At 66.8% G+C, this 99,523-nt stretch carries 89 protein-coding genes, 1 other RNA gene and 3 pseudogenes (1 of these 93 running past the window's edge); 25 read left to right on the plus strand and 68 right to left on the minus strand.

Features of this window, described 5'->3' with window-relative positions:
• Nucleotides 1–525, minus strand: the beginning of a protein-coding gene (gene xseA, locus G0D83_RS08695) for an exodeoxyribonuclease VII large subunit (RefSeq protein ID WP_164192139.1). 966 nt of this gene lie to the left of the window's left edge; 525 of the gene's 1,491 nt are visible here — the first part of the coding sequence; its start codon is at nucleotides 523–525; the stop codon falls past the left edge of the window.
• A gap of 176 nt (nucleotides 526–701) precedes the next feature.
• Here xseA and purD point away from each other — a divergent pair, with 176 nt between their 5' ends.
• A complete protein-coding gene (gene purD, locus G0D83_RS08700; RefSeq protein ID WP_164192141.1) occupies nucleotides 702–1,964 on the plus strand; it encodes a phosphoribosylamine--glycine ligase in 1,263 nt (420 codons plus the stop codon).
• Nucleotides 1,965–2,047: 83 nt separating this feature from the next.
• Here purD and G0D83_RS08705 read toward each other — a convergent pair whose 3' ends face one another.
• Together G0D83_RS08705 and mgtE are read right to left on the minus strand one after the other, a co-directional pair.
• Complete coding sequence (locus G0D83_RS08705) at nucleotides 2,048–2,611, minus strand: 5-formyltetrahydrofolate cyclo-ligase (RefSeq protein ID WP_164192143.1); 564 nt, start codon at nucleotides 2,609–2,611, stop codon at nucleotides 2,048–2,050.
• On the minus strand, nucleotides 2,608–4,002 hold the full coding sequence (gene mgtE, locus G0D83_RS08710) for a magnesium transporter (protein ID WP_164192145.1): 1,395 nt from the start codon (nucleotides 4,000–4,002) through the stop codon (nucleotides 2,608–2,610). Before mgtE ends, G0D83_RS08705 begins: the two co-directional genes overlap by 4 nt.
• 122 nt (nucleotides 4,003–4,124) lie before the next feature.
• On the opposite strand from mgtE, the gene guaD reads away from it, so the two are divergent.
• Entirely contained in the window at nucleotides 4,125–5,438 is a 1,314-nt protein-coding gene (gene guaD / locus G0D83_RS08715; RefSeq protein WP_164192147.1) for a guanine deaminase, read from the plus strand.
• A gap of 37 nt (nucleotides 5,439–5,475) precedes the next feature.
• Here guaD and G0D83_RS08720 read toward each other — a convergent pair whose 3' ends face one another.
• The 5 genes from G0D83_RS08720 to G0D83_RS08740 form a co-directional block, all read right to left on the minus strand.
• Nucleotides 5,476–6,066: a CAP domain-containing protein gene (locus G0D83_RS08720; RefSeq protein WP_203595096.1), complete on the minus strand. Its 591-nt coding sequence runs from the start codon at nucleotides 6,064–6,066 to the stop codon at nucleotides 5,476–5,478.
• Between the two features lie 97 nt (nucleotides 6,067–6,163).
• On the minus strand, nucleotides 6,164–6,643 hold the full coding sequence (locus tag G0D83_RS08725; RefSeq protein ID WP_164192151.1) for a CAP domain-containing protein: 480 nt from the start codon (nucleotides 6,641–6,643) through the stop codon (nucleotides 6,164–6,166).
• A gap of 40 nt (nucleotides 6,644–6,683) precedes the next feature.
• A complete protein-coding gene (locus tag G0D83_RS08730) occupies nucleotides 6,684–8,024 on the minus strand; it encodes an 8-oxoguanine deaminase (protein ID WP_164192153.1) in 1,341 nt (446 codons plus the stop codon).
• Nucleotides 8,025–8,135: 111 nt separating this feature from the next.
• Nucleotides 8,136–8,963, minus strand: coding sequence for a histidinol-phosphatase (hisN, locus tag G0D83_RS08735; protein ID WP_108964899.1), 828 nt, complete (start codon nucleotides 8,961–8,963; stop codon nucleotides 8,136–8,138).
• A gap of 57 nt (nucleotides 8,964–9,020) precedes the next feature.
• Nucleotides 9,021–9,407 carry a helix-turn-helix domain-containing protein gene (locus tag G0D83_RS08740; RefSeq protein WP_108964898.1) on the minus strand — a complete coding sequence of 129 codons (387 nt, stop codon included), beginning with the start codon at nucleotides 9,405–9,407 and terminating at the stop codon, nucleotides 9,021–9,023.
• Between the two features lie 300 nt (nucleotides 9,408–9,707).
• Here G0D83_RS08740 and G0D83_RS08745 point away from each other — a divergent pair, with 300 nt between their 5' ends.
• Nucleotides 9,708–10,673, plus strand: coding sequence for an NADPH:quinone oxidoreductase family protein (locus G0D83_RS08745; protein WP_108964897.1), 966 nt, complete (start codon nucleotides 9,708–9,710; stop codon nucleotides 10,671–10,673).
• Between the two features lie 3 nt (nucleotides 10,674–10,676).
• On the opposite strand, the gene G0D83_RS08750 is transcribed toward G0D83_RS08745, so the two are convergent.
• Nucleotides 10,677–11,549: a LysR family transcriptional regulator gene (locus tag G0D83_RS08750; protein WP_164192155.1), complete on the minus strand. Its 873-nt coding sequence runs from the start codon at nucleotides 11,547–11,549 to the stop codon at nucleotides 10,677–10,679.
• Nucleotides 11,550–11,675: 126 nt separating this feature from the next.
• Here G0D83_RS08750 and G0D83_RS08755 point away from each other — a divergent pair, with 126 nt between their 5' ends.
• On the plus strand, nucleotides 11,676–11,900 hold the full coding sequence (locus tag G0D83_RS08755) for a DUF1127 domain-containing protein (RefSeq protein WP_164192157.1): 225 nt from the start codon (nucleotides 11,676–11,678) through the stop codon (nucleotides 11,898–11,900).
• A 229-nt stretch (nucleotides 11,901–12,129) separates the two neighbouring features.
• Nucleotides 12,130–12,873, plus strand: a complete 744-nt coding sequence (locus G0D83_RS08760; protein WP_108964894.1) for a Bax inhibitor-1/YccA family protein — start codon at nucleotides 12,130–12,132, stop codon at nucleotides 12,871–12,873.
• 79 nt (nucleotides 12,874–12,952) lie between these two features.
• On the opposite strand, the gene G0D83_RS08765 is transcribed toward G0D83_RS08760, so the two are convergent.
• The 9 genes from G0D83_RS08765 to G0D83_RS08805 all read right to left on the minus strand — a co-directional run bounded on the left by G0D83_RS08765 (nucleotide 12,953) and on the right by G0D83_RS08805 (nucleotide 19,520).
• On the minus strand, nucleotides 12,953–13,639 hold the full coding sequence (locus tag G0D83_RS08765; protein ID WP_370457196.1) for an aminotransferase class IV: 687 nt from the start codon (nucleotides 13,637–13,639) through the stop codon (nucleotides 12,953–12,955).
• Nucleotides 13,597–14,733: an aminodeoxychorismate synthase component I gene (locus G0D83_RS08770; RefSeq protein WP_164192160.1), complete on the minus strand. Its 1,137-nt coding sequence runs from the start codon at nucleotides 14,731–14,733 to the stop codon at nucleotides 13,597–13,599. The genes G0D83_RS08765 and G0D83_RS08770 overlap by 43 nt, the downstream gene beginning before the upstream one ends.
• 127 nt (nucleotides 14,734–14,860) lie before the next feature.
• Complete coding sequence (locus G0D83_RS08775; RefSeq protein ID WP_235940282.1) at nucleotides 14,861–15,220, minus strand: hypothetical protein; 360 nt, start codon at nucleotides 15,218–15,220, stop codon at nucleotides 14,861–14,863.
• Between the two features lie 306 nt (nucleotides 15,221–15,526).
• Entirely contained in the window at nucleotides 15,527–15,694 is a 168-nt protein-coding gene (rpmG, locus tag G0D83_RS08780) for a 50S ribosomal protein L33 (RefSeq protein ID WP_007799108.1), read from the minus strand.
• A 168-nt stretch (nucleotides 15,695–15,862) separates the two neighbouring features.
• Nucleotides 15,863–16,265: RNase P RNA component class A (gene rnpB / locus G0D83_RS08785), an RNA gene on the minus strand.
• Nucleotides 16,266–16,315: 50 nt separating this feature from the next.
• Nucleotides 16,316–17,023: an alpha/beta fold hydrolase gene (locus tag G0D83_RS08790; protein ID WP_164192163.1), complete on the minus strand. Its 708-nt coding sequence runs from the start codon at nucleotides 17,021–17,023 to the stop codon at nucleotides 16,316–16,318.
• 251 nt (nucleotides 17,024–17,274) lie between these two features.
• Nucleotides 17,275–18,291 carry an ester cyclase gene (locus G0D83_RS08795; RefSeq protein WP_164192166.1) on the minus strand — a complete coding sequence of 339 codons (1,017 nt, stop codon included), beginning with the start codon at nucleotides 18,289–18,291 and terminating at the stop codon, nucleotides 17,275–17,277.
• A gap of 59 nt (nucleotides 18,292–18,350) precedes the next feature.
• The gene (locus tag G0D83_RS08800) at nucleotides 18,351–18,779 is read right to left on the minus strand and encodes a VOC family protein (RefSeq protein ID WP_164192169.1); all 429 of its coding nucleotides are present in this window, start codon (nucleotides 18,777–18,779) and stop codon (nucleotides 18,351–18,353) included.
• A gap of 9 nt (nucleotides 18,780–18,788) precedes the next feature.
• Nucleotides 18,789–19,520: an alpha/beta fold hydrolase gene (locus tag G0D83_RS08805; RefSeq protein ID WP_164192172.1), complete on the minus strand. Its 732-nt coding sequence runs from the start codon at nucleotides 19,518–19,520 to the stop codon at nucleotides 18,789–18,791.
• 196 nt (nucleotides 19,521–19,716) lie between these two features.
• Between G0D83_RS08805 and G0D83_RS08810 the strand changes: the two genes are divergently transcribed.
• Together G0D83_RS08810 and G0D83_RS08815 are read left to right on the plus strand one after the other, a co-directional pair.
• Nucleotides 19,717–20,331, plus strand: a complete 615-nt coding sequence (locus tag G0D83_RS08810; RefSeq protein ID WP_164192174.1) for a hypothetical protein — start codon at nucleotides 19,717–19,719, stop codon at nucleotides 20,329–20,331.
• 9 nt (nucleotides 20,332–20,340) lie between these two features.
• Nucleotides 20,341–20,628, plus strand: coding sequence for an antibiotic biosynthesis monooxygenase (locus G0D83_RS08815; protein ID WP_164192177.1), 288 nt, complete (start codon nucleotides 20,341–20,343; stop codon nucleotides 20,626–20,628).
• A 100-nt stretch (nucleotides 20,629–20,728) separates the two neighbouring features.
• Here the strand turns inward: G0D83_RS08815 and G0D83_RS08820 are convergent, their stop codons facing one another.
• From G0D83_RS08820 to G0D83_RS08845, 6 genes are all read right to left on the minus strand, one after another.
• The gene (locus tag G0D83_RS08820) at nucleotides 20,729–21,469 is read right to left on the minus strand and encodes a YebC/PmpR family DNA-binding transcriptional regulator (RefSeq protein WP_108964886.1); all 741 of its coding nucleotides are present in this window, start codon (nucleotides 21,467–21,469) and stop codon (nucleotides 20,729–20,731) included.
• 158 nt (nucleotides 21,470–21,627) lie between these two features.
• Nucleotides 21,628–23,406 carry an SLC13 family permease gene (locus tag G0D83_RS08825; RefSeq protein ID WP_164192180.1) on the minus strand — a complete coding sequence of 593 codons (1,779 nt, stop codon included), beginning with the start codon at nucleotides 23,404–23,406 and terminating at the stop codon, nucleotides 21,628–21,630.
• Nucleotides 23,403–24,365, minus strand: a complete 963-nt coding sequence (locus G0D83_RS08830) for a DMT family transporter (protein WP_164192183.1) — start codon at nucleotides 24,363–24,365, stop codon at nucleotides 23,403–23,405. The genes G0D83_RS08825 and G0D83_RS08830 overlap by 4 nt, the downstream gene beginning before the upstream one ends.
• Entirely contained in the window at nucleotides 24,365–25,177 is an 813-nt protein-coding gene (locus G0D83_RS08835; protein ID WP_164192186.1) for a TIGR00282 family metallophosphoesterase, read from the minus strand. The genes G0D83_RS08830 and G0D83_RS08835 overlap by 1 nt, the downstream gene beginning before the upstream one ends.
• A 160-nt stretch (nucleotides 25,178–25,337) precedes the next feature.
• Entirely contained in the window at nucleotides 25,338–25,922 is a 585-nt protein-coding gene (locus tag G0D83_RS08840) for a VCBS repeat-containing protein (RefSeq protein ID WP_370457199.1), read from the minus strand.
• Nucleotides 25,923–26,083: 161 nt separating this feature from the next.
• The gene (locus tag G0D83_RS08845; RefSeq protein ID WP_092429612.1) at nucleotides 26,084–26,407 is read right to left on the minus strand and encodes a 2Fe-2S iron-sulfur cluster-binding protein; all 324 of its coding nucleotides are present in this window, start codon (nucleotides 26,405–26,407) and stop codon (nucleotides 26,084–26,086) included.
• Nucleotides 26,408–26,602: 195 nt separating this feature from the next.
• On the opposite strand from G0D83_RS08845, the gene G0D83_RS08850 reads away from it, so the two are divergent.
• Complete coding sequence (locus tag G0D83_RS08850) at nucleotides 26,603–27,127, plus strand: peptidoglycan-binding domain-containing protein (protein WP_108964882.1); 525 nt, start codon at nucleotides 26,603–26,605, stop codon at nucleotides 27,125–27,127.
• Nucleotides 27,128–27,389: 262 nt separating this feature from the next.
• Complete coding sequence (locus tag G0D83_RS08855) at nucleotides 27,390–27,944, plus strand: CHAP domain-containing protein (protein ID WP_164192375.1); 555 nt, start codon at nucleotides 27,390–27,392, stop codon at nucleotides 27,942–27,944.
• Between the two features lie 104 nt (nucleotides 27,945–28,048).
• Here G0D83_RS08855 and G0D83_RS08860 read toward each other — a convergent pair whose 3' ends face one another.
• The 4 genes from G0D83_RS08860 to G0D83_RS08875 form a co-directional block, all read right to left on the minus strand.
• Entirely contained in the window at nucleotides 28,049–28,888 is an 840-nt protein-coding gene (locus G0D83_RS08860; protein WP_164192189.1) for a fumarylacetoacetate hydrolase family protein, read from the minus strand.
• 20 nt (nucleotides 28,889–28,908) lie between these two features.
• Nucleotides 28,909–29,655, minus strand: a complete 747-nt coding sequence (locus tag G0D83_RS08865) for an SDR family oxidoreductase (protein ID WP_203595097.1) — start codon at nucleotides 29,653–29,655, stop codon at nucleotides 28,909–28,911.
• A 245-nt stretch (nucleotides 29,656–29,900) separates the two neighbouring features.
• On the minus strand, nucleotides 29,901–30,236 hold the full coding sequence (locus tag G0D83_RS08870) for an L-rhamnose mutarotase (RefSeq protein WP_164192192.1): 336 nt from the start codon (nucleotides 30,234–30,236) through the stop codon (nucleotides 29,901–29,903).
• A 198-nt stretch (nucleotides 30,237–30,434) separates the two neighbouring features.
• Nucleotides 30,435–30,908, minus strand: a complete 474-nt coding sequence (locus G0D83_RS08875; RefSeq protein ID WP_108967540.1) for an acyl-CoA thioesterase — start codon at nucleotides 30,906–30,908, stop codon at nucleotides 30,435–30,437.
• A gap of 376 nt (nucleotides 30,909–31,284) precedes the next feature.
• Here G0D83_RS08875 and G0D83_RS08880 point away from each other — a divergent pair, with 376 nt between their 5' ends.
• Entirely contained in the window at nucleotides 31,285–31,644 is a 360-nt protein-coding gene (locus tag G0D83_RS08880; protein ID WP_108964878.1) for a response regulator, read from the plus strand.
• 165 nt (nucleotides 31,645–31,809) lie between these two features.
• Here G0D83_RS08880 and G0D83_RS08885 read toward each other — a convergent pair whose 3' ends face one another.
• The 3 genes from G0D83_RS08885 to G0D83_RS08895 form a co-directional block, all read right to left on the minus strand.
• On the minus strand, nucleotides 31,810–32,199 hold the full coding sequence (locus G0D83_RS08885) for a hypothetical protein (protein ID WP_164192196.1): 390 nt from the start codon (nucleotides 32,197–32,199) through the stop codon (nucleotides 31,810–31,812).
• Between the two features lie 262 nt (nucleotides 32,200–32,461).
• Complete coding sequence (locus G0D83_RS32720) at nucleotides 32,462–34,030, minus strand: GTPase (RefSeq protein ID WP_164192198.1); 1,569 nt, start codon at nucleotides 34,028–34,030, stop codon at nucleotides 32,462–32,464.
• On the minus strand, nucleotides 34,017–35,090 hold the full coding sequence (locus G0D83_RS08895) for a YcjF family protein (protein ID WP_164192200.1): 1,074 nt from the start codon (nucleotides 35,088–35,090) through the stop codon (nucleotides 34,017–34,019). The genes G0D83_RS32720 and G0D83_RS08895 overlap by 14 nt, the downstream gene beginning before the upstream one ends.
• 502 nt (nucleotides 35,091–35,592) lie before the next feature.
• Between G0D83_RS08895 and G0D83_RS08900 the strand changes: the two genes are divergently transcribed.
• Both G0D83_RS08900 and G0D83_RS08905 read left to right on the plus strand, forming a co-directional pair.
• Nucleotides 35,593–37,674 (plus strand): M13 family metallopeptidase, encoded by a 2,082-nt coding sequence (locus G0D83_RS08900; RefSeq protein WP_164192202.1) that lies wholly within the window; start codon nucleotides 35,593–35,595, stop codon nucleotides 37,672–37,674.
• A 113-nt stretch (nucleotides 37,675–37,787) separates the two neighbouring features.
• Nucleotides 37,788–38,126, plus strand: a complete 339-nt coding sequence (locus tag G0D83_RS08905) for a hypothetical protein (protein WP_164192204.1) — start codon at nucleotides 37,788–37,790, stop codon at nucleotides 38,124–38,126.
• A 119-nt stretch (nucleotides 38,127–38,245) separates the two neighbouring features.
• On the opposite strand, the gene G0D83_RS08910 is transcribed toward G0D83_RS08905, so the two are convergent.
• The 10 genes from G0D83_RS08910 to G0D83_RS08955 all read right to left on the minus strand — a co-directional run bounded on the left by G0D83_RS08910 (nucleotide 38,246) and on the right by G0D83_RS08955 (nucleotide 54,040).
• Nucleotides 38,246–38,617 (minus strand): hypothetical protein, encoded by a 372-nt coding sequence (locus tag G0D83_RS08910; RefSeq protein ID WP_164192206.1) that lies wholly within the window; start codon nucleotides 38,615–38,617, stop codon nucleotides 38,246–38,248.
• Complete coding sequence (locus G0D83_RS08915) at nucleotides 38,614–39,282, minus strand: CPBP family intramembrane glutamic endopeptidase (RefSeq protein ID WP_164192208.1); 669 nt, start codon at nucleotides 39,280–39,282, stop codon at nucleotides 38,614–38,616. The genes G0D83_RS08910 and G0D83_RS08915 overlap by 4 nt, the downstream gene beginning before the upstream one ends.
• 14 nt (nucleotides 39,283–39,296) lie before the next feature.
• The gene (locus G0D83_RS08920; protein ID WP_164192210.1) at nucleotides 39,297–40,196 is read right to left on the minus strand and encodes an META domain-containing protein; all 900 of its coding nucleotides are present in this window, start codon (nucleotides 40,194–40,196) and stop codon (nucleotides 39,297–39,299) included.
• An 11-nt stretch (nucleotides 40,197–40,207) separates the two neighbouring features.
• Complete coding sequence (locus tag G0D83_RS08925) at nucleotides 40,208–41,170, minus strand: L,D-transpeptidase (protein WP_164192212.1); 963 nt, start codon at nucleotides 41,168–41,170, stop codon at nucleotides 40,208–40,210.
• Nucleotides 41,171–41,210: 40 nt separating this feature from the next.
• On the minus strand, nucleotides 41,211–41,564 hold the full coding sequence (locus G0D83_RS08930) for a hypothetical protein (protein ID WP_164192215.1): 354 nt from the start codon (nucleotides 41,562–41,564) through the stop codon (nucleotides 41,211–41,213).
• A gap of 4 nt (nucleotides 41,565–41,568) precedes the next feature.
• Nucleotides 41,569–42,441 (minus strand): SH3 domain-containing protein, encoded by an 873-nt coding sequence (locus tag G0D83_RS08935; RefSeq protein ID WP_164192219.1) that lies wholly within the window; start codon nucleotides 42,439–42,441, stop codon nucleotides 41,569–41,571.
• A 103-nt stretch (nucleotides 42,442–42,544) separates the two neighbouring features.
• The gene (locus G0D83_RS08940) at nucleotides 42,545–47,293 is read right to left on the minus strand and encodes a VCBS domain-containing protein (RefSeq protein ID WP_164192223.1); all 4,749 of its coding nucleotides are present in this window, start codon (nucleotides 47,291–47,293) and stop codon (nucleotides 42,545–42,547) included.
• 1,713 nt (nucleotides 47,294–49,006) lie between these two features.
• Nucleotides 49,007–50,389 (minus strand): HlyD family type I secretion periplasmic adaptor subunit, encoded by a 1,383-nt coding sequence (locus G0D83_RS08945; RefSeq protein WP_164192226.1) that lies wholly within the window; start codon nucleotides 50,387–50,389, stop codon nucleotides 49,007–49,009.
• A 4-nt stretch (nucleotides 50,390–50,393) separates the two neighbouring features.
• Complete coding sequence (locus tag G0D83_RS08950) at nucleotides 50,394–52,451, minus strand: ATP-binding cassette domain-containing protein (RefSeq protein ID WP_164192229.1); 2,058 nt, start codon at nucleotides 52,449–52,451, stop codon at nucleotides 50,394–50,396.
• Nucleotides 52,448–54,040: an ABC transporter transmembrane domain-containing protein gene (locus G0D83_RS08955; RefSeq protein ID WP_164192232.1), complete on the minus strand. Its 1,593-nt coding sequence runs from the start codon at nucleotides 54,038–54,040 to the stop codon at nucleotides 52,448–52,450. Before G0D83_RS08955 ends, G0D83_RS08950 begins: the two co-directional genes overlap by 4 nt.
• 254 nt (nucleotides 54,041–54,294) lie before the next feature.
• Here G0D83_RS08955 and G0D83_RS31860 point away from each other — a divergent pair, with 254 nt between their 5' ends.
• The 6 genes from G0D83_RS31860 (at nucleotide 54,295) to G0D83_RS08985 (ending at nucleotide 59,008) form a co-directional block, all read left to right on the plus strand.
• Nucleotides 54,295–54,729: a hypothetical protein gene (locus G0D83_RS31860; RefSeq protein WP_203595036.1), complete on the plus strand. Its 435-nt coding sequence runs from the start codon at nucleotides 54,295–54,297 to the stop codon at nucleotides 54,727–54,729.
• A 179-nt stretch (nucleotides 54,730–54,908) separates the two neighbouring features.
• Nucleotides 54,909–55,841: a glycosyltransferase family A protein gene (locus G0D83_RS08965; protein WP_164192235.1), complete on the plus strand. Its 933-nt coding sequence runs from the start codon at nucleotides 54,909–54,911 to the stop codon at nucleotides 55,839–55,841.
• Between the two features lie 274 nt (nucleotides 55,842–56,115).
• On the plus strand, nucleotides 56,116–56,532 hold the full coding sequence (locus tag G0D83_RS08970; RefSeq protein WP_108969877.1) for a CopG family transcriptional regulator: 417 nt from the start codon (nucleotides 56,116–56,118) through the stop codon (nucleotides 56,530–56,532).
• Between the two features lie 26 nt (nucleotides 56,533–56,558).
• Nucleotides 56,559–57,650: a PHB depolymerase family esterase gene (locus tag G0D83_RS08975; protein ID WP_164192239.1), complete on the plus strand. Its 1,092-nt coding sequence runs from the start codon at nucleotides 56,559–56,561 to the stop codon at nucleotides 57,648–57,650.
• Between the two features lie 183 nt (nucleotides 57,651–57,833).
• A complete protein-coding gene (locus tag G0D83_RS08980) occupies nucleotides 57,834–58,490 on the plus strand; it encodes a DUF998 domain-containing protein (protein ID WP_164192242.1) in 657 nt (218 codons plus the stop codon).
• Nucleotides 58,490–59,008 (plus strand): DUF421 domain-containing protein, encoded by a 519-nt coding sequence (locus G0D83_RS08985; protein WP_108968856.1) that lies wholly within the window; start codon nucleotides 58,490–58,492, stop codon nucleotides 59,006–59,008. The genes G0D83_RS08980 and G0D83_RS08985 overlap by 1 nt, the downstream gene beginning before the upstream one ends.
• 224 nt (nucleotides 59,009–59,232) lie before the next feature.
• Here the strand turns inward: G0D83_RS08985 and G0D83_RS08990 are convergent.
• Both G0D83_RS08990 and G0D83_RS08995 read right to left on the minus strand, forming a co-directional pair.
• Nucleotides 59,233–59,382: pseudogene (locus tag G0D83_RS08990) on the minus strand (IS5/IS1182 family transposase); the annotation flags it as partial.
• A gap of 99 nt (nucleotides 59,383–59,481) precedes the next feature.
• The gene (locus G0D83_RS08995; RefSeq protein WP_164192245.1) at nucleotides 59,482–60,390 is read right to left on the minus strand and encodes a LysR family transcriptional regulator; all 909 of its coding nucleotides are present in this window, start codon (nucleotides 60,388–60,390) and stop codon (nucleotides 59,482–59,484) included.
• A 166-nt stretch (nucleotides 60,391–60,556) separates the two neighbouring features.
• On the opposite strand from G0D83_RS08995, the gene G0D83_RS09000 reads away from it, so the two are divergent.
• Complete coding sequence (locus G0D83_RS09000) at nucleotides 60,557–62,221, plus strand: GMC family oxidoreductase (protein WP_164192249.1); 1,665 nt, start codon at nucleotides 60,557–60,559, stop codon at nucleotides 62,219–62,221.
• 26 nt (nucleotides 62,222–62,247) lie between these two features.
• Nucleotides 62,248–64,758, plus strand: a complete 2,511-nt coding sequence (locus G0D83_RS09005; protein WP_164192252.1) for a CoA transferase — start codon at nucleotides 62,248–62,250, stop codon at nucleotides 64,756–64,758.
• 433 nt (nucleotides 64,759–65,191) lie between these two features.
• Here G0D83_RS09005 and G0D83_RS09010 read toward each other — a convergent pair whose 3' ends face one another.
• The 8 genes from G0D83_RS09010 to G0D83_RS09045 form a co-directional block, all read right to left on the minus strand.
• On the minus strand, nucleotides 65,192–65,671 hold the full coding sequence (locus G0D83_RS09010; RefSeq protein WP_108968849.1) for a hypothetical protein: 480 nt from the start codon (nucleotides 65,669–65,671) through the stop codon (nucleotides 65,192–65,194).
• Between the two features lie 3 nt (nucleotides 65,672–65,674).
• Nucleotides 65,675–66,490: a DUF3100 domain-containing protein gene (locus tag G0D83_RS09015; protein WP_164192256.1), complete on the minus strand. Its 816-nt coding sequence runs from the start codon at nucleotides 66,488–66,490 to the stop codon at nucleotides 65,675–65,677.
• A gap of 98 nt (nucleotides 66,491–66,588) precedes the next feature.
• A complete protein-coding gene (locus tag G0D83_RS09020) occupies nucleotides 66,589–68,124 on the minus strand; it encodes an aldehyde dehydrogenase family protein (protein ID WP_164192260.1) in 1,536 nt (511 codons plus the stop codon).
• The gene (locus G0D83_RS09025) at nucleotides 68,124–69,035 is read right to left on the minus strand and encodes an NAD(P)-dependent oxidoreductase (protein ID WP_164192263.1); all 912 of its coding nucleotides are present in this window, start codon (nucleotides 69,033–69,035) and stop codon (nucleotides 68,124–68,126) included. The genes G0D83_RS09020 and G0D83_RS09025 overlap by 1 nt, the downstream gene beginning before the upstream one ends.
• 129 nt (nucleotides 69,036–69,164) lie before the next feature.
• Nucleotides 69,165–70,073 carry a LysR family transcriptional regulator gene (locus G0D83_RS09030; protein WP_164192266.1) on the minus strand — a complete coding sequence of 303 codons (909 nt, stop codon included), beginning with the start codon at nucleotides 70,071–70,073 and terminating at the stop codon, nucleotides 69,165–69,167.
• The gene (locus tag G0D83_RS09035) at nucleotides 70,073–71,212 is read right to left on the minus strand and encodes a M20 aminoacylase family protein (RefSeq protein ID WP_164192269.1); all 1,140 of its coding nucleotides are present in this window, start codon (nucleotides 71,210–71,212) and stop codon (nucleotides 70,073–70,075) included. Before G0D83_RS09035 ends, G0D83_RS09030 begins: the two co-directional genes overlap by 1 nt.
• A 40-nt stretch (nucleotides 71,213–71,252) precedes the next feature.
• On the minus strand, nucleotides 71,253–72,149 hold the full coding sequence (locus G0D83_RS09040; protein ID WP_164192272.1) for a VOC family protein: 897 nt from the start codon (nucleotides 72,147–72,149) through the stop codon (nucleotides 71,253–71,255).
• Nucleotides 72,146–72,928: a serine acetyltransferase gene (locus G0D83_RS09045; protein ID WP_164192274.1), complete on the minus strand. Its 783-nt coding sequence runs from the start codon at nucleotides 72,926–72,928 to the stop codon at nucleotides 72,146–72,148. Before G0D83_RS09045 ends, G0D83_RS09040 begins: the two co-directional genes overlap by 4 nt.
• Before the next feature lie 535 nt (nucleotides 72,929–73,463).
• On the opposite strand from G0D83_RS09045, the gene G0D83_RS09050 reads away from it, so the two are divergent.
• A complete protein-coding gene (locus G0D83_RS09050) occupies nucleotides 73,464–75,365 on the plus strand; it encodes a DUF3604 domain-containing protein (protein WP_164192279.1) in 1,902 nt (633 codons plus the stop codon).
• 263 nt (nucleotides 75,366–75,628) lie between these two features.
• Complete coding sequence (locus G0D83_RS09055; protein ID WP_164192282.1) at nucleotides 75,629–77,197, plus strand: hypothetical protein; 1,569 nt, start codon at nucleotides 75,629–75,631, stop codon at nucleotides 77,195–77,197.
• Between the two features lie 121 nt (nucleotides 77,198–77,318).
• Here G0D83_RS09055 and G0D83_RS09060 read toward each other — a convergent pair whose 3' ends face one another.
• The 12 genes from G0D83_RS09060 to G0D83_RS09115 all read right to left on the minus strand — a co-directional run bounded on the left by G0D83_RS09060 (nucleotide 77,319) and on the right by G0D83_RS09115 (nucleotide 91,973).
• A complete protein-coding gene (locus tag G0D83_RS09060) occupies nucleotides 77,319–79,124 on the minus strand; it encodes a SulP family inorganic anion transporter (RefSeq protein ID WP_370457204.1) in 1,806 nt (601 codons plus the stop codon).
• 7 nt (nucleotides 79,125–79,131) lie between these two features.
• Nucleotides 79,132–80,709: a sulfatase gene (locus G0D83_RS09065; protein ID WP_164192289.1), complete on the minus strand. Its 1,578-nt coding sequence runs from the start codon at nucleotides 80,707–80,709 to the stop codon at nucleotides 79,132–79,134.
• Nucleotides 80,709–82,646, minus strand: a complete 1,938-nt coding sequence (locus tag G0D83_RS09070) for a TRAP transporter fused permease subunit (RefSeq protein ID WP_164192292.1) — start codon at nucleotides 82,644–82,646, stop codon at nucleotides 80,709–80,711. The genes G0D83_RS09065 and G0D83_RS09070 overlap by 1 nt, the downstream gene beginning before the upstream one ends.
• A gap of 111 nt (nucleotides 82,647–82,757) precedes the next feature.
• Nucleotides 82,758–83,768, minus strand: a complete 1,011-nt coding sequence (locus G0D83_RS09075; RefSeq protein WP_164192296.1) for a TAXI family TRAP transporter solute-binding subunit — start codon at nucleotides 83,766–83,768, stop codon at nucleotides 82,758–82,760.
• An 83-nt stretch (nucleotides 83,769–83,851) separates the two neighbouring features.
• Entirely contained in the window at nucleotides 83,852–84,961 is a 1,110-nt protein-coding gene (locus G0D83_RS09080) for a LysR substrate-binding domain-containing protein (RefSeq protein WP_370457205.1), read from the minus strand.
• 298 nt (nucleotides 84,962–85,259) lie between these two features.
• The gene (locus G0D83_RS09085; protein ID WP_108968817.1) at nucleotides 85,260–86,285 is read right to left on the minus strand and encodes a YeiH family protein; all 1,026 of its coding nucleotides are present in this window, start codon (nucleotides 86,283–86,285) and stop codon (nucleotides 85,260–85,262) included.
• A 97-nt stretch (nucleotides 86,286–86,382) separates the two neighbouring features.
• On the minus strand, nucleotides 86,383–87,441 hold the full coding sequence (dctP, locus tag G0D83_RS09090; protein ID WP_164192302.1) for a TRAP transporter substrate-binding protein DctP: 1,059 nt from the start codon (nucleotides 87,439–87,441) through the stop codon (nucleotides 86,383–86,385).
• A 29-nt stretch (nucleotides 87,442–87,470) separates the two neighbouring features.
• Entirely contained in the window at nucleotides 87,471–88,760 is a 1,290-nt protein-coding gene (locus G0D83_RS09095) for a TRAP transporter large permease (RefSeq protein ID WP_108968813.1), read from the minus strand.
• A 1-nt stretch (nucleotide 88,761) separates the two neighbouring features.
• A complete protein-coding gene (locus tag G0D83_RS09100; protein ID WP_108968811.1) occupies nucleotides 88,762–89,349 on the minus strand; it encodes a TRAP transporter small permease in 588 nt (195 codons plus the stop codon).
• A gap of 49 nt (nucleotides 89,350–89,398) precedes the next feature.
• Entirely contained in the window at nucleotides 89,399–89,899 is a 501-nt protein-coding gene (locus tag G0D83_RS09105) for a flavin reductase family protein (protein WP_164192305.1), read from the minus strand.
• 5 nt (nucleotides 89,900–89,904) lie between these two features.
• Nucleotides 89,905–90,819: an aldo/keto reductase family oxidoreductase gene (locus G0D83_RS09110; RefSeq protein ID WP_164192309.1), complete on the minus strand. Its 915-nt coding sequence runs from the start codon at nucleotides 90,817–90,819 to the stop codon at nucleotides 89,905–89,907.
• Nucleotides 90,819–91,973 (minus strand): LLM class flavin-dependent oxidoreductase, encoded by a 1,155-nt coding sequence (locus G0D83_RS09115; RefSeq protein ID WP_164192313.1) that lies wholly within the window; start codon nucleotides 91,971–91,973, stop codon nucleotides 90,819–90,821. The genes G0D83_RS09110 and G0D83_RS09115 overlap by 1 nt, the downstream gene beginning before the upstream one ends.
• Nucleotides 91,974–92,085: 112 nt before the next feature.
• Here G0D83_RS09115 and G0D83_RS09120 point away from each other — a divergent pair, with 112 nt between their 5' ends.
• The 3 genes and pseudogenes from G0D83_RS09120 to G0D83_RS09130 form a co-directional block, all read left to right on the plus strand.
• On the plus strand, nucleotides 92,086–92,811 hold the full coding sequence (locus tag G0D83_RS09120; RefSeq protein WP_164192316.1) for a GntR family transcriptional regulator: 726 nt from the start codon (nucleotides 92,086–92,088) through the stop codon (nucleotides 92,809–92,811).
• 18 nt (nucleotides 92,812–92,829) lie between these two features.
• Entirely contained in the window at nucleotides 92,830–93,972 is a 1,143-nt protein-coding gene (locus tag G0D83_RS09125; RefSeq protein ID WP_164192319.1) for a Gfo/Idh/MocA family protein, read from the plus strand.
• Between the two features lie 27 nt (nucleotides 93,973–93,999).
• Nucleotides 94,000–94,243, plus strand: a pseudogene (locus G0D83_RS09130) (IS5/IS1182 family transposase); the annotation flags it as partial.
• A 49-nt stretch (nucleotides 94,244–94,292) separates the two neighbouring features.
• On the opposite strand, the gene G0D83_RS09135 reads toward G0D83_RS09130, so the two are convergent.
• The 5 genes and pseudogenes from G0D83_RS09135 to G0D83_RS09155 all read right to left on the minus strand — a co-directional run.
• Nucleotides 94,293–95,267, minus strand: a complete 975-nt coding sequence (locus G0D83_RS09135) for a calcium/sodium antiporter (protein ID WP_164192321.1) — start codon at nucleotides 95,265–95,267, stop codon at nucleotides 94,293–94,295.
• 399 nt (nucleotides 95,268–95,666) lie between these two features.
• Nucleotides 95,667–96,821 (minus strand): alpha-hydroxy acid oxidase, encoded by a 1,155-nt coding sequence (locus G0D83_RS09140; protein ID WP_164192324.1) that lies wholly within the window; start codon nucleotides 96,819–96,821, stop codon nucleotides 95,667–95,669.
• Nucleotides 96,822–96,993: 172 nt separating this feature from the next.
• Nucleotides 96,994–97,878 carry a formyltetrahydrofolate deformylase gene (gene purU / locus G0D83_RS09145; RefSeq protein WP_164192328.1) on the minus strand — a complete coding sequence of 295 codons (885 nt, stop codon included), beginning with the start codon at nucleotides 97,876–97,878 and terminating at the stop codon, nucleotides 96,994–96,996.
• A gap of 110 nt (nucleotides 97,879–97,988) precedes the next feature.
• Complete coding sequence (gene glyA, locus G0D83_RS09150) at nucleotides 97,989–99,263, minus strand: serine hydroxymethyltransferase (RefSeq protein ID WP_164192331.1); 1,275 nt, start codon at nucleotides 99,261–99,263, stop codon at nucleotides 97,989–97,991.
• 17 nt (nucleotides 99,264–99,280) lie between these two features.
• Nucleotides 99,281–99,523 (minus strand): annotated as a pseudogene (locus G0D83_RS09155) (sarcosine oxidase subunit gamma); the annotation flags it as partial.

The following is a 99,523-nucleotide window of genomic DNA, read 5'->3' on the forward strand; positions in this document are numbered from 1 at the left end:
CGGGAACCGCTCGCGCAGCCGGTGCAGGATATCGCGGATCACCGCGCCCGAGGGCGAGGTGACCACGCCGATGATCTCGGGAAGGAAGGGCAGCGGCTTCTTGCGGGCGGGATCAAAAAGCCCCTCGGCCTGCAGCATCGCCTTACGCTTTTCCAGCATCGCCATGAGCGCGCCAAGCCCGGCGGGGCGCATGTCCTCGATGATGATCTGGTAGCGCGACTGGCCGGGATAGGTGGTCAGCCGCCCGGTGGCGATCACCTCCATGCCTTCCTCGGGCTGCATCTCGAGCTTGCCGGCGACGCCGCGCCAGACGATGCCCGAGATCACCGACTTGTCGTCCTTGAGGTCAAGGTAGAGATGCCCCGAGCGCGGCCGCGAAATCCGCCCCAGCTCGCCGCGCACCCGCACGAAGCCGAACTCGCCCTCGATCACCCGTTTCACCGCGCCTGACAGCTCCGAGACGGTGAACTCGGGCATGTTGCCGTCGCCTGCATCCCCGGGGGTATCGTCTTCGAAAAGGTCCATGGTGCCCGTCTTGCCCCGTCTTGCCGTAAGTGCCCTGTCCGGGCTGGTCCGCCCGCGCTTTGCCCAGACTAGCGCCCGGTGGCGCCAAGGGAAAGGTGGGCGCGTCCTGCCGTCTTGCCAGATCCCCCCGCCGCCGGTAGGAAGCCCGCGATCCTTACCTTGAAAGAGCGGGCCCCATGAACATCCTCATCCTCGGCGGCGGCGGTCGCGAACATGCCCTGGCCTGGGCCGTGATGCAGAACCCCAAGTGCGACAAACTGATCGTCGCGCCGGGCAATGCCGGGATCGCGCAGATCGCCGAATGCGCCTCGCTCGACGTCGAGGACGGCGGCGCGGTGGCGGAATTCGCCGGTGAGAACGCCATCGACCTCGTCATCGTCGGCCCCGAGGCGCCGCTCGCCGCGGGCGTTGCCGACCGGCTGCGCGAGGCGGGCGTGCTGGTCTTCGGCCCCTCCAAGGAGGCTGCCCGGCTCGAGGCCTCGAAAAGCTTCACCAAGGAAATCTGCGACGCCGCCAAGGCGCCCACCGCCGGCTACGGCCACTTCACCGACGCCGCAAGCGCCAAGGCGCACGTGCGCGCCCAGGGCGCGCCGATCGTGGTCAAGGCCGACGGGCTCGCCGCCGGCAAGGGCGTGATCATCGCCGAGACCGTGGCGCAGGCCGAAGAAGCGATCGACGACATGTTCGGCGGCGCCTTCGGCGGGGCCGGCGCCGAGGTGGTGATCGAGGAGTTCATGACCGGCGAGGAGGCGTCCTACTTCGTGCTGGTCGACGGGACCGACGTGCTGCCCATCGGCACCGCGCAGGACCACAAGCGCGTCGGCGAGGGCGACACCGGTCCCAACACCGGCGGCATGGGCGCCTATTCCCCCGCCCCGGTTCTCTCGGACGAGGTGGCGCAAAAGGCGCTCGACGAAATCGTCCGCCCCACCATGGCCGAGATGGCGCGCCGCGGCACGCCCTACCAGGGCGTGCTTTACGTCGGCCTGATGATCGAAAACGGACAGCCGCGCCTCGTGGAATACAACGTCCGCTTCGGCGATCCCGAGTGCCAGGTGTTGATGATGCGCCTTGGTGGTCAGGTGCTGGACCTGCTGCACGCCTGCGCCGAGGGCCGACTGGCCGAGGCCAAGGTGACCTGGGCCGACGATCACGCGATGACCGTGGTGATGGCCGCCGAGGGCTACCCGGGCGCCTACGAGAAGGGCACGATGATCTCCGGGCTCGAGGGCCTGCCCGAGGACAGCTTCACCCAGATGTTCCACGCCGGCACCGCCGAGAAGGACGGCAAGATCGTCGCCACCGGCGGCAGGGTGCTGAACGCCACCGCCCGCGGCGCCACGCTCGCCGAGGCGCAGGCGCGTGCCTATGCGCTGGTGGATGCCGTGGACTGGCCCGAAGGGTTCTGCCGGCGCGACATCGGCTGGCGGGCGCTCTGACACCGGCGCTCCCGGCACAGCCGTGAAACCGGGGCGTACCGGCATCTGCCGCGCCCCACACTGGCCTGCCTCGCGGGGCGCGCTCAGCCTCGGCTCGGCGCGATCACCTCGGTCGGGGTCACGATCATGTCGAGCGGCGCGTCGGTGGGCTCGAGCGGGACCTGCCCTGCCTCCTGCGCCGCGTAGGCAAACCCGATGGCCAGCGTCGGGCGCGCAGCGCGCAGCGCCGCAAGCGTGCGGTCGTAGAAACCGCCGCCATAGCCCAGCCGATGGCCGTCCCGGGTGAAGGCCAGCAGCGGAACGATGAGGATCTCGGGCGTCACGAACTCGGGGTACTCCGGGATCATCGCGCCGAAGGCGCCGGGCACCAGCGCCATGTCGGGCTCCCAGCGGGCAAAGCGCAGCGGTGCACCGCGCGCCTCGATCACCGGGATCGCTACCGGACCATGCGCCGCCGCCTCGGCCATGGCGGGCAGCGGGTCGATCTCGGAGCGGATCGGCATGTAGCCCGAGAGCGGCACGCCGCGGTAGCCCGCCAGCACCGAGCTCAACATCCCTGCGCCAGCCCCCGCATCGGCCGCATGGGCCTCGGTGCGGCGCCGCGCCGCCTCGGCGCGGGCGGCGCGCTTGGCCTCGTCGAGGTTCACAGCAGCACCGCCTGCGCCAGCCCGAGGAAGGCGAAGAACCCGACCACGTCGGTCACAGTGGTCACGAAGGTGCCGGAGGCCAGCGCCGGGTCGACATTGAATTTCTCGAGCACCACGGGCACCGCGATCCCCGCCAGCCCGGCGACGACAAGGTTGATGACCATCGCCGCGGCGATCACGACCGCCAGCATCGCACTGCCGAACCAGAGGTATTCCAGAACCCCCATCACAAGCGCAAAGCTGACGCCATTGATCAGCCCGACCATCAGCTCACGCCGGATCACCCGCCAGAGGTTGGCGCTGGTCAAATCCTTGGTCGCCAGCGCGCGCACGGCCACGGTCAACGACTGCGTGCCGGCATTGCCGCCCATCGACGCGACGATCGGCATCAGCACCGCCAGCGCCACCAGCTGGCTGATCGTACCTTCGAACTGGGCGATCACCAGCGACGCGAGGATCGCCGTCATCAGGTTCACCCCCAGCCACGGCAGACGCTGCCGGGTGGTCTCGATCACGCTGTCCGAAATGCGGCTCTCGTCGCCGACCCCGGCGAGGCGCAGGATGTCCTCCTCGTGCTCCTCATCGAGCACGGCCATGGCGTCGTCGATGGTGATCACCCCGACCAGCCGCTCGTTCTCGTCCACGACCGGGGCCGAGATCAGGTGGTACTGATTGAAGGCATAGGCAACATCGGCTTCGGGCCGGGTCACCGGGATGACATGGAAGGTTTCCTCGACCAGTGATTTCAGCAGAACCTCGCGCCGCGAGGCCATCAACTTGCCCAGCGTCACGTTGCCCACCGGGCGCAGCTTCGGATCGACGAGGATGATGTGGTAGAACTGTTCCGGCAGATCGTCCGAGCTGCGCAGGAAATCGATCGCCTCGCCGACGTTCCAATGCTCGGGGGCCATGACCACCTCGCGCTGCATCAGGCGGCCGGCGGAATACTCCGGGTAGGTCAGCGATTTCTCGACCGCGACCCTGTCGCTGTCCTCGAGCACATCGAGGATCGCATCCTGCTGATCCTGGTCGAGGTCTTCCAAAAGGTCGACCACGTCGTCGGAATCGAGCTCGCGCACCGCGTCGGCGAGCACCTCGGGGGTCAGCGCCCGGATCACCTCTTCGCGGATCGACTCGTCGAGTTCCGACAGGATCTCGCCGTCGAACTCCTTGTCGTAGAGCTTGATCAGCCGCATCCGGTCGTAGGCGTTGATCTGCTCGAGAAGGTCGGCGATGTCGGCCGCGTGCAGCGGCTCCATCAGCGCGACGAGCTGTTCGCGGTCGCCGACATCCACTGCATAGAGGATCGCCGAGACCACCTTGCGTTCCAGCGGGTTGGTCTCGTCTTCGCGGGTGTCTTCCGTCGCCGGGTTTCCGGTCTCTTCGGTCATGCCTGCCCCGTTGAATGCCGTTCGCGCAAACCTTAGGGGATTGCGCGAACGAGCAACAGAGGCGCATTGCGCTTGACCTTGGCCGCCCGCATCCTAGGCCGGTCGCAACCACGAGGACCGACATGGCCCCCACCAGCCCCACCCCCCTTTCGCCGACCCTGCACCTCGGGCAGACCCTGCGCTTCACCGGCTCGCCCTTCACCGAAGGGGTCGAGGCGGCGCGCCACGAGCCTGCCGGGGCGCTGCTGGTCGAGGACGGGGTGATTCGAGAGATCGGCACCGCCGAGACGCTGCGTGCCGCGCATCCCGCCGCGCGGGTGGTGGACCATGGCGAGGCGCTGATCGTGCCGGGCTTCGTCGACGCGCACGCGCATTACCCGCAGACCGGGATGATCGCGAGCTGGGGCAAGCGGCTGATCGACTGGCTCAACCACTACACCTTCCCCACCGAGGCGCGTTTTGCCGAGCGCGCCTACGCCGACGAGATCGCCGGGCGCTATCTTGATCTGCTGCTGGCGCATGGGACCACCTCGGTCTGCTCCTATTGCACGATCCACCCCGAGTCCGTCGAGGCGCTGTTCAGCGCCGCCGAGGCGCGCGGGATGCGGGTCTTCGCCGGCAAGACCTGCATGGACCGCGACACCGCGCCCGAGTTCCTGCGGGACAGCGCGCAATCGGCCTATGACGACAGCAAGGCGCTGCTCGAGCGCTGGCACGGCCGGGGGCGGGCAGAATATGTGATCACCCCGCGATTCTCGCCGACCTCGACCCCCGGGCAGCTGCAGGCGCTCGGCGCGCTCTGGGCCGAGCACCCCGAGGTGCTGATGCAGACGCACCTTTCCGAGCAGACCGACGAGATCGCCTGGGTGAAATCGCTCTACCCGCAGGCGCGCGACTATCTCGACACCTACGAGGCCTACGGGCTGCTGGGCGAGCGAGGCCTCTACGGCCACGCCATCCATCTCGAGCCGCGCGAGCATGCGCGGTTGAAAGAGGTCAACGCGGCGCTGGTGCATTGCCCGACCTCGAACACCTTCATCGGCTCGGGGCTCTTCGACATGGACGGGCTGACCAAGGCAGGGCTGCGGGTGGGGCTGGCCACCGACACCGGCGGCGGCTCGTCCTTTTCCATGCTGCGCACCATGGCTGCAGCCTACGAGGTGGCGCAGCTGCGCCATCACCCGCTGCACCCCTCGGCGCTGCTGTGGCTGGCGACGCAGGGCTCGGCGATGGCGCTGATGGCCGAGGACCGGATCGGCAACCTCGCGCCGGGGCTCGAGGCCGATTTCACCGTGCTCGACCTGGCCTCAACCCCGGCCATCGCGCAGCGGGTGGCACAGGCTGACGACATCTGGGAGGCGCTCTTCCCGACCATGATGATGGGCGACGACCGGGCGGTGCGGGCCACCTACGTGGCCGGAAGGCAGATGATCTGACACTCGGAGCCGGGGCGCCTCCCGCGCGCCCTTGGTCCTACTTGCGCACGCCCATGACCAGCGTCCAGTAGCGGCCGTTCTGCGCGAGGCCGAACTCGCGCACATCCGTGCGCAGCATGGCCGCGCGGTGCGAAGATGACTTGGCCCAGAGCTCCATCGCGCTGTCGATGCCGAGCGGGGTCATGGCAACGTTTTCCGAGACATGGCGGTAGTCGTATCCCGCCGCCCGCGCGCGCGCGCCGACGCGGCTGCCGTCGCTGCCGACGTGGCTCATCTTGTTCATCCGCGCCATGTCATCGGAATGGGCCTGCGCGGCGCGCTGCAGCTGCGCCGAGCGGGTCAGCGGTGCCAGCCCCTGCGCCCGGCGCCAGCCGTTGAAGACCGCCGCGGCCTCGGCCTGCGAACTCTGCACCACCTGCGACGGCGCGCGCCGCAGCTCGTAGATGCTCGCCCCTTCGACCTGGCCGCGGGCGGCAGGCTGGTTGGCCACGGCCACCGGCTTTGATGCGGGCTTTGACACCGGCTTTGACACGGACGTCGCAACCACGCCGGGTTGCGCGCGCACATCGACGCAGGCGGCAAGCGCCAGCGGCAGCAGGGTCAGGGCAAGCCACTTGGGCAGTTTCATCAGCACTCTCCGGTCCTTCAGGCCCTGCATATAGATGGCGCGGAGGCGACGCCCGGCAAGCCTGCGCCGCGCCGGAGCCGCCTGCCCGCAGCGCGGGTCATTTCACCCGGGCGACCACCATGACCCAGTAGTCGCCGGTCCCCGCGATGCCATACTCCTTCACATCCTCCATGAGCATGTTTGACAGGTGCGGCGGAGAGTTGGTCCAGATCTCCATCGCCCGACCCAGCCCGCGGCCGGTTTCGGCGATGTTCTCGGCGCCGCGCCGGAGGTTGTAGCCGCGGCGCTGGATGCGCTCGCCGATGGTGCTGCCGTCGCTGCCGGTATGGGTCATCTCGTTCATTCGCGCCATGTCGTCGGCATGGCCCTGCGCCACTTTCTGCAGCACCGGCGAATAGCTCAGGGGCGCCAGCCCTCGGCTCTCGCGGAGCGCGTTGAGCTGCGCCCCCGAGGGGTTTTCGAGGAAGCGCGCGGGCTCGCCCCCGGTGTCGGTCTGCGGCAGCGGCACCACCACGCAGGCGCAGAGCGCCGCGCAAAGGGCAAGCGGCAGCAGTCGGGCAGTCAGCGCAGGTCGCATGAAAATCCTCCGGTCGTATGTGTTCCCCTCAGGACCGGGTTCAGCCGAACCCGGCGAGCGTCCGCGCCATTTCCCCGTGGCGGCGCAGCGCGGCCTCAATGTCTATCGTCGCGATGCGTCCGCCACGCACCACCTGCCGCCCCTCGACAAAAAGGTGCCGCACCTGTTGCGGTCCTGCCAGCAGCAGCGCCGCCGGATCCCAGGATCCGGCGCTTCCGAGCCCGCTGACATCCCAAAGCGCCAGATCGGCGCGCATGCCGATGACAACCTGCCCGCAATCGTTGCGGCCCAGCACCTCGGCCCCGCCCCGCGTCGCCACCCGCAGGGCCGCACGCGCGCTCATCGCGTCGGCGCCGTGCTGCACCCGCTGGAGCAGCATCGCCTGCCGAGCCTCGCCGACGAGGTTTGCCATGTCGTTGCTCGCCGACCCATCGACACCCAGCCCGACCTTCACCCCCGCATCCAGCATCGCGCGCACCGGCGCAATGCCCGAGCCGAGGCGGCAGTTGGAGCAGGGGCAATGCGCCACGCCGGTGCGGGTGGCGGCGAACAGGTCGATCTCCTGCCCGTCGAGCTTCACGCAATGGGCGTGCCAGACGTCCGGGCCGGTCCAGCCCAGGTCCTCGGCGTATTGCCCCGGGCGGCAACCGAATTTCTCGAGCGAATAGGCCACGTCCTCGTCGTTCTCGGCAAGGTGCGTGTGCATCATCACCCCCTTGTCGCGGGCGAGGATGGCGCTGTCGCGCATCAGCTCGCGGCTCACCGAGAACGGCGAGCACGGCGCGACGCCGACCCGCACCATGGCGCCCTCCGAAGGGTCGTGGAAAGCGTCGATCACCCGGATGCAATCCTCGAGGATGGCGCTCTCCTGTTCGACCAGCGAGTCCGGCGGTAGCCCGCCCTCGCTGACGCCAATGCTCATGCTGCCGCGCGTGGCATGGAAGCGCACGCCCAGGTCCTCGGCTGCGGCGATGCTGTCATCGAGCCGCGCGCCGTTGGGATAGAGATAGAGGTGGTCGGAACTCAGCGTGCATCCCGAGAGCGCCAGTTCCGCCAGCCCGACCTGCGCCGAGACGTAGAATTCCTCGGGCCCGAAGCGCTCCCAGATCGGATAAAGCGTCTGCAGCCAACCAAAGAGCAGCGCGTCCTGCCCGCCGGGCACGGCCTTGGTCAGCCCCTGGTAGAGATGGTGATGGGTGTTGACGAGGCCCGGTGTCACCACGCAATGACGCGCATCGACGATCTCGCCCTCGGTCTCGAGCCGAGGGCCGATCTCGGCGATCACCCCGTCGCGCAGCAGGATGTCGACATCCGCTAGCTCGGTCCCGGCATCATCCATGGTCAGGACAGTGCGCGCGTTGCGGATCAGGATTTCACTCATCTTGGGGCTCCTCGGGTGGATAGCGCCACCCTGCCCCTTCGGGGCATCGAAGGAAAGGCTGACCCCGGATGAGGCTGTTTCGGGATTTGCCGAAGAATGCGCGCCGCGCCCTCAGCCGTTCAGCAGCGCCAGCGCGGCGGCGTGGATCTCGGCATTGGCGGCGGCCAGCACCTGACCGCCCTCATGGGCCTTGCCGCCCTGCCAGTCGGTGACCAGGCCCCCCGCCGCCTCGATCACCGCGATCGGCGCCTGCACGTCATAGGCCTGCAACCCGGCCTCGATCACCAGGTCGATCTGCCCGGCGGCGAGCAGCGCATAGGCGTAGCAATCCATGCCGTAGCGGGTGAGCCGCGCCTGCGCCGACACCCGGCGGAAGGCGGCGGCCTCGGCCTCGGTGCCGACCTCGGGGAAGGTGGTGAAGAGGATCGCCTCGGAGAGCGGCCGCGCCGGCCGGGACGCCAGCGGACGCGCACCCAGCGGGCCGGACCAGACGGCACGTCCAAGCCCCCCCTCGAAGCGCTCGGAGGTATAGGGCTGGTCGATCACCCCCAGAACCGGGCCCGAGGCATCCGACAGCGCGATCAGCACACCCCAGGTCGGCGTGCCCGACAGGAACCCGCGGGTGCCGTCGATCGGATCGAGCACCCAGGTCAGCCCGCTCTCGCCCGACTCGTGGCCGTATTCCTCGCCGAGGATCGCATCCATCGGACGGCGCGCCGCCAAGACGGCGCGCATCGCCTGCTCGGCGGCGCGGTCGGCGACGGTCACCGGGTCGAACCCCTCGGAGAGCTTGTTGTCCGCGCCAAGCCCCTCGGCGCGGAAATGCGGCAGGATTGCCGCGCGCGCGGCCTCGGCCATCTCGGCGGCGGTCTGCCAGAGCTCTTCGGCCAAGTCTGCGGAAATCAAGTCTGCGGAAATTCCGGTGGAAGTCTCAGCCATGACGGCCCCCTGCTGCGCGATCCTACCGGATCCAGCTAACGCAGGGGGCTCCAAGGCTCAAGCGACGTCCGAGAGCACCCGGGCCAATTCAAACAGGCGGCGGCGCTGGTTCTCGGGGATCGCGTAGTAGGAACGCACCAGGTCGAGCGCCTCCTTGTCGCCGAGGATGTCGGCGGGCATGGATGGGCTGGCGGGCGTGGCGGTCGTCTCGTCGGCGGACTGGCCGCTCTCGATCCCCTCGAAGAAGAAGCTCACCGGCACCTCGAGGGCGTCGGCGATATCCCACAACCGGGACGCGCTGACGCGGTTCGCACCGGTTTCGTACTTCTGGATCTGCTGAAACTTGATACCGACATGTTCTGCGAGTTGCTGCTGCGTCATTCCGACAAGCCAGCGGCGGTGACGAATGCGTTTACCCACATGCACGTCCACGGGATGCGTCATCGTTTCTTCCTTTCACTCGCCCTGCGAAAAAATGCAGAGCACCAACAAAAAAACCGACCGCTCACAGCAGCGGCCGGAGCCACACTTTTTACGTGAACAAAAGCTACCTTGCTTGTTTGATGCAGATCAAGTGAGTTGCGCCGCTGCCGATGAGCGTCACGGAGGTAATTCACTCCACGGTTGTAAATCCAAACAATGACTTAACGTCGCTTTCTGTGCTTTCACATTTTTGCCAAGTTCTGAGCGCGACAAGCCGTTACCAAAGCGGGCAAACCCGAAACCTATACCGAGGGATATGTAATGCTAGCCTATCGGATTGACTCGTTTGGCACGCCACCGAATCTCATCGAGACGCCCCTTCCAGTGCCGGGCGCCGGGCAGATTCGCCTCCGGATCGAGGCCTGCGGACTGAACTTTGCCGATCTTCTGATGATCGAGGGCCGCTACCAGGACACGCCCGAGCCGCCCTTCACCCTCGGGATGGAGGTCGCCGGAGTGGTCGATGCCGTCGGTCCCGGCGTCCAGCATCCCCACCCCGGAGACCGCGTTGCGCTCTTTGGCGGCCAGGGCGGGCTGGCGGAATACGGCGTCTTCGAGGCCGCCCGCGCCGTGCCCCTGCCCGAGAGCATGTCCAGCACCGTCGCCGCAGGGTTCCAGATCGCCTATGGCACCAGCCACCTTGCGCTGGACCACCGCGCCCGGCTGCAGCCCGGCGAGACGCTGCTGGTGCTCGGCGCGGCGGGCGGCGTTGGCCTCACCGCGGTCGAGATCGGCAAGCTGATGGGCGCGCGGGTCATCGCCTGCGCCCGCGGGCCGGAAAAGCTCGAGGTCGCGCGCCGCGCCGGGGCCGATCACCTGATCGACGCGACCGATGCAGACCTGCGCGCCGAGGTTAAGGCGCTTGGCGGCGCCGACGTGGTCTATGATGCCGTTGGCGGCGCGCAGTTCGACGCCGCCTTCCGCGCCTGCAATCCCGAGGCGCGCCTGCTGACCATCGGCTTCGCCAGTGGCACCGTCCCGCAGATCAAGGCCAACCACCTGCTGGTCAAGAACCTCACCGTCATGGGGCTCTACTGGGGCGGCTACCTCACCTTCCGCCCCGAAGCGCTGACCGGCTCGCTGGCGCAACTCTTCGCCTGGCACGCCGAGGGCAAGCTGCAGCCGCACATCAGCCACGTTTTGCCGCTGTCCGCCGTCGCCGAGGGGCTCGATCTGCTGCGCAACCGCACCTCGACCGGCAAGGTGGTGATCGAGATCCCCGGCTGAGCCCTATTCCGCCGCCAGCTCGGGGCGGCGGCGCAGGGTGCAGAACTCGCTGCGCAGCATCTCCAGCATCGGCGCGATGATCTGCGGCTTGGCGGCCGAGCCATAAAGGCAGATCTGCTGCAGCCCGAGGTCCGGCAGCACCCCCTGCGGGATCATCTCGAAATGCTGCGGCGCGTGCCCCTCGAGGATCGGCGTGACCGCAAGATCGGCCGAGACCGAGACCTCGATGGTCCGGTCCATCTCGGAATCCACCGCCAGCTCCCAGTCGAGCCCCTCGCGCTCCATCTGCGCGATGGCGACGGGCCGGAAGCCGCAGCGGCGCGAAAAGGCAATCCGCAGCGGCTTGCTCCGCCAGGCGGTGCCGCCCGGCGCGCCGAACCAGCGCAGCGGCACCTCGAGAAGCGCCTCACCGCCCTCGCCCGGCGCGCTCTCGGTGGTGAGGATCACGTCGATGGCGCCGCGGGCGAACTGTTCCTTGAGATCCGAGGTATAGGAGCTGATCAGCTGTACCCGCACCCGCGGGTAATCGCGCTGCATCCGCTTCATGATCCGCGGGATCACGGGGTAGACGATGTCATGCGGCACGCCGAGCACGATCTCCCCCTCCCATTCCTGCCGGGTGAGCCGAGCATAGATCTCGTCGTTCATCTCGACCATGCGGCGCGCGTATTTTAGCAGCTGCTCGCCGGCGGGCGTCAGCGCCACGCCCCGCCCCGAGCGGTCGAGCAACGCCAGCCCCAGCATCTCCTCGAGCCGCTTGAGCTGCATCGAGACCGCCGATTGCGTCAGGTTCAGAAAGCCCGCGGCGCGGGTCACCCCGCCGGCATCCGCCACCGCCACGAACGAGCGCAGGGTCGTCAGATCGAGGTTTCGCATACATCAAGCTCCGTGATGATTTGCTTCAGGAACATTCGTTTTACAGATATTCCCCCTCGCAGCATAACTCATCACACAGCAACATGGAAACACCCAAACACATCAGTATATGTGAAGGATAGCCTCATGCCCCGTGATATCGCCCTGCCCCGCGCCCGGATCGGGCACCGCCCGCTGCGCCGCGCGTCCCTGCTGACCCGTTTTGTCGCGCTGCTCGGCCTTTCCCGCCAGCGCCGCAAGCTCGCCGAGCTCGACGATCATCTGCTGCGCGATCTGGGTCTGACCAGGCGTCAGGCACTGGAAGAGGCCAAGCGCGGCTTCTGGGACGCGCCGAGCCACTGGCGCCTCTGAGCCCTGCCGCAAGCCCCTCGCGCCATTTCGCTTTTCGGGCCGCTCCCCCCGGGGCCCGCACTGCCCTCTCCGCCGCCGCCCCGCCGCGGCTGAACGGAGAGGGCAATTTTAGTTCATAAACAGTCTCTTTTACGCATCGCCCTTCTTGAAAAGAAGCAAGCCGCTGCCAATATCGGACCCGAACAGTTATACTGCTGCTGCACATATTCAACTCGGAGGACACGACCCGATGGCAGACTTGAACACAATCCGGACCCACGGCGCGGCTGGCGCACGCGCGGCCCAGATTGACGCGGGGCTCCGCGCGCACATGAACAAGGTCTATGCGACCATGTCCGTGGGCATGCTGCTGACCTTCGCAGTCGCCTGGGCCGTCGGCACGAGCCCTAATCTTCTGGCGGTCTTCCGCGACCCGATGACCCTTCAGCCGAACATCCTCGGCTGGATCGTCATGTTTGCACCGCTGATCATGGTCTTCGCCTTCGGCGCGGCCCTCCAGCGCCTGTCCGCCGCCGGCGCGCAGCTCTTCTTCTATGCCTTCGCGGCGGTGATGGGCCTGTCGCTGAGCTGGATCTTCGTGGCCTTCACCGGCTTCTCGATCGCCCAGGTCTTCCTGGTGACCGCGATCGCCTTCGCCGGCCTGTCGCTCTGGGGCTACACCACGAAGAAGGACATCTCCGGCTGGGGTTCGTTCCTCATCATGGGCGTGATCGGCATCCTCGTGGCCTCGATCATCAACATCTTCCTCGGCTCGCCGGCGATCCACTTCGCCATCTCGATCCTGGGTGTGCTGATCTTCGCCGGCCTGACCGCCTATGACACGCAGAACATCAAGAACACCTACATCCAGCACGCCGCCAGCGGCGACAGCGAATGGCTCGCCAAGTCGGCCATCGTCGGCGCGCTGAACCTCTACATGGACTTCATCAACCTGTTCATGTTCCTGCTGCAGCTGATGGGCAACCGCGAGTAATCGCGCCGCCAGCACCGGCATCCCGGCCCCGCCAGACCCCGGTCTGGCGGGGCTTTTCTTTGGGCACGCCCCGGCGGCCTCAGAGCGGCGACGACACCTCTCCGGGCAGCAGTTCGGCCGCCATCAGTCCGCGCAGCGAATTGCCGATCCAGAGCCGTTTGGCCCGCCGCAGATCGGCAAGGCTGACCACCGCCTCGGGAAAATCGCCCTCCTCCAGCAGCGTCTCGCGCAGAACCCCCGGCAGCAGCCCTGAGGCGAGCGCCGGGGTCACCCGCGCGCCGTCTTCACGCTCCAGAAAGACATTCGTGTAAGCCCCCTCGCAGAGCTCGCCGCGGGTGTTGAGAAAGAGCAGCTCATCCACCCCCTCGGGCCGCGTCCCGAGCGCCGCGTCATAGAGCGCCCGCGCGGTGGTCTTGTGGCGCAGCAGCGCCGCCCCGGGGTCGAGCCGCGCGGCGCAGAGCATCACCCGCGTCCCCGCGGGGACAGCGGCGGGATCGAAGGGCGCCGAGGTGATCTCGATATCCCCCGCCCGTCCCACGGTCAGCCGCAGCCGCTGCGGGCTGTCGGCATCGAACCCAGCCAATGCAGCCTCCAGCGCCGCCCGCTCCAGCGGAATGTCGAGTGCCGCCGCGCTGCGCAGGCAGCGCGCCACGTGCCGCACGCCGCGCAGGGCCCCGCTGCCAGGCTCCCAGCGCAGGGTTTCGATCAGCCGCAGCTCGGGGCTCAGCCCTGCTGCATCAATCCGGTCAGGAATCGGGCTTTCCACAGCGCCTCCTCGTATTCCGCCTCGCAGTTGCTGTCCTGCACGATGCCGCCGCCGACACCCAGCAGGGCGCGGCCCGCGCCGGTCACGCTCAGCGTGCGGATCGCCACGTTGAACTCCGCCGACCCATCCGGCGCCATCCAGCCCAGCCCGCCGCAATAGACCCCGCGGCGCCAGCCCTCGAGCCGGTGGATCGCCTTCATCGCAGCGATCTTCGGCGCCCCGGTGATCGAGCCGCAAGGGAAGATCGCCCGCAGCAGGTCCGTCACCGAGGGGCGCCCCTCAAGCTCGGCCACCACCCGCGAGACCATCTGGTGCACCGTGGCATAGCGTTCGACCTTCAGCAGTTCGGGCACCTTGACGCTGCCCGGCCGCGCCAGCCGCGACAGGTCGTTGCGCATCAGGTCCACGATCATCACGTTCTCGGCGCGGTTCTTCTCGTCCGCCGCCAGCGCCTCGCGCAGTGCATTGTCCTCGGCCGGGGTGGCGCCCCGCGGGGCGGTGCCCTTCATCGGCGCCACCTCGATCCGGCCGCCCGCGTCGAGCCGGAAGAAAAGCTCGGGCGAGCAAGATAGGATCGTTTCGCCCCCAAGCTGTGCAAACCCGCCGTGGCCGACCGGCTGATAGGCTCGCAGCGCCGCCCAGAGCGCCTCGGGTGTACCCTCGAAACGGGCCTCCATCGGCATGGTCAGGTTGACCTGATAGAGGTCGCCCGCCGCCAGCATCTCCTTGATCTCGTGGAAGGCCCCGGCGTAGCGCTCTGGTGACCAGAGCGGCGTCACGGAGGTGACCCGCGCGCCCTGTCCCGGCATCTCTTCCAGCGCCGCCGAAGCGTCCTGCGGGGCGTCGAAAATGCCGAAGTGCAGCAGCGGGGCACCCGGTACCCAAAGATGCGCCAGCGACGGCTCCAGCGCAAAACCGAGCTCGTAGGCGGCGTAGCCCGCGACCCAGAAGCCCTCGGCCCGCGCCTGCTCGAGCCGCGCCAGCGCCACGAGCGCCCCGGCGGGGCTCGACGCGGTGACCAGTTCGCGCGGACGCTCGAAGAGCGCCGCTGCGCCGCCCGGTCCTGCCTCAAGAATGATCCGCGTCTCGTCCATCGCTACCCGGCCCCTGCTTCGTCGCGCGACCCCTAGCAGAGCGCCGCGGTCCACGCGAGAGGCCAATGCGCAGCAAAAAGGCCGTCCCCGCGGGGACGGCCTTTGGCCGATGCGACACGGGCGCCGCTCAGTTCAGCGCAAGCTCGCTGCGGGCCGGGGCGCTGGTCACGGTGACAGCCTCGGCGGCGCGCTCGAAACGATAGGACACGCCCGAGACCCCCGGCAGGCCGAAGGTGGTGCTGTCGCCATCCTCGAGCCGCATCGCAAGGCGCATCGGCTCGCCACCTGCGCGCTCGGTGTAGAAGGCGACGACCTCGATGCCGGTCTCATCCACGGGCTGGGTGTAGACGGACATATCCACGGTGCCCTCACGCAACGTGCCGCCGGCGAGCGGCTCGGAGAGGGTCAGCGAGGCGGCGGACGCAGCCAGCGGCAGCGACATGGGAAGGGCGATGGCCAGGGCGGCCAGGAGAGAAGATTTGATCATATGGGTCTCTTTCGGATCTGCGCGGAACGCGCCGGGAGGGAGGGACCGCGACTTGGGCGGCCGAAATTCTGCGACGCAGCGTCTCACGAAAGGAAAAGCGCAGAAACCCACGAGACGGAATGCCCGTCATGCAGGGAAATCAACGCATTAGCGGTATACCATGGGCCACTTTGGCATACGGAATGCGGCACGTGCCTGGCACACCAGGCAAATTCGCGCTCTGACCTGCCCGGGATGCACGCCGCAGAAACGACAAGAGCCGCGCGGTTTCCCGTGCGGCTCTCGTGATCCGAAATCAAGGAAGGCTTACTTGATCTTGCCTTCTTTGTATTCCACGTGCTTGCGCACGACCGGGTCGTACTTGCGCACGGTCATCTTCTCGGTCATGGTCCGCGCGTTTTTCTTGGTCACGTAGAAATGGCCCGTCCCGGCGGTCGAGTTCAGGCGGATCTTGATGGTGGTCGGCTTCGCCATTCTTCTTCTCCTGCAACGGGGGGCGAAAGCCGCCCGTGAAATCTCTTGGAGCCCGCCTTTTACCCAGCCGCGGCCCGGAGTCAACAGCTCTCGGGTCGGGAATCGCGAGGAAGACGGATTTTCCCCAAATTCATCCCCAGCGCGCCCGGCGCGGACGGAGGAGATATCATGCGTGGAGGGCCTATAAGCCGGATTTTGTCCAGAGCGGGTTGCCCCGCCCCTGTGCGACCATTCCTCTAGGCCGTACGTTGCCGCACGGCTCAAGCTGCCAACCCGGACCCCTCGGGCTGAAGCGGCCCTGCGGCGATATCTCCGAAGAGATCATGCCCCGCGCGGGGTCCCTATTTGGCATTGCTCCCGGTGGGGCTTGCCATGCGGGGCCTGTTGCCAGCCCCCCGGTGGGCTCTTACCCCACCGTTTCACCCTTACCGCCCCGAGGGACGGCGGTCTGTTCTCTGTGGCGCTTTCCGTCAGGTTGCCCTGCCCGGGCATTACCCGGCACCGATGCTTCAGCGAGTCCGGACTTTCCTCTCCGGCGGTCACCCGCCGCAGCGGCCGCCCAGCCCTCCACGCCCGGCTCCCATAGGCGGCGGCGCGGGGGCGGTCAAGCTTTGGCGCGACTCAGCGCGGCACCGGGAGGCGCATCCAGGCGCGGATCGCCGCGCTGAGCGCATCCGGATCCTCGAGCATGGGCAGGTGGCCGGTGCCCGCGATCATCCGCAGCACCGCGCCAGGGATCAGCTCGGCCAGCACGCGCTGTCGTTTCTCGGGGTAGAGCGTGTCCTGCGTCCCGGCGACGATCATCACCGGGATGCGCAGCTTGCGCACCACCGCCTGCTGGTCGCGCCGCCGTTGCAAAGCCCGCGCCTGCCGCACGAAGACATCGGAGCCGAAGCCCTCGGCCATGTCGCGCACCAGCGCCATGATCTCGTCGCGATAGGGGGTTTCGGCGAGGCTCTCTTTGGGGAGCAGCGCCTCGACCGCTTCTGCGAACTTTCCGGCGCGGGCCTTGATCACCAGCCGGTCGCGCTCGTCGGCCTGCTGCGGTGTGTCGGCAAGGGGCGAGCTGCCGATCATCATCAGCCGCGTCACGCGGTCAGGCGCACGCCGCTGCAGCTCGATCGCCACCATCCCGCCGAAGCCGCAGCCCGCCAGCGCGAAGCGGCGGGGCAACACGTCGAGCAGGGTCGAGGCGATCTCTTCGATGCGGTCGCCGAGGTGGACGGGGGCGACCATCACCGCCATCTCGCGCGAGAGGTCGGCGATCTGGGGGCCGTAGAGCCGCGCGTCGCACATGGTTTCCGGCAACAGGACGAGCGGCTCAGCCATGCCGCCGCCTCCGGGTGTCCGGGTCGTGGTTCCGCGCGGCGGGCGCCGCGCGCATGAGATGCGTGAGCTGGGTCACCAAGTCCGTTCTGCCCTGTCGTCAAGCCGCGGGACTTTTCGCGGCGCCCGATGCGCCCGTCCCTGCAGTGGGACGTAGACTATATGCCGAAGATTCCCAGCGAAAGCAGGAAGTCACCGCACCGGCGGCCCGCCGCCGTGGGGCGGTCTTCGCAGCAGCCGGGGCGGCGCGGGGCTCAGCCAAGGCGCGCCGCGGCGGGCTTGCTGGTCGCCTGCGCCGGGACGGCGCCGGTGCCAAGGTGGATCTGCATCCAGACCGCCGCTTCGTCGTAGAGCGACCATTCCCGGCGCAACCCTTCAGGCCCGAACTCGGCCTGGCTGAGCCCCATCACGTGCACCTCTGCGCCGGTGGGAGGGCCGAAGCGGCCCCAGCCGTCGTGCCGACCGTTCAGCGACCAGCGCAGCGCGGTGCGCGGCGGGCAGCGCGGCGCCTCGGCGCCGATGCGGTGGTGGATGGTGAAACGCGCCGAGGGGAAGGCCGCGCGCAGCCCCAGCCAGAAGCGCTCGCCGCCTTCGGCGCCGCGCGACATCTCTCCGCCCGGAAGGCAGAGCCGCGCGGCGGCATCGTAACGGGCCGGGGCGACCGAGAAGCCGCCGTCCATCATCTCTTCGAGCAGGGCGGCATGGGCTTCGCCCCAGCGGCTGTCGTCGCCCTGCCCCGTGTAGGGCCCCTGCGCATCGACCTGCGGGCGGAAGGGCTGGCTGTCCGGGTCGCGCCCGGTGAGCCGCCAGCGCGCCCAGTCCCGCACCGAAAGGCCGATCTGGCGCAGGATTGCCCCGGTGTCGCGCACCGCCCAGAGGTCGGCGACGCGATTGTCCTTGGCATGCAGTTCGGCGAGCGTGCGAAAACGCAGACGTGTCCCGGATGGTGCGCCAAAGACCCCCTCGCCGCCATGCGAGGCCGAACACAGCAGCCGCTGCGCGCCGAGGAGCCCGCGCCGCGGGGTGCCGGTGCAGAGCACATCCTCGGTCACCGCCTCGAGGTCCGGCAGGGCCGAGACCAGCTCGAAGACCTCGGCGCGCAGCGCCTCGGGGCCGAAGCCGATGCCGCCGGGGCGGCGCAGGATCACGTGAGGGTGCCAGAGCCGGTCCAGCGCCTGTTCGCCGCCGAGCCCCCGGCGCGACCAGACCTGCTGCGCCAACTGGCGCAGGTAGTCGGGGTAGTCCCGGTATTGCGGATCGAAGCCCTGCATGGCCGCCTCCCTTGCCGGGGGCAGCCTAGGCGCGCGTGGTTAAGAAAGCCCTGCCGGGCTCAGTAGCCGCGCCAGCGGAAGGCGCCATCCTCGGCCCGGAGCGGCGAGAACGGGTTGTGGGCGATCTCCCAGACGTGCCCTTCGGGGTCGGCGAAATAGCCGATGTGCCCGCCCCAGTGCACTCCGCCGCCGGGGCGCAGGATCTTTGCCCCCGCCGCCTCGGCCTTGGCCATCAGGGCGTCGACCTCCTCGGGCGAGCCGACGTTATGCGCCAGCGTCATCGCGCCATGGCCGAGGGTCTCGGGCTCCACCCCCATGTCCTCGGCCAGCGCGTCGCGGGAATAGATGCCGATCGCCTGCCCCAGCAAGTCGAAGACCACCATGCCGGGCACCGCATCGACGCGCTCCCATCCCAGCGCCTCGTAGAAGCCGGCCAGCGCCTCGGGGTCGCGGGCGGCAAGGGTGATGAGGCTAATGCGATGGTCCATGGTCTCTCCTCAGCCGCCAACCTCGAGGATGGCGGTCTCGATATGGGTCAGGTTCTCGGGCTCGGAAAAGCGGTGGTCGGCGCCCTTCACCAGCGTGAGCCGCAGGTCGGGGCTGTCGATGTGGTCAAGCAGGCGCAGCGCGGTCTCGCGGGTCACCGCCTCGTCCTCGGTGCCCTGCACCAGCCGCACCGAGAAGGGCATCGGCAGCGGGCTCCGCAGCACGAGGTTCTCGCGCCCGTCCTCGATCAGCTTGCGGGTGACGGCATAGGGATCGCCATAGGCCGAAGGCAGATAGACCACGCCCGTCTCCATCACCTCGGTCCGCTCGGCCTCGGAGAACCCGGCCCAGAAGCCGTCCTCGGTGAAGTCCGGCGCGGCGGCGATGCCGACGAAGCCGCGCACGTCCTTCAGCCGCTGGGTCAGCAGGCTGCCGATCCAGCCGCCCATCGACGAGCCGACGAGGATCAGCGGGCCGGAGGTGGCATGTTCGATCACCGCCTGCGCATCCGCCGCCCAATCGCCGATACACCCCTCCTCGAAGGTGCCGCCGGACTGGCCGTGGCCGGAGTAGTCAAGCCGCAGGAAGGCCCGGCCCCGGGCCTTGGCCCAAGCCTCGAGATGCACGGCCTTGGTGCCTTCCATGTCGGACTTGTAGCCCGACAGGAAGACCACGGTCGGCCCCTCCCCCGGCGTGTGGACATAGGCGAGGCGATAGTCGGGCATGTCGAGATATTGGGTCATCGGTCCTTGCGGGTCATGAAGCGAGCGCATCTGTCGGCGCCAAACTGACGCCTGATCCGGCGCGAGGCAAGGGCCCCGGGACGGGCAGCGATGGCGGTTTGCCGCCTGCCACAGAAAGGCTGTTGGTGCGCCGCCCCGATTGCGGCAAACTGGGTTTCGTATTTTTGCAAGAAGTCCATTTCCAGGAGATATAGTCATGGCAGGTTTTGCCACAAACGCGGGGAGTCCGCCCCACAGCACCCCCATCAGAGCGCATGACATCCTCGGCGCTTTCGAGGCGATGCGCGGCGATCTCGGCACCATGCCGCACCCTGCCCCGGCGCAGCAGGTGGAATTCGTCATCGCCAATGACACCGAGCTGACCTGGCACCTCATGGGCGACGCGCTGCATGCCGGCGACTGGCTGGAGACGGCGCTGCCGCCGCAGGTGATCGCGGGCTTCCAGGCCGTCGGCGCCACCGCCGAGAACAGCGCTGGCGGGGTCGGCGCCTCGATCGGCTTCCGCCACGATTTCCACGACGAGAGCGTCGGCACGCTCAGTGCCTTTTTCATCGTCTTCGGTGCCTGCCCGAAGTCAACCGCGGATCGGGTGGAGCTTTATTCCGGCGTGATGCCCAAGCGGGCGCTCGACGGCATGGCGCATGACGGCAGCGAGTTTGTCTTGCGCATCGGCGAAAAGCTTGAGGACCGAGGCGGCGACCGACGCGCGCAGCACCAGCACATCACGCTGGGCGATCTCGATCTGGCACTGACCGCCACCTATTCCGGAACCGTGCCGGGGGTGGTCGAGCTGGCGATCACGCGCGTCTGAGCCCGCCACATGACGGTGGAGTACATCCGCTACACGGTGCCCGAGGCGCAGCAGGACGACTTCCTGCGCGCCTATACCGAGGCGCGGGCACCGCTGCTGCGCTCGCCCTACGCGCTGGAGTTCGAGATCTGCCAGTGCGACGAGGACGCTACTCAATTCATCCTGCGCATCCAGTGGACCTCGGCCGAGGATCACATGGAGAAATTCCGCGGCAGCGCCGAGTTCCGCGAGTTCTTCGGTCACATCCGGCCGTTTCTCGGGATGATCGACGAGATGCGTCACTACACGCGGCGCTAGGCGGTGGCTGCGCCGCCCCTGCGCCCGGGATCGCGGCGCAGCACGAAAAAGGGGCGGGAGTCTCCCCCCGCCCCTTCGGCATTGCACGAGTTGGCGCGGCTCAGAGCTGGGCCATGACCTCGTCGGAAGCTTCGAAGTTGGTGGTGACGCGCTGCACGTCGTCGTCGTCTTCCAGCGCATCGACCAGCTTCATCAGCGTCTGCATCGAGTCGAGATCGAGCTCGGTGGTGGTGGTCGGCTTCCAGATCAGCTTGGTCGATTCCGACTCTCCAAGCTCAGCTTCGAGCGCGGTGGCGACCTCGTTCAGATCGGTGTCGGCGCAGTAGATGACGTGCTCTTCCTCGTCGCTCTCGACATCCTCGGCGCCAGCTTCGATCGCCGCCATCATGACGGTGTCGGCATCACCGGCGGCGGCCTTGTAGATGATCTCGCCCTTGCGCTCGAACATGAAGGCAACCGAACCGGTCTCGCCGAGGTTGCCGCCGTTCTTGGTGAAGGTCGAGCGCACGTTGGAGGCGGTGCGGTTGCGGTTGTCGGTCATCGCCTCGACGATCACCGCCACGCCGTTCGGGCCATAGCCCTCGTAGCGGATTTCCTCGTAATCCTCACCGTCGCCGCCGATCGCCTTCTTGATGGCGCGCTCGATGTTGTCCTTGGGCATGGACTGGCTCTTGGCTTCCTTGACGGCGAGCCGCAGGCGCGGGTTCTTTTCGGGATCGGGATCGCCCATCTTGGCGGCGATGGTGATCTCTTTGGAGAATTTCGAGAAGAGCTTGGCGCGCACCGCGTCCTGACGGCCCTTGCGGTGCTGGATGTTTGCCCATTTGGAATGGCCGGCCATGTGGACCCCTTGCCTCGTCTGTCATGTGGAATATCGCGGTCTCATACCCCAGAGCCCCCCGCCCCCGCAAGCCCGACGCCCCTGTTTTGCAGGGATGTGCGCGCCTAAGACCGGGGCGGCCCTGCACATTCGGGCCGCCGCTATGCGCCCCGCCCCGCTCAGAGCGGGAAGAACAGCGGGATCAGCATCGCGGCGAGGATGCCCATGGTCAGATTCAGCGGCACGCCGACCTTGAGGAAGTCGGAGAACCGGTAGCCGCCGGGGCCGTAGACAAGCGTGTTGGTCTGGTAGCCGATGGGCGTCGCGAAGCTGCAAGAGGCCGCAACCATCACCGCCACCACCAGCGGGCGCGGATCGATCCCAAGGTGATGCGCGAGACCGATGGCGATCGGCGTGACCACCACGGCGACGGCGTTGTTGCTCACCGCCTCGGTCAGGATCGACGTCATCAGGAAGACCGCCCAGATCAGCAGCGGGCCGGGCAGCGACTCGAGCAGCGGCGCGACGGCGCCCACGATCAGCTGCACCGCGCCAGAGGCTTCCAGCGCCGCGCCGATGGCGAGCATGGCGAAGATCAGCGCCAGCAGCTGCCCCTCGACGAAGGAGAAGGCCTCGTCGCTGTCGATGCAGCGGGTGAAGAGCACCACCGCCACGGCGATCACCGCGAGCGCGAGGATCGGCGCGACGCCGAGCGCCGCCAGCACCACGATGCCGCCCATGGCGCCGATGGCCACCGGCGCATGGCCGCGGCGGAAGGCGCGGGCCGAGGGGCGCGAGACGTCGACCAGTTCCATTTCCTCGGCGAGACGCTTGATGTCCTCGGGGGCGCCCTCGAGCAGCAGCGTGTCGCCGACGCGCACCACCAGCTCGTCGATCTTGCGGCCGATGTTCTGGTTCCGCCGGTGCACCGCCAGCGGGTAGACCCCGAAGCGGCGGCGCAGGCGCAGCCCGCCAAGACTGCGGCCGACCATCTTGCAGCCGGGCGAGATCAGCGCCTCGACCGTGGTGGTTTCCTTGGCCGAGACCTGGTCGACGCGCTTGAGCGACTTGTTGCGCTGCAGCGACAGAAGCTCGGTCATCTGGGTGCGCAGCACGACCCGGTCCCCGACCTGCAGCGTCACACCCTCGAGGTTGCGTCGCAGCGACTCGTCGCCGCGCACCACGTCGATCAGCCGCACGCCCTCGCGTTTGAAGAGCTGCACGCCGAGCACCTCGCGGCCGATGAGGTCGCTGTCGGGCGGCACCACCGCCTCGGTAAAGAACTTCATCCGCGAGCGGTCCGACAGCATCCCCGCCATGGAGTGGCGGTCGGGCAGCAGGAAGCGCCCGACAAAGGTCAGGTAGAGCATGCCCCAGGCCACGAGGATGATCGCCAGCGGGGTGACCTCGAAAATGCTGAAGGCCTCGAGCCCCTGCGCCCGCGCCACGCCGTCGACCAGCAGGTTGGTCGATGTGCCGATGAGCGTGGTGGTGCCGCCGAGAATCGCGGCATAGCTCAGCGGGATCAGCAGCTTGGAAGGTTGAAGGCCGAGCGATTTCGAGATCTGCACGAAGACCGGCAGCATCAGCACGACGACCGGCGTGTTGTTCATGAAGGCCGAGGCGAGGATCACCACGCCCATGATCACGGCCATGGCCTTTTTCGGCCGGCGCTGCACCTGCGCCTGCGCGTAGGTGGCGAAGGTGTCGAGCGCGCCGGTGCGCACCAGCGCCCCCATCACCACGAACATCGCCGCGATGGTCCAGGGGGCCGGGTTCGACAGCACGCTGAGCGCATCCTGGTAGGGCAGCACGCCCATGGCCAGCAGGAAGGCGGTGCCGCCGATCGCCACCACCTCGGTCGGGTAGGTCTCGCGGATGAAGAGCAGGAACATCGCAAGGACCGTGCCGATCGTGACCCAGGCCTGTGCCGTCTGGCTCAGCTCGAAGAAATTCATACTTGTACGTCGCCTGTCTGCGCGCCCGACCCGTTGAAGCGCCGCTCATTCTTAGCGGATGCGCCGGCGCTTACAAGAATGTGGCGCGGCCGCGGCTGCACCAGCGCCATGCCTGCCAACATCATGAGCAGCGCCCCCCAGATCGCCCCGCTGTAGCTCTCGCCTAGGAAGAGCATGGCCCAGAAGAGCCCTAAAAGTGTTACCAGATAGCTGACCTGCACCGCAAAGACCGCCCCAGCCGAGGCGACCACCGCCACGTAGCCCGCATAGGCCAGCGCATGGATCGCCGAGCCCGCCAGGATCGCGAGATCCGGCGCGCCCCAGGGCGGGCGCGGGTCGATGAACTGACCGCCGAGCAGCGCCATCGGCAGGGCGATCACCGCGCCAAGCGCCGAAGCCCCGGCCAGCAGCTTGACCGGGTCGAGCCCGCGCGTGCCCCAACGGCCCACCACGTTGCCTTCGAGCGCGTAGAAGACCGAGGAGACCAGCGCGACGGGGATCCAGCGCGCCATACCCGGCTCGGGCAGGCTGGTCTCGGGAAGCACCAGCAACGCCACTGCGCCCAGCCCCAGCGAGAGCCCGGCGAGGCGCCGCCGCGAGAAGCGGTCGTTGCCAAGCGCCAGCGCCAGCGGGAAGGTGAACATCGGGACCGCCGAGAGCAGGATCGAGATCAGCCCCGAGGGCAAATGCACGGCGGCGGTATAAGAGGAGATGCCCGGCAGCACCGTGCCTGCCAGCGCCACGAAAAGCAGCAGCGGCAGATCCCCGCGTGCGAACCGCAGGCTGCGCCCGCGCAGCAGGGTCACCGTGCCCAGCAAAAGCGCGCCAAGCGCCAGCTGCCAGAACAGGATGCCGACGTGGCGGTAGCCCTCGGATACGGCGATCTTGGCCAGCGGCTGGCCCGCGCCCCAAAGCGCACCCACCGCGATCAGCGCGAGAAAGGGCAAGGCCCGGTGCATCAGGGGCCGGCCTGCTCCAGCCGCCCGCCTTGGCGCACCATGCGCACCGAGGTCGCCTTGCCGGTGCGGTCATCGGTCTCGACCAGCACGCCAGAAAGCGTCGCCTCGCCGAGCGCCGGCTGGAAGCGGGTCTTGCCCATGCCGGTGACGAAGCGGCGCATCGGCTCGGCCTTTTCCATGCCGATCACCGAGTTGTAATCGCCGCACATGCCGGCATCGGTCAGGTAGCCCGTGCCGCCCGGCAGGATCTGCGCGTCGCCGGTGGGGACGTGGGTGTGGGTGCCGACGACGAGGCTGGCGCGCCCGTCGCAGAAATGCCCCATGCCCATCTTCTCCGAGGTCGCCTCGCAATGCATGTCGACGAGGATCATTTGCGCCTGCCCGCCCAGCGGGTGGCGCCGCAGCACCTCGTCCACCGCCGAAAACGGATCGGCGAAGGCGCGTTTCATGAAGACCTGGCCCAGCACCTGAAGCACCAGCACCTTGCGCCCGCGGCGGTCGGTGAAGAGCGCGGCGCCGCGGCCCGGCGCCTGCTTGGCGAAGTTCAGCGGGCGGATGATGCGCGGCTCGCTCTCGATGTAGGTGAGCATTTCCTTCTGGTCGAAGGCATGATCGCCCAGCGTGACCACGTCGGCCCCGGCCTCGAGAATCATCTTGGCATGGGCGCCGGTCAGCCCGGTGCCGCTCGAGGCGTTCTCGCCGTTCACCACGACGAAATCGAGTTTCCAGTCTTCGCGCAGGCGGGGAAGGGTCTCGGCGATGGCAGCCCGCCCGGCGCGGCCCATCACGTCCCCAAGAAAGAGTGTTCTCATGTGAGCATGGGTACGCGCGGCGGGCGGGAAAGCAAAGCCCCTTTCGGTCGCGGCAGGCTGTCGCGGCGACGCTTTGGCGGACGGTCGGGGACCGCCCCCGGCGGGCGTATTTCGAAAGAAACGAGGCGGCTTGGGGCTTCGAGCTCGGAGGCCCGCGGCTTTATTGGCAGCGCAGGGCTGCCTCGGAGCGGGCCGCCGTCCAGGCGCCGAGATCGCGCAAAACGAGGCGGCCGGCGCGGAGGCGCGCCGCGACGAGGCGGGAGAAATCGCCGTCAGCCAGAACCATCTCGGGGCCGCTGCCGCAGTCGCGCAGGCCGCCCGCGATGTGATCCCAGCCGATGCGGTGATTGGTCAGCCCGGGCCGCGCCGCGACGTCGCGCAGCTGCGGATCGCCGGGGCGGTAGCGCACCACGCGCAGGGTCTTGGCAAGGTGTGGGCGGTCGACATAGGCCAGCTCGAGAGCGCCGTCGCCGTCGAGGTCGGCGCCGCCGAGCGGGGCGAGCCAGCGGTGCGCCTGCCCGATGAAGGCGGTGGCGGCGAGCAGGCCTCTGGGGGTGTAAAGCGCCAGCCGGGCGCCCTTGGACTGATCGCTCTCGACCACCAGCGCGGCCCAGCCGCCCTCGGGGAGCGGCACGACGCGCGGGGCGATGTCCTCGAAGACGCGGGTCTGCGGCAGGCGCAGGAGCACCGGGCCGTCAGGGCCGTCGAACCGCAGCGCGCCCCATTCCACCGCATCGCCAAGCACGCCGTGATCGTAGCGCGTGGTGGGCTCCGCATAGCGGGCGGCGGGCGTCTCGGCGCGCGCGGCGCCGAGGACAAGGCTGAGCGCCAGCCCCGGGAGCGCCCCCGAGGCAAGCGCTGCAACACGCCCGCGGAGCGCGCCGCGCGGGGATCGGAGCGCCTCGCTCAGATCTGCTTTTCCGGCATCTGCACGACCAGGCCGTCGAGCGCATCGGTCACCTTGAGCTGGCAGGTCAGGCGCGAGCGGTCGGCGTCAGGCTGGAAGGCGAAGTCGAGCATGTCTTCTTCCATGTCGTCCTTCGGCGGCAGCTTCTCGATCCAGTCGGGGTGCACGTAGACATGGCAGGTCGAGCAGGCGCAGGCGCCGCCGCAATCGGCCTCGATGCCCGGGATATTGTTGTCGCGCGCGCCTTCCATCACGGTCAGGCCGTTCGGAACCTCTACGACATGCTCGGTGCCGCCAAACTCGATATAGGTGATCTTCGCCATCGGCCTTGTCTCCATCATTCGTCAGGGCGCGTTGTAGCCTTCGTATCGGGGGCGGGTCCAGAGGGCAGCACTGTGCTTTCCGTGCCGAAAGCGCAGCCTGCGCCCGGCAGATCACGCTCAGACGGCGCCCCGGCCTTCCCCGGTTCCGCGGCAGTTGCTAGGGTCCGCCGCAAAAGACGACCTGAGGCCCGAGCCATGCCCCCGATCCTGCCCCGCGCCTGCCTGCCTGTGCTGCTGTCGCTGCTCGCCGCCTGCGGCGCGCCGCAGCCGCCCGACGAGGAAGCGCCGCTGCCCCCCGAGCGGGCCGCGGACGGCAGCTGCTGGGCCCGCGAGCACATCCCGGCGATCTATGAGCAGGTGCAGGGCGAAGTGCTGGTGGTGCAGGCCGAGATCGCCGAGGATGGCACGGTGCTGCGCGCGCCGATCTACCGCCGCACCCAAGTGCCGAAGCTGGTGCGCCCGCGCGGCGAGATGCGCTTCGAGGCCCCCTGCCCGGCGCAGATGACCCCGGAGTTCGTCGCCTCGGTGCAGCGCGCGCTGGCGGCGCGCGGAGAGTTCTCCGGCGCAGTGACCGGCGCGATGGATGCCCCGACCCGCGCCGCGGTGCGCCGCTACCAGACGGCGCGCGGGCTCGAGAGCGGACAGTTGTCGTTAGAGACCGCCCGGGCGCTTGGCCTCGTCCCGGTGGACCTGTCCGAGATCACGGAATCGACCGGGTGACGCGCCGGCGGAGCGGCTTTTCACGCGGCGAGCGGGAGCATGCCACCCGAAGACTCCACCTAAGTGGTTAAAAATTAGTCACTTGGTGCGGAATGTTCGGAGGGCTTCCGGAACGGAAAGAGAACGTATAGGCGAAAATCCGCCGGTTCCAAGGGGTCACGAATTCTTCGATTTGTTACAAACATTGAGTTTACCATCCTTCGCATGAGGCCACTGCGGGAACAGCGGTGCCGAGCAGAACAACAAGATGCCGAGGGACACAATGCGCGTGGAAAACGCCACACTCAGGTCGCGGGCCACACCGGTCGCCTGCGCGTTTCTCCTGATGATCACCGCCGCCTGCTCCAACACGCCCGAGATCCAGCGGCTGTCGGATATCGAGCTGAGCCCCCAGCGCCAGGAACTGGCCCTGCGCGAGGCAAAGAAGCTGCAGTCCAACGGCCAGAGGGTCTGGTGTGTTCCCTACGCGCGCAATCTCAGTGGCATCAACATCCGCGGCAATGCCGAAACCTGGTGGGGCCAAGCCAAGGATCTTTACGACCGCGGCACCCGACCGGCCATCGGCGCGGTGATGGCCTTCAGCAAGACCTCGCGGCTGCCGATGGGCCATGTCGCCGTGGTTTCCGAGGTCGTCTCGCCGCGCGAAGTGATGGTCGATCACGCCAACTGGCACCGCAATCAGGTGTCGCTGAAGATGGCGGTCGTCGATGTCTCGCCGCGCAACGACTGGTCCGAGGTGCGGCTCGAGAGCAACCCCGGCACCTTCGGAAGCGTCTACCCGGTCAACGGATTCATCTACCCCTCGCGTCTCAACTGAGCCGCTTTCGGCCTGCCTCGAAATGATGAACGGCGCGGTCCATGGGACCGCGCCGCGTTGTTTTCAGAAGGTGCCCTGCCCCGCGCGGGAGCAAGGCGCCGACCTCATTTGTCGTCCACGCAGATCTGCTTCTGGGTGCCGAGCTTCTCGATGCCCAGCTCCACCGTGTCGCCCGCCTTCAGGTAGCGCGGCGGCTTGAAGCCGAGGCCGACGCCCGGAGGCGTGCCGGTCGAAATGATGTCGCCCGGCTCGAGCGTGAAAAATTGCGACAGGTAGGACACGAGGAAGGGCACGCGATAGACCATGGTGGCGGTGGAGCCGTCCTGCACCCGCTCGCCATTCACCTCGAGCCACATGCCGAGGTTGTCGAAGTCACCCACCTCGTCCGGGGTCACCAGCCAGGGGCCGGTCGGGCCGAAGTTGTCCGAGGACTTGCCCTTCACCCATTGGCCAGCGCGCTCGGCCTGGAATTCGCGCTCCGAGACGTCGTTGATCAGGCAAAAGCCCGCGACGTGATCCATCGCGTCTTCTTCGGCCACGTATTTCGCGGTCTTGCCGATGACGAAGCCCAGCTCGACCTCCCAGTCGGTCTTGACCGAGTTGCGGGGAATGATGATCGGATCATTCGGGCCGCAGATCGCCGAGGTGAACTTGGCGAAGATCACCGGCTCGGGCGGCACGTCCATGCCGCTTTCGGCGGCGTGGTCGGCGTAGTTGAGACCAATGCAGATGAACTTGCGGGTGCCGCCGACGCAGGCACCATAGCGCGGCTCGCCCTCGACCAGCGGCAGCGAGGCCGGGTCGATCGACTTCAACGTGTCGAGGTCGGCGAGCACATCGCCCGCGATGTCCGAGACGTGGCCCGAGAGGTCGCGCAGCTTGCCGTCGGCGTCGATCAGGCCGGGTTTCTCAGCGCCGCGGGCGCCGTAACGTGCGAATTTCATGGGGAGTTCCTTTTGAAGTCTTAGGTGGTCCAGCCGCCGTCGATGACGTGGGCCTGACCGGTGGTGAAACCGGAGTCGTCGGAAGCGAGATAGGCAGCCAGCGCGGCCACCTCGTTCGGATCGCCCACCCGGCCCATCGGCTGGCGGGCGACAAAGGCCTTGAGAGCACCCTCGTAATCGCCGGTGTCGCGCAGGCGCTGGTGCAGCGAGGGGCTGTCGACCGTGCCCGGGCAGATCGCATTGCAGCGGATGCCCTGGGTCACGTAATCGGCGGCGACACCCTTGGTCAGCCCGACCACGGCGGCCTTGGAGGCCGAATAGACCAGCCGGTTGACCGGCCCGGTGATCGGCCCGGCGACCGACGACATGTTGATGATCGAGCCGCCGCCATTACCCAGCATTCCCGGCAGGAAGGCGCGGATCATCCGGAACTGCGCCTTGGCGTTGAGGTCGAAGGCGAAATCCCATTCGTCCTCGGTGGCGTCGAGTAGCGTGCCCGCGTGGACGATGCCTGCGCAGTTGAACAGCACGTTGACCGCACCCACCTCTTCGGCGAAGGCCTTGATCGCCGCGCCGTCGAGCACGTTCAGCTTCTTGGCGGTGATGCCCGCGATCTGCCCGAGCTCTTCCAGCGCCGCCTCATTGATGTCGGTGGCGATGACCTCGGCCCCCTCGGCGGCGAAACGCTCCGCCGTGGCACGGCCGATCCCCTGACCGGCAGCGGTGATCACCGCCTTTTTGCCGGCAAGTCTTTTCTCCAAGTTCATTCTTCCTCCTGCTCCCTCTTGCAGACATCACGCGCCCGGCAGCCAATCCCGACCGGGCCTCTCCTGCTCTCGCAGCGGATCTCGCTGATGCTGCGCGTTCTTCCTATGATGCGCCCGGCGCCCCCGTCCATGTCCGTGTCCGTGTCCGTGTCCATATCCAGAACTTCGGCAGGCCCGGGATCACGTCCCTGGCTTGCAAGGGTCGGACAGGCACCCTGCCCCACCGGCCCGACTTTGGGCGCGGTTCAGTCAAGATGAAAGACCTCTTCCGCCTCGGCCCACCACGCGCCCTCGGGGCGCGTCTCGAGCGGGCGCTGCAATGGCATGCAGTGCGACCACCAGTCCTGTGTCACGGGATCGGCCGCCATCTTCGCCATGTCCGCGTCGAAGTCGGTTCCGACATACTCGAAATAGGCAAAGAGCAAATTCTCCGGCTCCTTGAGGAAGATCGAATAATTGCGGATGTTGCAGGCGGTGATCGTCGCCAGCACCTGCGGCCAGACCGCGGCATGCAAGCGCTTGTACTCGGCGATCCCGGCGGGATCGACAGCGATGATCTGGCCGTGGCGTTGGGCAGTCATGCGGGCTCCTCGGTGGTTCGGGCGGGGATGCACACCGGCGCCCGCCGCAGCGAACCATTTATATTCGGGGTGATCATTCATATCTAAACGCCAAGCTGACGTACTGTCAACGCGCCCGGGCATGAGAAAAGGCGCCCCGGACTCCCGAGACGCCGAACAACGATTTTTCTGGCTGTCCCCGCGGGGACGGGTCCCGGGTCACCCCTCGGTGGCGCGGCGCATCTCTTCCTCGAACTGCACGCGCAGCTTCTTGCGGATCGCTGCGGCGCGCTGGCGCTTCTTTTCCAGTTCGGTGGAGACCTCGAGCGTCGGGACCTCGGCGGGGCGGCCCTCGTCGTCCACGGCGACCATTGTAAAGTAGCACGAGTTGGTGTGGCGGCGGCTGCCCTTGCGGATGTCCTCGGCCTCGACCCGGATGCCGATTTCCATCGAGGTGCGCCCCGCATGGTTCACCCGCGCGCGGAACGTCACCAGCTCGCCCACGTTGATCGGCTGCTTGAAGGTCACCTGATCGACCGACAGCGTCACCGCATAGCGCCCCGAGAACCGCGAGGCGCAGGAGAAGGCGACGCGGTCGAGCAGGTTGAGCAGCGCTCCGCCGTGCACCTTGCCGCTGAAATTCGCCATGTCCGGCGTCATAAGAACGGTCATCTCGAGTTCGCGGGGGTCCATGGCTTGCTCCATTACTGGCCTGATCATCCGAAGCACAGCGCTAGCACAGGGCGGACGCGGGATGCCGCAACTTTCCGTCCCGAAGGTGCGGATTCCCCGCCGGACAGGCAGAGCCGCATCGTCGCACATGCAAAAGGTGTGCGAAATGAAGTGAATCGCGCATAGAGAGCACTCGCGGTTCGGATCCAGGCGCGCTCCACGCCCGCCTCGCCCGAAAGGCCCTGGCCGTGGCCTTTCCGCGTCCGACAGGAAAACCCCACACATTCCCCCCGGCTTATCCACGTGGACGCTACGTAAACCTCTGGATGACTCGGTTGAGCACTCGGGGCTTCACCGACATTCTTGGGGGACTGCCACCCCTCATAAGGAGACCTTCATGGCCCGGATTCTTCTGATCCTTCCAGACCAGGACCAGCGCAGCGCTCTGGATCGCATCCTTGCCGAGGGCGGCCATGATGCCTTCCAAACCGCCACTGCCGTGGACGCGCGCCCGCTGATCGAAAGCGGGCTCTATGACCTGGTGATGCTGGATCCCGAGCTGCCCGACCAGGATGGCTTCGATTTCCTGCGCGATCTGCGCGCGGGCAACAAGCGCCAGCCGATCGTGGTGCTGAATCGCTACGCGCGGGTCGCGACCACGCTGATTGCAAAGGGGCTCGGTGCGAGCGGCATCCTGACGATGCCCTTCACCCGCGGCGAGTTCTTCATGACCATCGACGACGCGATCGCCGCCTGAGCGATCGCGCCACCCGGACCGCTCCCGCAAAGGCGCGACCAACGCCAGAACGCCGCGGCAACGGACGCTCATCGCGCCCCGCCGCCGCGGCTCCCTCCGCAGGGTCCTTTTCGCAGAGTTGGAAACAGCTGCGCCCGGCTTCCGTAGGAGCGGGGCGCGTGTCTTTCAGAGCGCCTTGGGCAGCGGCGCGCGGACGAACTCGAGCCCGCAGTTTTTCTGGATGCTGGCCGCTTCAAGCGCATCCATCGTGCCCTTCAGCCGCGCGACCTCCGACGCATTGGCATCGTTGCCGCCGACAAGGAACGCTGCAGGCCAGAACAGCCCCAGCGCGACACTCGCCGCTACGGCATCGTTCCTTGCCTTGACGTTCTGGATCTTGAACGCGACCGCTGACCGCTCGGATATGCGCAGCGCTTCTTCGGTAACCTGGCTGCAAGAATACGACTGGAACTGTAACGGCGAAACATATTGACCGGAAATTTTCCCGGATTTCGTTGCGCAGCCCGCAGTTGCGAGGCACGCGGCAAGCCCGAGGGCAACAAGCCTGAAGCTCATGTTTTCTTTCCTTCACGTGACAGTGCGTGAAGAAGGCGGATTTCCGCTCATCAAATCAACCTGACGTAGATTCGCTCAGCGGATTCTCGCAATACGTGTGCCTCTGCGGTCACAGACCCTCATGGTTGAGCAATTTTCCCGCGGGACAGAGCATCTGTCCGCAGAGCGCGGCCCCTGCAGCGAGATCGAGGACGAGATCGCCGAGGGGTACCGCGGCTCTTGGCCGCTCGGTCTGGCCGGGTGTGGCCGGCTGGCGCGACGCCTAGCGCTCGGCCTCGGACGCATCGTCCTCCTGCGCGTATTTCCGTCCGAACGCGGAGAGCGCGCCGCGCAGGCCGCGCCCGGCACGGGCGGCCTCTTTGCGCATGCCACTGGTCTTTGCTTCGATCCGCAGCCGATTTCTTTGGGTGTCGAGCGCCGGGCCGATGAGGCTGTCGATGCGGGCGCGCAGACGGTCGATGTTCCAGTCCGGCTCGGTGAGCACGACGGGGATCGTGTTGGCTGTGGCCCGGGGGTCGGCGATGTCATGCTGGACGGCGGCGACGACCTCGGTGACGCGTTCCATGGCCTCGTCGCTGAGATGCCCCTCGGGAAAGGGCCAGCCGGGCATCAACGCATCGATGCAGGAGACCGCCACGACCACCGGTGGCATCCGCCGCCGCGGATCGGCCGAAACGATCTCGCGCAGCTTCGCGATCGTGGCGCGGTCGATTTCGCGGGCGGGGCGGTTGGCGCGGACGGTCCAGATGACGAGATCGGCCCGCGCCAATTCCGTGGCGACGATCCGCGCCAGCCGCTCGGAGCCATCGAGCCCCGGCATGTCGAGCAGCATCGTCTCGACCCCGTCAAAGTCAGTGGGATAGGTCTTTGGCGCGTCCGTGGTCGGGATCACGTCGACCTCGGCCAGGTCGGCGCCGAGCAACGCGTTGACCAGGCTCGACTTGCCGGCGCTGATCTGCCCGGCGACGGCGATGCGCAGCGGCATGTCGCTGGCCGCCAGCCGCGCCCGATCGAGGTCGCTGGAGGCAAGCCCGAGGTCGAGCAGTTCGGAATCCGAGAAGCGCAGCCGCCCGGAGTATAGCTCGACCGCCGCCGCCGCGACCTCTTCGAGCAGAAGCGCCTGCAGGATGACGGTGCCCTCGCTGGTGACAAAAGACGAATGCCCCTCGGCGATGACCCCCTCGATCTCGCGCAGCACGGCGGTGGGCAGGGATTTGACCGCGCGGATCACCCGCCAGGCATTCCAGCCGTGTTTCTTGACCTTCCAGGCGACGTCGCGGCGCTCCCAGAGCCAGAGCAGCGTGCCCACCGAAATGCTGTCGGAAAAGGGCACCTTGTCGCGGATGTCCGCGCGCAGGCGCACGGCAACGCGGTCGATGAGCAGCAGCGCCTCTGGAACGGTGAAGTCGAGCACCCCCTTGTCGCCCTTGCCCGAGGCCGCGGCGACCCGGCGCACCACCTCCTGCGCAATCGGCTGCAGATCCTCCCACGGCAGCGGCTGCGCCGTGGTCTCCGCGATGAAGATCTGCGCGGCCTCGAAGGCGCCGATCTCGCGCTCGCCCCACGTGGGGTCGACCCGCGCATGAAGCTGGTCGGGGCGCGGCGCGGTACCGGTCTCGCGGCCCCGCATCCAAAGGCGCACCAGCCGAATGAGCGCCACCAGCCCCCCGAGCGAGATCGAGGCGACGATGAACTCGATGAGCCAGCCGTGCTCGATCATCCAGGCGAATCCGGCGAGCATCGCCGCCACGAAAGGCAGCGCAAGCGCGGCCACCGCCAGCAGCCGGTCCCAGCGCAAGAGCGCCGGGCGGAGGCGCTCAGTCAGCTTCATCCGAGGACCTCCTAAAGGCGCGCTGGTAGACCTTGCGCAGCTCCTCCTCGCTCGGCGCGCTGCCCTGCGCGCTGCGGTAGAGGAAATAGGCCGCGGCGCGGCCAAGCGCGTAGGTGGTGGCAAAGCTGATCGCTCCGGCGGTGGCGGCGCCCACGGTCTGGCCGTAGACCGGGATCAGCTTGGCCAGCTCGCGCAGACCGAAATTCGTTGCATAGCGCGCGCCGATGCTGACCCCCATGGTGCTGAGGAAGGCCGCGCCGACCTTGCGGTCCCACTTCACCCCGTAGCGCAGGCCCAGCTCGTGCAGCATCTTGAGCTGCGTGGCGGGCACCGCGACCATGCCGACCACCGGCGCAAGATCGCTGGTCAGCGCCACCCCTGCATAGGAGAGCACGCAGCGCTTGTGCTTTTCGAACTCGATCTGCTCGGCGTCGCCAGCGCGGGATTTCTCCAGCAGCAGGCCCGCTGCGGGCAGCGCCTCGAGCAGGTGCCCGCGCAGGGCGTCGAGCCCCTCGACATCGGTCGCCTCGCTGGGGGCCAGAGACAGGCTGACCGCGGGAAGCGCGCGGCCCGCGGCCCGGCCCATGCGGGCGGCGATGGTGCGCTCGGCACGGTCGCGGGCGTCTGGATCGGGGACGAGGTCCTTGCCGGTGAGCACGAGGATGGTGCGCATTCCGGCCTCTGCCCGGATGATGTCCGACAGCGCGTCGGCGACCACGCCCTGCACCGGGTCGTCGAGCCGGCAGACAACCAGCAGAACGTGGCTGCGGTCGCGGCAGGCGGCGAGATCCTCGGCCGGGTCATATCCCGCCTCGCCCAGCCCGCGCGTGTCGAGAAAGCGCACGAGCGGCTGATCGGGGGGGAAGTCGTAACTGCGCGCAGAACGCGTGCAGGGCTGGAAGCCGTCCCCGATCTCGACGTCGGATTGCTCGGTAAGGGCGCCGACGAGCGAAGATTTGCCCGCGCCGGTCTTGCCGAGCAGCCAGACCACCGGCAGCACGATCTCGTCGCCCGCCTCTGTGGGGGTACGTTTGGCGCGTCTGAATATCCGGTTCAGCATCCTGTGTCCGATCTGCGGCTTGCCTCGTCCGCCTTGCTAGAATGGTCCGCCAAAAACCCCCCAGGTTCAACATCATCCGTCCGACAGTCCGCGGCTCCCGGCAGCATCGAAACGCGGCGCACGCAGACCGAAAGCGATCCTTGGTGTGCTCTCAACGCCCGGACAAGACAGAGGTTTGAAATGGGGTAATTTCCCGCCAAGACCAGCCACGGCAGATTCGAGACCGTGCAAACGAGGCTCACGCACCACCCGATCGGGACGCGCGGGCAGACCTGCATGGCTTCCGCCCAGGTCAAATCGCAAATCTCGTTGACCTGGCAGCGGTGCGCATCGACAGCACCGAATGAGGGCGGGCTGTGGGCTGCAGGCAGGTCCGGGCCCTGCCTTGGCACGCTGCGCGCCAGCGCACGCAAAACGGTGGCCAGGACATGCCAATGCCGGTAACGTGTTGGTGAAAAGCCTTTTCAACACCGATCTTACTTTCATGACCGGAGCCCTATTGATGATTGTGCGCCCCATGTTTTCCTTGGCCTGTTCCCTGGCAGTGGGGCTGTTCTCGGCAACCGCCACGTCATCCGCCGCGCAAGACGCGGGGACGGTCGGCGCCGATCAGCTCGGCTTCTCGGTCCGCAACATGGACCAGAGTGTCGACCCGGCGGAAGACTTCTACCGCTACGCCGCCGGGGGCTGGCTCGTGCGCATCGACCGGCCGGAGAAACATCCGAAATACAGCATCTTCACCATCACCGGCGAGATCGTGCAGGCGCAGGTGAACGAGATCTTCGCCCGCGCCGCCGCGGAGGCCGAGGGCGCACCCAAGGGCAGCCCGGCGCAGCTCGTGGGCGATTTCTACCGCGCCTACATGGATACCCAGGCGATCGACGCCCGCGGCATCACCCCGATCCAGGCCGAGCTCGACCGCATCGATGCCATGACCGGGCTGCCCGACCTCGTGCCGTTCCTCGTGCGCATGGACAGGATCGGCGGCCCCGGTGTCTTTCTCGGTTTCGGCCATACCGAGGGCATGCTCGACAACAGCCAGTACGAACTCGCCTTCGCAAGCGCCGGCTTCGCGATCAACCCGAACTTCGCGAGCGTGCTCGAAGAGCCCGACGACGGCGCCCGGCTGATTGCCTACCGGACCTTCTTCGCCGAAACGCTCATGGTGGCAGGCTACCCGCCCGGAGACGCCAGCCGCATCGCGCGCGCGTCCGTCCAGATCGAGCGGATCCTCTATAGCGGCGTGCTGTCGCCGGTCGAACGGGCCGATCCGCAGATGCGCTACAATCCCATGACACTGGCCGAGGTTCAGGCGCAAATCCCCGAGATCGACCTGTCCAAGCTGCTCGAAGCGGCGGGCTACCCCGAAGGGATCGAAGATGTGGTCCTTGCCTCCCCGCGTTACCTGCCGGTTCTGTCCGAACTGCTGCGCACGCGGCCGCTGGAGGAGATCAAGGACTATCTCAAGCTGCGGGTGATCCTGAGCTTCGCGCCGGTCATGTCGACCGAGTTCCAGAAGCCCAACCTGGCGTTCTCGAGCGCCCTGCTGGGCAGCGCGGTGCTGCCGCCGCGCGAGGAGAGCGCTTTCCAGCTCATCGCCGATGAGCTCGCGCATCCGCTGGGGCAGCTCTATGTCGAGGCCAACCTCTCCGACGAGGCGCGGGCCACCGCCGAAGAGATGTTCACCCGCATCAAGGCCGTGTTTGCCGAGCGCATTCCGACCCGCGACTGGCTGAGCGAGCAGACCCGTGTCCAGGCATCGGAAAAGCTCCGCGCGCTGACCGCGAAGATGGGCGGGCCGGAAGAGTGGATCGATTACTCCGACGTCGAGATCGGCGCCGACCCCGTCGCCAACCTGATGGCGATCGCGGCCTTCGAGCATGCGCGCTACATGGCGAAATACGGCGGCCCGGTGGTGCAGGACGCGTTCAACAACGCGTCGACCCGGCCCACCACCGTCAACGCCGCCTACAATCCCGGCATCAACGGCTTCGAGGTGCCCGCGGCGATCCTGCAGCCCCCCTTCTTCGAGCCGCAGAAGGACGCGGCGGTCTGGTTCTGCCGGATGGGGGCCATTCTCGGCCACGAGATGACCCATGGCTTTGACTCGATGGGACGGCAGTTCGATGCCAGCGGCAACCTGCGCGACTGGTGGACCGCGGAAGATGCGGCGCAGTTCGCTGCCAAGGCCGACCAGCTGATCGCGCAGGCCAACACTTACCAGATCGCGCCGGGGCTGATGGCCAACGGACCGCTCGAGGTCGGCGAGAACATGGCCGATCTCGGCGGCATCACCCTCGCGCACGAGGCCCTGCTCGACTACCTCGAAGAGCACCCGCAAGAGAACGTCGAGATCGACGGCTTCACGCCCGAGCAGCGCTGCTTCCTGTCCTGGGCGCAGAACTGGACCTCGAAATCGACCGAGGCCTATGATCGCCTGCTGGTCGCGGGCGATCCGCACGCGCCGTCGCCCTACCGCGCAATTGCCGCTCTTCAGCACCTGCCGGCCTTCTACGAGGCCTTCGGCATCGAGGAAGGCGATCCAATGTGGCTGCCGCCCGAGGAACGGATCACCGCCTGGTGATCCACCGGCCAAGGTCCGGGGCCCCCACCACGCAGCGAGCCTTGGACGCCCCCACATGGGAACCAGACCTCACGACCAAATCCAGAAAAGTTTGCGAGGGATAGGAGTACTCAATGAAGTCACCACTGATCGCCACCGCGGTCCTGCTGCTTTGCGCAGGCTGCATGGAAGACACGATGAGCGGTACGGGGGCCAATAGCACCGGTGGCACGGCCTCGGGCACCATACGCGAACGTTCTGATGGCAATTACGCCTTGGGAGTAACCGTCGCCGGCGGCGCCTTCTGCTCGGCGGTCTACAGCGATCCCAAACCCGGCGGCAGCGAAATCCGCCCGCTCGCCTGCACTGGCGGGCAAAGCGGCAATGCCACCGTTCTCTATGACGACGGCGGAAAGCCCAAGAGCGCAACCTACGGCGGTCTCGAGATCGGCAGCGGAACCGTTCGGTTCTGAGACCAAGTTGGGCCCGTGCCGCTGACCTCATGGGTGGCACGCCCCTCCGGCCAAAGACTTAGCAAAAGGCCACTGCGACGGACCAGAGCAGGCTGATCGCGCGAGGCCGCCCACGCAGGTCATCCGAACACGGCGGCCCCGTCGAGAATACGGGCGATCACCCCGGCAATGAGCCCAGCGAGCAGGAGCACCAGACCGGCGCCAGCCAAGAGCAGAAACGTTGCGAGGCGTGACAGAGGGCCCTGCATTTCCTCGCCATGCGCCGCAATGGCTCGGGCCAGAGCCGTGATCTCCCCTTTAATGCCGAAGAGCAGGACGGCGAGGCCGAGAAGGATCGCGCTGACCGTCAGGCTGATTGCCACGTACCGGGGCGCGGTGGTTGGACCATCGGCGAGCAACAGGCTCGCGATGATGAGCCCGGCAAGCCCCGCGCTCAGAGCCCAGGCAATCGAGAAGACAGCGCGAAAAATCCGCAAGTGCCATCGGCTCATCGCGTTGCCATCCCTGCGGCCTGCCGGTCACCGGCAGGTGGCGCGCGATGCACATGACGCAAGAGCCACAGCGCGTAGAGCAACCCGGGGAGCACCAGCGCCAACGGGATCAGCAGCAGACCGGAACAGCTGGCGACGAGCGCCTGTCGCAACGCATCCGCAAATGCGCCGGTGATGACGCCGTTCAGCACATGCACCGCGCCGAACAGAACCGACGTCAGCAGGATCGCCGGCCAAATCTTCATCCTTTGGCGAAACGCACGATAGAGCACGCCGCGAAACATAACCTCTTCCGAGACCCCGACGCAGGCGGTGTTGAGCAGGATCAATGCGCCCACCCCCGCAGAAGGAAGGCCCAGCAGAAGTGCCAGCAGCATTTGCAGCGCCACAAGCAGCAGCGGAAACCAAAGCAACCGAAGCGTGCCACGCTCGGGCGCGTTGAGCCCCAGATCACTCCAGCCCCGCCAGATGCTCACTACGACCAACATCGCCGCGGCGAGCACGACCTGCCACAGCACACCCTGCGTCACAATCTCATCGAGCCCGCGCTCCGCCGGCCGAAGAAGAAGCGCACCGCCAAATGTAATGACAGTCCACGCAGCCAGCGTCGCAAGAGCCCAGCCGATGCGGGATGGTCCTGCCGGTTTGGCTTTGGCGCATGACATGGTCTTCGCCGCGCCTACCCGCCCGCGAACGGCGAAAGCGGTACGCTCAACGTTGCCGTGTCGGTCACCACGCTCAGTCCTTCATTGATCGGGGCAATTTGCGCGGGCACGTCTGTCTCTCCGTCGGATAGGGCAAGTTCCGTGCCGTCGTAGCTGAGCAGCAGGTGGCGGTCTTCCGGCAGGTACACCAGCATTGTGCCGCCGCCTCTGCCCTCCCGCGAGACGCCGAAGTCGCAGCGTTCTACCGCACCGCCCGAGAGCTGGCAGTCAAGCCGCCCGATCTCGTCGAAAAGCTCTGCGGCGGCCCGACGCATCGCCGTCGCTGCGGCGAGATACTCCGCAGCGGCCCATCCGTCCGTGCCGCTATTGTCGATGAAGCGGACCCGGCACCAGGCGCGATCAGGTCGCTCCTCGCAGCCATCGTTCTTCATGACGCGGCCCAGCGAGGCACGGGCGCGCACGCCACTGGCCGTGCTCGGCTCGGATCGAATGTTGAGCGTGGCATCGACGCCGCTGACGATCACATAAGCCGCGTCGCGAATGTCGGGCGCGCGCTCCTGCGGGATCAGCAACGCGGTCACGCCAGCGCCGGTCAACCGAAGCCCGTCGCCCTCGGACTCCACGCGCGCGCCGCTTCCCAGAAGGTCGCGCAGACGCGCTTCCTGCTGTGACAGCGACGCCGGGCAAGCCACGCGCGTGGTCGCTAATGGCAAGGTCAGCGTCAATCTGCCGTCCTCGATCTGTCCGTGGCCCGAGAGACGGTTGCAGCCCGTGTGACCCGAAAGCGCCCCGTCCTCCTCGAGGGTCAGCACAGGGGCGCCTTCGGTCGGGGCGCCGTTGAGTGCGGTGATGTCCCAGCTTGCCGCGCTGGCCGGTGTCGCGATGAGCGCAAGCAGAGTGGCAAGTCTATGCATGGAGCCCCCCATCAGGACATGATCACGAAATCCCGGCCTGAACGCCGGTCAGGATGCAATGGCAAGTCGGTGAAGACAAAAATCATTCCGGGATGACTGCGTTCCGAGATTAGACTGGAGAACGCGTCATCCGAGCGCACCCGCGTCAGGTCGTGCTCTGCGCGCGCCGCATCATCGTAGGTCAGCGCCTGCCACCTCATGCCCCGTGTGCCATCATCTGGCCCGTTCAATACATAGACATGCGGCCCCAGCGGGCGGCCGTCCCAGATCAACGGGCCCTCCGCCACCTCGCGGTCGTTCTCTATCAGCAGGATACGTTCATCATGGGATGATGCGATCATCGAGGTGATCGGATGCGCTTCATCCAGATTCCAGTCAGAGGGATGTTTCCGCAGCTCAAGCGTTGACAGGATGCGTTCGAACTCGTCCTCGCTGTAGGCGCCGAGGATCAGCCCGGGATGCACCACGCTCTGAGGTGCGCTGCCGGATCGACCGATAATCACCGGTGTGCCCAGATGCGTCACCTCGAACAGCCGCGCAGAGAAATCAAGCGGCAGCCGGATGCATCCATGACTCGCCGGGTATCCGGGCAGATTGCCCGCGTGCAGCGCGATGCCGCCCCATGTCAGCCGGTTCATGTTCGGCATCGGCGCGTTGTTGTAGGTTGAGGAGTGGTGATCGCGGTCCTTTTGCAGCACAACGAAAACCCCGGTGGGCGTCTCGTGCCCCGGTTTGCCAGTGGAACAAGTCGACACGGCGATGCGGATCCCGCCCCGGTAGACATGCACCCGCTGTTCGTCGATCGACACGACAACGGACACCGGACCGTATGGCGAGCGCTCCGGGTGCCATGTGAACTCACCAGGGTGCAGCGCATTCACTTCCTTGAAGACATGCTGGCCGGCCAGAGGACCCGCCATCAGGGACAGACCGCCAAGGGCGGCGCCCTTGGCGAACATGCGTCGGTTCAGCATCATTGTTCGTCCTTCTTGTCGGATCAGGTGGGGGTCGTCATCAGGGAACCGGCGCCTCCCCCAAGCCTGCCACGTTGCCGGCGCTGTCAGATTGGCAGACCCATTGGGTCTGGCTGCCGCGCAGGCTCATCCACACGCCCAGCCCAGCCTCTGCGCGCAACACGTAATCGACCCGCGTCTCGTCAACCGGCTGGCCCGCCTCTGCCGCCAGGGCTGCGCGGCACGCGGCCTCCGCCACCTGCGTGGCCTCGGAGGATTGATCGTAGGCAGGTCGCTCGGCCGGGGCATCTTGCCAGTTGGAGTCAGGCGTGTCGGGACTGCAACCGAACAACCCCAGCACTGCGAGGCTCAGTAGTGCGTAAACTCTGCAGCGAAAGCTCATCATGCGCTCCATTCTCTCATTGCATCCGGGCGACCCAGAGATCCGAGGCGATCAGCTCCGCCTCCGAGCAGCTGGATCCCGCGTTGATCCGCTGTTTCTCCGGGTTGAACAGCACCGTGCAGCCCGACGACCAGCTTGCCTCGACCTCGCCCGTCGGGCGAACGTAGAGCGAAGGAGCCACGGGGCTGCTGCTGGGGATGCTCACGCCGGGCTGGCCCGACGCCGCCGGCCCGCCGCTCTCGCGCAGGTAGGCTCCCGAAACCCAACCATCCAGCGCCCCGTCAGGCGTCTGGACATGGCACCAGCGGCCATCGCCGCTGCCCCGGCAGCCGAGGTTGCGCAGGACCTGACCGTGGTTCGCGCGCCCGACAACCGCGCCATCAGCGGACGGGCCGGAGCGGATGTTCAGCCCGCTCGCGGTCACTTCCCAGAAGTCGGGGCCGCCGGCATTTCCGTCGGCAAAGTCAGGTTCCGGCGGGGTAATCGCGCCGCCGATATGAATCGACAGGGAATAGTCGGCGGTCTCCTCGCGGCGCGCCGCGTTGCGCATCAGGAAGACGCGGATGGTGTACTCCCCATTCGCTGGCAGAATGCCGTCAAAATGCGTGCCATCCGATGCTCCGACGAACAGCGCACTGTCCGCACCGGGGGCCATGATGTTGAAATAGTTGCTGAGGTTCGACGTGTTTAGGTCGACGACCATGCGCTGACCTGCGCTGGCACCGAGCTTGTAGTCGATCCCCTCGTACCCAGTGATGCTGTCCCGAATGACGGTGCCGGACGTGCCCGCATCGAACTGCACCTGACGGGTCTCCATCGGTTGGCTCAGCGCCGGCGTTGCCAGCGTCGCTGCGAGGCACAGCGCCGCGAGCATAGGTCGAAAAGTCATAATTGAGGTCTCCTCGATCGGACATTGGGAGCGGTCAACCTCCGCTCGGAACCGTGGTGGCTGCGTCCAGTCCAGCGCGACGGATAGGAAGGCAGGCGCTGTCTCATCCCTGATGGTCGTCCTGCGGCGGATCGGATGGATCGGTATCGATCACGTCCTCGGCAGATGAGGTTCCGGGGTCCGGCGTGGGAGTCTCATCAAAGGCTGATCCTGACCCCTCGTCGAGCGCGACCAGCCGGGCGCCATCCACCCCGTCTGGGAGGAAACCATCGCCTGCTGGAATGCCAAGAGCCTCTGCGTAGGGATCCGCGGTCGCATCGGGCAAGGGGTCGGTCGGCGCGGCCTCCGGCGGAGCGCTGCCCACTATCGCGCTGAGGTATGGGTCAGCCGGTTGCGGCGAGACCACAGGAGCCTCCGGCGCATCCGGCTCCCCTGACAAGGAGGAAATATCAACCTGGCCCTCTGCTTCCGGAACCGTCACGTCGCCCCCGTATGACGCCGCGTGCGGCTCCGCATCATCTGCGTCCACAGACGGCGTTTCTTGCTCTGCAAGGTCGGGGATCTCCTCCGACGCTGTCGCAGTATCCGGCGCATCGTCGAAAATTGTTTCGGCACCCGGCGCCGGAGCAGGCGTGGTCGGGCCCGGATCCATCGCGACGGGTTCGTCCAGCGTGGTCACGACGACCGAGCCATCCGGCCCGGTGCTCTCGACCTGCAGCGACACCTGAAAATCGCTGTTGTCCCCCGGCGGCAGCTGCGCCGTCATGGCATCGGTCGCCCATCCCGCGAGGTCGATCTGCTGCGTCGGTCCGTTCACCGTGACGGAGGTCATCCCGTCGCTCACCACCGTCCCGGCAAGAAAGCCCGACACCACGACGCCGGTGACGCGATCATCGGGATCGGTCGGTGCGCCCGGATCGATCTCAAGCTGCAACATCGCGCCCGGTGGCGGAACGGCAAGGCCCGTGTCGACTGCAATGGCACGGGTGCTGAGTCCGCCGAACTCGGACAGGTCGTGAACCCCCGCCGCGTCGATGATCTGCCCGCCGACGCTGCGCACATCTACCAGCAGCCCCTCGCCGACGTCCACCTGGGACGCCAACGGCCCCGCTGCGACCTGCCCGTCGTCCAGCTTGTGATCGGCCATGGCGAGATTGAAGATATCGCCCTCGTAATGTTCGTGCGGGTAGAAGACCGGGTTGTCGCTGTTCACGTGCTGCACCTTGCCGCCGACGACCAGGTAGAGATCATCGGGCATCGTCTCGCCCCGGTGATAGTCGCCCATCGTGGCGTGCAGCACTCCGTTGTCATAAAGGTTCAGATCGCCCGACTGGCTGTCCCATGTCAGCGTAATGCGGTGGCTGTCTCCGTCGCCGAGATTGATGCCGGTGATATGGTCATTCGCCCCGCCAACCCTGAGGTTGCCGGGGTTCCACAGCGTCAGGAAGTTGTTCTGGTTGTTCGGGATCGGATCGCTTGGGGAGCCCATGTTGAACACGACGGGGCCCTGATAGTTCTTGGTGTCGGGGACCGGGTCGGCGACAACCGTGAACTCGATGGTGAACTCGCGCACGGCAGAGCCTTGCACCTGATCGATCTCGATGCGGCCCAACTCGCTCGACGGGCCGGTGTTGATCACCTCCTGCTGCGCGGAAAGCACCAGCCGTGGTGCAGTGCCGTCGGTCACCTGTGTGACGTCGATCAGGGCGGGCACGGCCACCTGCTCTGAGCCGTCGCTGATCGTGACGTTTAACGGCACTGCGTCCTGCGCGAAATCCGGAGCCGGGGTGAAGGTGAAGGTGCCATTGCCATTATCCGTGACGACTCCATGTGCGGCATCGACACTCACGCCCGCGATGGACAATGAATCCCCGTCCGGATCGCTGGCGTTCGTGGCCTGCAACAACTCGGCGGCGGTGAAGGTGCGCGGCACGTCCTCTGCGGTGGCTCCCAGATCTCCAGGCGTGGCCACCGGCCCCATGTTGCTGCCCACGATCGTCACGGTCAGCGCGTGAGGCGTACCGTCGACGCTGGTGATGGTGACGCTGTCGGTCAGGCTCTCGCCCAAGCCGAGCGCCTGGATAGCGTCCTGACCGTTCAGCGCACTGTAGGTCCAGCGGCCATCCGCAGCCAGCGCGAAGCTGCCATACGTTCCTGCAATATCGGTTTGCGGCACGAAGGCGGCCTCGCCGCTGTCCGGATCCGCGATGTCCAGATTGCCATACGTGATCAGTGAGCCCTGGATCACGTCGAGGTCTTCGGTCACGCTACCTCTGTCGATGCCGGTGATGACCGGAACATCCCCCGTTCCCGAAATGGTCACGGCAAGATCATGCGTGGTGCCGTCAGTGCTGGTGACGGTAAGCCGGTCCTCGAGCGTTCGGCCGGGCACCAGCGCCTGCACCTCCGACAAGTGGTTATCCAGCTCGTAGCGCCACTGCCCCGTTTCCTCCATGAAGAACCGACCATAGCCGCCGGAGCCTGTGTCCCCGGACACCGGATTAAACGTCGCCTCCCCGGCATCCGGGTCGAGCACGGTCAACTGACCGGTAGCGGTTGGCACCATGTCCTCGGTCACGGCGCCTTTATCCGCGCCCGCAATGACCGCAGGGTCACCGACAGGTTTCAGGTCCATGACGGCGGTCGCCGAAACCACAGCCCCATGGGTGTCGGCACCCTCGAAGGTGAAGGTCACCGGGCCGGCGTAATCCGCGTCGGGCTGGAAGGTCCAGGAGCCGTCGACATTGGGCGTCACTGTCCCATGATCCGCGGTCGGAGTGCCTACGATATGCAGTCCATCACCTGCGTCTGGGTCCTGCATCAACGCCAGCAGCTGTGTCGCGGTTATGATCCGCAGACTGTCCTCATACCCTTCAGGCAATGTTACCGCCCTTGACACGACGGGCTGATCGTTCTGCCCAACGACCGTGATTTCGAGCGTTGCGGACGCCTGCGCGCCCTGATCGTCGGTCACGCTGACAGGGATCTTCAAGAGCAGATGATCGCCCTCACCAAGCGACTGGTAGGCCGCATCCGACGGATCAAAACGCCAGGCCCCATCCGGCAACAAGGCAAATCCGGCCGGCGCCGCGCCTTCAAGGCGGTAAGCGAGGGTCTTGCCGACGTCGATGTCCGATCCGGTCAAATGTCCGGTTACGACCGGCCCGTCTTCATATGCCTCTAGGGGGTCGGCTGTCAGAACGGGGCCATCGTTGCTGCCCTGAATCGTCACAGTTAAGTCGTGCGTCGTGCCGTCGACGCTGCTGATCGTGACGCTGTCTGTCAGCCTATCGCCCACGCCGAGCGCCTGTATCGCGGCCTGACTGTTCAACGCACTGTAGGTCCAGCGCCCATCCGCAGCCAGCGCGAAGCTGCCGTAGCTGCCGCGGATGTCCGTGTGCGGCACGAAGGTGGCCTCACCAGCGTCTGGATCCGTGATGTCCAACACGCCGAACGTGATCAGAGCGCCCTGGATGACGTCCAGATCTTCGGTCACGCTGCCGCTGTCGGTACCGGTGATGAGGGCAGCATCGTTCTCCGGTCCAACGTCCACATGCAGCAGCAGATCGCTGCGCGCCACCTCCCCCCCGGCCTCGGCGGTTGCCTCGATGAGGATGTCCATTCTGCCATTGAAGTCCGGCGGCGGCGTCACCTCGACCTGCCCGCGCGCTTGCACAGAGACGCTCCAGGTTCCGTCCGCGTTTCGTGTCGCATTGGCCACCTGTGCCCCGGGCGGCAAGCCCGACAGGGTGAGCGCCAGCGTCTCGTTCGAGTCGGTATCGCGGATATGTCCCGAGAGGTTGAGCGAAATGGGCTGATCCTCGATGGCGTCGATGGTTAGCTCCGCGATCCCGGCGGTGACGGTTTCCGCAGCCGTCTGCCCCGCCGCGAGCGTCTGCACGGACAGGGTCGGCGTGTCGATCGCACCTTCGATGGTGATCGTCACCACGCTCCGATGGCCGTCGATTGTCTCGACCTCGATGAGGTCGGTCAGACGGTGATCGGGGCCAAGCGCTTGGATCGCGTCTTGGTTTTCCAGCGCGACGTAGCGCCACTGCCCATTGGCGGCGATCTCGAGCGTGCCGTAGTGACCGACGATCTGATCCGCCCGGAACCCGTTATCGCCGAGATCGGGATCGCTGATCGTGAGTTGCCCCGTGATCTCAATGGTCTCTGCTGCCGCAGGCTGGGGTGTTGACCTGTCCGAGTCCGAGAAAGGCAGGCTCTGGACGGTGATCAGCCCCTGCCCCATGGACGGATGATAGCCCATGTCCATCAGCTTATGCAGGACAATATCGTTGATTGTATCTGACCATCGGGCGACAAATTTTGGGTCAAGGTCCGCCAGATGCATGGCCTGCCCAGGCGGGATGCCGAAGGCCTTCGGGTTCTGCTGGATCTGCCAGAGCACCTCCTGTGCGACCGCCGACTGCACCTGTGGCGGCACCTGTTCCAAATGTTGGCCGAGCTCCGGGTTTCCAGCATCCGTAAGTCCACCGATCAACGCATCGACATTCGGGGGAAGCTCACTGACGGTGCCTGTCCCGCCGGTCACGACTGGCGCATCATCGGTGCCCAGTATGGTGACTGTGATGTCGTGGGGCGTCCCGTCGAGACTGGTCACGGTGACCGTATCAAACAGGATATCTCCGGAGCCAAGCTGCTGGATCTGCGCGAGCGCGTTCTCCGCCTGATATGTCCATGAGCCGTCGCGCAGCAGGGTGAAGCTGCCGTAGCTGCCGGCTTGGCCGAAAATTGGCACGAAGGCCGCCTGCCCGGGGTCGGGGTCTTGGAGCGACAGCTGACCTCCGGTCGTGAGCATGCCCTGAACAACGTCCTTGTCCTCGGTCACCTGACCTGCGTCTTGCCCGCCAATCACGGCAGGATGATCTATCTGTGGCGTGGGCGTCCCTTGATCCACCGGCTGCGGCTCCGGCAGCGGCGTGCCCTGCGGGGTCGGTTGTGGCCCGGGCGTCGGCGTCCCTTGATCCACCGGTTGAGGCTCTGGCAGGGGAGTGCCCTGCGAGGTCGGCTGTGGCCCCGGCGTAGGGGCTCCCTGCTCCACCGGCTGAGGCTGTGGTTCCGGGGCGCCCTGTGAGACTGGCTGCGGCCCCGGCGTCGGCGTCCCTTGATCCAGCGGCTGCGGCTCCGGCAATGGGGTGCCCTGCGGGGTCGGCTGAGGACCTGGCGTGGGTGTCCCTTGATCCAGCGGCTGCGGCTCTGACACCGGCGTGCCCTGCGGGGTCGGCTGAGGGCCCGGCGTGGGTGTGCCTTGAGCCACCGGTTGTGGCTCCGGCAGTGGAGTGCCCTGCGGGGTCGGTTGAGGGCCCGGCGTGGGTGCGCCTTGATCCACCGGCTGCGGCTCCGGCAGCGGAGTGCCCTGTGGTACCGGCTGAGGGCCCGGCGTGGGGGTCCCCTGATCCACCGGCAGCGGCTCTGACAGCGGCGTGCCCTGCGGGGTCAGCTGTGAGCCCGACGTGGGTGTGCCTTGATCCACCGGTTGTGGCTCCGGCAGCGGCGTGCCCTGCGAGGTCGGCTGTGGCCCCGGCGTAGGGGCTCCCTGCTCCACCGGCTGAGGCCGTGGTTCCGGGGCGCCCTGTGAGACTGGCTGCGGCCCGGGCGTCGGCGTCCCTTGATCCACCCGTTGTGGCTCCGGCAGCGGCGTGCCCTGCGGGGTCGGCTGAGGGCCCGGCGTGGGGGTCCCTTGATCCAGCGGCTGCGGCTCTGACAGCGGCGTGCCCTGCGGGGTCGGTTGAGGTCCCGGCGTCGGCGTCCCTTGATCCACCGGTTGCGGCTCCGGCAGCGGCGTGCCCTGTTGGACCGGCTGTGGCCCAGGCGTCGGCGTCCCCCGATCCACCGGCTGCGGCTCCGGCAATGGGGTGCCCTGCGGGGTCGGCTGAGGACCTGGCGTGGGTGTCCCCTGATCCACCAGCTGCGGCTCCGGCAGCGGCGTGCCCTGCGGGGTCGGCTGAGGGCCCGGCGTGGGGGTCCCTTGATCCACCGGTTGAGGCCCCGGCAGCGGCGTGCCCTGCGGGGTCGGTTGAGGTCCCGGCGTCGGCGTCCCTTGCTCCACCGGTTGAGGCTCCGGCAGTGGAGTGCCTTGCGGGGTCGGATGAGGCCCCGGCGTGGGTGTCCCTTGATCCACTGGCTGCAGCACCGGGTCTTGAGTGACATGCGGAGGCAGCCGTGGGTCATTGGGCGGAAGGAAAGGAACGGTCGGACGCGGCTCTGGCTGAGGCGTGACCGGCGGCGGTAGATGGGGATCGCGGGTCGGACCCTCGGGAACGTCGTCGGGCAGGCCCGGCTGCAGGCCGCCTACCCCCTGCGTGCGGTCTTGGTCCGGTGGACCAAGGTCCGGCGGCCCATGGGGCGCCGTCTCGCCCTCGCCGCCCGCAGCATCGGGCACCCTGGTCTCGTCACGCCAGCCAAAAGCCTCTTCGGATTGACCATGCCGGGGGTCCCTCGCGTCCTCCGGCGTTCCGGCCAGACGCGACCAAAGCCGGTGCAGAAGACCAGTGGCGGGCTTGTCGTCCTCGGGCGATGATCCGGTCATGTCGTCGTCCCCCTATCGCTCGGTCAGCGCAAGATCGAGGTTGGTGAAGACCGGCTTCCACAGATACGCAAAGACGGTCTTGCTGCCGGTGGTGATATCGGCCTCGCCCGTCATGCCCGGCAGCAGGGCGAAGCGCTGAGGATCGTCCCCGAAGAAGGACCGCGGCAGCTCGATCAGCACCTCATAATGAGACGCCCCGTGGTCATCGGTCACCGTGGTCGGAGAGACCTCGGAGACCCGCCCCTCGAGCGCCCCGAACCGGCTGAAATCGAAAGCGTCGATCTTGAGTCTCACCGGCTGTCCAACCGTCACGAAGCCAACGTCGCGCGGCGTGATCGCGCCCTCGAAGCGCAGCGACACGTCGCGGGGCACGATCTCGGCCACCAGACCGCCCGCCTCGATGAAGCGGCCGACCACGGTCTCCGGCAGGCTTTGGACGATGCCCGCCACCGGGGTTCTGAACTCGGTTTGAGCAAGGCGCCGGATCAGCCGCGCGATGCGCTCCGCCACCTCGAAAAGGTCGCTGTTGACCTCGGCGATCCGGGCGCTGGCGGTGTCGGCTTCGCCTACGTCGACCTCGGCAAGGCGCTGTTCGAGCTCCGCCATGCGGGCTTGCAGGACCGCGGCGCGCCCGGTCAGCTCGGCGAGCTGGAAGTCGTAGTCCGCCTCGATCTGGATCGACTCGACGAGATCGGCCTGTGGCGCCAGTCCCCGCTGCTGAAGGCCCTCGAGCATGCTGACGCGTTCGTTTGCCGCGGCGCGCTGCCGCTCCACCGCCGGGCGTTCCGAGGCAATTGCGTCAAGCTCGGCGCTGGCCGAAATGATCTGCTGCTGCACGAGGGTTCGCGCATTGTCCAGGTAGTCCTTCCGGGCCTCGAAGACTGCCATCTCTCGTGCGATCGCGTCGTCCACATCGTTGGCAGGCAGACCCAATTCACGCGCACTGGGAACCTGAGGAAGCGAGGGGAAATCAGGCTCGACCGCGCGCGTCCGGACCGGACCGAAATCTGGCATTCTGCCCTCGACAAGCGCGGTCAGCCGCTCGCTCTCCAGCGCCAGCCCGAACGCCTGGCTGCGCGCCTCGCGCAATTGCGACAAGAGTTCCGCCGCATCGAACTCGACGATGAGCTGCCCCGCCTCGACTTGCTCTCCGAGCGCCACGTGAACCGCCCCAACAGCGCCGCCAAATTCGCTTTGCAGACGCTGGGTGGAGCTTTCGGGCTCCACCGCGCCGCGCGCCCGCACGACTTCATCCACCGGGGTGATTATCATCCAGCCCAGCAGCAGGATGAGGCAACCGAGCACCGCAAGGCTGGCGATCCGGGCCAGCCGCGCCACCGGCGCGTCGTTCAGTTCAAACCGCTCGAGCGGCGGGATTTCGGCTCGATTTGCCATGCTGTCAGGCAGCCCCCTGTTCGTTGCCCTCGCCGCGACCGGCGGGGCCGAAGTGACGCAGCAGCCCGTCGTCGAGGTAGATTGCGTTGTCTGCGGCGGGAACCAGCGAGAGATCATGGGTGGAAAAGAAGACCGTGGCATGACCACGGACGCCGCGCAGGAATGCCAGGAACGAGTCCCGCTCGGCGCGATCTGCACAGCCGGTCGGATCGTCCAGCAGAACCAGCACCGGATCGCACCGCGTGGGCGCGGGGCGGTCCGGCGGCGCAAGCTCCCCGGCCAGAACCGCATCGATGGTGGCGCGCGGAGACCACGTGCCGGCCTCTGACAATGCCCAAGGCACCCCGGCTCCCGATCCGCGCTCGGCCAGCGCCGGCAGGATCAAGGAGGCCAGCGCAATCTCTGCGGGGTCGTATTGGCGCAGCGTGACACCATCGAGCAGCACCTGCCCCGATTGCGGAGCGAGGCCACCCGAGAGCAGCCGTAGAAGCGTGGTCTTTCCGGCGCCGTTGGCACCGATGATCACGTTGACGCTTCCCGGCGAGACGCTGAACGACACGTTGTTCAGCGCCGGCTCAGTCTCGGCATCATAGCGAAAATAAGCGCCCTTCACGTCGATCTGTGGCGCGCGGCGCGGCACCGGCTGAAGGGCCACCGGTGCGGCGCTCTCAAGCTCGCTCGCGACCGGCGTCTCCAGCGAGCGCAGGGCCAGACGAATGGCTCGCAGACGCGGCAGCGCGATGAAGAGCGCCTGCGCCGGGCCGGTGATCCGCCAGGTCAGCAACATGGTCGCCACGAGGGCGCCCGAGGTAATCGTGCCGCCGATGGCAAGCCAGACACCAACAGCCAGTGTCGCCAGCGCGGCACCGGTGCCGAGGATCGCTCCCAGCGCCATAATGCCAGCCGAGCGCAGCCCGCGCGTGTAGCTCCCACGGGCCGCATGCGCGGCCTGTTCCGCCAGCCGACCCAGCCAGACGGCGCCAAGCCGGTTTTCCATGATCTCCGGAGCCTTTACCCCGACCTCGTGCAGCATGGCAGCGCGCTCCCTGCCAGCCTGCGCCAGCATCGGATCAGCGCCGGAACGGTCGCGCGAGACCAGCAGGGCCACCCCCATCATGAGCAGCAGATAGAGCGCCGGGACCAACACGAGGATGCCGCCGAGCAGCCCGATCATGACAATCGACAACAGCACGAAGGGCGCGTCAAATACGGCTGCCGTATTAGACGATGCAAAGACATCCGCGCCTCGCCGCGCCGCCGTGATGCGTGTCTCAATGCTCTCTCTGGACTGCGCAAGCACCGCCCGCAACGGCAAGCTCAGCAGCCGGGCCTCGGCGGCGGCACCGGCGAGCGTGGCGAGTCTGGCGTGCTGGGCGGCGAGATAGCGCGCGCGCACCAGGCGTAGCAATGCCACACAGGCTACGGCGAGGGCCGCCCCCGAGAGGACCGGCAGCAGCGAACCAGCCGCCCCCACGCCGAGTACCCGATCGAAAACGGCCATAGTGAACAGCGGCACGAGCAGCGCGACCACATGGATGAAGAAGGAAAGCACCAGCCCTGTCCGGAGCCCGTGGCGCAGGCGGCGCAAGAGGACGTCGCGCGTGATGCGATCGCGGTCCGGCTCCGGTGACCGGTAGATAAACAGCACGCGCCCTGCATCGCCGAGCACCTTGCGAATGTCCGATTGAGGGGCCTCAAAACTGGCGAGGGTGATCTCCTGCCCGTTGATCCGCGCCATGGCGACCGCTTCCTCCCCGCAGAGCGCCACCACCGCCCCATCGCCGCCATCCAGCCAGGTGCGCGGCGGCGCGCTGCCAACCTCGCTCGGCAGGCAGAGGCCGTTCAGAAGCATCGAAGCGTCATCGAGCGTGTCCAGCGCACCCTGCGGTGGCAGGGCGCTATCGAACACCGCGGGGTCCCGCTGCCATCCCAAGCGGCCCAGCACCTCCGACAGCAGATGCTCGAGCGCGCTGTGACGTCGGCCGGAGTGCTCAGGCCGAGCCTGCTGCCCTGCCTCCGTCATCAGGGCATCCGCTGCCGCGGTTCCGCTTGCGACGTTCATGCCGCCACCTGCGCGGGTGCTGGAGAGCCGTCGGCATCACCTGGCGAAAGTTCCTGCCCGTCAAGCACGCCCTCGCGCGTTAGAATGAGAACCGTGGTGCGGGCCGAAACCTGCCGCAGAAAGGCAAGGAGCCGGTCGACGCCGTCCCTGTCGAGGGCATAGGTGGGATGGTTCAGGACCACCAGCCCGGGTGCCCCGGCGAAGGCACGAACCAGACCGATCCGCTTGATGGCACCGCTCGACAACGGCGCAGCAAGCCGGGTGCCGACCTCTGTCTGGTACCCTTTGGCAAGTCGCCCCAAAGGCCGCTGCAAGCCGAGCGCTTCGCTCATCTCCATGGCGATGGTGGTCCGCGACGGATCGAAGCCTGTTATGTTGCCCAGAATCGTACCGCGAAACAGGCTCGGCATCGCTCTCACCATGGCGATCCGGGATGCGTGCGCTTGCGGCACCGCCCGATCGATCCCAGCGACATTCAGTGAGAACGGATCGATCCCGTCCTGCTGCGCCTCGCGCAGCGCATCGTAGAAGGCGACGAAGGCCGCATCCGCCTCGTCGAAGCTCGGAAATGTCACGACCGCCACCTCGCCCGCAGCGACTTCGATCCGACGCTCCTCTGGCCCGACCCAGGACAGGCCAAGCGGCGCATCCGAGGCCGCTTCGTCGATTGCAGGCGGGGAGACTGAGACGGTCTCGGCCATCACCTCCTGCAGCACCCGATGCGCCGTGGCGGCCGTCTGGCGGCGCGCCAGCCCGGCAAGCAACCCGACCAGCCCCGCGACGGCGCGCTGGCCAAGGATCAGGCAAGCCGCCAGAGCGCCGACGGTCATGTTCCCCTCAAGCACTTTCACGGCCCCAAGACCAAGCACCAACACCGCCGTTGCCAAGCTGGAAATCTGCGTGAGGTCGGTGAGCCGCCCGGTCTGGCGCTCGGAGCGTTCGGTTGCCGCGGCCTCGGCCCTGGCGGTCTGACGAAGACCGGCCATGAGTCGTCCCGGCAAGCCCTGCGTGCGCAGCAGCTCAATGCGCGCGAACGCCGCCGTCAGCAGTGACGTCCGCAGAGAGTGTGCCGCGAACCGATCAGCCACGGCCTGCCTGTTGCGATATGCGGCGCGAAAGGCCAGCACGCCGATGACGCCGATCACCGCAAGCGGCGCAAACACCACCGCCCCGCCCAGAAACCAAACGAGGGCAAGAAAGGCGAGTGCAAAGGGCGCGTCGAACAGCCCCATGAGGGTCCGCCCCTCGAGAACCTCGCGCGAGCGTGCAACGGTGGCGAAAAGACCATCGATCCGCCCGGCGCCCATGCGACGGAACTCTTCGCGCGGCATCGCAAGGACATGTCTGGCGACGCGAAGCGACAGGCGATGTTCTTCCGCGCTGCCAATGCGCGCAAAGATCGCAGACCGCGCGAAACGCGCGAGACCATCCAGCAAGAGTGCGATCAGGACCGCTGAAAACAGCACCGCCGCGGTGCCGAGCGCCTGGTTCGGAATGATGCGATCGTAGACCTGGATGAGCGACAGCGGCAGCGCGAGGCCAAGAATATTCGACAGAAGCGACAGCGCAACAATCCAGAAGCGTGACATAGGTGACCTCCACAACCCACCCGTTCACACTACCCAGTCGAGACGACAGCGCAAATGAAAGTGACCCCACCGGACATTTTGACAAGTATTTGGGCGCAAGTTGGAACGGAAAAGCTCTATCTAAAGAGGCGTCGCGGTAGGAGATTTTGAGCCCCAACTTGCCCCTGCCCGTCCCTCGGAGACAATCAGGGTGTCCCGGGGCGTGTGTGGATGCCCCCGGGTTTGCCGTATTCGACGTTTATGCCGACATTGGCATGGCGACCAACGCATGCGCTAATCAGCTTACACCGGTCGTCCGCCGTGCTTGGCACGAAGGTCGGCCTCTGGACGTGAGCGTTATCGTGCTCTGCCAGGTGGTCACGCGACCTGCGGCAGCGCCGGATGAACGCTTGGTGCGCATCTTGGAGTTTGCAGCACGGATGACTGCGCAATGGCGCACGACGTTGATCCAAGGTCTAGAGAAAATCGTGACAACGGTCCTGCCGACCGACCCCAGCTTCCGATTGATTGGACGCAAAGAGTTGGAGCGTCACGTCAACCAGGCCCGGCAGAGCCCACTCGCCAACCCGAAGGATGACTTCCTGCTTTCCTTGATGTGCCTTTTGGCACTTCCGGGGAAGGGTCATACGCGTCTGATCCCAAACGACGCCATCGTGGTTCTTCCGCTCAGATCAGCCCCCATCGATTGATATCCCAAGCAACCCCACAGGCACTCACCGATTTAATGAAATATTTATTTTTTCCGAATTGACTCAAAACTTCATGCGACCTCACGTCTTTCGAATAACCGTGAAGGATCTGTATACCCGATTTATAAATATTCATCCCAAATATGATCTGTCACATGCCGGGGTTAAATACCTATGGCATGGCATTGCTGATTGTCGTCACTCCGAGACTTGCGCCCTGCACCAGACCCTGGGCACAGGGCGCTGAAAACCATGCCCCAATGAAAGCTATGTCCGCCATGACGACATCCCTTGTCTTTATCATTCCAGTCCGTCACCCTAGATCCGTCACGGATTGGAGCGCGCTGCAGAGCTATCTTCGTCAGACGCTAGCATCTGTTTCGGCGCAGACGTCGACCAACTGGGAATGTGTCGTGGTTGCCAATGCCGGGGCTCCATTGCCAGACATGCCCCGGAACTGCCGCATCGTCAGAGTGGACCTGCCGCTGCCGGACCTGCCCGACAGGAAAGCGGACCGGCAATTGTATTACGACGCCGTTCGCCACGACAAGGGACTACGGATCTACGCCGGATTGAAGGGTATCGCAGACACGTCCTATGTTATGGTTGTTGATTTCGACGACTTCGTACATTGCGGGCTGGCTGCGTTCGTGGATGCCCACCGCGATGCCCCAGGCTGGAACATCAACGAAGGCTATGTCTGGAGCGGGGGCGGCTGGTGTTTTGCGAAACCCGGATTTCACATGATGTGCGGCACGTCGCATATTATCCGGCGCGACCTGCTGGGTTCGTTTTCCATGGCCAATGGAGATCCAGACATCGCAGCCATCAAACGCCGCTTGGGCAGTCATATTTTCATCCACGAAGATTTGGCAGCGCAGGGCTATCCGCTGCAGGACTTGCCCTTTGCGGGGGCAGTCTACCGCATTGGCAATCCGCAATCGACCAGCGGCAGCGGGCAATTGGCCGCGGTTATGACGCCGCTTAGCGATATGCTGACCCATCCAGTTCGATTTTTCCGCAAAGCTCTGCGTTATCGACGTGTCACCCAAGATTTGCGTCGGAAATTCACCTTGCCGGATAATCCTTGGTCCGCCTGCCCTGAGAGATAGCTGAGATAAGCAGGCTTAAGTGTTCAGTCCCGGTGTCCTTTGGATCGGGTTGATAATGTACTCCTACGGCGTGAGGCTGTTGAGCGTTTTGAGGCGGCGGACAAAGGCGGGCCCTGCTGCACTGTCCCTGCGGCAAAGGCAGATGGCGAACGCCATGCCCCTAAGCGGGCTTAGGTACGCTCGTGGCGCGATCTCACTACAGACAAACGTACCTGGCCCCTTGCACTCCACAAGAGAACATCCATATACCATCCATGCAGATGGAGAAACGATGATGGCCGAGGTAAGACAGCTCAGGGGCAAGCAGCCCGACAACGAGAAGATCACCATCAATCTCGGCTTTGTCGACTTGGGTCGCATCGATCTGCTGGTGCAGGAAGGGTTCTACTCGAACCGCAGCGACTTCATCCGCACGGCGATCCGCAAGCAACTGGATACGCATGGAGAGGCTGTCGACCGCTCCATCGAGCGCCACACCATGGAGCTCGGTCTTCGGGATTTCGGTCGGGCGGAGCTCGAGCAGCTTCGTGCGGCGGGCGAGGTCCTGCATATCAAGGTCGTGGGCCTCGCCCGCATCGGCTCAGACGTCACGCCCGACCTCGCCCGGGCGACCATCGGCTCGATCACCGTTCTCGGTAGCCTCCAGGCGTCCGCGGACATCAAGAAGGCCCTCGCCGACCGCATCCTGTAGCGTCGGCTCTTACAAGGACGGACCAGATGATCAATCTCAACGCCGGCGCATGGCGCCCGGCGAACGGGCAAACGCGCGCTGCGCGGCTTGCCTCCGCCAACGACCTCGTGACCCGAACCCTCGCCCAGCACGGCCTGACGGCCGGACCGGTGGCCGGGCCGCCCGCCGGCGACGGCAATGAAACGCTGACCTCGGCGCTTTCCGGGCTGATGGCGCGCCTACACCCCGACGGCCGGCCCGCCACGCCGCCCGCCGATCTTCCGGACGGCGCACAATTCGCCGAGGACAGTTTCACCTGCGCCGCCGGAACGCGCCGCTACCGCACCTACGTGCCCGCCTCGGCCCGGGAGGGGATCACCGGCCTTGTGGTGATGCTTCACGGCTGCACCCAGACCCCGGAGGATTTTGCCGCCGGGACCGGCATGAACGCCCTCGCCGAGCAGCATCGGTTTGTCGTTGTCTACCCGCATCAATCGCGCGGCGACAACGCCCAGTCCTGCTGGAACTGGTTCAGCCGCGGTGACCAGACGCGGGATCGGGGTGAGCCAGCGATCCTTGCCGGCCTGACGCGCGAGGTCATCGCGCGCCATGCCATACCGGGGGACAAGGTCTTCGTGGCGGGTCTCTCGGCGGGCGCGGCAATGGCGGTCATTCTCGGCGGCGCCTACCCGGAGCTGTTCCGCGCCGTGGGCGCGCATTCGGGTCTGCCCGCGGGGGCCGCGAAAGATGTGCCCTCGGCCTTTTCGGCCATGGCCGGTCGTGAGGCCGGCAGCGCACCGCGCAAGGCCCCCACGCGAACCATCGTCTTTCACGGCGATGCCGATACCACCGTTCACCCGTCCAACGGCGTGGGTATCGTCCGGCAGGCGCTCGATGGGGGCCCGGCGCAGAGCCTTCAGACCGAGGCTGCGGGCGCCGCGGGGGGGCGGTCCTATCAACTTGGCACGACCTACGACGACGCCGGCACGGAAGCGGTCGAACACTGGGTTGTCGAGGGTCTGGGACATGCATGGTCCGGCGGACAGTCCGCAGGCAGCTACACCGATCCGAAAGGCCCGGATGCGAGCGCCGAGATGGTCCGCTTCTTCTTCAACCCGTCCACGCGGCAGACTGGCTGAAGCGTCGGGTCGACACCCGATATCGCGCGCAGCAATTGCCGCCAGCGCAATTGCTGCGACATCGACCCAAGACATCGGCCCAACAAGCAAAAACGCTGTCGGGAGGGGTGGGATCAGAGCACATCTTTAATAAATGAACCAATGAGCCCCGGGAACGTTGGTCCTTTATCCCGAGGAGCTCAGATGCCACTAACCGCGGAGACCCCCCGCCAGTTGCCCGCCGAAACCGCCGAGCGACCTGCCCTTATGCATGCTCTCGTTCTGCTGGCGATCTTCGGTTGCGTAGCGCTCACCGCCTCTATCTTGATCGCTGATTTCGTTGTTCCCGACCACGACTGGATTGCGGACACCATCAGTGATCTCGGCGCAGGGCGCTATGAGTTCATCGTCGATACAGGCCTCTACGCCTTTTCCGCGGCATTGATCGGTCTTGCGGTGCTGGCGGCGCATGTCCACCTCGGCGCCTGGGATTGGAGTGTCGGGATCATTGCACTCATCGTCTTTGGCCTTCTGGTTTTCCTCATTGGGGCCCGCAACGAATACGGCGACAATGACAGCGAGGGCTGGGTGATCCACACCTACCTAGTCTATGCGCTGGGTCTCGCCATGGCCACGGCCTGCTTTGCCTTGGCGCGCGGGGCAGCCCGGGTCGGCCCAAGGTATCGCACGATCCTGATTGGTACCGGCGTCGTCTGGTGTGCCTCGGCACCCATCTTCTTCTTTCTGCCCACGGCGGTCGACGGCATCTACGAGCGCTACCTTGGGGCCGTTTCCTACGTGCTGGTCCTGACCCTTGCACACCTCTTTCACCAACGCGCCAAGCAGCGGAAGGCGACCTGATGTTCACGGATATTGCTGCTCTCGATATTGTCCTTCGCGGCACGCTGCTTGCCCTGGTCGGCCTGGCGTGGGTGGTGATCTGCGTTCGGGTCATCGGTTTGCGCGCATTCTCAAAGATGACATCATTCGATTTCGTCACCACGATCGCCATCGGGTCACTTCTGGCCGGATGCGTCCAAGCGACGACCTGGAGCGGGGTCGCGCAGGCTCTCATCGCCGTTTCTGCTCTTCTCGGAATCCAGTATGGCGTCTCGCGGACGCGCGCACGGCGTGACGATTTCGAGGGATTGATCGGCAACACCCCGACCTTGCTCATGCGTGACGGTGAGTTTCAGGAGGCCTCGCTGTTGCGCACGCGAACCTCCCGCAGCGACGTCATCGCAAAACTCCGCGAAGCCAATGTTTTGGACCTCAGGGAAGTGCGAGCGGTCGTGCTCGAATCCACCGGAGACATCTCGGTTCTACACGGTGAGAGTTTGAACGATATCCTTCTTGAGGGGGTGAGGACAGGCAGATGACGCGCGGCGTCTTCAGAAGAGCACACCACTTCTTGCAGCGCTTGGAGAGCTGACATGCGATCTTGTGCAGGGAATGACCGCTTCGTCCTCGTCCAAGGTTTGTGGCTGCTGGATGCTTGCGATCCAGCGGCGATAAATCTGACAAGGAGCAAAGCGCGGGCAGCTTTCGGTGCTATGGGGAGTGTGGCTCAGGTCCGGGCCTTGGATGCCTTGGGGTCTGTGCCCTGCACCGCTTCTCTGAACCAATCGGCATCGTAGCCACGATTTCCGAGCAGCCATTTCACGTTGGGCATCCCGCTGACCAGGGCATGCGCCCCGATATAGTCGCCGACGGGTCCGGCAGTCAGGAACAGGTCGATGAGCCGGTCCTTGGCTGCACCTTGGTGACGCCTCGCGCGTGCGAGCGGCCTCGGAACCGAGCCTCGACCCGGTCGTTTCTCCAGGCCCGACCCTTTGTTCTCTCCCATCGGGCGTCATCCCCAAATGATCGCGAGCTGGCTGAAGAGCGCGGCGACGACCGGAGTTGCCTCGCGTGATTTCAGCGACAACATGACGAGACAGGCGGGAACGCTTTGGGTCTCGCACAGGCTGAGGCCGAAGGAATGCTGCTGGTCGAGGGCGATGGTTTCGCGGCACAGGCACAGGCCCACGCCCGCGCGCACCATCTCCAGCATCGACGCCTCGTGGTCCACCAGCGCGACGACGTTCTGGGTGCAGCCATGGTCCGCAAAGATCCGACCCAGAAGCCGGTTGTGGACAGAGGCCGCGGTCGTTCCGATCCACGGCAATTTCGCCAAGTCGCTCCAATCGGCTGTGGCGACACGGGAGTCCCAGCCCACCGGGGCGATGATGCGGTAGGTGAATGTGGCGAGATGCTTCACGTGCATGGCGTCTTGCGACGCAAGCGCGTCGACCGCGCCAGGGTCCGTCAGGTAGAACCCGGCGTCGATCTGGCGGCGATGCAGCTTCTCGAGGATTTCGCCGCTGATGCCGTGCACCAGTTCCGTGGTGATGCCGGGATGCGCCGCGCCCAACTGGCTCAGAAGCCGGCCGAGCCGGATGAACTCGGGGTCCACGATCGTCCCGATGCGGAGCGCCCCGGACACCTGCCCGACCCGCCCGACGGCGTGTTGCCGGAAGTCTGCCATGGCGTTCAGGACGGCTTCGGCCTTGGGCAACAACGCCTTGCCGTCCGGCGTCAGGTCGAGCCCATGCGGCGCGCGCTTGAAGTAGGTGACGCCGGTCTCTTCACCCAGACGCCTGATCTGATGGCTGATCGCAGGTTGCGTCAGGTTCAGCACTTCGGCGGCACGCGAAACGCTGCCCTCCCGCGCGACAGTGACGAAGGCCAGAAGGCCATTGAGATTGAAAATCCGTTCCATATTAAGAATCTTAATATCAGTCACAGAAATTAGTCATTGGGAAAACGCATCCGGCCTTTTTAACCTCGATCCACAGAAGCGCAGGGAGGAGCCTTCGACCCAATCGTCCGCTGTCGCGGCGCGATGCAGGGCGGGGTGCATGTCCTGCCAAACGGCGAGGGACATCATGGCTAAACCTGCATCCGAATTCGATTTCATCGTGATTGGCGGCGGCTCCGCAGGCTGCCTCCTGGCCAACCGCCTCTCTGCCGACCCGCAAAACCGCGTCCTGCTGCTGGAAGCGGGCAAGCCCGACACCTACCCCTGGATCCACGTCCCCGTCGGCTACCTCTATTGCATCGGCAACCCGCGCACCGACTGGATGTACAACACCGAAGCCGACAAGGGCCTGAACGGGCGCACCCTGCGCTACCCCCGAGGCAAGACGCTGGGCGGCTGCTCCTCGATCAACGGCATGATCTACATGCGGGGTCAGGCCCGCGACTACGACAACTGGGCTGCCCTGACTGGCGAAGAAGACTGGTCCTGGGATAGTTCGCTGAACGATTTCAAGGCGCATGAGGATCACTACAAGCTGGACGGAGGTGCCGACCCGAAGACGGGCGACAACGAGCGGTTCTCCGACATGCACGGTCATGGCGGCGAGTGGCGCGTCGAAAAGCAGCGCTTGCGGTGGGATGTGCTCGACAGCTTCGCCAACGCCGCCGAAGAGGCCGGCATCGAGAAGACCGACGACTTCAACAGCGGGGACAACACGGGGGTCGGCTATTTCGACGTCAACCAGCGGTCTGGCTGGCGGTGGAACACCTCCAAGGCGTTCCTGCGGCCCGCGCGGCAGCGGCGCAACCTGACGGTCTGGACCGAGGCCCAGGCCGAGAAGCTGACCTTCGAGACAGGACCGGATGGCGTTGCCCGGTGTACCGGCGTTCGGGTCAGCCACAAGGGCCGCACGGTGAGCGTGACCGCGCGGCGCGAGACCGTCCTGTCGGCCGGCGCAATCAACTCGCCGCAGATCCTGCAGCTTTCCGGGATCGGGCCGGCAGGTCTGCTGCGCACCCATGGCATCGAGGTTCTGCGCGACGCCCCGGTCGGAGAGAACCTGCAGGACCACCTGCAAATCCGCGCGGTCTACAAGGTCACCGGCACACGGACGCTGAACGCCCTCGCCAGCACGCTGTTCGGCAAGGCGAACATCGGCATGGAATATGCCTTCCGGCGGTCTGGCCCGATGAGCATGGCACCCAGCCAGCTCGGCGCCTTCACCCGCTCCGACGAGACGCGGGCGCACGCCAACCTCGAATACCATGTCCAGCCGCTCAGTCTTGACGCCTTCGGGGAACCTCTGCACGCCTTCCCCGCCATCACGGTCAGCGTCTGCAATCTCAACCCCAGCAGCCGAGGCACCGTGCGCCTCCGGTCCGGCAATTTCCGCGATGCGCCGATGATCTCGCCGAACTATCTGGACACCGAGGACGACCGCAAGGTCGCGGCGGACAGCCTTCGCCAGGTGCGGCGGATCATGGCGCAGCCTGCGATGGCGGGCTACCGCCCCGAGGAATTCAAACCCGGCATCCAGTACCAGAGCGACGACGACCTCGCAAAGCTGGCCGGGGACATCGCCAACACGATCTTTCACCCGGTCGGCACCGTGAAAATGGGCCGCGATGACGATGACACCGCCGTGCTCGACCCGCACCTGAGGGTGAAGGGCGTGGCCGGCCTGCGGGTGGTCGATGCCAGCATCATGCCGGAAATCACCAGCGGCAACACCAACTCGCCGACGCTGATGATCGCGGAAAAAGCGGCACGCTGGATCCTGGCCGGCCAATGACACCTGCGTTCAACCGCGGAGGAACCATGCGCACTTCTTTCTCGAACCTGCCCCTGACCGGAGTCAAAGTGATCGATTTCGGGCAGTATATCGCGGGCCCCGCCGTGGCGATGCTGCTCGGCGATCTGGGCGCGACGGTCATCCACGTCGATCCGCTGGACGGCCCGATGTGGGACAGCCCGGCCAACGCCACGCTGATGCGCAACAAGCTGATCGTGAACCTCGACCTCAAGTCCGAACAGGGGCTGGTCGAGGCGCGGGCGCTCTGCGCCGAGGCCGACATTATCGTCGAGAATTTCCGCCCCGGAAAACTTGCCGCGCTGGGGCTCGATTTTGCCGAGATGCGCAAGGAGCGCCCCGAGCTGATCACGGTTTCCCTGCCGGGGTTTGCGTCGAACGACGCAGAGCGCCGCGAGCAGCGCGCCTTCGAAAGCGTTGTCGCCGCCAGCTCGGGGGTCTTCACCGACATGGGGCTGAACCGCGTTCTCATGGGTCTGAACCCCTCGTTCTCGCCGCTGCCTCTGGCTTCGGCCTATGCCTCGCAGATCGCCGCCTCGGCGACGGTTCTGGCCCTGCAGTCGCGGCAGCTGACCGGCCTCGGCGACCAGATCGAAGTGCCCTTGGCGGCGGCGGTGATGGAGGGGCTGTGTTACAACTCCATCAAGGTTGGCGACATGCCGGAGCGCTACCTGACCCAGCGCGAGATCGAGATCGAGCGACGCCGCATCGAAGGCCTGCCGATGAACGTCTCCTACCCGGAGCTGCAGGAACTGCTCGATCCCTTCTTCCGCAGCTACATGTGCAAGGACGGGCGCGGCTTCTACGTCGTCTGCCCGAGCCACAAGCACCACGCGCGCCGCTGCCTCGAGGTTCTGGGGCTCTATGAAGAGATGGTCGCGGAGGGTCTTCAGGAAGAGGACGACACCTACAAGCCCCAGTCCGAGTGGGTCTCGGATACATCGCTCGGGGTCTATCCGATGCCGAAATTCTGGGCCGACAAGATCGCGGCGCGGATGAAGGAGGTTTTCATGACCCGAACCTCCCACGAGTGGAAGCGGATGTTCGGCCGGGCCGGCATCCCCGGGGCGCCGCAGCGTTGGCTTCAGGAATGGATCAACGACGAATACGCCGAGACCTCGGGCCTGATGATCGACGTCTGGGATCCGGAATACGGCGAGATGATCCAGCCCGGCCCGGTGGTCTGGATGGAAGAAAGCGGCGAGGAGGCCCTGAGCCCCGCACCGCGCCGCTGGGTGACGGTCGACGAGGCGCTGAAGGTGCTGCGCAAGCTGCGCACCGAGATCCCGGATGCCGAAGACGGCATCGAACAGGAGGGGTGGCTCTCGGGCGTGCGCGTGCTCGACATGTGCAACGTCATCGCCGGTCCGCATTCCGCCAGCTACCTCGCGCGCTTTGGTGCCGAGGTCATCAAGATCGACCCGGCGCAGCCCCTCTATGACAGTTGGAACACGGTGATCTACGGCCTCAGCCAAGGCCGGGGCAAGAAGTCGATCCTTGCCGACGCAAAGTCGGAGCACGGGCGCAAGGTGTTCGAAGACCTCGTGAAATCCGTCGACGTGATCTTCTGGAACGCCCCGGACAGCCAGATCAGGCGCATGGGGCTGGACGCGGAAAGCCTGCGCAAGCTGAACCCCGAGGCGATCTTCTGCAAGCTCGACTGCTTCGGCGGCGTGCGGCGCGGCACGCGCACCGATTACATCGGCTATGATGACCTCGTGCAGGCCACCACCGGCATCATGCTGCGCTTCGGCGGCTCGATGGACCGCCCCGAGGAACACGCCCACGTCGGCACGATCGACGTGATGTGTGGCTTCGGCGGGGCGCTGGCCGTGGCCGCCGCGCTCTACCAGAAGAACCGCTTTGGCCGGATCGGGCGCGGCCGGACGTCGCTGTCAGCGAACAGCGGCCTGCTGCAGGTGCCCTTCGCCTATGACTTCCGCGGCAGGGGCCTCTTCGACGAGCCCTCCGGTCCGGAGGTCAACGGCTACGATTCACTGTCCCGTTTCTACAGCACGGCGTCGGGCATCTACATCCTGCTCTGCGCCTACGAAAGCGACCTCCCCCGTTTCCGCAATGTCGAGGATCTGTCGGATCTGCCGGACCTGCCCGCGGACGACCGGGCGGCCTACCTGGCCGGGGCGTTCCAGATGCATCCGGCGTCAGAATGGATCACCCGGTTGCGCGCGGCGGACATCGGCTGCGCGATCTGCAACAACATCGACGCATTGCGCTCCGAGAACACGCGCGAACCGGACGGCACGCCCGGCACCGATCGCGGCAGCTATTCCTTCTCGCACTACAGCGACCATCCCAGCGGCCACGAGGTGACCCAGCTTGATCCCTACGCCGTGCGCCCGACACGCGGAAAGGTCTACGCCCTGTCGCCCACGGAGAAGTTCGGCGCGTCCACGCGCGCCATCCTGACCGACCTCGGCTACTCCGAGGCGGCCATCGAGAAGATGTTGAAATCCGGACAGCTCAGCGAAAGCTGGAGCACGGAATACCTGCCCAGCTGAGGGCAGTTCGGGGCGGGCAGAGATGCCCGCCCCTGCCTTGCGGTGCGCCGCATTCTCCCAACGGCCCGGTCCCCTCCTGTCGCGCTGCCCTGCGCGGCAAACGGAGGAGGCTGCCCGCTCCCCATTTGTCTGAACGGAGGAGAGATGACTAACAAACCCCCTTTGATGGAACTGGATATCCCGACTGCGGACCGCGGGGTCTGCTCGGGCCTCGCCAAGGGCTGGCCATTTCGCCCAAGCTGCTGGTCAGCGCGCTGATCGACTTCAGATGAAGACGTTTCGATCCATTTCGGGGTCTACACCTCATTCTCATCGCAGACAGTCCGGCGTTGACCTGCCGCGCTTTCATGCGGACCGTTTCGAACTTCGTTCCCGGCGGAGCACGGCGTCCACGGGCCGCGCAGCGCGGCCTGTGGTGGGGATCAGGGCGCGGTCAGAGGAAGGCCTGCGCCACGATGGCCGAGCCGACGTAGGTGCCGGTCATCACCAGAACGGCGACCACGGCGATCTTCCAGCCCGAGGTCTTGGCGATCTCGATCTCGCGCCGGGCAATCGCGATGCCCGCATAGGCAAGGCAGGGCGTCGCCAGCGTCAGGAAGTTGACGTGGCTGACCTTGTCGAGGATCCAGGCGCTGCCCGGGGTCCAGGGCATGGTGGCAAGGATGCCGACCAGCGAGATCCAGGCCACCGAGGGCAGCTTGAACGGCACCACCTTGGTCAGCACCATGCCGATCATGCACATCACCCACAGGATGATCAGCCCCACCAGCCCCTGCGGCACGGTGTTCTCGGTCGCCACGGTGTTGCCAACCAAGGCGATCACGCAGACCACCGCCAGCGCCGCGGCGTGGGCGCCGAGGCCGAACTTGGGGTCTTCGGTCAGATCGATGTCGTCAGTACGGATATCGCTCATGGCTCAGGCTCCGGCGTTCGAGGGCTCTTTGCGGCCCAGCAGGTCGTAGAGTTTTTCGGTCAGCGGCAGCGCCACGAAGACGCAGAGGTAGAGACCGGTGGCATAGGTCAGCACGTTCGACGCGCCGGCGAGCGCGAGGATCTGCTCCTCCATATCCGGCACCGCGTGCACCAACGCCCCCGAGCAGGCCGCCATCATGCTGCCCGAGCCGATGCCGCAGGCCATGGCCAGCGCCTCGACCGAGAAGGCCCCGGTGGTGGCGAGGATCGAGGCGAGGATGGCGAAGATGAAGGTGCCGAAGAGCGTGCCGATCACGTAGACACCCATGACGCCTGCACCCTCCTGGCTCTTGAGGCCGTATTTGTCGGCGATGATCGCGATATTGGGCTCGCGCGCCACCGAAAAACAGGCACCGATGGACTCGCGGCCCATGCGCAGCACCAGCACGGCGACCGGGAAGGCCAGCAGGATGGTGCCAAGGTTGCCCAGCTCCTGCAGGATGAGTGCCGGACCGGCGGCGATGATCTGCTCCATCGACGGGCCGATGATCGTGCCGAACTTGGCAATGAAGGGCATGATCGCGATGACGATCAGCGGCGAGGCGGCGTGCACCTCGCGGTCGCGGATCAGCGCGCGCGCACCCGAGATCACGTTGGGGTTGATCAGCAGCCCCATGACAAAAGCATAGAGCAGCGGCAAGAGCAGGATCGAGCCGATGCCGATCGGCACGGCGATGACCCCGATAAGCTCGGCAATCACGGTGATGACCAGCACGCTGCCATGCAGCCGCCAGTCCAGAAGGATGTCTTTTATTGGCATGAGGGACCTCTCTGTTGTCGCCCCGTTGGGGGGGCGCATTGGCCGGGACCGGGCTGCTACCCGGTCCGCGGCAGAAATTGAAGGCGAAACTCCGCCGATCAGCCCGGCGCGTAGCCGAAGCCCTGCGCGGGGTTTTCCGCGGTCTCGACCCAGACCGATTTCGTCTGGGTGTAGGCGGCCAGCGCCTCGCGTCCCGACGAGCGGCCGTAGCCCGAGCGGCCGAAACCGCCAAAGGGCGACATGACGTTGATCGTCTTGTAGCTGTTGACCCAGAAGGTGCCCGCGCGGACTTGCGCCGCCATGCGATGCGCCCGGCCCACGTCCTGCGTCCAGACCGCGCCCGCCAGCCCGTAGGGCGTGGCATTGGCCAGCGCGATGGCCTCGTCCTCGGTTTCGAAGGGCAGCACCGAGACCACCGGGCCGAAGACTTCCTCGTTGGCGATGGTCATCTGCGGCGTCACCTGATCGACCACCGTGGGGGCAAAGAAGAAGCCGCCGCTTGCCGCCAGCGCCGCGGGTTTTGCGCCGCCGCTGGTGATCTGGGCGCCTTGGCTCACCGCCTCACGCACCATCTCGTCGATCTTCGACCATTGCCGCTGGTTGTTCACCGGGCCGATCTGGGTCGCCGGGTCCATCGGTGCGCCGACGGGAATGTTGTCAGCCGCAATGCTCAGCTTTTCAACCATTTGCGCATGCACAGAGCGGTGCACCAGCAGACGCGAGCCCGCCACGCAGCTCTGACCGCAGGACGCAAAGATCGCCGCCTGCGCCCCCACCACGGCGCGGTCGAGATCGGCATCGCCGAAGACGATGTTGGCCGATTTGCCGCCCAGTTCCAGCACCGAGGGCACCAGCCGCTTGGCCGCTGCGCCCGCGATCTTGGCTCCCGCCTCGGCGGAGCCGACAAAGACCACCAGCGCCGTCGCCGGGTTCTCGATCATCGCCTGACCCGAGCCCGGACCATCGCCCGCGATGACGTTGACAAGGCCCTTCGGCGCGCCCGCTTTCTCGCACAGGATGCCAACCACGATCGACGACAGCGGCGTCAACTCCGAGGGTTTGATCATCACGCCGTTGCCCGCACAGATCGCCGGGGCGACCTGCCAGCAGCAGGTGAAGAGCGGCGCGTTCCACGGAGTGATCTGGCTGACCACGCCGAGCGGCTCGTGACGGGTGTAGTTGAGGTGCGTCGAGGGCACCGGGATCACGTCGCCGGTGATCTTGTCGCACCAGCCCGCGTAATACTCGAACATCTCGGCCATGCGCCCCGGCTCGCCGGTGGTGTCACGGATCGGGCGGCCCGAGGAGAGGGCTTCCAGCTCCGACAGCGCGGCGGCATTGGCGCGCAGTTGCCGGCCAATCTCGAACATGATGCGGCCGCGCTCGGAGGCGGTCTTGGCGAACCATTCTTTCTGTGCCCGCGTCGCGGCCTCGGCGGCCTGTGCGACGACCTCGGCGCCTGCGTCCTTGTAGCGGGCGAAGACCTTGCCCGTCGCGGGATCGGTGAGCTCCAGCGCGTGGCCGGTGCCCGGCACCAATTCGCCGCCAACCCAGGAGTGCACCTCGGACGAGCCCGTCAGCTCCTTCAGCAGCTCGGCCACGCGGGCGGCGGTATCGACGATGTCCTTGGCCATCACATCTTGTCCTTCTGGCTCAGGCGGTCCACCGCGGGATCGCCCATATGCATGAAATCATCACCGTCCTTGAGCCCCGAGGTTTCCTCGGCCCAGAGATCGGCCACGAGGTCCGCCACCGGCATGGCGCAGCCGACGCTTCGCGCCAGTTCGCGGGCAAGCCGCACGTCCTTGCGCATCAGACCGGTGCTGAATCCGCTGTCGAAGCTGCGTGGCAGCACCCAGTTGGGGAAGTGGATTTTCGAGATGGCACTGCGGCCCGTCGCCGAGTTGATCACCCGCAGCGCGTCTTCCGCGCCAACGCCCGCCGCCTCTGCGAGCCGCAGCGCCTCGAGCGTGGTGACCATGTGGCTGGCCACCAGCATGTTGTTGACCAGCTTGGCGACATTGCCGGCGCCGCTCGGGCCGACGTGCAGGATCTTCGCCGCCATCGCCTCGAGCGCCGGCATCGCTGCGCCGACCCATTTCTCGTCGCCGCCGAGCATCACCGAAAGCTGGCCCGATGCCGCACCCGAGGGCCCGCCGCTCACCGGCGCGTCGAGGAAGCCGTGACCCGCCGCGTCGAGGGCCGCCGCCAGCTTGCGGCTGACCTCGGCTTCGGAGGTGGAGGTGTCGATGATGACCTTGGTCCCGGCTTCTGAGCCCAGCAGCCCCGCGCCCTGTGCCGCGGCGATGACGCCTTCGACATGCGCCGCCGTGGGCAGCGAAAGCACGATGACGTCCGCTGTCGCGAAGACGTCTTCCGGGCTCGCCTTGGGCGCGATGCCCGCCTCGCGGGCGCGGTCCTGCGCCGCGGGAGAAGGATCGTAGCCCGCGACCTCGAACCCGGCGCGAGCAAGGCTCGACGCCATGCCGAAGCCCATCGCCCCAAGTCCGATCACCCCGGCCCGTTTGCCTGTCCCTGTCGCCATGTGATCTCCTGTCGTTGTGCGTCGCCGGCCACGTTCGGCTGGCGTTTCGCTTAGCTAACCGGAGGAAAGGCGTTCACAGGTAGAGGGCACATTGCGCACATCGCGTTGCTTTCAGGGCAACACCAGAGATCACGGGCGGAAGGCCACCATGCGGTCGGACAGGAAGCTCGCCACCAGGTCGACCGATTTCGGCAGGCGGCGGCGGGCGCGCACCATGAGGTGCGTGCTGACCCGGTGGAGCGCCGGCTCGTCCAGTTCGACCACCGCCAGATCCCCACGATCCGCCTGAATGGACGCGGAAAATCTCGGCAGGAAGGTCACGCCCATGCCCGCGCTCACGTAGCGGATCAACAGCGCGATGGAGGCGGTCTCCACATGCACCCGCAGCGCCAGCCCGCGGTCGGCGGCGACCTGCCCGACGAGGTGCCGGATGGCGTGGCGCGCATCGAGCATGGCGACGGGATGCTCCAGCACCTCGGCAAGCCCGACGCTCTGCCGACACGCCAATGATGAATTCGCAGGCACAACCGCGCAGAGCGGCTGACGCCCCATGGCCAGCGAGCGGGTCGCCTCGGTCACCAGCGGGTTATAGGCGATTCCGATATCGGCCTCTCCCTCGATCACGCGGCGCTGCAGCTCGTCGGTGCCGGCGTGGTCGATGGCAAAGCGCAGGTCGGGCTGCAGCCGGCTCAGCTCCGACAGGCCGTTCTCCATCAGGTCGGCGGTGAACCCCTCTCCGAGCGCGATGCGCACGGTCTGCGTGCGTCCCGCGCGGTAGCGGCCGATCTGATCGAGAAGGAAGGTCTGCTCGTCCTGCAGATGCAGCGCGTGCTCGCGCAGGAGTTCCCCGGCCTCGGTCACCGTCACGCCCTTTGAGCTGCGCTCGAAGAGCGTCACCCCAAGCCGGGCCTCGGCCTCGGCGATCTTGCGCGAGATCGCCGAGGGCACGACATTCAACCGATCTGCCGCACGGCGGATCGATCCCTCCTGCGCGACCGCGAGAAACTCGCGCAGGAAACGGCTGTCGAGCGCGTCCATCAGTCCCGCGTGGCGCGGCGGGCGAGGCGCACCCAGAACTCCGCGCCGGCGGGCAGCACCGCGTCGTTGAAGTCGAACTTCGCCGAGTGCAGCCCCGGGTTCTCGCCCTCGCGCGCGGCCCCGAGCCAGAGGTAGGCGCCGGGCACCTCGTTCAGCATGAAGGCGAAATCCTCCGAGGCCATGCTTGGGCCGGTTATCGCGGTATCGAGCCCCATCTCCGCCGCCACGTCGCGCGCCAGCGCGGCCTCGGGGGCGGTGTTGATCGTCGCGGGGTAGCGGCGCTGGTAGTCGATGTTGGCGGTACAGCCCTGCGCGGCGGCCTCGGCGGTGGCCACCCGGCGGACACGCTCTTCGATGATGTCACCGGCCTCGGCCCCGAACCAGCGACAGGTGCCGCTCAATACCGCGCGGTCGGGGCAGACGTTGTAGGCCGAGCCGCTGTGGATCTGGGTGACCGAAACGACGCCGGGCTCGAGCGGCGAGAGCGCGCGGGCCGGGATCTCTTGCAGCGCCGCGGCGGCGCGCCCGGCGGCGGCGATCACGCCGTCGGATTGCTCGGGCATGGCGCCATGCCCGCCCTTGCCGAGGATCTCGATGTCGAAGACCGAGAAGGCCGCCATCATCTTGTCGTCGCGTGCCACGAAGCGCCCCGGCGCGAGGCCGGGCCAGTTGTGGATGCCGAAGATCTTGTCGACGGGAAACTGCGTGAAAAGCCCCTGCTCGACCATGACCCGCGCGCCGCCCTCGCTTTCCTCGGCGGGCTGGAAGATCAGCGTGACGGTGCCTTGCTCGACGCCTTCCGCCGCGATCTGCCGCGCGGCAAGCAGCAGCATGGCGGTGTGCCCGTCATGGCCGCAGGCGTGCATCTTGCCGGGGATGGTCGAGGCATGGGCCGCGCCCGTCGCCTCGACGATGGGGAGCGCGTCGATGTCGGCGCGCAGACCGATCACCGGCGCGCCCTGCCCCATCTGCGCCACGACGCCGGTGCCCGCAAGACCGCGGTGCACGCGCCATCCCCAGCCGGTGAGCAGCCCCGCGATCATCTCCGAGGTCCGGTGTTCTTCGAAACCCAGCTCGGGGTGGCGGTGCAGGTCGTGGCGCCAGGCAATGGCTTCGGCGATGTGGTCTTGGTCGAACATGAGGTCTCCTTGGGGACGCGCTCTCGCGACCCGTCTTAAATCAGGGCGCCGAGGGCGCCTCCCGAAAGGTCAGCAGGATGCCGCCCAGCCGTGCGTGCTCGGTCAGGACAAGTGCGCCGCCGATCTCATGACTGGCGAACCCGCCCGAGTCCACGAAGGGGCGGACCCGATCCAGCGCCCGGCAGCCGATGTCGAGCGAGATCACCGAGGGCGCGCCGTCCGGAGCAAGGTCTTCGGGCAACGGGCCAAAGAAGACCCGGGCCGCATCTCGGCCAAGTACCCGCCAGTGCCCCTTGCCGGTGGCGACGGTGAAGCCCCAGCCGGTTTCGGTGACTGCCTCGGAGCCATGCAGTGTGGCGAGCCAGTCCCTTACCGCAGGTTGGTCCACCGGCGCGGCGAGGATCGTGGCAGAGACAAAGCCCTGCGCGCCGTTGGGGTGGTCCATCCATTCGGGGAATTCGATGAGGTCGCGCCGGTGCTGCTGGCAGGCGAACATCGACAGCCGCGGCAGGCCGGGCCGGGTGAAGATCTTCAGTGTCGTGGCAGTGCGGTCACGCGCGCCGTCATCGCGGGTCACATCGCGGCCGAACTCGATGGTGCCCTCGCAGTGACCGCCGCGCGCGACGACGGCCGCTTCGTCCGCCGCGGCGTCGCCGGAGTTGAGCGCCGTGAGGGAGACGCCTTCACGCTCGGCCAGCCAGTTCTGCACGTGTCGGCCAAAACGGAAGTCGCCCGCCGGGTGCCCGTCGAGCAGGCTCTTGTCGCCGATCCCCACGAGTTCCAGCAGTTGATTGCGGAAGATCACCAGCGCGGTCGAGGTGCCCCAAGGGTGCATCCCCGGAGGCTTCATCAGGAACCCGAGCGAAAGGTAGGTCTCGCGCGCCTCGGCCAGGTCGCGCACGCAGACCAACGGGTGGTCGATCCCAAGCGAGGTCATTCCGCCCGGCCTTTCAACTCGGCAAGCTTTGCAAATCCAGAAAAACGTCCGACGCCGCGATCAATGCCGCGAGGGCCGGTCACGACATGGCCGGGCGGGACATCCCTGGTCACGATTGCTCCGGCAGCCACCGTCGCCCCTGTCCCCACCTCGACCGGCCCGAGGATCATCGCGCCCGCCCCGACCACCGCGCCGCGGCGCAGCTTGGGATGCCGCCCCTCCCCCATATCGACAAAGTTCGAACCCAGCGTGACCCCGTGCCAGAGGCTCACATCGTCTTCGATCACCGTGGTCTGGCCGATCACCAGCCCGAGCCCGTGATCGAACCAGACGCCGCGACCGATGGTTGCCTGCGGCCAGATCTCGACCGAGAGCGCCCGGGTGAACTGGCTCTTGACCGCCAGCGCAAGCTCTTCGCGCCCGACCAACCAGAGCGCCCGGCTCACCCTGTAGGACAAGAGCGCGTGATAGCCGTTCGCGAAAAGCAGCACGCGCGGCGCCCCGCCGGGCTGATCGTCGCGCGCGCTGGTGACCAGCAGATCGTCGAGCGCGGTCTCCAACATCTCGGCATCGTGGCGAAACAGCTCTACCGTCAGCCCGCGCAGCCACGCCCGCGCCCTGCCCTCGGGCAGGCAGGCGGTCAGCGCGGCGGCCATCAGGTCGGGCAGATCGGTCAGCTCGCCAGCCTCGATCCCGAGCAGCACCGAAAGCCCCGGCTCGTTGGCGAGCAGGTCACGGGTGTCGGGGAGAAGCGTCTGCTGCAGGGAATGTCCGCTCATGGCGCCTCACGGGTGGTCGAAGGATTCCACGAAGCTGCCCCGAGTAGAGTGCTGCGCACAAGAGCGAAAATATCCCCATCGCGTTGCCCTGAGGAGAACGCCAAGTCCGTGGCACAAGGCGCGGCGGGGCGAGGGTTCGCTTGAGGTCCCATCGCCGCGCATGTATGGCCCGCACCCCGATACTTGCTGCCGCGCGTCGAGAAACCTTCCGCGAATTGAGGGCGTCATCGACGACAGGGTCGACGGTCTTGATGCCTGGTAGGAGACCGCAAGCCGTGCCGCAGCGATGACAATCTTGTCGAACGGAAGGTCAGGGGCGGGAGTGACCTGGAACTGGGACGGACCAGGTGCTCGGCCCGCTGCGCCGCCCCAGGTGGGCATCGAGCCCGAAGCCGTCGTCGAAAATCTCTTTAATTTCGCAAGCGCAGCGGCGTGCCGATCGAAATGACCAGTTCTATGACATGCATCAATGACTCTCCGTCCTTGCAATCGGAACCTCGACCAGGGGTGATCTGAGCGGCGGGAGGGAAAGGACATGAAGGCTGTAGTTTCGGGCATCGGCGTCGCAGCGGTATGGGCCAGTGCCTCTCTCGCGCAGGGATACGCCGGAGATGTCGCGATCAGCGAAGACGACCTGCAGCTGGGGGTTGCGCAGTATTCGCCCTTTGTCGATCAGGCTTACCCGAACCGGGTCTTCTGGGGCGACACCCATCTGCACACCTCCTATTCCACCGACGCGGGTATGATCGGGAATGTCCTCGGCCCGGACGAGGCGTTCCGCTTCGCCCGCGGTGAGAAGGTGCGCGCGTCGGCGGGGACTTTCGCGCAGCTCATCCGTCCACTGGATTTCCTGGTTGTCGCCGACCACGCCGAGAACCTCGGTCTTGCGCCAATGATCTCGGAGTCGAACCCCGGCCTGCTGGCAAATATCTGGGGCCGGAAGCTCCACGATCTCGTCAAGGGCGGAGACCCCATCGGCGCCTACGTCGAGTGGGGCGCTGCCCTCAACGAGGCAACTGACATGATAAACGACGACGGCCTGCAGCGGACCATGTGGAACCGGATCGTCGACAGCGCCGAGAGGTTCAATCAGCCCGGCACTTTTTCCGCCATCCATGGGTTCGAATGGTCGTCGGGACCGAATGCAAACAATTTGCATCGTGTTGTCATGTTTCGCGACGATGCCGACAAGGTCGAAGACCTCGTGCCCTTTTCCACTTATGACAGCAGCGACCCCGAGGACCTGTGGGACTGGCTTGAACGCTACGAAGAGAAGACCGGCGGTCAGGTCATGGCCTTTGCCCACAATGGCAACCTCTCCAATGGCCTGATGTTCGACGACGAGAAGATGAACGGTGAGCCGATCGACGTCGACTACGCCGAGCGGCGCATGCGCTGGGAGCCCGTCTACGAGGTCACGCAGATGAAGGGCGACGGCGAGACGCATCCGATGCTCTCGCCCAACGACGAGTTCGCGGACTACTACACCTGGGACCGTGGGAATTTCGGAACCGAGCTGAAGACCCCCGAGATGCTGCCGCGCGAATATGCGCGGCAGGCGTTGGCGCGAGGGCTTAAGTACGAGCAGGAGATCGGCGCGAACCCCTTCAAATTCGGCATGATCGGCGCGACCGACAGCCATACCTCGCTCGCTACCACCCGCGAAGACAATTTCTTCGGTAAAGCAAGCATCGTCGAACCGGGCACCGGCGAGAACCGCTATGAGGACTTCATAGTCCAGCCGGTCATTCTTGGCGAGGATATCGCGATCCGGCACTATGAGGCGCTCGCTTCGGGCCTGGCCGGTGTCTGGGCGCGGGAGAACACCCGGGAGGCGATATGGGACGCGTTCAAGCGCAAGGAGGTCTATGCCACCACCGGCTCGCGCATCACGGTGCGCGTTTTCGCCGGCTGGGATTTCGAAGAGGACGAGGTACACCGCCCCGATTTTGCGCAGACGGGCTATGCCCGCGGCGTGCCGATGGGGGCGGATTTGTTTTCCGGGCCGGAGGGCGCGGCGCCGAACTTCATGGTGCGCGCCCTGCGTGATCCGGACGGGGCTAACCTCGACCGTATCCAGATGGTGAAGGGCTGGGTCGATGACGCGGGCGAGCCGCAGACCAAGGTCTTTGACGTGGTCTGGTCCGGGGATCGCGAGCCCGACGCCGAGGGTCAGTTGCCTGCCGTGGGCAGCACCGTCGACGGCGCGGAGTACACCAACACCATCGGCTCGGCGGCCCTCGGAGGCTTCTGGACCGACCCGGAGTTCGATCCCGCCCATGCAGCCTACTATTATGTCCGGGTGCTGGAGATACCTACGCCGTCCTGGCTGGCGTATGACGAGGCGTTTTACGGGCCGCTCGATCTGCCCGAAGATGCGGTGATGGTGCAGCAGGACCGCGCCTATACCTCGCCCATCTGGTACACACCGGGCTGACCAGCTGGCGGCACGGCGAGGCAGCGCGGCTGAACTGGCCGTGTCGGGTTCGGTTGCGCTCACCCTTTCTGGCATCGAGGGCCCGCCTCGCGCAGCTGTGCGTCATTGGACCCGAAGGCACTTTGTCGCGCCGGGTATTTCTGATGGGCCGTACGTTGCGGGCGCCGTTCAACTCCATGTTCCGAACACCGAATGCGTGCGATGCTATCTCGACCAGGGACGCAAGGTGGACGTGCACGCAGGCCCAAGGGGAGACGTCACTCATGACGGACACGGGATCAGCTCGCAGTCGGTGGCGCGCAGCACTTGCGGGACTTTCGGTCGTCATGGCGCTCTCAGGCTGCGAGCGCGCCGACCTGCCAGCGCCCGTTCGGCAAGCGGTCTCAGATGCGCCGATGGACGTCGCGCTGTTTTCCGGGGACGTGATGTTCAGCCTTGCTGAGCGGATCGAGGCGCAAGACCGCGCACTGCCCGTTACCGCCTATTTCGGGCTGTCCTCGCTTGGCGACACGCGGCTCGGGATCAAGGCCGCCGTCGATCTGCGAGATATCCAGCGCGATCTTCCGTCGCTGCTCTCGGGGCGGCTGGATCCGGATTGCGGGCTGGGGATCGAGCTCGGCCTCGCGCAGACGCAGGCCGAGGGTGACGCTGTGCGTGCGCGCGGCACCGTCAAGGCCGATCTCTACCGCTGCAAGGGCCGCGACACCGAAAGGGAGGCGCGCGGCGCCCATCTCTGGACCCAATTGGTCGATTTCGACGCCGTGCTGGGCGCAGGCCTCACCGGCGAATGCGTGGGCTTCGAGCTACGTGAGCTCGCGCTCGATCCGCGTGGGTTCCTCGGTGGGCTGGGCACCGCGTTCGGGATCACCGAAAAGGTCCGCAAAGCCATTCTTGACAAGGGGAACGCGGCCCTGCGCGATACACCGATCTGCCCGGACATGCCGCCGGCGCTCGAACGTTTGTCGCCGGATTTCGGCAGCGGCGGCGCGATCGAGATCGGCGATGGTGGCCTCGGCGCGGCGCTGTCGGGAACGGTGGAAACCGATGCCGAACGTCTGGTCGGGCTCATGGCGCTCTGGCAGGAGAAAGGGTTTCTGCCGGGGGCCGCCGAGGGTTTGTCCCCCTTGCAGCAAGGCGCGGTCGCGTTCCGTTTCGACCAGAGGCTCGAAACGCTCGAGCCCCCCGTGCCCTATCGTCTCGACCTCGGGATGAGCGCTGTGGCCCCCACACGGATCGGGCTGCGCGCAAGGCTCGACCTGAGCGCGCTGCAAGAGCGTTTGCCCGAGCTTGTCGAGGGCGCTCTGCTGGTGGACGACTGCAGCAGGCGGATCGAGCTGCGCGGTCTTGAGACCATCGCGCAGGCGAAGAGCCTCGTCGCCCTCGCGCGGCTCGAGGCGCGCAGCTTCACCTGCGAGCGCACCGGCGACAGCGCATGGCAGCGCGGCGCGCTGGAGCATTCCGAGGAGGTCGACGTGCGCGCCGAGGTCTCGGCGTCGCTGTCGGACAACTGCACGGTGTTTGAGCTTATCGACATCGCCCGCGACCCGCCGCTCCCGGTGATCTCTGAAGGGCGTCAGGGGGCGCGGACCCAAGCGGCCAGGACGCTGTTCATCGACGCCGTGGATGCCCTGCTCAAGGATCGCCCGCTGTGTCCCGACCTGCCCGAGGAGCTGCGCGTGCTCGACCCGCAGTTCAGCACCGGCGGGCCGGTGGAAATCGGCAACGGCGGTCTTGGCTTCGGACTGGAGGGGTCGGTCGATCTGAGCACCGGCACGATGATCGCCATCCTGACGCTGCTGCAAGAGCGGGGCGTTTTGCCGCCCCGCCCGTAATCGCCTCAGATTACGGCGCGTACCAGATGGGCGAGCTATAGGCGCGCTCCTTGGCCGAGGGTCTCCGCGGCTTTGGAGGTCTCCGCCGCCAGCCCCTCGTGGCGCCGATGACGCCGAGCGCTTAGCTTGGGGGCGATCTCCCGTCGCTTCGAACGCCGCCCGGTGCGGGTCGCCCGGCGCATTCGAGGAAGATGCGCTTCTCGCAGCTGGCGCAGATACCCGCGTCGAGCTTCGGCACGATCTCGGCAATGGCGTCGCCTTTCGAGAGGTGCAGCCGATCGCGCGTCAAACTGCGCAGCACCTTGAAGCGTGCGAGCTTGGTCAGCGTGCGGGGAGTCTTTACCTGCAGGTGCAGCGCGCCGCCGAGGTGGTCGCGCCGGCGCGCCTCGTCGAGGATGAGGTCCGCGCCCGCCAGATCGATGTCGCCTCCTCCCTTGACGATGAAGAGCATGGTCTTCTGCAGCGGGCGTTCGCGCTCAAGTCGGCGGAACTCGCGCCGAAGGAACTCGACCGATCCGAAGAAGAGTGGCCCGTCGAGACGGCAGACCATCAGCTGCGGGCATTCCTGCAGGCCATTGGGCGCGGCGTGTTTGAAGACGCGCCCCGGGGTTGACGGATCCGGCGCCCCCTGCCCGAGGAAGGGCCGGGCCGCGCCGCGCAGGAAGAAGCCGAGCGACAACAGCACGCCGACGTAGATCGCTGTTTCCAGATCGATCAGCAGCACGGTGACGAAGGTCACCCCCGCGATGATCGTCTCGGTCGAGGAGGAGGAAACAAGGTGGCGGATCTCGCGGAAGTCGATCAGCCGCCAGGCCACCAGCATGATCACCCCGGCGATGCCGGGGATTGGCACCACCGCAAAGGCCGGGGCGACCAGCAGCAGGATCCCGAAGAGAAAGGCCGAGGAGAAGATCGCGGAGAGCGGCGTGCGCGCGCCGGCGTCGTAGTTGATGCCCGAGCGGGTGAACGATGCCGAGCTGGGGTAGCAGCGGAACAAGCTGCCGATGACGTTGGATACGCCCTGGGCGAAGAACTCGCGGTTGCCGTCGATCATCTGCCCCGACCGCAGGGCCAGCGCGCGAGAGACCGAGAGCGCCTCGAGCAGGCCGACGATGGCGATGGCCATGGCCCCGCCGCCGAACTCGCGCAGATCGCCGAGCGAGAGGTCGGGCAAGGCCATGCTGGGCACGATCTCTCCCAGCGGGCCGATGGTGGCGATGCCCGCCTCGGCGCCGCCGAGCAGCAGGCTGAGGCCGGTGGCGAGCATCAGCGCAGCGAGGTAGTTGGGCCAGAGTGGCCGCCAGAGCTTGATCGCGAGCCCGATGCCGAAGGCCGCGCCGGAGATCGCCAGCGCGCGCCAGTCGGCCGCAAGCGCGCCCTCGGGGATGGCCGAGAGAAAGGCGCCGAGATCGCTGGTCGAGGGCAAAGCCACGCCCAGCACATGGCGGATCTGGCTCAGCGCAATGAGGATCGCGGCGCCGGTGACGAAACCGGTCATCACCGAATGCGAGACGAAATCCACCAGCGCGCCGAGCCGCGCGAGGGCAAACGCAAGCTGGATGAGCCCTATCATCAGGCACAGGGTGATCGCGGCGGTGATATACTCGGGCGAACCCGGCACGTAACTTCCAGAGAGCGTCGCGAAGAGCATGATCGACAGCGCGGTGGTGGGCCCCGAGACCGCCTGCCAGCTTGAGCCGAGCAATGCCGCGGTCAGGGTCGAGACCATCGCGGTGTAAAAGCCGTATTCCGCCGGCAGCCCGGCGATGGCGGCAAAGGCCACGCCCTGCGGCAGCACAAGCGTCGCGCCGGTGAGCCCCGCCATGAGGTCGGCGCGCAACGTGTGGCGGGAGGTCAGCCCGATCCAATCTGGAACCAAAGCGGAGACGCGCGCCCGCAGGGCGCGCGGCGAGGTGCGTGCGTCCACCATCGGATCAGGCGCGGGCGATCGGCGCGGGCGCGGTTTCGGTATGCGCCAGCTCGGCCTGCAGCAGCTGCTCGAGAAGCCGCGCCTTCACCAACGCCGCCTCCGGCGCATCCCAGAGATTGCGCAGCTCGCCCGGGTCGGCCTCGAGATCGTAGAGCTCGCCCCAGCCCAGCCCCTGGAAGACCGAGAGCCGGTAGCGCGCGTCGCGCAGGCTGTGCACGTTGGGGCAGACCCCAAGCCCGTCCATCTTTGCCTGGTGCGCGTATTGGATCAGCACGCCCTCGGGGGCGCTCGCCTCGGACATCAGATCGCGCCCCTGCATGCCCCAGGCCTGCTCGATCTTGGCCCGCTCAAGGATGGTGGCCCCGATGTCGAGCGTCTGGCCGAGCCTGTCACTGCGCGCGCTCTGATCGCGCTGTGGGTCGGCCCAGATGAACGGCACGCGGGTGATCTGCTCGTATTGCTCGGACCCCTTGAAGAGCAGGCGATGATCGCCGAGGTGATCGCCGTGGTCCGAGGTGAAGATGGTGACGGTCTCATCGCCGCGCCCGCTGGTCGCAAGCGCGCCCTGCACCCGGCCCACCGCGTCGTCGATCATCGTGATCATGCCGCAGGTCAGCGCCTGCGCCTCCTGCGCCTCGCGCGCCGAGCAGCCTATGGCGTTCATTCCCTGAAGATTGGCCTTGCCGTCCTCGCGCGCGCCCAGCACGCCTGCCACATGTGGCGGTGGCGTCCAGTCGTTCGAGGTGAAGGCAATGGGCACCGGCATGTCCTCGGGCTTGTACATGTCCCAATAGTCGCCCGGCGGGTTGAACGGGTGGTGCGGGTCGGGCCAGCTCACCATCAGGAAGAACGGCTTTTCGCTGTCGCGGCGCTCTTCGAGCCAGGCGCAGGCACGCTCGGCGATGTAGGAGGTGGAATAGAGCTCGGCCGGGATCGCCGTGCGCACCGCCTGCGGGCAGGTGTAGTCGTGCGGCAACTGGTTCTTGGCCCCCATCTTGGACCCCAGCTCGGGATCGCGCTCGAGCGCCCAGCGGGTGTAGTCGCCACCGACGTGGTCGCCGTGGCCGGTGACCAGTTCGACGTGGTTGAAGCCGTAAAAGGGCACCGGCACCGCAGGCATTTCGCCCGACCAGAAATCCGGCTCCTCGACGTGGTAGACCGGCGTGGCGAAATCGTTGCGCACCGCCTCGCGCAGGGCGCCGTTGGCCTTGTGGTAGCCGGGCCGCGCTTCGGGCGGCGTCTGCACCGGCGGAATCCCGGTGAACGTCTGCAGGTGGCTCTTGCCGATCAGCGCCGTGTCATAGCCCGCGTCGCGCAGCAGCTCGACAAAGGTCACGTTGCGCTGCGACAGCGGGATGCCGTTGAAGCGCACACCGTGGCCCGAGGGCATGCGTCCCGTCATCAGGCTGGCGCGGTTGGGCATGCAGACGGGGCTCGCCACGTAGAAGCGGTCGAAGGCGGTGCCGCGGGCCGCCATTGCGTCGATGTTCGGCGTGCGCACGATCGGGTGACCGTAGCAGCCGAGGAAATCGGCGCGGTGCTGGTCCGTGATGAACAGGATGAAGCTCGGGCGGTCGGACATCAGATTGCCTCGGCGGGTTGAAGTTTCGCGGTGCGGCGCCAGACGGCGAGCACAACGCCCAGGGCCAGCGCGGCGGTGCCGGCAAGCACGAAGGGCGACAGGAGGGTGAAGGCGCACGCAAGGCGCAGCAGGCGCTCCCAGAGCGGCAAGCGCTGCTTGTCAAAGCCGATGAGCGCGCTCGAGGCGAGGTAGAGCGAGACCGCCAGCGTCAGCAGAGAGAAGGCGACGAAGCCAAGCGAGGCGCTGGCCGCAGCCTCGGTGCCCAGCAGCAGCGCCGGGTTGTAGACGAAGGCGAAGGGCACGAGGAAGATCATCGCGCCGATCCGCGTCGCCTCGACCGCCGTGCCGATGGGCTTGCCCTTCGAGATCGAGGCCGCCGCATAGGCCGCGATGGCCACCGGCGGGGTGATCACCGAGGCGACGCCGAAGAAGAAGACGAACATATGCGCGGTCAGCAGCTCGACGCCGAAGCCGGTGAGCGTGGGCCCCATCACGGCGACGATGGCGATATAGGCCGGAAGCGTCGGCATCCCCATGCCCAGCACGATGCAGCCGGCGGCGGCGATCAGCAGCGCGGCCATCAGCGAGCTGCTCGCGGCATTGGCCAGCAGCACGGCGAACTTCGTCGGAATGCCGGTGGCATTCAGGGTCGAAACGACGATGCCCACCATGGCGATCGCGATGGCCAGCTGCGCGACGGTCTTGCCGCCCTCGGCCAATGCTTCGATCAGCCTCCACGGCGCGCGGCGGATCTCGGGGTTGATGAAGCTCATCGGGATCAGCAGGAAGATCGCCGCGATGGAGGCCCCGGCCGGCGACAGGCCCGAGACCAGCAGCCAGACGATCAGAGCGATCGGCCCGAAGACCAGCGCGAGGTTGATCCAGTCCTGCCCGGTCGGCGGCTCGATGGCCTCGTCTTCCTCGCGCGCGGTGATGCCGAGCTTCTCGGCCTCGAAGAAGACCGCGAGGAAGAGGCTGACGTAATAGGCGATGGCGGGGATCAGCACGGCGAGGATCACCGCGAGGTAGCTGACGCCGACGATATCGGCCATGACCAGCGCGGCGGCGCCCATGATGGGGGGCAGGATCTGCCCGCCGGTGGAGGCTGCGGCCTCGACCGCGCCGGCGAAGTTGCCGGAAAAGCCGCGCCGGCGGATCATCGGGATGGTGACCACCCCGGTGCCCACGACGTTGGCCACGGCGCTGCCCGAGACCGTGCCGAAAAGCGCCGAGGCGGAGATCGCCGCGTAGGCCGGTCCGCCGCGAAAGCGGCGCATCAGGTGGAAGGAGATGCGGATCATCGAGCCGCCCGCGCCGCAGCCTTCGAGCACGGCGCCGAGGATGATGAAGGGCAGCACGGTCGACAGCACGATGCCCATGATGTTGCCCAGGATACCCTGGCTGGCGTCGTACCAGGTGTTCTGGGCGATGAACTCGTTCATGTCGCCGACGATGGTCTGGAACACCCCCGGCCAGTAGGGGCCGGTGGCGAGATAGGCAAAGACCACGGCACCGAGGATGGCGATGGGCGCGCCCCAGAGCCGCCAGCAGGCGACGATCGACAGCACGGCGGGGATCGCCGCCATCCAGGCCTCGCGCGCCGAGAAGAACATGAAGCTGTCCTTGAGCACCATCGAAACCTGGTAGTAGTCCCAGGACACCCAGCTTATCAGCCCAAGCGCGACGGCGTAGCCGATCAGGTGGAAGACGGTGAGCTTTTCCTCGCGGGTCAGGCGCAGCGCGTCCCAGATCAGGAAGCTGAGGAAGCAGAGCCAGTAGAACAACGGCCGGAACCAGTCGAGCTCGAACGGACCGACGCGCGGCAACACGCCGTAGGTTGGCAGCACATTGGCAAGCCCGGCAAGGGCGATGACAAGTCCAACGGCAAGACCTGCCCAGTGCAAGGTCTTCACCCTGCGTGCGATCGAAACTGTCATGAGGTGTCCTCCTGGCCCGGTGCGGGCCCTACGCCGGGGTTCGGCGGTGCCCCGGCCCTTGCGCAGGCCGGGGAAGGTTCAACTGGTCCGGCGGTCCGCCGGGGGGGCGGGTCATTCGGGCTTGAGCGCGTCCGGGATGGTGATGCCCTGTTCCTCGTAGTAGCGCGCCGCGCCCGGGTGCAGCGGCATGTTGGCACCGGCAGAGGGCTCGTCGGTGTTCAGCCGCGCAAGCAAGGCGTTGGACGACTTCATGGCGTCGAGGTTGTCGAAGAACGACTTGGTGAGCGCATAGGCCGCCTCGTCCGAGAGGTCCTTGTTGGCGCCCATCATCATCACCGTCACCATGATGTTCTGGTCGGCATCGCCATTCACCTGGCCCTGGTAGGTGCCGGCCGGCACGACATCGGTGCGCACCGCCTGATCGGCGAGATAGTCGGCCCAACCGTCGCTGGCGACCACCTCGTCCGGCACGCCGAGCACTCGGATCTCGCGCTGCAGGCTCAGCTCTTGCACCGATTGCTGGCCGACGGCGGCGGACATGATGAACATGTCGAACTGCCCGTCCTGAAAGGCCTGGCTCGAGGCTTCCCACGGCAGGCGGATGCCTTCATAGTCGCCGCCATCCTCGAAGCCGCCCGTGGCCTCGCGCACCATGCCGCGGGCCTGGTTGGCGGCGGCGCCGGCGGGCGGGCCAACGTAGACGCGCTTGCCCTTGATGTCGTCCCAGCTCTCGATGCCGCTGTCGGCCCAGACGATTGGGTGGAACGAGCCGCCCGGGAAGGTGAACAGCATGCGCATGTTGCCGGCGAAGGCCTGCGCCTGCTCGGCGGTCTTCTCGTAGGGGCCAACGCCGCGCTTCATCGCGCCATAGGCAGGTGGCGGAACCACGGCCAGATCGAGCTGGCCGGCGCCAACTTTCATCACCGAGCGGGTCAGCACCTGACCGAGCGAAACCTGCAGATCATAGCCCGCGTCCGTGGTGAACTGCGCCCAGGTTTGCGGCACAATGCCGGTGAGCGAGGCGCTGCCGCCGCCCTCGATACCCAGCGTCTCGGCGCTGACGGGCAGGCTGGCGCCCGCAAGCATCGCTGCCACGGTCATGAATTTCAGGGTCTTGAACATCCGCTCTCCTCCGGTTCGGATTTCTCCTCTGCGGCCCGAGACTATATCATGCGTGAGGGAATGACCTATTCCTTCTCGGCCCGTTACATACCAATTTCGGTATGAATGGGTGCGCGGGAGAGGCGCTCGCGGACCATGGTCAGCAAGGTCCGCAGCGCCGGACCCTCCTGCGTGCCCGGCACCGTCGTCAGCCCGACCGGCCCCTTCAGCGTCTCGTCCGAGATCGGCAGGATCACCACCTCGCCCGCGGCGCTGGCGTCCGCGACAAGCGCCTCGACCGTCACCACCACGTGGGTCGCGGCGCGGATGGTCTTGATGTTGAACCCCGCGTCGATGGACTCGATGGCGAAGTCGGGGGCGACAAAGCCGCTCTTGACCAAAAAGCGCTCCAGCTCCTGCCGGATGATCGTGCCGGGGATTGGCGCCAGCATGGGCTCTTCCAGCAGCGTGCCCAGATCGACCCGCGCCCCGGGCTGCGCGAGCGGATGCGCGCTGCCCACCGCGAAGACGATCGACTCGTCGTAAAGATGCTGGAAGCTCAACCCGTGCATGGCGGTGGAATCCGACAGCCGCCCGATCACCACGTCGAGCGCCCCTTGCCGCAGCCGCGCCAGCAGCTCCGAGTTGGAGCCCGAGACGACGCGCACCGTGGTGTGCGGGTAGAGCTGCTGGAAATCATCGACGATCCCCGGAAGCGTCAGCCCGCAGACGTTGGGCAGCGCGCCGATGCGCAAGAGTTCGCGGCTGCCGCCCATGCCCTGTGTCGCCTGCAGCCCCTCGGTCAGCAGCGCCATGGCGGCCTCTGCGGCATCGAAGAGCTTGCGGCCATGCACTGTCAGCACAGCGCCGCGCTGCGAGCGGTCGAAGAGCGTGACATCAAGCGTTGTCTCGAGCTCGCGGATCGAGCGCGAGACGGCAGGCTGGGTCAGCCCCAGCACATCTGCGGCAGCCATGAAGCTGCCGCGCTGCGCGACTTCGAGAAAGCAGCGGACCTGGCGAAAGCGAAGCCGGGCGAGAAGGCGTGTGGGGTTTTCGATGGCGAGCCTCGCGATACCGTTTGGGATCAGTCTATTCGTGAAAACGAAGCGCGGCCATCTGATCGGCAGGAGCGGCACCGTCAAGCCAAGCGCAGGCAGAACTCGGGCAGCGGCACAGGGCGCTGGCGACTGGCGCGCTTCGGGACCGGCTGGCACACGCGCCGCTCAGCCCGGACCTCGGTGACCGCCCAGGCGTAAAGTCCCGCGAGGATGTGCAAACCGCGGCAGAATGCCCCTCTCGCTGCCCATGGTCGAGAGCTGATCGTCGCCGATGGCGCCTATGGAGGAACTCCCCCCACCCTCAGCCGCGCGCTCGATGCGGGCGAAAACGCCATGCCCTCCGACAGGACCGGGAGGCGGATCGTCTGCGACATTCGGCCCCACGCCGCGCGGCGTAGAGCCGGCTGACCGAAGGACGTCAGGCCGCCCCCCGCTCCAACTCAAGCGGTCCCGCTCAGACCAGCCCGAGCATGAGCGGAATCAGCACCAGCGCCGCGAGCGCCGCGGTCTGCACCGCCAGCATGGCGATTGCCGTGCCGCCCACGTCGGCGAGCTTGGCCAGCGAGGTCTTCATGCCAACCGCGGCCACGGCGGTCACCAGCAACGCGCGCGACAGGGTCGAGGCGGGGGCGATCACCGCCTCGGGGACGAGGTGGAAGGAATTGAGCGCCGCCAGCACGAGAAAGGCCGCGACGAAGGCTGGCAGCAGCGGCGGGCGTGCCTCGGTCGCGGGCACGTGGCGGCGCATGGCCAGCGCGCCGATCAGCACCACCGGGGCCAGCATGGTCACGCGGATCAGCTTGACCACCGTGGCAATGTCGCCGGTCTCGTCCGAAACCGAGTAGCCCGCTCCCACCACCTGCGCCACGTCGTGGATCGTGCCGCCGAGGAAAAGGCCGGTCAGGTGCTGGTCGAGCCCCAGCGCCTCGGCAAGGATAGGGTAGACGATCATCGCCACCGTGGAAAAGGCGGTGACCGAGATCACGGTGAACGAGAGATCCCGCTCTGCGGTCTCGCGCTGCGGGAGGATCGACGAGATCGCCATCGCCGCCGAGGCGCCGCAGATCGCCACCGAGCCGCCAGTCAGAAAGCCGAAGGCGCGGTCCTTGCCGACAAAGCGCGACAACAGGATCGAGGCGAGGATGGTCACCGCCACGCAGAGCGCGATGATCAGCACGAAGCCCCAGCCGATCTGCCGCACCATGTCGAGCGAGACCCGCAGTCCGAGCAGTGCCACACCGATCCGCAGCAGCCCCTTCGCGGCGAAGGTGATGCCGGGACCGGTGTTTTCATGCTCGGACAGGAAATGGAACGGGATGCCGAGCAGGATCGCCATGAGCATGACCGGCGCGCCGTAGTGGTTCGACAGGAACTGCGCCGCCATCGCCAGCACGATCGCCAGCGCCGTGCCGGGCGCGAGGGCCTTGGCCCGTGCGATGATGCGACGGGGGTCCGAAAGGGTGGCGGTAAGGGCGCTCATGTCCTGTCCTCGGTGTGCTCTGGATTTGTCTTGGGCCGGGCCCGGAGGCCCGTGCCGCGGCGGGCGCGCCCCTTGAAAAGGACGCGCCCGCAAGGGTTTACTGGATGTCGCTGGCGCGCTCGGCGTCAAGCTCTTCCGTCGCGGTCTGCACCGCCGCCTGCATGGCGTTGAAGATCTCCTCCCCGCCCTCGACGTTTGCAGTGAACCACTCGTAGACCGGCTGCGCGGCCTCGGCGAAGGCTTGCTTCTCTTCGGGCGTCGGCACGTAGAGATCGCCGCCGCCGTCGGTGAATTCCTTGTAGGCCGGAATCGACTTGCGCTTGGGCGACGCGAAGGTCGCCTGCTGGAGCTGGTAGAACCCGTCGACCACCACGCGGCGCATGTCCTCGGGCAGGGCCAGGAATTTCTCGTTCGACATCCACCAGAGCGCGCCCATGTAGGCGTGGCCGTCGAGCGTGACATATTGCAGCCCGGCCTCGGGGAACTTCATCGACATGATGTCGGTGATGCCGTTCTTCGTGCCCTCGACCACGCCGGTCTGCAGCGAGGTGAAGAGCTCGGGCCAGGGGATCGGCGTCGGCGCGGCATCCAGCGCGCGCACCAGTTCCTGCGGCAGGTCGGCGACCACGGTCCGGATCTTCATGCCCTTGAGATCCCCGGGCGTCTGCACGCGCTGCTTGGTGTTGGCGAAGTTGCGCCAGCCTCCGGTGTTGCCGATGGTCATCAGGCGGATCATGCCGCCCGAGTCCTCCAGCGCCATCGAGCGCATGGTGCGGGTGAAATCGCCAGAAAGCACCTTCTCGGCGACCCGGTCGTCCTGCATCAGGTAGGGCAGATCGAGCACCTGCACGTAGGGGAACAGCCCCGCCGCGCCGCCGGAGGTCGAGATGTAGACGTCGATCGAGCCATCGGCGACGCCCTGCAGGCATTCCGCCCCGTTCGAGCAGAGCTGCGTGCCCATGTAGATCTCGACCCCGATGGCGCCGTTCGAGGCGCTCTCGACGTAGGACTTGAAGACCTGCAGGCCGTCGTAATCCTCGTCGTTCTCGTTCGAGTTGGCGACCGCACGGATGGTGTAATCCTGCGCCATCGCCGGAATGGCGAGGGCCGTGGTAAGGGCCAGCGATGCCGCCAGCGTAAGGGTCTTCCTGAGCATGTTATCCTCCCTGATAGCTCTGGATTTTCTTAATTCGCGAACCCGGTCAGTCGCGGGATCGTCATGGAAATCGCGGGGAAATAGGTGATCAGGAAGATCACCGCGATCTCGACCGCGAGGAATGGCAGAATGGCGCGGGCAATGGTCGTCACCCGCTCGCCCGACACGGCCGAGGCAACGAAGAGCACCAGCCCCATGGGCGGCGTCGCCAGCCCCACGGTCAGGTTCACGCACATGATGATGGCGAAATGCACCGAGTCGACGCCCATGCCGGTGAACACCGGGCCGAGGATCGGGCCAAGGATGATGATCGCTGGCCCCGCATCGAGGAACATGCCCACCGCAAAGAGCAGCAGGTTGATCAGGAACAGCAGCAGCAGCGGGTTCTCTGTCAGCGACAGGATGAAGTCGGCCATCTGCTGCGGCGCGTGCGAGAGCGACACCACGGTCTTGAACGACATCGCCGCACCGACCAGCAGCAGCACCACCGCCGAGGTCAGCCCGGCCCGGCCCAGCACATCGGGCAGCTCGGCAAAGCGCAGCGTCTTCAGCACGAAGAGGCTGATGAAGAGCGCGTAGAACACCGCCACCGCCGCCGCCTCGGTCGGGGTGAAGACGCCCGCGAGGATGCCGCCGAGGATGATGACCGGCGTCAGCAGCGGGAAGAAGGCCTTGAGGCTCGCTTGCCCGCGTTCGCCCCAGCTGTATTTGCGCGAGGCGACGGGGAAGTCGTAGCGGTTGGCCATGACCTTGATGAGCAGCATCAGCCCGACGCCGACCAGCACCCCGGGCACCAGCCCGGCAAGGAAGAGCGCGGCGACGCTCTCGCCCATGACATAGGCGTAGATGATCATGATCCCCGAGGGCGGGATGATCGGCCCGATCACCGAGCTTGCAGCGGTGATCGCGGCGGCAAAGCGGCGGGTGTAGCCCTGCTTCTCCATCGCCGGGATCAGCATCGAGCCGAGCGCCGATGTGTCTGCCACCGCCGAGCCCGAGAGCCCGGCAAAGAGCATCGAGGACATCACGTTCACATGCGCCAGCCCGCCGCGCAGATGCCCCATGAAGGCCTGGCTGAATTCCACGAGGCGGTGCGTGATGCCGCCACGGTTCATGATCTCGCCCGCCAGCATGAAGAAGGGGATCGCCATCAGCGGGAAGCTGTCCATGCCGTTGTAGAGGTTGCGGTAGAGCAGCGTCAGATCGCGCTCCTGCCCGTTGAGGAACAGCAGGATGCCCGGCGCGGCGAGCAGGCCGAAGAATACCGGCAAGCCGATCATCAGGAAGACGAGGAAGAGCGGAAGGAACCAGATCAGCATGTCATTCGGCTCCCTGCGTGTTCGCCTGAGGCACAATGTCCAGCGCCCGCCCCGAGCAGAGCTCGGCCAGGTTGCGCAGGATCAGCTCGATGTTGACCAGTACCAGCAGCGCCATGCCCACGAGGATCGAGGCCATCATCCAGCTGCGCGGCACGCGGTGCCACTCGCTGAAATCAAAGGCCGTGGGAATGTAGAGCGAGGCCGAGGCGAAGCGCCCGCCGAGCCCGGTGACTTCCTTCCAGCCGATCTGCAGCGCGATGATCAGAACCATCAGGCTGACTGTCAGCAACACGAGGTTGAGCAGGCTCGCCGGGCGGCGCGGCAGGAGCGAAGGCAGGATGTCGATCGCCACGAACCCACCCCGGCGAAAGGCAGTCGGCGCCATGAGCCCGGTCATCCAAAGCATGCAGAAACGCGCGGCCTCGTCCGGCCAGGGCAGCGCGTTGCCCAGCACGTAGCGGCAGAACACCTGCACGAGGGTCACCGCCACCATCACCGCGATGGCCACGACACCGATGCCGCGACCGACTTTCAGAAGGTGGTCGTTGACCCAGGACAGGGGCCGGATCAGCCCGTCGAGTAGCACCATTCTCTCCTCCCCGTCATGCCGCGCCCTCCTCCAGGGCGTCGGCGTGCCGTCAGTTGATGTCGAGCCGCGCGACCCGCCCGGCGAAGAAAGCCAGCGGATCGCCCTGTTGCATGGTGGCGCGCAAGACCTCGCCGACGACGATCGCGTGATCGCCTGCCTCGTGCACGGCGTGGCGGCGGCAGTCGAAGCGCGCAAGGCAGCGCTCGAGCACCGGCACGCCGTCTGCGTTCTGCTCGAGCGCCGCGCCTATGAGCGCAGCGCCGTCCTTGGCAACGGCCCACGCCAGATCCTGCTGGTCGGCGGCGAGCACGTGGATGGCGTAATGCTCGGCCCCGGCAAACAGGTCGAAGCGGCTGGAGCTGCGCGCCGGCGACCAGAGCACCAGCGGCGGCTCCATCGAGACCGACGAGAAGCTGTTGGCGGTGATCGCGGCGCAACCCTCGGGGCCGCAGGCGGTGACGATGGTCACCCCCGTGGCAAAAAGCCCGAAGGCATCGCGCAGCGCCCGCCCGTTGCCCGGGTCGGGCACGAAGCTATGGGGCTGCGCCATCTGCATCAGGCCACCTCGCGGCCGAGCGCCGCCTCGTAGAGCTGGAACCACTGCACGCGGCTCAGCGCGACCTTGCGGGCGTCCGAGATTTTCGCGATGCGCTCCAGCGAGTTGGTGCCCAGCACCGGCAGGATCGTCGCCGGATGACGCAGAAGGAAGGCCACGGCGATGGCCGCGCGGTCGACGCCGAAGTCTCCGGCCATCGCGTCCATGCGGCGGGTCAGCTCGCTCTCGCCGGTCATCAGGCTGCCGCCGCCAAGCGGCGACCAAGCCATCACCGGATCCTTGCGGCGCTGGTGGAACGCCAGATCGCCATCGGTGAAGGGATCGACGCGGGCCAGCGAGATCTCGATCTGGTTGGTGGCCAGCTTGGTGTCCATCGCGCTCTGCAGCAGCTCGACATCCCACGGCCGGAAGTTCGACACGCCGGCGGCGCGGATCTTGCCCGCCTTCACCAGCCCGTCGAGCGCCGCGCCGGTTTCCTCGTGGTCCATCAGCGGATCGGGGCGGTGGATCAGCAGCAGGTCGATATAATCGGTGCCGAGATCGCGCAGCGAGCTTTCGACCGACGCCTCGATGTGGGCCTTCGAGGTGTCGTAATGCTTGCAGGCCACATCGGCGTATTTGCCGCAGGGCGCGACGATATCGCACTTAGTGACCACTTCCACCTTCTGGCGGAGCGCGGGGTCGGCCTTGAACGCCTGCCCCAGCACCGCCTCGGCGGTGTACTCGCCGTAGATGTCGGCCTGGTCGAGCGTGGTGATCCCCTGCGCGAGGCAGGCGTCGATCTTGGCGCGCACGTGACCCACCGAGGTGTCGGTGTCATCGCCGATGCGCCACATGCCGTAGACCAGCCTCGAGAAGCTGAGCCCCTCGGCCATGTTCACGCGATCGAGGGTGAAGTCGTTGCGAGTATCCATCAGCGGCGATCTCCTGCGCCGAGCGGCGTCTTCGGAAGGGTTTGCGGGACCCGGCCCCAGGCCTGGTTGAGCTGGCAGGTCTTGAGCTGCGGCAGCACGCGCGAGCCGAAGTGCTCGGCCTCCTCGACGTGCGGGTAGCCCGACAGGACAAAGGCCCGGATGCCCATCTTCTGCAGTTCCTCGAGCTTGCTCAGCACCTGGTCGGTCGATCCGACGATGGCCGCGCCGCAGCCCGAGCGCGCCCGGCCAATGCCGGTCCAGAGGTTGGGCTCGATATAGCCCTCGAGGTCGGCAAGCTCGCGATTGCGCGCCTGGTGGCTGACGCCGAGGCTGCCCGCGTCGAGCGCCCGTTCGCGGATTGCCTGCCCCAGCTCGTCGTCGAGCTTGCTGGCGATATAGCGGGCGTACTCCTTGGCCTCGGCCTCGGTGTCGCGGACGATGACATGGCTTCGGAAGCCATAGTCGAGCGTCCGCCCGTATTTCTCGGCGGCAGCATTGGCAGCTTTCATGCGGTCCGCGATGTCCTCGGTCTTTTCCGGCCACATCAGGTAGACGTCGCAATGCTGACCGCAAAGATCGAGCGCGGCGGGCGAATAGCCGCCGAAATACAGCATCGGCCCGCCCTGCTGGTAGGGCTTGGCGGGATCAGTGGTGAGGCCGGTGAAGTTGTAGACCTCGCCCTCGTAGTTGATCTCGTCGCGGTTCCACGCCTGCTTGAGGATCTCGACCACCTCGCGCGAGCGCTGGTAGCGGAACTGGCTGTCGGCCTTCTCGCCGGGGAAGTCGGACGAGATGATGTTCACCGTCAGCCGCCCCTGCAGCATGTGATCGAGCGTCGCGATGGTGCGCGCCAGCATGATCGGCTGCATCTCGCCGCAGCGCACGGCAGCCAGAAGGTTGATCGCGCTGGTGATCGGCGCGCAGCCCGCCACGAAGCTGAGCGTGTCCTGCCCCACTTGATAGGACGAAGGACACAGGATGTTGCCGAAGCCCTGCGCCTCGGCGGTCTTCACGATTTCCGAGCAATGGTCCCACGACGAGCGCAGGTCGCCGTCGGGCACGCCGAGGAACTGGTAGTCATCCGAGCAGAGCGCCGAGAACCAGGCCACCTCGACCGCGTCGAGATCGGCGGATGTAACGGGTACGACCGTCATGTTTTCCTCCCTGAAAACCTCCGAACTTTCCCTTTCACTACCCGCGTCCTTGATGTAGATCAATGGTGTATCAATTTTTTCGTTCGCAGCATCCGCAGGGGGAGGCGGAAACATGCAGGAAAAAAAAAGGAATTCCCTTCACCGGCCCGATGCGCTGCCGATCTACATGCAGATCAGCGAGCTGGTGATCCGCGACATCGCCGCTGGCCGGCTGGTCGACGGCCAGAAGCTGCCGCCCGAGCGCGACTTCGCGAAGGCGCATGGGACAACCGTACGGACCTTGCGCAAAGCCCTGTCGGAGCTAGAGAAAAAGGGGCTTCTGGAGCGCCGGCAGGGCTCCGGCAACTACGTGCGGGCCAGTGGCGAGGTTGATTCGGTCTACTCGATGTTCCGGCTCGAACACGCACGTGGCGGCGGCGGCTTGCCTACTGCCGATATTCTTTCGGCCGACTATCTGCCCAAGGATGCGCAGCAGCCTGCCTATGGCACGTCCGACCACGGCACCCGCTTCCGCCGCCTACGCTATCTCGACGACGTCATCATCGCGGTCGAGGAGATCTGGCTCGACGGCGGCGCGGGCAAGGTCCCGCGCGAGATGGTGCAGGATTCGCTGTACCTGACCTACAAGCGCGCCCTGCAGCTCTGGATCACCCGCGCCGAGGACCGCGTGGGGATCGGGCAGGTCCCGGACTGGGCCCCCGAGGCCTTTCCGCTGGAACCCGGCACCACCACCGCCTTCATCGAGCGCCTGTCCTGGGCGCAGGGCAGCGAGGCGGTCGAGTTCTCGCGCACCTGGTATGACACGCAAAAGGCGCTTTACGTCCAGCGCCTCATCTGAAGGGAGGAGGATTTCCCTATGACGACCCAGACCCTCGCGCGCAGCGAGACCCGGACCATCACCTACGGCATCATCGGCTGCGGCATGATGGGACAGGAGCATCTGCGCAACATCGCGCTGCTGGAAAACACCGCCGTCGGCGCAATTTTCGAGCCCGACGCCGAGATGCGCGCCCATGCCCGGCAGTTCGCCCCAAACGCGCGTTTCGTGGACAGCATCGAGGCGCTGCTGGAGGTGACCGAGATCGACTGCCTGCTCATCGCCAGCCCCAATTTCCGCCATGTGGAGCAGCTGCAAGCCATCGCCGGCAAGCGCCCCCTGCCCGTCCTGGTGGAAAAGCCGCTCTTCACTGATCCGGACCATGCCGCTGCCATCGACGCTTTTGCCGAAAGCTACCCCGCGCCGGTCTGGGTGGCGATGGAATACCGCTACATGCCGCCCGTCGCGAAACTGCTGGAAGAGGCCGAGGCGGCCACCGGCGGCGTAAAGATGCTGACCATCCGCGAGCACCGCTTCCCCTTCCTCGAGAAGGTCGGCGACTGGAACCGCTTCAACCGCTACACCGGCGGCACCTTTGTCGAGAAGTGCTGCCATTTCTTCGACCTCATGCGGCTTACGTTGAAATCCGATCCTGTGCGCGTGATGGCGATGGGCGGTCAGGCGGCCAACCATCTTGAAGAGACCTACGCCGGCGAGACGCCGGACATCTTCGACCATGGCTACGTGATGGTCGAATTCGAGAGCGGCGTGCGCGCCATGCTCGAGCTGTGCATGTTCGCCGAGGGCTCGCGCTACCAGGAAGAGATCTCGGCGGTCGGGCCCAAGGGTAAGATCGAGGCGCTGGTGCCGGGGCCGGGCCGCTTCTGGCCGGCGCATCTGGGCGCGCCGCCGGTGCCGCAGGTCATCGTCTCGCCGCGCGAGCCGAAGGGTCCCGAGGTGCGCGAGATCCCCGTCGATCCGACGATCCTCGAGGCCGGGGACCACAACGGCTCGACCTTCTACCAGCATCGCGGGTTCCTCGAGTTGGTGCGCGGCGAGCGCAACGCGCCCGAGGTCTCGCTTCAGGATGGCAAGTGGGCGGTCCTCATGGGCCTCGCCGCGCAGCGCTCGATGATAGAGGGACGCGCGGTGGATCTGAGCGAAGTGAACCCCGGCGCCTGACACGCCACGCGGGAGGGCGCGGGCGCGCTCTCCCATCGCCAAGAGACGATTGCCATCCAGCTTTCTGCCCGTCGCGCTCCGGGTCTCGCGAACCTGCTGCTGGACAGCACCGGCATCAAGTTCCTCGGCGACGGCGCCTTTGACACGCGCGGGTGGGATGCGGAAACACGGCCGCTCCGGAAGGAGCGACTGTCCCGCTGCACGGGCGCGCAACGACATCCTGCCGGCGACCCGACGCTTGGGCCGAGCTACGACCATCAGGGCCGACGGGGTGACGGGTCGGGCAGCACGGGCTCTCTGGCCGCCGCAGACCTAGGGGCTCAGGGCCAGAGCAGGTAGAGATAGGCGCCGTACCCGGCGAGAAGCACCAGACCTTCCCACCTGTCGATGCGGCGCCCCGTTGCGGCAAGAAGCACGAGCAAGGCACTCACGCCCACCATCAGCGGCGCATCGAAGCCGACGATTTCAGCGGGCACGGCGCTCGGGGCGATCACCGCCGTGATGCCCCCGATGCCGAGGATGTTGTAGATGTTGGAGCCGACGATATTGCCGAAGGCCACGTCCCCCTGCCGCTTCAGCGCCGCGATGACCGAGGTCACAAGCTCCGGCATCGAGGTCCCGACGGCGACAATGGTCAGCCCGATCACCGTCTCCCCGATGCCGAAGGCACGCGCCAGGGCAACCGCTCCCTCAACCAGCAGCGCGCCGCCAAGCACCACGAGGCCAAGCCCGGCAAGGGCGAGCAGCAGGGGCAGGATCAGCCCTGGGCGACGCGAGGAACGGCGAAGGCCCGGGTCGGCCTGCAGCAATGCCGCGCTCTTGTCGTGGATCGCGCCGTGTTCCCCCGTCGTGCGCTCCTGCCGGATGACCAGCACGATATAGCCCGCCAGCCCCGCGACAAAGATCGCGCCGAGAAGGCGGCCCATGGGCATCGCGAAGGCCAGTGCCGCGAAAATCGCCGCCACGCCGAGCATCAGCGCCGCGTCACGGCGGAGCGCCGCCTCTGCGACGATGACCGGGCAGATCAGTGCCGAGATGCCGCCGATAAGCAGGATATTGGCGATGTTGGAGCCGACGATATTTCCATAGGCAATGCCGGGCGAACCGCTGAGCCCGGCCTGCACGGACGTCACAAGCTCCGGCATCGAGGTCCCGAAGCCGACAAGCGTGAGGCCGATGACGAGCGGCGAGACACCCAGCCGTCCCGCTGCCTGCACCGCCCCCCGCACCAGCAAGTCGCCGCCAGCGACCAGCAGCAGAAACCCCGCGAGGAGCGCCCCCCAAGTCTCGATCATGTTGAGCTCCGACGCCGACCATCCGGCGCATTGCGGATGCAAGTGGCGATGCCTGTGACAGGCTTCAAGGGCAGGTCGAGTGCTGCTAGCACAATTCTCGCTGCACCCAAACTCTTACCGCCGACCCCGACAGGCCCCTGTGCGCATTCCGGACACCACCCTCCGCAGAGAGCGGCGGCAAGTCCCGTTCGAATATGCGCAACCTTGGTGCACGGCGGAGACGCTCGGCATGCGCCATCGTCGGTCGGGCCGACGGCAAGATGCGGCGCATTGGACTTGTCGCGCGCAGGGTCTCGCCGCGCGCCGCGATCATTGTGCCGCCACAGGGGGGCTAGCGGATCATTCCGAAAAGAACGCCGCCCACCGCACCACCCTGCCCGGCCAGACGTGGCCGGGTCGTCAGTGAGCTTGTCGCGCTGGCGCCAGCACGGCGCCGGAAAGCTCGCTTGGCGACATGAGCCCCAGCAGCCCTATGTCGCGGTGCAACTCCCGCTTCAGGATGCCGATGGCCTTGGTCACGCCGGCCTCGCCTGCGATGACCGCGCCATAGAGCATCGGCCGCCCGACCCAGACGAAATCCGCGCCCAGAGCCAGCGCCTTGACCACGTCGGTGCCGCGCCGGATGCCGCCGTCGACCATGAGGGCCATGCTGCCCGCCTCCTCGCGGGCCACCGATAGCGCACGCACGCCGCTGATCGCGTAGTCCAGCTGCCGCCCGCCGTGATTGGACAGGATGACCCCGTCGCAGCCGAGCTTGCGCGCCTCGGCCACATCGAGCGGCGAGAGCAGTCCCTTGATCAGCAGCCGCCCCTTCCACAGATCGCGGATCCGCGCGACGTGCTGCCAGTTCAGATGATCCTTGCGTCCGAAGTCACGTGCAGCGCGCTGCGACACGATCGGCGCGCCCCGTTCGGCAAAGGAATTCTCGAAATGCGGCATTCCGCGCGTCATCAGGCCGCGCAGGAAGGTGCCGAAAACCCAGCGGGGGTGCAGACCAAAGTCCCAGAGCAGCCTTGGGGTGACCCTCAAAGGCGTCGAGAAGCCGGAGCGAATGTTGTTCTCGCGGTTGGCCAGCACCGCGGTGTCCGCGGTGAGCACCAGCGTCTCGTGACCCGCCTTGCGGACCCGCTCGATCAGGGCGCGGATACGGTCGTCTTCGCCGGGCAGATAGGCCTGGAACCAGCCTTGCGGATTGGCCTCACGCACCCGCTCGAGCGGGGTCAGCGACGAGCCACTGAGAATGTAGGGAATACCTTCGGCCGCCGCGGCCCGGGCCATCGCCACATCTCCGTCCAGCGCCATGAGCGCAGCGATTCCCATGGGGGCGATCCCGAAAGGCGCCTGCCACTCGCGGCCGAACAGAGGATGCATCAGGCTGCGCCCTTCGACGCCGCGCAGCACGCGGGGCACCAGCCGGTACTCCGAAAACACCGCGCGATTGTCGGCCCGCGCGGCGGTGGTCTCGGTGCCACCGGAAATATAGCCGAACAGCGGCCGCGGCAGGCGCCGCCGCGCCGGGGCTTCGAAATCATTGAGGCTCAGCAGCTTGGTCATCGGGTCCCTCCGTCGCCGCCGAACCTAGGCGGGTTCGCAGGGCAGGAAAACTGCAAAACCGACGTGAGCGGCCAGGCTTTTCGACGTGCTGCAAGACGCCCGGCATGCGGACACATGAACTGTGGACTCCCGCCGCCGCCCCTCACGTCGCGCGGGGGGCTGAGGCGGAACCTCAGCCCATCCGTTCCGATGCATGCTCCCCGGGGCTTGCCGGGAAGACGACGGTCTTGTCGCCATTGAGGAAGACCCGGCGGTGAATATGCGCGTGAATGGCGCGTGCGAGCACCTGGCTCTCGACGTCGCGGCCCAGGCTGACGTAGTCGTCGGCGCTCTGGGCATGCGTCACGCGGATCGTGTCCTGCTCGATGATCGGCCCCTCGTCGAGATCGGCGGTCACGTAGTGCGAGGTTGCGCCGATCAGCTTCACACCGCGCTCGAAGGCCTGCTTGTAAGGGTTCGCGCCCTTGAAGCTGGGCAGGAAGGAGTGGTGGATGTTGATGATACGGCCCGACATCTTGCGGCACATCTCGTCCGACAGGATTTGCATGTAGCGGGCGAGGATGATCAGATCCGCGCCCGTATCCTCGACCACGCGCAGGATCGCGGCTTCGGCCTCGGGCTTGTTCTGCTTGGTCACCTTGATGCAGTGGAACGGCAGGTCATGGTTCACCACCACCTTCTGATAGTCCATGTGGTTGGAGATGACCGCCACGATGTCCACCGGCAACGCGCCGATCCGCCAACGGTAGAGCAGATCGTTCAGGCAGTGTCCGAAGCGGCTGACCATGATCACCACCTTCATCTTCTCCGACGGGTCGTGGAAGGCGAAGTCGGCCCCCAGCCGTGCGGCGATCTCGGTAAAGCCGTCGCTCAGCGCCTCCTGCGTCACCCCCTGCTCCGACACGAAACTGAGGCGCATGAAGAAACGGTCATTCTCGATGTCCGAGAACTGCGAGCTGTCATGGATGTTGCAGCCCCGCTCGGCGAGATAGGTGGAGATCGCGGCCACGACGCCAGAGCGGACGGGGCAGGCAACGGTGAGGATGATCTTGGACATGTCTGTTGGACTCTGTTTGAGCATCGGCCCGGAAACGGGCCCGGGCGCTTGAGGTTGCGTTCATTGGCCCCGCCCGAACGTGCGGGCGGGACAGGAGCCTTTGCCTGCGATCAGGCCGTGGTCGCGTAGATCGGGAAGTCGTCGCAGAGCGCCTGCACTTCCGCCCGCACCATGGCCTCGACCTCGGCGTTCCCCTCGGGGTCCTGCGCCAAGGCGTCGATGACCCGCAGGATCAGCCCGCCGATCAGCTCGAACTCGGCCTCGCGGAAGCCGCGCGTGGTGCCCGCCGAGGTGCCGAGCCGGATGCCCGAGGTCACGAAGGGCTTCTGCGGATCATTGGGGATCGCGTTCTTGTTGCAGGTCAGCCCTGCCCGCTCGAGCGCGATCTCGGCGGCCTTGCCGGTCACCCCCTTGGGCTGCAGGTCGACCAGCACCATGTGGCTGTCGGTGCCGCCCGAGACGATGCCCAGCCCGCCGACCATCAGCACGTCGGCCAGCGCCTTGGCGTTCTCGATGACCTGACCGGCATAGTCGGCAAATTCCGGCTGCAGCGCCTCGCCGAAGGCCACCGCCTTGGCGGCGATCACATGCATCAGCGGGCCGCCCTGGTTGCCGGGGAAGACGGCGGAGTTGAGCTTCTTCGCCAGCGCCTCGTCGTTGGTGAGGATGACACCGCCGCGCGGGCCGCGCAGGGTCTTGTGGGTGGTCGAGGTCGCGACATGGGCATGGGGCACCGGGTTCGGATACGTGCCGCCGGCGATCAGCCCGGCGTAATGCGCCATGTCGACCATCAGGTAGGCGCCGACCTCGTCGGCGATCTTGCGGAAGCCCTCGAAGTCGATCCGGCGGGGATAGGCCGAGGCGCCCGCCACGATCAGCTTGGGCCTGGTCTCCAGCGCCTTTTCGCGCACCTTCTCCATGTCGATCAGGTGGCTGTCTGCATCGACCTCGTAAGAGACCACGTCGAACCATTTGCCCGACATGGTGACCGGCGAGCCGTGCGTCAGGTGGCCGCCATGGGCCAGCGACAGCCCCATGATCCGGTCGCCCGGCTCGAGCAGCGCGAGGAACACCGCCTGGTTGGCCTGCGCGCCGGAGTGCGGCTGGACGTTGACGTATTCCGCGCCGAAGAGCTGCTTGAGGCGGTCGATGGCAATCTGCTCGACCGTATCCACGTGCTCGCAGCCGCCGTAGTAGCGCTTGCCGGGATAGCCTTCGGCGTACTTGTTGGTCAGCACCGAGCCTTGCGCCGCCAGGACGTTCGCAGAGACGATGTTCTCCGAAGCGATGAGCTCGATCTGGCTTTGCTGACGGGTCAGTTCCGCGGCGACGGCGGTGGCGATAGCGGCATCCGAAATGCCGCCCTTGGGCAGTCTGTTGAACATGGGATTATCCCTTCAGGTCAGAGAGTTTCAGCGGCAAGTTCGCGTGCTCCGACCTGCAAGAGGTGGAGCAGGTGCGGGGCGAAGCTGTTCCACACGTCGATGCGGAAGCGGGTCTCGGCGTCGCGCCAGAGGATCACGGTGGCGCCGTCGAAGAGCGTGCGGCGGGCGGAGCCGACCGGGATGGCGTCGATGTCGCGGGCGCATCCGATGGTCATCAGCTCGGCGGCGCGCGGGCCTTCGATGACGAAGCTCACCTCGCG

It is taken from the genome of Salipiger sp. PrR003 (assembly GCF_010500785.1).
In the GTDB taxonomy this organism is placed as follows: Bacteria; Pseudomonadota; Alphaproteobacteria; order Rhodobacterales; family Rhodobacteraceae; genus Salipiger; species Salipiger pacificus_A.

Bases quoted from the DNA above. Each gene is read 5' to 3' on its own strand.
- purD (WP_164192141.1), top strand. From the start codon at position 702: ATGAACATCCTCATCCTCGGCGGCGGCGGTCGCGAACATGCCCTGGCC.
- mgtE (WP_164192145.1), bottom strand. From the start codon at position 4,002: ATGACCGAAGAGACCGGAAACCCGGCGACGGAAGACACCCGCGAAGAC.
- guaD (WP_164192147.1), top strand. From the start codon at position 4,125: ATGGCCCCCACCAGCCCCACCCCCCTTTCGCCGACCCTGCACCTCGGG.
- G0D83_RS08720 (WP_203595096.1), bottom strand. From the start codon at position 6,066: ATGAAACTGCCCAAGTGGCTTGCCCTGACCCTGCTGCCGCTGGCGCTT.
- G0D83_RS08725 (WP_164192151.1), bottom strand. From the start codon at position 6,643: ATGCGACCTGCGCTGACTGCCCGACTGCTGCCGCTTGCCCTTTGCGCG.
- G0D83_RS08730 (WP_164192153.1), bottom strand. From the start codon at position 8,024: ATGAGTGAAATCCTGATCCGCAACGCGCGCACTGTCCTGACCATGGAT.
- hisN (WP_108964899.1), bottom strand. From the start codon at position 8,963: ATGGCTGAGACTTCCACCGGAATTTCCGCAGACTTGATTTCCGCAGAC.
- G0D83_RS08740 (WP_108964898.1), bottom strand. From the start codon at position 9,407: ATGACGCATCCCGTGGACGTGCATGTGGGTAAACGCATTCGTCACCGC.
- G0D83_RS08745 (WP_108964897.1), top strand. From the start codon at position 9,708: ATGCTAGCCTATCGGATTGACTCGTTTGGCACGCCACCGAATCTCATC.
- G0D83_RS08750 (WP_164192155.1), bottom strand. From the start codon at position 11,549: ATGCGAAACCTCGATCTGACGACCCTGCGCTCGTTCGTGGCGGTGGCG.
- G0D83_RS08755 (WP_164192157.1), top strand. From the start codon at position 11,676: ATGCCCCGTGATATCGCCCTGCCCCGCGCCCGGATCGGGCACCGCCCG.
- G0D83_RS08760 (WP_108964894.1), top strand. From the start codon at position 12,130: ATGGCAGACTTGAACACAATCCGGACCCACGGCGCGGCTGGCGCACGC.
- G0D83_RS08770 (WP_164192160.1), bottom strand. From the start codon at position 14,733: ATGGACGAGACGCGGATCATTCTTGAGGCAGGACCGGGCGGCGCAGCG.
- G0D83_RS08775 (WP_235940282.1), bottom strand. From the start codon at position 15,220: ATGATCAAATCTTCTCTCCTGGCCGCCCTGGCCATCGCCCTTCCCATG.
- rpmG (WP_007799108.1), bottom strand. From the start codon at position 15,694: ATGGCGAAGCCGACCACCATCAAGATCCGCCTGAACTCGACCGCCGGG.
- G0D83_RS08790 (WP_164192163.1), bottom strand. From the start codon at position 17,023: ATGGCTGAGCCGCTCGTCCTGTTGCCGGAAACCATGTGCGACGCGCGG.
- G0D83_RS08795 (WP_164192166.1), bottom strand. From the start codon at position 18,291: ATGCAGGGCTTCGATCCGCAATACCGGGACTACCCCGACTACCTGCGC.
- G0D83_RS08800 (WP_164192169.1), bottom strand. From the start codon at position 18,779: ATGGACCATCGCATTAGCCTCATCACCCTTGCCGCCCGCGACCCCGAG.
- G0D83_RS08805 (WP_164192172.1), bottom strand. From the start codon at position 19,520: ATGACCCAATATCTCGACATGCCCGACTATCGCCTCGCCTATGTCCAC.
- G0D83_RS08810 (WP_164192174.1), top strand. From the start codon at position 19,717: ATGGCAGGTTTTGCCACAAACGCGGGGAGTCCGCCCCACAGCACCCCC.
- G0D83_RS08815 (WP_164192177.1), top strand. From the start codon at position 20,341: ATGACGGTGGAGTACATCCGCTACACGGTGCCCGAGGCGCAGCAGGAC.
- G0D83_RS08820 (WP_108964886.1), bottom strand. From the start codon at position 21,469: ATGGCCGGCCATTCCAAATGGGCAAACATCCAGCACCGCAAGGGCCGT.
- G0D83_RS08825 (WP_164192180.1), bottom strand. From the start codon at position 23,406: ATGAATTTCTTCGAGCTGAGCCAGACGGCACAGGCCTGGGTCACGATC.
- G0D83_RS08830 (WP_164192183.1), bottom strand. From the start codon at position 24,365: ATGCACCGGGCCTTGCCCTTTCTCGCGCTGATCGCGGTGGGTGCGCTT.
- G0D83_RS08835 (WP_164192186.1), bottom strand. From the start codon at position 25,177: ATGAGAACACTCTTTCTTGGGGACGTGATGGGCCGCGCCGGGCGGGCT.
- G0D83_RS08845 (WP_092429612.1), bottom strand. From the start codon at position 26,407: ATGGCGAAGATCACCTATATCGAGTTTGGCGGCACCGAGCATGTCGTA.
- G0D83_RS08850 (WP_108964882.1), top strand. From the start codon at position 26,603: ATGCCCCCGATCCTGCCCCGCGCCTGCCTGCCTGTGCTGCTGTCGCTG.
- G0D83_RS08855 (WP_164192375.1), top strand. From the start codon at position 27,390: ATGCGCGTGGAAAACGCCACACTCAGGTCGCGGGCCACACCGGTCGCC.
- G0D83_RS08860 (WP_164192189.1), bottom strand. From the start codon at position 28,888: ATGAAATTCGCACGTTACGGCGCCCGCGGCGCTGAGAAACCCGGCCTG.
- G0D83_RS08865 (WP_203595097.1), bottom strand. From the start codon at position 29,655: ATGAACTTGGAGAAAAGACTTGCCGGCAAAAAGGCGGTGATCACCGCT.
- G0D83_RS08870 (WP_164192192.1), bottom strand. From the start codon at position 30,236: ATGACTGCCCAACGCCACGGCCAGATCATCGCTGTCGATCCCGCCGGG.
- G0D83_RS08875 (WP_108967540.1), bottom strand. From the start codon at position 30,908: ATGGACCCCCGCGAACTCGAGATGACCGTTCTTATGACGCCGGACATG.
- G0D83_RS08880 (WP_108964878.1), top strand. From the start codon at position 31,285: ATGGCCCGGATTCTTCTGATCCTTCCAGACCAGGACCAGCGCAGCGCT.
- G0D83_RS08885 (WP_164192196.1), bottom strand. From the start codon at position 32,199: ATGAGCTTCAGGCTTGTTGCCCTCGGGCTTGCCGCGTGCCTCGCAACT.
- G0D83_RS32720 (WP_164192198.1), bottom strand. From the start codon at position 34,030: ATGAAGCTGACTGAGCGCCTCCGCCCGGCGCTCTTGCGCTGGGACCGG.
- G0D83_RS08895 (WP_164192200.1), bottom strand. From the start codon at position 35,090: ATGCTGAACCGGATATTCAGACGCGCCAAACGTACCCCCACAGAGGCG.
- G0D83_RS08900 (WP_164192202.1), top strand. From the start codon at position 35,593: ATGATTGTGCGCCCCATGTTTTCCTTGGCCTGTTCCCTGGCAGTGGGG.
- G0D83_RS08905 (WP_164192204.1), top strand. From the start codon at position 37,788: ATGAAGTCACCACTGATCGCCACCGCGGTCCTGCTGCTTTGCGCAGGC.
- G0D83_RS08910 (WP_164192206.1), bottom strand. From the start codon at position 38,617: ATGAGCCGATGGCACTTGCGGATTTTTCGCGCTGTCTTCTCGATTGCC.
- G0D83_RS08915 (WP_164192208.1), bottom strand. From the start codon at position 39,282: ATGTCATGCGCCAAAGCCAAACCGGCAGGACCATCCCGCATCGGCTGG.
- G0D83_RS08920 (WP_164192210.1), bottom strand. From the start codon at position 40,196: ATGCATAGACTTGCCACTCTGCTTGCGCTCATCGCGACACCGGCCAGC.
- G0D83_RS08925 (WP_164192212.1), bottom strand. From the start codon at position 41,170: ATGCTGAACCGACGCATGTTCGCCAAGGGCGCCGCCCTTGGCGGTCTG.
- G0D83_RS08930 (WP_164192215.1), bottom strand. From the start codon at position 41,564: ATGGAGCGCATGATGAGCTTTCGCTGCAGAGTTTACGCACTACTGAGC.
- G0D83_RS08935 (WP_164192219.1), bottom strand. From the start codon at position 42,441: ATGACTTTTCGACCTATGCTCGCGGCGCTGTGCCTCGCAGCGACGCTG.
- G0D83_RS08945 (WP_164192226.1), bottom strand. From the start codon at position 50,389: ATGGCAAATCGAGCCGAAATCCCGCCGCTCGAGCGGTTTGAACTGAAC.
- G0D83_RS08950 (WP_164192229.1), bottom strand. From the start codon at position 52,451: ATGAACGTCGCAAGCGGAACCGCGGCAGCGGATGCCCTGATGACGGAG.
- G0D83_RS08955 (WP_164192232.1), bottom strand. From the start codon at position 54,040: ATGTCACGCTTCTGGATTGTTGCGCTGTCGCTTCTGTCGAATATTCTT.
- G0D83_RS31860 (WP_203595036.1), top strand. From the start codon at position 54,295: ATGGCGACCAACGCATGCGCTAATCAGCTTACACCGGTCGTCCGCCGT.
- G0D83_RS08965 (WP_164192235.1), top strand. From the start codon at position 54,909: ATGGCATTGCTGATTGTCGTCACTCCGAGACTTGCGCCCTGCACCAGA.
- G0D83_RS08970 (WP_108969877.1), top strand. From the start codon at position 56,116: ATGGCCGAGGTAAGACAGCTCAGGGGCAAGCAGCCCGACAACGAGAAG.
- G0D83_RS08975 (WP_164192239.1), top strand. From the start codon at position 56,559: ATGATCAATCTCAACGCCGGCGCATGGCGCCCGGCGAACGGGCAAACG.
- G0D83_RS08980 (WP_164192242.1), top strand. From the start codon at position 57,834: ATGCCACTAACCGCGGAGACCCCCCGCCAGTTGCCCGCCGAAACCGCC.
- G0D83_RS08985 (WP_108968856.1), top strand. From the start codon at position 58,490: ATGTTCACGGATATTGCTGCTCTCGATATTGTCCTTCGCGGCACGCTG.
- G0D83_RS08995 (WP_164192245.1), bottom strand. From the start codon at position 60,390: ATGGAACGGATTTTCAATCTCAATGGCCTTCTGGCCTTCGTCACTGTC.
- G0D83_RS09000 (WP_164192249.1), top strand. From the start codon at position 60,557: ATGGCTAAACCTGCATCCGAATTCGATTTCATCGTGATTGGCGGCGGC.
- G0D83_RS09005 (WP_164192252.1), top strand. From the start codon at position 62,248: ATGCGCACTTCTTTCTCGAACCTGCCCCTGACCGGAGTCAAAGTGATC.
- G0D83_RS09010 (WP_108968849.1), bottom strand. From the start codon at position 65,671: ATGAGCGATATCCGTACTGACGACATCGATCTGACCGAAGACCCCAAG.
- G0D83_RS09015 (WP_164192256.1), bottom strand. From the start codon at position 66,490: ATGCCAATAAAAGACATCCTTCTGGACTGGCGGCTGCATGGCAGCGTG.
- G0D83_RS09020 (WP_164192260.1), bottom strand. From the start codon at position 68,124: ATGGCCAAGGACATCGTCGATACCGCCGCCCGCGTGGCCGAGCTGCTG.
- G0D83_RS09025 (WP_164192263.1), bottom strand. From the start codon at position 69,035: ATGGCGACAGGGACAGGCAAACGGGCCGGGGTGATCGGACTTGGGGCG.
- G0D83_RS09030 (WP_164192266.1), bottom strand. From the start codon at position 70,073: ATGGACGCGCTCGACAGCCGTTTCCTGCGCGAGTTTCTCGCGGTCGCG.
- G0D83_RS09035 (WP_164192269.1), bottom strand. From the start codon at position 71,212: ATGTTCGACCAAGACCACATCGCCGAAGCCATTGCCTGGCGCCACGAC.
- G0D83_RS09040 (WP_164192272.1), bottom strand. From the start codon at position 72,149: ATGACCTCGCTTGGGATCGACCACCCGTTGGTCTGCGTGCGCGACCTG.
- G0D83_RS09045 (WP_164192274.1), bottom strand. From the start codon at position 72,928: ATGAGCGGACATTCCCTGCAGCAGACGCTTCTCCCCGACACCCGTGAC.
- G0D83_RS09050 (WP_164192279.1), top strand. From the start codon at position 73,464: ATGAAGGCTGTAGTTTCGGGCATCGGCGTCGCAGCGGTATGGGCCAGT.
- G0D83_RS09055 (WP_164192282.1), top strand. From the start codon at position 75,629: ATGACGGACACGGGATCAGCTCGCAGTCGGTGGCGCGCAGCACTTGCG.
- G0D83_RS09065 (WP_164192289.1), bottom strand. From the start codon at position 80,709: ATGTCCGACCGCCCGAGCTTCATCCTGTTCATCACGGACCAGCACCGC.
- G0D83_RS09070 (WP_164192292.1), bottom strand. From the start codon at position 82,646: ATGACAGTTTCGATCGCACGCAGGGTGAAGACCTTGCACTGGGCAGGT.
- G0D83_RS09075 (WP_164192296.1), bottom strand. From the start codon at position 83,768: ATGTTCAAGACCCTGAAATTCATGACCGTGGCAGCGATGCTTGCGGGC.
- G0D83_RS09085 (WP_108968817.1), bottom strand. From the start codon at position 86,285: ATGAGCGCCCTTACCGCCACCCTTTCGGACCCCCGTCGCATCATCGCA.
- dctP (WP_164192302.1), bottom strand. From the start codon at position 87,441: ATGCTCAGGAAGACCCTTACGCTGGCGGCATCGCTGGCCCTTACCACG.
- G0D83_RS09095 (WP_108968813.1), bottom strand. From the start codon at position 88,760: ATGCTGATCTGGTTCCTTCCGCTCTTCCTCGTCTTCCTGATGATCGGC.
- G0D83_RS09100 (WP_108968811.1), bottom strand. From the start codon at position 89,349: ATGGTGCTACTCGACGGGCTGATCCGGCCCCTGTCCTGGGTCAACGAC.
- G0D83_RS09105 (WP_164192305.1), bottom strand. From the start codon at position 89,899: ATGGCGCAGCCCCATAGCTTCGTGCCCGACCCGGGCAACGGGCGGGCG.
- G0D83_RS09110 (WP_164192309.1), bottom strand. From the start codon at position 90,819: ATGGATACTCGCAACGACTTCACCCTCGATCGCGTGAACATGGCCGAG.
- G0D83_RS09115 (WP_164192313.1), bottom strand. From the start codon at position 91,973: ATGACGGTCGTACCCGTTACATCCGCCGATCTCGACGCGGTCGAGGTG.
- G0D83_RS09120 (WP_164192316.1), top strand. From the start codon at position 92,086: ATGCAGGAAAAAAAAAGGAATTCCCTTCACCGGCCCGATGCGCTGCCG.
- G0D83_RS09125 (WP_164192319.1), top strand. From the start codon at position 92,830: ATGACGACCCAGACCCTCGCGCGCAGCGAGACCCGGACCATCACCTAC.
- G0D83_RS09135 (WP_164192321.1), bottom strand. From the start codon at position 95,267: ATGATCGAGACTTGGGGGGCGCTCCTCGCGGGGTTTCTGCTGCTGGTC.
- G0D83_RS09140 (WP_164192324.1), bottom strand. From the start codon at position 96,821: ATGACCAAGCTGCTGAGCCTCAATGATTTCGAAGCCCCGGCGCGGCGG.
- purU (WP_164192328.1), bottom strand. From the start codon at position 97,878: ATGTCCAAGATCATCCTCACCGTTGCCTGCCCCGTCCGCTCTGGCGTC.
- glyA (WP_164192331.1), bottom strand. From the start codon at position 99,263: ATGTTCAACAGACTGCCCAAGGGCGGCATTTCGGATGCCGCTATCGCC.